This window comes from Paenibacillus assamensis DSM 18201, from assembly GCF_000422445.1.
Classification (GTDB): domain Bacteria; phylum Bacillota; class Bacilli; order Paenibacillales; family Paenibacillaceae; genus Paenibacillus_B; species Paenibacillus_B assamensis.
In genome coordinates this window covers 115,343-223,247 of sequence record NZ_AULU01000011.1, presented here as the reverse complement: position 1 = coordinate 223,247, position 107,905 = coordinate 115,343, and the positions used below count along the sequence as shown (strand labels likewise).

The window sequence follows — 107,905 nt, the reverse complement described above, 5'->3', positions numbered from 1 at the left end:
ATGCTTTGCACTTGGCCTGTTGGCTGGTACGATTGCGGCACTACATCTTGGTGTACTCCATGCGTTTGTGCTGTAATGCTTTGTACTTGGCCCGTTGGCTGGTACGATTGCGGCACTACATTTTGGTGTACTCCATGTGTTTGTGCTGTAATGCTTTGCACTTGGCCCGTTGGCTGGTAATGTTGATCTGAGCCATAATAGGTATAGCTTCCTGCTGAATAACCAGTTTGGTTATGTAGGGAACTTCCTTGCGGATAGCTTCCTCCATAGGAACCAGCATAACCGCTATAGCCTGTGTACGCAGGATACGTATTTTGAGAAAGGGATTGGCCGTATCCACCATAAGAAGGGTTAGATACGTGATGCTCTATTTCACGAGCATGCTGCAACAAATGATGAACATGTTGGCGCAAATAGTTGTTAGGCATGAAATGGCCTCCTTTAGAAATATGCTCTTATGACGCTGATACACTGAACGTTCCGAATCAGCACATGTGGTTATTATGCATCTAAAGATGGAAACCTTATTCATCCATTTCCCAAATGAACCCGTATACATGTTCTTAGCTTCGATATGTGCCCAACATACACATTCATCAACACAACACAAACAGTCTGCATGCAATTGCATACAGACTGTTCCAGCTCACACCATTACCGGTTCAATAAACTGCCTACATAACGAAGAAGCTCATTCGCGCACACCGAGCAATAACCATGCTCATCTATAAGTCGAGCTGTTACTTCATTAATCCGCTTCAATTGGTTCTCATCTGGCGTCTTGGTCGAAGTCGTAATTTTGACGATATCTTTCAAGTCTGAAAATAGCTTCTTCTCAATCGCCTCACGCAAACGATCATGGCTGTTATAATCGAATTTCTTTCCTTTTCGAGAATAGGAAGATAAACGAATGAGAATCTCTTCGCGGAATGCTTTCTTCGCATTTTCCGATACCCCGATTTGCTCCTCAATCGAGCGCATGAGCCTCTCATCCGGGTCCATTTCCTCATCTGTAAGCGGGTCTCGGATTTTTTTCCAATTGCAAAATGCTTCTATATTGTCTAGATAGTTCTCAAACAACGTCTTCGCTGACTCTTCAAACGAATATACGAATGCCTTCTGTACTTCTTTCTTCGCTAGTGAATCATATTCTTTGCGAGCAACGGAAATAAAGTTCAAATTCCGCTCCCGTTCCTCTTTTGTAATGGATGCATGCTGATCTAAGCCATCTTTTAGCGCCCGAAGTACATCCAGCGCGTTAATGCACGAAAGATTTTGCTTAATCAAAGCACTCGAAATTCGGTTAATGACATAGCGAGGATCTACCCCTGACATTCCTTCTTCAATATACTCGCTCTGCATTTCCTTCAGGTCATTTTCCTTGTAACCTTCTACTTCTTCACCATCGTACATTCTCATCTTCTTCAGTAAATCCATCCCTTGCTTCTTCGTTTCTTTTAATCGTGTCAAAATGGAAAATATCGCGGCCGCTCGCAGCGCATGTGGTGCAATATGGATATGGTGCATGTCACTTTGACCGACCAATTTTTCATATATTTTCTCTTCTTCAGAAACCTTCAAATTGTAAGGAATCGGCATGACGATCATGCGAGATTGAAGAGCTTCATTTTTCTTATTCGAAATAAAGGCTCGGTATTCAGATTCATTCGTATGCGCGATGATTAACTCATCCGCTGAGATCAGAGCGAATCTTCCTGCCTTAAAGTTGCCTTCTTGCGTTAAGGAAAGCAAGTTCCAGAGAAATTTCTCATCGCACTTCAGCATCTCTTGGAACTCCATGACACCCCGATTCGCTTTATTCAGTTCACCGTCGAAACGATAGGCCCTTGGATCAGATTCAGAGCCGTACTCGGTAATCGTTGAGAAATCAATGCTCCCCGTTAAATCTGCAATATCTTGAGACTTCGGATCAGACGGACTAAACGTTCCGATTCCAACTCGATTCTCCTCCGAGATAAGCACGCGCTCAACTAATACCTTTTCAATCTCTCCATTGTATTCGGTACGTAGGCGCATTTGGCACGAAGGGCATAAATTACCCTCAATCCGAACACCAAGAGCTTTTTCAACTTCTGGTCGAAGCTCATTCGGTACGAGATGCAAAGGTTCTTCGTGCATCGGGCAGCCTTTGATCGCAAATACAGCACCTCGCTCTTGCCGCGAATATTGCTCCAATCCGCGCTTGAGCATCGTGACGAGTGTCGATTTACCTCCACTTACTGGCCCCATGAGTAATAAAATCCGTTTGCGCACATCCAGTCGCTTCGCTGCTGAGTGAAAGTATTCTTCAACTAATTTTTCAATCGCTCGATCCAATCCGAAAATTTCCTGTTCAAAAAACTTGTAACGCTTATGCCCATTCACTTCTTCCACACCATGTGAAGAAATCATTTCATACACCCTTGCATGGGCGGTCATCGCCGGAGCGGGGTCGTTTCGCAACAGTTCTACGTATTCTTTGAACGTACCGGTCCAGCCAAGCCGTTCACTTTCGGCACGGTGTTCAGCTATTCGCTTGAAAATGTCCATCCCTCTTACCTCCATTGCTCCCGATTCACAACACTGCCCTCCATCGCCATCTTTCTTCTGTCGTTGTTATTAATAGGCACGTGCCAACTTGAGAATTGACTCGCGCTAATGACCCAGCAAACTTAAAAAGAAAAGTGTATTACATACCTATGCGCATAGGTGGGATTAGTTTCTAACAATTTTGCCTGAGACAACATTGTTACAATCACTTGCAGGAGGCATGAAGAGACGGTTCAAACGCTAGCCAGCACGAATCGTGATATAATGGAGGTTGTAGCTATTAGGAGTTTTTTGCATACAGCATGGAGGCTGTGAATGAAATAGACAAGGATGGGATGTAGGATGACGAAACGACAAGAAACGGAGCTGTATGCACCTTTAAAACAATACTGGGAGCAGTTGGGGTATGAAGTCCGTGCTGAAGTACGGCACTGTGATCTCGTTGCCATTCATCCACAATGTCCAGAGCAGCCAGTCATTGTCGAGATGAAAGCAAGCGCGAATCTTACCTTGCTGCTGCAAGCGCTGGACAGGCAAAAATCGGCAGCGCACGTTTTCATCGCAATAGAAGCCAAACGCGGCAAACAAGCCAACCAGAAGCGGCTCCACGCTGTTGCTGAGCTGTGCCGTCGCATCGGTATTGGCTTCTTAACGGTAACGCTTTATGCTCGCAAACCAGCGTTCGTAGAACTGCATACTGCACCCTACGGGTGGGAAGATCGAAGCTCTCGCTTCTTGTACTCAAACTTAGGAACAGGTGGCCGCATTCAGGAAGACAACGAAACTTATGATGCTCAATCCAGCCCTGTCATTCCTCCAAAAAAGCCAATAGCAGCTCGCCAAGCTAAGCTAATACGAGAGTTCAACGGTCGCAGCGGCGACTACAATGTTGGTGGCTCCACGAAACGCCCACTCGTCACTGCTTACAGAGAGAAGGCACTTCGAGTTGCTCTCGCTTTACAGCAAGGGCAAAGCAAGCCTGTGCGAGTCAAAGAAGCAAGCGGCATTGGAGATGCCGCTGCTATTCTAGGCCACAATTATTATGGGTGGTTCGCCCGCATTGAACGTGGTCAATATGCCTTGACTAGAGATGGTGAGGCAGCATTGCTGCAATATGCCGAAATTGTAGATGAATAAGTAGGAAATTACTTGCTACACATCCGCATAGCGACCCGTAAATTCACCGATTGCTTCCCCAAGCCGTTCCATACCTGAACGAATAACATCAGGGGAAGCAAAGGAGTAATTGAGCCGCATCGTATTGCGTTTACAGTCTTCAACATAAAATGGGAAGCCCGGTACGAAAGCAACACCTTTCTGTACAGCAACGCGAAGCAAATGTTCAGCATCCAATCCTTCAGGCAGTTCCAGCCATAAAAACATTCCGCCCTGCGGCTTGTTCCACTGTGAACCTCTCCACACTTCATTTTGCTGCAAGCTTGTTATCATCGTCTCCATGCGTTCCTTATAAATGAGAGACACTTTATGAACATGATCATCCAGTGAGAAGGAATCAGAACGGAGCAGCTCACTTAATAGGAGCTGATCCAACACACTAGAATGCAGATCTGCCGACTGCTTGCCCCGCGCCAGCATTTGGATAATACGCCGATCCGCAGCAACCCAGCCTGTACGCAGACCAGGGGCAACCAGCTTGCTAAACGTACTCGTATATACAACGAGTCGATCTGGCGCATCCCCTTCCAAGGCAGCGATCGTTGGCAGTTGATGATTCGTGAAGCTTAACTCCCCATATGGATCATCCTCAAAAATAACGGTTCCTGTGCGATGACACTGCTCCAACAATGCTTGACGACGAGCCAAGCTCCATACACGTCCCGTCGGATTGCTAAATGTCGGAACTACATACACCATCTTCGGACGATATTTGTCCAACTTATAAGCAAGATCTTCTGGAATCATGCCCTCTGCATCACTTTGCACCCCAACAACTTGCGCGCCGTACATCTTCATTACCTGCAAGCATGCCAAGTATGTAGGGTTCTCTACTAATACAACATCACCTGGATCAATGAATGCTTTGGCCATTAAATCAATCGTTTGCTGTGAGCCAGACGTAAGCATAACCATAGCAGGTTCAACCGCGATCTTTTTGTGAAGCTCCATGCGTTTCGCCAACTGCTCACGCAGTTCCATAATGCCTTCGGTTACTCCGTATTGCAAAGCTTTAGGACTTTGCTTAAGAACGATATTGCTGACCTTGCGAATTGCTTCCATAGGAAACCATTCCTCAGCAGGGAGCCCCCCTGCAAAAGAGATGATGGATTTACCTTGGGTAAGTTGTAAAATGTCACGAACAACCGAACTTTCTACGGATTGAATACGATTGGAAAACATAAATTGCATCTGCCAACGCTCCTTTCATCTTTCTAAAAAGAATACACTCCGCCTTCTCGATTGGCAATTGTTTAATGATGAATAACGAAAAAAAACAGAACGAGGAAAGCCTCCCTTCGTTCTGCCTTCTATACGTATATACGTGTAAATACGCGCCTATTTCGTTGACACATTCCCACTTCGTGCAAACTCAGACTGCTTCTCTGAGCTTAGCGGCACATTTACTTGGAGGTAGGAGCCGATCTGATCAGGATATTGCGCGGAAATGAATTTGCCATCCAGCATCGTTACTCGGTTGCGTAATTGTTTAAACGTATATTCCTCAATGACTGCCTCATTCATATCGTAATGGAAGCCAATCCCATTGTCTTGATATACAATATGAGCATAACCATCGTGGACATTAATCTGAAGCTGAAGCTCCGTTGCATAGCCGTTTACTCTTCCATTGTATAATAGCAGCTGAGAAATACGAAATACACCTGTGACCCATTCTTCTGACTGAATATCCAATACAAGAGAAGGCTCATCTACGTGAAGAATCACTTTCGTTCGATCTGCGAACTCCCTCTCAACCCATTGACGAAGGGCGTTAGCGAATCCAGCTGTTTTTAACAAGGTAGGCTTTAACGTCTGACATACATGCTGCAACTGGCTATTTACTTCAAAAATACTTTCTTTCACTTCAACCAAAACGATTTTGTGCATATCTTTGCTTAACTCAGAATCTGCACTGTGAAGACTTTCTTCTAACGCGACCGTGACATCATGAAGCAGACGCATGACGCGCTTCTGAATCTCCGAAGAAAATCTACTCCGCTCCTGCTCGTCCATATCGAAGAGATCACCCATCACGTTGCGCTCTATCGATTGTCTTATCTTGGAGTTTCTATCTGTATAGCCTGACAATTGCGTACGGAGCGTTTGAACATGATAAATATGATTCAAGCTAAGTGATAAGTAAGTTATCACTTGCTGCATCCACTTATCTTCTTCATGGTTGAGCTTCGCCTTCGTAGATTTACGTACGATGACGACATAGTAAATCGAGTCCGACTGCAAATTGATTTCATACCAGAAGTAATGATGATGACGGAAATGAGAAGATTTCAACTGACGCTCTACTTTTTCCTGATCGACATCGCCTTCAACTGACATTTCAATCGTACCCAAATGGTCTTTTCGCACAAGCGCAACTCCATCAGCATCAAGCGCATTCATAATGAGCGGAAGAATTCTCGTATACCACTCGTCTTGATACTGGTGCTGGCCAAGCCGCTCCGCAATTACAAGCAATGCGTGATGCAGCTTATGCTTACGAGGAATTAAAACGGTTTCTAGTCTATTAACATGATGGTCCAGCGTATGCGTTATCGCAGTAATCACAAATACCATAAACAAATACGTGAAAAATTGATAACTAAAAGGACCCTCCTGTCTAAATACGACACCGTACCATCCTAGAATGAGCGCACTTGGTACCATTGCAATTAATACATGAACAAACAATCTCCTCAGAATGACACCTATATCATTTAGTTGATAACGCATCGTCAACAATGCAAATACAAGCAGCATCATGATGGCAATCCAACCAGCAACAAGCGGAGGCACAAACGGCGGTAAGCCCAGCAAATGCGGAATGAAAGACAGACCAATGACTGGTACTGCCGCAATGCTCACGATTACAAATACGATGAATACGACCGAACTGAAATACGAGCGCTCATGCCTAAATCTTAAATATAATCTCGTTATGTAGATTAATGTGACGCCTACGACAAAAGCAAAAAATAAATAAGTAATCATGTCATCAAATTGAGTCGAGGCATAGGACCACTGTGTCAGTAAATACATCCATTTGACAACAAGACAAATAATAAGCGAACCGTATAGCCATTTAATATGATTCATCGGCAGCTTAATGCTAGACTTCTCTTGTATAAAAGAACAAATAAATTGCAGGAACAGAATCGGCAAAATCATTATGCCGCTATACATTAACCATCTCCCTACAATATCTCCTCGTATCGAAGCGCCATAAGCGACATACACCAAACTAATCGCTAAAAAGAGCAAACTCAACTGCACAATCGCGGTAGATGCTCCTCGTCTACGATATAGGAACTGCGAGATGAAGAGCAAAAATATCGTAGATACAACAGGCAATACATCGTATAAATGATGAGGTTCCCCGGGAGTCAGATATAGAAAATGATAATATCCGTCTCTCTCTAGTAAAACATTGTCCGCTTGTTCAAGCTTCCCCCACTTTTGCAAATAAAAATGGGTCGCAGCGTCATGTCCATTTACCTCAACTAGCCGGTCGCCCTTCTGTATATGAAATTCTGCACCGACTCCTCCATCAAGCGCGTAGGATACATGCCAATCATCGTCGTCCAATTTGGCATACACACCAATAAAAGGGTGTGAAAATGTGACAATTATAAGCCAAATATATACGAGACCGAGAGCAATCAGCCCACACTTGCGTATAAAAGTAAGATTCATCTTTTCCCTCAATCCTATTACAATTACGAATTATGATAAGCGCACAATTCGACGCTATTCTCTAAAAACTAACATACTTTGATTGTATAGAAGCATGCTCATATACGCAATGAAAAAAAGTACTATTACGATCATTCGAAAATGAGTATTTATAGTATGAATCAAAGGTTACTTCTATCACCATTCCAAAATGTAATGGGATTAAAGGAGTAGAAAACTATCAACTTCATGGAGCGATAAGAAGAACGTTGTCCTTTTTGCTTGCGCTTGACGGTCGTGATAGAATAATAGGATGTATTGAAAGATTTGGGTCAACTTGGATAAATGTAGCTTTGAGGTGATTAGATATGCAACCTTCTTTCGAGAATGAGCGGGAAGCTTCCCGCAGATCCCGAACGAAGGCGAACAGAGTAAGCCCCGCATGGTTCTTATTGTTCTGGTTCGTCATGATTGCGGTCGGGATAACCGCAACTTATTATTACAGTCAGCACATGAAGCAATCCATGATTGAACAGGTGCAGGCACAAACAAATGCGCAAATTACTAGTATGCAGCGCAATTACGAGAAACAGTTGAAGCAAATGAATGAGAAGCTCGACCAATTGCAAAGCAAAGTTCAGTCATTTAATGAATTGCTGGAGTTCACGAAGGACAATGCGTCCAACAAGACAGATAACAGCAATAAGCTTTACTCTCAGTTGAATGAAGTGAAGAAGCAATTAGCAGCGCTACAGCAGAAAATGGAGCTTTTAAAATGATTGAGGCCAGCCGATGACACAAGTTAAGCGTATAAACCGCATATTTATGATGGCTGTCGCACCGTTCATCGGGATGATGATATTTATCCTCATCTCTTCCTTACAAGTATCCATTCAACTGACAATGCCAGATAACACTTCCTTCACGCAAGATTGGAATGAAAGTCAGAAGCAAATTACGCAAGGGTTAACGAAAGCCCAGCACACCGCAGAATATACGATGGAGACCGTAGGTCGTGTTTCTAAGCTGTATCAGAAGACAACGAACACGATGAATTCGATTGTTAACACCGCTTCTGCACAAGCTAAACGTCCTGAGCAAATTTACAATCGCCGCATTACAGCCAAGCTTGGCACACCTATGGATCAGGTTAACAGCGATAAACTGACAGCAGAATTATATCGCATAGGTTCGACATCCTATAATGGCTACGCGATGAAAGTAAAGCTTAAATCACCAGATGCCATGAAAATGACGCTTGGCAATGACAAGTTCGGTGGTACCGAAACGACTATGCAAGCTGCACAGCGTTATAGCGCTATTGCTGGTGTGAATGCGGGCGGTTACGCAGATGGCGGTGGTGGACGATATCCGTTAGGCACTACCGTTATGAATGGTAAGTATGTAGGTGGTTTCCATCCAAGCTTCAAGGATCTTACCTTTGTAGGCTTTAATAAAGAAGCTAAGCTTATAGGCGGCAAGTTCTACAGCCAATATCAGTTGGACAAGATGGACCCACATTTCGGTGCCAGCTTCGTTCCTCAGCTTCTGCATAACGGTGTCTCACTAAAGATTCCTGAGAAATGGGCAAGCTCACGCGCTCCCCGAACCGTTATCGGAAACTATAAAGACGATCAGCTTCTTATTATGGTTGTAGATGGCTATGACGAGAAAGGGAAGTCGGGTGCATTGCTGTCAGAGATGCAGAAGAAGATGCAAAATCTCGGTGTGCAAGATGCTTATACACTCGATGGCGGCGGTTCATCTTCTTTAATTTTCAAAGGAAGAGTTGTCAATAACCCTTCAGATGGACACCTTCGTCAATTACCGACACATTTCTTGTTTTTTAAATAATCTCTATCTAAGAACGATCTATGAATAGATTGCAAATTGGTAGTAGAGATTTTCGATCTACATTCATGTTTTCATTTTCTTTTTGGAATGTATTGGTTATAATGATGGTAGTTTGTAGGAGGTGCTTCATATGACATTCTGGATTATTATGCTCGTATTCGTTTTGTTCTTGTTGGCTATGTTCACCTCTGGATACAACGAAGACAAGACCGCTGGTCTGTAACATCATTGACCAATAAGAGCAATGCGAGACGTCGGCCAAGCGCCGGCGTCTTTGCGTAGCGTATTCCCCTATTTCCGTCAATCATATGTAGTTTTTCGATAACAAAAAAGAGACATTGATCTCGCAATGTCTCTTCCTTGCCCCCTATGTTACCTTACCAAGTGCGTCATTTCGGTCATACATGTTGAACAGATATACCGTTCTTTAAATTCTGCTACGCCATCCATATTACCGCAGAATACACATTTTGGACGGTAGCGCTCCAAAATGATATGATCCCCTTGAACTAAAATTTCGACAGGATCTCCTTCATTCATCTGATAACGTTTACGTAGTGACTTCGGAAGTACAATGCGCCCCAATTGATCGACTTTACGGACTACACCGGCAGGTTTCATCAGATCCACCTCTCTTTACTATCTCTCATGACTTACCCTTTTTGAACTCTGCCCCTACTTATTCGATGCCTGATCTGAAAATCCTGCTGAAATTTGTCAATTTTTTTAGGTTTGCATTATTTTTTGTAACAAAGTGACTAATTGTCACACAAAATCACGTTAGTAGGTCTCCATACTCATAATTGTAGGCGATATTTCTCACCTAACCTAGTTCCGTTAATCCAAACCTGGGTAATCCAGTTGTCTCAGTGCTTCATATACTACGATTGCTGCTGTATTAGACAAATTCAAGGAACGAACTTTGTCTGTCATCGGCATTCTCATACATGTTTCCGTATTTGCAGCAATTAACGTTTCAGGCAACCCCTTCGTTTCTTTACCGAATACGAAGAAATCTCCGTCTTGGAATTGAAAATCACTGAAATTGTTCTTTGTTTTCGTTGTGGCATAAAAAAAACGCGCTCCCGCGTGTTTGTCCTGTAGTTCCGCAAACGAATCATAATATTGAACTTGCACGGCACTCCAGTAATCCAAGCCAGCACGCTTCAACGTGCGATCATCCGTATTAAACCCTAGTGGTCTAACCAAATGCAGATGGGTCCCTGTCGCTGCGCATGTACGAGCAATATTGCCTGTATTTGCAGGAATTTCAGGTTCGACGAGTACGATATTCAGAGCCATCTGTTATTTCACCTCACATTCATTCATGCCCTTATTATACACCAATGTACAAAATGAATCGATAAATGTCTGTGAGGGTTATAGCAATAACTCGTCAGGCTGATATATAAACACTGTGTAAACATATCTCTTCTCTGCCTCGCTCGGTTATCGAATGCATAAGGACCTTAAAGGATTGCTCCTTTAAGGTCCTTATGTTGCCGAAATTAAGATGACTTTTTGCGTTCAAATAATTTATATCGCTCATTATCCCAGTTCGCTAACAACGTATTTTCATCCACCTGATATATTTTTGTTCCTTTGGAAAGTTGATTGGAAGAGAACTCTTTTGTTGGCAGTTGATTCGTTCGTACCATCTTCGATACCGATCCTACCTGGTTCACATTAGGATATTGTGATTTGGCTACCAAGTTGTCTCCTATGTATTCCTGATTGTTGTAGATCAGAATGGACGCATACGTTCGAGATTCTCCACTGCAACCGATGAATAAAGTAGTGAGCATGCAAAAAAGAGCTACAGCTATAATACCCTTCTTCACTTTACCACCCCGCTTATGAATCGTTACTTAACATCATACAATAAATACCAAGTAAGCAAAAGATGCTCATTACAATAGACGATCCAAAAGTCCATTTTGTTTCTTTGAAATGAAAATTTCTCTTAGGTTAGGCGGTTATTTGGATAAATTACTCGAACATACTGTACACCAAGCCATTGTTATCGTTTGTTACGGCCTTGTACATTTCACTCTTTGCCTCCTCCGCAGAAAGAGCGCGGTTCCATATTTTAAGCTCGGCTATTTGACCATTAAATTTATAATTATGATCATATCCCCAACCGGAAACAATTGCTTTTCCACCTACATTTCGACTCTGTGCCTCGTTACCTGATTTAACTAGTGTCTGTTTAACTCCATCAATGTACAGCTCGTTATCAAGCACATTTCCGTTACTAAATACAGCTGTTACATGAGACCAACGATTCGTCATATTTAATGATGATATACCATACATATCTGCGACACCTGTGTTAAAACCGAAACGATTCTCAGCCAAATACAATGTATAGGACTCTTCCCAAGCTCCTCCACCCCAACTGAATGGCATTTGAGCATTGATTCCATCCCACTTCATCCAAAACTGTACCGTTGTTTTGGCTCCTGGCTGTGTGTTGGTCGAAATATCACTAAGTTCTATTCTTTGTTTACCTTTTAGCTTCAGTGCGTTATCTGGCGCTTCGTTTAACTTCCATCTTCCTATTAAATCATTGGAAGCGACAGGCTCTTGCTTCGTTACACTACTTGCAATCTCTGCTGGAGTTAATGCTCGGTTCCATATTTTAAAGTCTGCAAGTTGTCCTTTGAAATTGTATGCATTGTTTTCCCACCATCCACCAATGGTAGCATTGGTAGATACATGCTTTACAAATGAATTAGCACCATACTTCTTCAGCGTTTGACGCTCTCCATTAATGTACAATTCACTCTTCGTAATATCCCCATTATTAAATACAGCCGTTACATGGACCCATTTATTTTTAAGATTTACTGCATTAAATCCATAGACCTCACCATTAAAAGTGTTAAAGCCTAGAACATCGCTTGTTATGTATAAGTCGTAGCCTGAACCCCAAGAGAACGGCATTTGCTGGCTCTGCCCTGACCAATTCATCCAAAACTGCACGGTCGTACGACCATTTTCTGCTTGATTAAGACTATTAGCGACTATACTTACTTTCTTGTCTCCAGCAAAAGTCATCTTTTCAGCAGGTGCATTGCTGAGATCCGTTAATTTGATTTGTGTTGTTCTAATTAAGTTACCCTTAGCATCATATTCATAATGAACAGAAGTGTTGGCAAATGCGCTGCTAGTAAATAACATACTTGACAGCAGAGTAATCATGATTGCTTTGAACACCAGTTTCTTTTTCATGTTTAATCCCCCTAGGTGTTCTATTATTATGTAACTATATATTTTTATCGCATAAAAAGGGCCTAAGCAAGGTGGAACTACTCTTTTCCAAGTAGATTGCCATTGGCATCATATTTGTACGTCACGACTTTACCATTCGGATACCTAATTGTTTTTAATTGCCCATTTTCATTGTAGGTATATGTTTTAACTTTCACCTTGCCTGTTGCGTTTAAGAACGAGAGAGTTACATTATCCACATCCAGATAGGCACGCTCTTGACCACCTACTCCGAAGCGAATATCTACCGTAGTAGCCTTAGGATGAATGACGAAATGCTCCAACTTTTCTCTCCATCTCCACTGGTCATTTTGATACACGTAATGCACTTCATCTACAATCTCTTTTTTTCCGTTGCGTTGAATAACACTCATCTGTACTTTACCGTTTGTTGCTGCATAGCGTAAATGCGCGTTCAACTTATAAGCTGCCCCGCTGATGACAGGTATGGATTCTGACACCGAATATTGATAGGAAGGAGCATCTTTTTCACCACTATATAGTCGCAAATGGTATTTTCCCGCTACTGGTTCATAGGGAGCTAATTTTGAAAATGGATTTTCACTTACACCATTTCGCCAATTCAATTCCCAGAAATCCGCTAGATGGTTCTGATTGCTATCTTCTTCGAAAGTTCCATATTCATTCAAAGACATCAATTCCACTTGATCCACATCGAGGTAAGCTCCTTCTTCCGCCCAACCAACTCCAAACCGAATTCGAATGGCAACGGTTTCTGGCTGTACAACAAATCGATTATTCGTATCAACCCATTGCCAAGCTCCTTTGCTGTACGTATATTGAAGTTCGCCAACGTTGTTCCCTTTACTGTCCATTTGGATAATAGAGATCTGAGCCATTCCGCTTGGCAATGTATAACGTAATTTGGCTTTGAGCTCGTAAGCATTTCCACCCTTAACTGCTATAACATCAGACAACGCATATTGAGCTGCAGTCGCGTCTCCATCCCATTATATAGACGTAAATGATATTTCCCACTTACCGGTTCATAGGGAGCCATTGAAGCAAATGGATTGGTACTAGTGCCATTCCTCCAATTCATCTCCCAGAAATCTGGCAGGTTATTCAGATTAATGTCCTTTTCAAATCCACCGTTAATCGCATCCATATGTGGAGATGGAGTGGCACTTCCTACTGCGTGTACCTGTAAATTAGGCATTATAGATAGGATCAATGTACTTACTAATAGCAACTTAATGACCAACTTACGCATATTTTTTTATTCCCCTTCTACATTGTGAATTTCCCTTTTTAATAGGAATGTATGAATGAATTAGTTGTATACTCTTTTCTGGTCTACTAGATTTCCATTTTGGTCGTAATTATAGTAAATTGATTGAAACTCGGAAATATAATGCTGTAAGAGACGCCCTGCCTTATCATAGGTATAATGAGCTCTATCTATTTTGACATCATCCAGAGACATCGCGCCTCCGTTATGAATGCCCCAGATTAAATAATAATTATCCTTATCACCTGTCGTGAAAGTAATCGTCTTCTTACCACCTTTGCCTGTCTCGCCTGTCCAACTAGTAAAGCCTAAATCTGCACTCCTATCGTTATCAGCACTACGAACTAAAAAGTAATAAAATGAATCACTTTCAGCAGGAGGTGCTACGATAGCTTTATAGGAGAATGACACTTGGTACCTGGTGTTTTTCTCAAACTTGACCCGCTTTGAATTACTATAGGAGAACTCATTCCATTTTAATGAAGTTGGGGATGCTAAATACGCCGAATAGGTTCCACTGATCACTTTGTCAGCCTCATTTGTTATCGTGCCCGCCCAAGCTTCATAGTCGGTGTCACTATATGTACCTCTTTCAAACGATTCACTTCGTTTCTTCATATGTATATCATCGAGTGAAATCTCTCCACCGTTATGAATACCCCAGATCAAATAGTAATTTTCTTTCTGGCCTGTCGTAAATGTAACGGTCTTAGTTCCTTTGTCCCCATTCTTCTTGGCCTTCCATGTTGTCCAGCCAATATCCGCTTTCACATCATCATCTGAACTGCGTGCCAAGAAATAATAATACTGATCATCTACTGATCCATCTTTGCTTGCTTTATAAGAGAACGTAACAGAATACGTGGTATAGGGCTCAAACTTCAAACGTTTCGGATCGGAATAGGCAAATTCACTCCACTGCTGGGAGGGAGCAGAGACAAGATTGGCTGAATATTTTCCACTAATGACTTTGGCCGGATCACTTGTTATACTACCCGACACGGGTCGAAATGCCGTATCTGTAAAGCTACCTTTTTCAAAAGACTCACTAACCTTCTTAATCGTAATATCATCCAAGGATAGCGCTCCACCACTATGGATACCCCAGAGTAAATAATAGTTCTCTTTATTTCCCGTCGTAAAATATACTGTCTTCGTATCTACTGTGCCTGTCTCAGCATGCCAAGTCGTCCAGCCTCTATCAGCACTCACGTCGTTATCCGTACTTCGAACTAAAAAGTAATACCGTCCAGCCTTGCTCACATCTGGCGGTTCAACAGCCTTATATGAAAATGTAACTGCATAGGCGGTGTTTCTTTCAAGGCGGATATTTTTAGGGTCAGTATAGGCCATTTCCTTCCATGTATCCATCGGCTTGGATTGTAAGTACGCTGAATATTTCCCATTCACGACCTTTAGAGGGTCTTCCGTTATACTTCCAGAAACCGCTTGGAAGTTCGTATCTGTAAAGCCACCTGACTCAAACCCTTCAGAAGGTGACACACTACTACCTAAATAATCGGCCTGTGCAGTATGCTGAAAACTGAGCTGTCCTACTAACAACATACATGCAAACACGAGAGTGTTAAGAAAATAACGTTTTCCTTTCATAACTATCCTCCGTTTATACTAATGAAGTTGTAATTCTCTGTAGACGAATTGAACCCTGCACTACATTCTGTTTAATTATGAACTGACGTGCGAACTAGATTTCCATTTGAATCATAGTGATATGTAATCTTGGAGCCACTAGGTTGGGTGTGCTTGATCAGTTTTCCGGCATCATCATATTGATAATCCATTTCTTTTATCGTAATGTTATCTAGAGTTATCGCTCCCCCATTATGGATACCCCAGATGAGAAAATAATTATCTTGATCGCCCGTCTTAAACACGATCGTTTTCTTGCCTGTGCTGCCTGTTGGCTCATTCCACTCCGTCCATCCTCTGTCACTGGTACCATCAGCACCTACCCCACGTGCGGTAAAATAAAAGTAACCGTTCTGTTCCTTCACTGGTGCCTTGACCGATTTATAGGAGAATGTGACCGAATAGGTTGTGTGCTTCTCAAATTTTACTTTCGACGCATCACTATACATAAGATCTCTCCACTGTTGTGTTGGATCAGACTCTACGTATGCAGAATACTTGCCTTTCACTACTTTTGTAGGGTCGCTTGTCACAGTGCCTGAAGCTGGTTGGAATTTCGTATTCGTGAAGCTTCCTTGTTCGAAGGATTCGCTTACTTTTTCTATTTTCACATCATCTATAGACAGCGCTCCACCGTTGTGGATTCCCCAGATCAGAAAATAATTGTCCTTATCTCCTGTTGTGAACACAATCGTTTTCTTGCCTATCTTACCCACCTGATCATTCCACTCCGTCCATCCTTTATCACTCGTATAATCAGAACCGACTCCTCGGGCGGTGAAATAAAAATATCCGTCCTGCTCCTTCACCGGGGACTTGACCGATTTATAAGAAAAAGTCACTGAATAGGTTGTATGTTTCTCGAATTTCATTTTCGCTGCGTCACTATACATTAGATCTTTCCATTGCTGCGTTGGAGTTGATTCCACATAGGCGGCGTATTTTCCCGTCACTACTTTTCCGGGCTCACTCGTGATTGCTCCTGATGCAGCTTGAAATTTCGTTGTTGTGATATCCCCTCGCTCAAAGGACTCACTTATCTTTTCTATTTTTACGTCATCTATAGACAGTGCTCCACCATTGTGGATTCCCCAGATCAGAAAATAGTTGTCCTTATCCCCTGTCTTGAACACGATGGTTTTCTTGCCTGTCTTACCCGTCTGATCATTCCACTCCATCCATCCTTTGTCGCTCGTATAATCAGAACCGACTCCTCGGGCCGTGAAATAAAAGTAGCCGTTCTGTTCCTTCACTGGAGCTTTGACCGACTTATAAGAGAAGGTTACCGAATAGGTCGTGTGCTTCTCGAATTTCATTTTCGATGCATCACTGTACATGAGATCTTTCCATTGCTGCGTCGGAGCTGACTCCACATGTGCAGAATGGTCTCCTGCTATTACTTTTGAAGGATCATTTGTTACAAGACCCTCTCCAGCCTTATAGATTGTTGTGGAAAAACTTCCACCTTCAAATGCTTCCACCTCATATTGGGCATTACTTACAGCAATTGAATTCATCCTAGCTTTAGAAGCAGTTGCATCCGCAGCTCCATGAAAAGAAAGCGATGTCCATACAAACGACATAATGAATGCTATCACTGCTATTTTTCTTATACGCTGAACCATTTTGTACTATCCCCCTGAGTTACTCTCATTCTTCTCTCTGAGTATATAAATATATGAATATATTTTAAGATTACTTTGCAGTCTGCCTTCTGTCCTTGATAATTATGTATATTTCTAATTTGACTTCCTTTTTGAAATGAAAAAAGCCACTTGGAGTAAACTCACAAGTGGTTATCGAATGGCTGCGCCTCTAGGTATTTGCTCCTCTATTGTCTTTTCTATCTTTTCTTCAGTTCCATAGAATCGACATAGACTACCCCAGAACCAGGCTTGTTGCCCGTGGCTCTGATTACTGCATATACACGAACATATGCCGTGTTTTGAGGTGTTGTTGTCTGGGCTGACAGTGTAATAAATTGTTTTGTAGCTTCGGAATAAGATTTGAACGTATTCGTGTTAATAAAAGCATTAGAGCTATCGAAGTAATCAACATGCAAGTCTACTCTTGCATGTTGAAGTGACTCAATATGAAATTGTCCATTTATTTGATACGCTTGTCCACCCTCAGCATAAATATCTTGATAAATTAACATCTGAGTACCTTTCGGTAGTTTAGAAGCAGTAATCTTTTGAGCATAAGTTCCGTGTGATGTCGTCTGTTTGACAACAGATAAGCTTCCAGATGCTTCTCGATCAATATGGCTCCCCCAGTCTGCGGCTAGTCCATTGAATTGGACCCTCCCCTCAAAGCTTGGGTTACTGATCATATTAAGTTCATTATTATAGTGAAAACTCATGGAATCCACATGTATTACCCCTGATCCAGGCGTACTAGCTGTAGAACGAATAACCGCATACAATCTTATAAATGCCGTATTTGGCGGCGTAGTACCACTGTTGGTTAAAGTAATATATCCTTTGGTATTGTTACTATATGATTCAACCTTTTTAGCGTTAATAAATTTATTCGAACTATCTAGAAAATCCACAAACAAGTCAACTTTTGCATGGGATAATGCATCTATGCGATAACGTCCGCTCACATTATATACTTTGTCTGCTTGCGATTTCACATCTTGATAGATAAGCATTTGAGTACCTTTAGGTAGGTTAGTCGCATGCATCTTTTGAGACTTAGTTCCATGTGAAGAGATCTCTCCATCAAGCGCAAATGTTCCTGTTGCTGTGTTATCAATATGACTACCCCAATTATCAGCTACACCATTTGAAGCATTGTATTTTTCAAAACTATGATTACTTAAAAGGTTAACTTCTGTTGACTTGGTGATTCGAATACAATTCCATTCTGATCATAGTGATAATCGTATTGGAATTCTGGGTTCTTTGTAGATTGCAATTTACCATTGTTATCATATATACTCTGATGCGGTGGCTAGAACCTGTGGGATTTCGTATGAGAAGCCAATAACTATACAAGAGATAAATAGAATAATTGATCGAAGCTTGGATTTCATAAGCATGCATGTTCCCTTTCGTCTATATGATAAACTTATGTGCAATTGTGCTCATTCTAAGAGTACTTTAAAGGTCACCTCCTGTCCTTGATAATAATGTATTTATAAAAGTCTGTTTTAAATAAAGGAAACCACTTGGAGCAGGGCTCACAAGAAGTTCCTCAGATAGTTACCTCGTAGTAAATTAAAATAATTTTTTATCCTTTATATGAAAAATCACACACTAATTTATTGATATTCTAGACTCATTTTATCAACTCGTATACTACCTTCTCCACCATCCTCTGTAGCTCTTACTATCACATATACAATTGCTCTATTTGCTTGTTTCGGTATAATTCCCTGACGCTGCAAGGTAATGTATTGACCTTCAGTTGGCTTTACATGTTCAATAACATTGGCCTCAAGATGCCTATTGTCCTTATCAAAGAAATCAACATATAACTGGACCTTTGCTTTTTTTAACATCAGAATGTTTAATGTTCCTGATAATTCATACGTTCTATTAGGATTTACTTTAATATCTTGGCTTATCGCTACCATCCCACTCTTTTGAATTCCTTTTCCTTCTACACGCTGTACAATCCACTCATTAAAGCTTTGCACTTGAAACTGGCCTTGAACTGCATTCCATAGTTCCTTTCTCCAACTATTTGCGATTTCCTCATCATTACTGTATGTGTTAAATTCTCCATTATATAAGCGTTCTTGACCGACAGAATAGCTTAAATGTATATCATCAACATACATTGTGCCTGAACCGCCATCCTTAGCAGAACGTATGATTGCATATACAATAGCGCTGTTAGCATTTGCAGGTACCTGTCCATCTCCTGATAAAGTTACAAATTTTCCATTTGTTACCTGATTATAATCAATGTTCTTCACTACGATATGCTTATCATTTTGATCTCTAAAATCGATAAATAACTGCACAAATGAGTCTTTTAAATGTTCAACCGAAAATTGTCAACTGACTTGATAAAATTGAGATGGTTTTGTCCTAATACGCTGATTAACCGTTACAAAGCCACCCGCTTTCATTCCAGAGCCTGAAAGCTTCTGTATCTTGTTACTTCCATTCGTAACGGTTACAATATTGGCCACTTGAGCCTCCCAAGAGCCTAATTCCCAATTATTCGGTTTCCCTTCAGTGGATTGAATTTGAAAATCATAATTCATCATCTCGTTACGTGAATGATCTTATGAAAAACTAGCACCTCTTATGGTTATCGCACCAGCTGCGTTATCATCTACTGCACGAATCAAAACATATACTCTAGCTGTTTTCGAGTTAACTGGTACTATTCCTGAACTGGATAATGTTACGAACCAGCCTTGTGTTAGGTCTTGATGATCAATTCTATCTGTTCCAATCCATTCACCATTTGATCCGAAAAAGTCCACATAAAGTTGTACTTTTGCATTCTGCAAATGATCGATTGCGAGTGAAGAATTAACAATATACGATTTCCCAGGAGTTACTGGGATCGCTTGCGAAACTCCTGCAAATCCATCCTTCAAAACGTTAGAAGTTGATATTTTTTGTATATTCTGGTTATGAGCTATTTCTGTCTTGTATGTAGAATGTGTCGCCTCCCAAAGTGACTTTTTCCATTTGTCCGCTATTTCTGTATTCCCGTTTGAAAAGTTTGCATTAGTTAAAAGATTAGCAGGAGGGATAACAAAGTTTTTCAAAACAGATTGGCTAATCAGATTCCCATTAACATCATTCGTATATTTAATCTTAACATCATCCGAGATCATCTCGATCAAGTGACCATTCTCGTCATACCGATACTGATGAGGACTACTTGCATATACTTCCGTTCCATTTAATATAAGCATACAAGTCAGTAAAATAATCATGATTACGCGTTGAAACACAATATACATTGTTTATGCCCCTCTTTTTGACTTTTTGTTAATAAGTATATTCTATCAACTTTCTAAGCCCGATCAAAAAACATAAGTGGGGCTTTAAAATTCTCTTTATATTGAATTATCCTCAGCTTAACAAAGAATGAATGGGATGCAGAATGTATCGCATTGGTACTTATAGAGAGTCAGCTTCGCTCTATTTTTTATCCTCTAAATATTTCTAAATATTAGTGAATAGTGGAAGTTGGGCTAAAATATTGCACAAAAATAGAAACCACATGAGAGATTTCCCCATGTGGTAGCTCATTGTAATATTTTAAATTTCTTCTAAAACATAGGTCTTTATTAACTTTATAGCCTCATCAAATACCAATATTCTTTCACAATTGGTACATTTCCATACTGAATATACAGGATCCGGAATATCCTCAATAGACTCCAAATCCATTATTTTTTCAAATTCCCGATCAGTGTAAACAAATAGTTCAATATCATTAGGAACCAAAGTATCTGAAAGAATTTCACCGCATCTACATTGAAATCGCATAGTATCCTCCCTTGGTATCAATAAAGAAATCTAGTTAAATTACTGAAGGATCTCTCCAGCTGTATATACCATGATACGTAAATATATATATTACTCCACCAATATCTGTTTTGTATTTTTTATCCGCTGCTCTAATTGTATCGACTACAGTATTGTAAATATCCCCTGCACTGTAGTCAACTTTCACCTTCCTTATATCTATTATTACATTTGTTGCCTTTTGTTTCCCAAAAGCTTTAGCAGCTTTTTTAGACATTGAGTTTATACCACTAGCCCCGTAGCTACTTTCACTTCTAGTTTTTAACTCTGTCTTAATTCCATTTACCAAGAAATCAACAGTGTTTACACCGTGATTTCCTTTATCATTTTCTGTTAGTAAATGCTCAACATCATTTCCTAGCCAAGATAATATTCGTCCAATATATTTCTCTTCAGGTTTGGCATACTTCTCATTTATTATCTTTCCATCTTTTTTAGAAAGACCCATTGCTGTCTCCCACGGAACAAAATTTATCCCGACTTTATTCAAAAACTCTTCGTCAGATAAATCGTCGTCCTTCCACTGATTGTAATATATCCCTGAAGGGCCGTATGAGAAATAATCTAAGGTTTCATCAAACCACTTCAATATTCCCTTATGCCCGCTAGGATCAACATAAATTAAAGGATTATTTTCAACGTACGTATAGAGGTTCAAACTAGTTGGACTTGTCAGTTCCCCTTCATACGTATCCTCACTAATAAACCGTCCCATACTAGGGTCGTACCATCTTGCTCGAAGATACTGAAGCCCAGTCGTCTTATCCCAATACTCGCCGGAGTATTTCAGAATATTCGGTACTGTTTCTTTCTCTTCTAATGGAAGACCCCAGATATCATAACGATATTCATTCAGCTTCTTACCCGCTTCATCGACGATAGCTACGACATCACCATGACCGTTCAGCTGATAGTATTGCAACTGACTTGTAGCAGCATCTTGGCGACCGATAAGCTTGCCGTTTAGATCATACAAATAGACATACTTAATCTTGGCTCTTCCATCTGCACCGACAACTGCTTCTGCTAGTAATAGCTTGTTCGCATCGTAATAGTAACGATTCTTAACGTTGTTCTCTACACGCTCATACAGCAATCCTTCTCCCGTGTAGGAGTAAGTTACTGGAGTATGATCTCCTGTGACTTTCGTCAATCGATTCTTTTTATCATACTCGAACTGTTTTGACTTTAGCGGTAATTCTCTAGTACTGTCTAGCGTTTGGCGATTGTGCCTTTCATCGTATGAATATGTCTCGTTGAACTCACTTGAGGTTTGAATTTGATTCAAAGGCGTGTATGAGAAATTCGTGACATAACTGTTTTCATTGCGCTGCGTGATATTTCCAACCAAGTCATAGCCGTATTGGAAAGTGTTCTGTGCTGCTCCATCTTTCGCATGCTTCAGCTTCTTCAACTTCATATCTTCATATTGATAATCGGTTACAAACGCATTGCCATACGTCTGCTTCGCGAGTTGTCCATTTGCCAAATGATCATACGAGATTGTCTTCGCTGGCTGATTGCTACCACTCAAAATGTTCAACTGCTTCAATTGGTTAACATTATTGTACGTACCATCTACCTTTACATTAACGCCTGGAGCTGCGAACTCATACCCCGTCTTTTTATTCAGGTCATAGTTGTTTGTCAGCTTCACACCATCTGGATATTGTATGCTTGTTAAGAAACCAGAACGCGCCTGATACTCATAGCTCGTCGTTCCTCGATGATCCGTCATCGTGACCGGTCTGCCTTCGGTATCATAGCTGTATTTAACCGTTTCATTACCAACCGTATTTTGAATCAGTTGGTTCATAACATTATAGTGATTGTCCGTTACCGTTCCACTACGATCAACGTATTTCTCTAAATTGCTATTTGCATCGTAGTAATACTTCTGAACTTGTTCTGTACCGTTAATTTTCTTAATGGCGCGACCAAGCTCGTCATATTCTTTTTTCATTTTCTGCTGGTTTGCATACGTGGTCTCAAGCAGATTGCCCAAGCGATCATAGTGATAACTTGTTGTCTGTTTCTGAGCATCCGTAACCGCAGTCATTTGGCCTCCAGCGTTATACTGGTACTCCGTACGATTGCCATTCGCATCTGTCGCAGAGGTAACTCCACCTGCTAGATTATACTCCGTACGCTGAACAGGTACGTAGTTCTGCTTGTTCTGGAACGACTCTACCAAAATTGTTCTACCTAATACATCACTAGTCGTTTTTGTGCGATTCTGCTCTGCATCGATTGCTGTTACTGTCAGCTTTGCATCATCGTATTCAACGCGATCCGATGTACCATTTGCATAGGTAGTCTGAAGCGGTCGTCCAAAACCGTCATACGTGTACGTTGTACGATTGCCGTACGCATCTTCTGACCATTGCAGCTGGCTTGTACGCTCATCGTAGCCGTATTTCACTTGGCCTAAGCCTTTTGTTTCTTTCACCTTACGTCCAAGTGAATCGAACCATACTTCGGATAGTTCACCAAGTGTGTTCTTCACTTGGATATGATTTTGAGCATCATTATACACATAGCTAATCTGGCTATTGTTTGGCATTGTCACTAAAGTCGTGCGACCTAATGAATCATAGGCATACGATGTCGTTTGCTGCTTACCATCTGTGTAAGACAAGACACGTCCTGTAATAGGATCATAGGTGGATTTCTCTACAATTGTAGATACTTGTCCATCTGCATTCGTTACATCTACTTCTTGCTGTGTAAGGAATCCATGTTGATACTCAGCACCATATTGGTATCTAAATACAGTCGGTTTTCCTTTATCGTTATGAGCCGTTACTTTCGTAACGTTTCCGAACCCATCGTACTCATAATTAATGTGACTAAGAAGCTGTCCACCCTCTGCGTTGGCATACGTTTTAGAATCAATAACAGAACCCTTGTCATTTCGAACTAAACGTGTAAACGTCTGCTGATTCGCGTCCAACTTCGTCGTAATCGTCTCAGGTAGACCACGCTTCTTATCGAAGGTAGTCGTCGTACTTGCTCCTAAACTATTCGTTTCACTTGAAATGCTACCTGTATGGTAATCATATTGACGATCAATGGTAAGTGTCGAGCTATCAACACCATTGCTTCGCTTCTTGGTCACAATTTGAAATGGATACGGAATCCTTGTATCTGTACGATAAGATTTCCAGGTAATCTGCTGGGATGAACCTGAATCCTGAATCGTCTCTATATTATAAAACCGATCCTGACCCCATGAGTAAGTTTTTAGATATGTGTCTGTCGTTGATGCTATACCATTTGAGATAATCGCTCTATAACGAGAATTGCCGTCTGGTTTGAAATAATCATACTCGTATTTAATCGTATTCTTATTGCTTTCCTGAGTTCTGCCGTCCGCATACTCAACGATTTCTTTCCGTTCATTCACTCGATACTGAGTCTGTTCATGAGCACGTACGACCGAATCATAACTAATTAATGTCTTTGCACCTGTCGGATGGAAAATACCATTGATTAGTGCGTAATCATTACGTACCTTATCATACATACCAGACGTCATATCAAAAGTAGACGGAGCAAATTGATGAGAATAATAAGTTGTTCTCCCTGCCGTATCCGTCACCGACTCTAAATACTGCACACTATATTTCGTATCCGAAGCGTAACCCTTTTGGTAAGTAACTTGTTCTTTACCATTAGAAACTACAATTTTGTTATGTTCATAAGTAAATGTCAGTTTATTGCCAAGAGGGTCTCTTACTTCTGTAAGATAAGGCGCTTCTTTATAATTTCTTTGATAGGTAAAATCAAGATAGTTCCCATACGCATCGGTTTGTCGATCTAAGGTGCCATCTTTTTCGAACGTATAGGTCATTCCATTTTTATAAGTCAGTTTATAAGGAACAATACCATTATCATAATCCCAAAATCCATAACCTTCGAAAGTTATATCGTCCCATGGATAGCCTTCTAATTTCTTGTCGTCTACAATTTTATATACGGCTCCCCCAGGCATGGAAATGTACTTGTTGTTTCCCTCGATTTGGATATAAGGGATATCCCATTTCCATCCCTTTCCCAAACGAATTTGATCATCCATCTTCTTCTTTGTAGCAGCAGACTCCCACGCCATATGGTCAATAACTACAGCGTCAAGTGAATCATGCTCTCCCGTGTAATACATCTCAAACACATAATCAGAATTTCCTGGACCTGGTGAGGTTCTAAAATAAACCATCTTACTCGTATCCGAGTAGTTTTCCTTCACTTTCTTATGTAAATTTTCATATTTGTTAAATAGATCGACGGAGTAATCTACTGGAATAGTAAGTATCGTTCGTCCGTCAAATACAACGTCTCTACCAACTGTTTTAAATGACCCCATATCAATTTTCTCAGGATTATTCCCATATTTCTGAAGGGAAACATTTACTTTTAACTTCGGAACAAACGTCCACTGTACGATCTTCGTATGTTCTACGTCTTTATTATAGAATTCCGCTTCATTACTGTTATACATCCTTGTCAAGTTAAAGGATAAACCGTTACGTCCCGGAAGGCCAATATCGGTCGCACGCAAATTTAATGATCCGTCTTGCGTTGAGATATTTTCCACACCTGTACTTACACTATAAGGCGCTTGATCCAGCTTTACGTGTTGATTAATAAGTGCCAGCTCGTCATAATCAGAGCTTGCGGATCTTTTTCGTCTTGAAAGAGAGTACACCGATTCTGTTACTGTCGGGTTTCCATAAGTAGCACCTGTTACATCTCCTAGATTAAGAAATGGTAGATTGAAACCCGGAATCTGCAAGCCATATGTCGCTTCCGTCACCGCTGGAGGTTCATATTTCTTTCCCACACCTGGAAACAACTGCTCAAGCGTAGCTTCCAACGCCGCTATATCTGGATTTTTCTCCAAAGCATCATCAATATGCTTCAAAGAATATCCTTCATTTAGACGCAAAAGAATATCGGAAGGAGATACATTGTATTTCTTCGCGATATAATCGATCGTCAGCAATGCCTTATTATCTGCAGTCTGAGTGGAAATTGGCTTAGGTGCTGCCACTGCTTCTGCAACTTGCATAAACAATGGTGCCGCTAATTCCAAAAACATGACCAACGCAAGTAAAGCGGATAACTTCCTTATTTTTTTCATCTGCTTAGATCCCCTATTGTTTATTTTGACACTTCCATCTTACTAATCGACTCTCTCTAATTGGAGGTTATCTGCATAACCGATCCCCTTCGCATTGCCATCAACCACGACACGCACATTGATATACACCGTGTTCTTATTTGTGACGAACGTATGGGAACCTGTAACCCATTTCCCTTTTTCCAGTGCCTCGATTCCTCCACCGTCAACAACGACTTCGTTGTGTATATCTTTCTCCAGCACGTCTAAATACAGATTTCCTTGCTGCAATTGATTAAAGAGATGTCCCTTTAGCACATATTTCTGGGAAGGAATCACAGGGATGAGGTAACTCTCTGTCGCTGTTCCATGGACATCCGTATTCGATTCGAATTTGATACTTCTCTTCCCTTCAAATGGTGTAGAAGTAACGAGTTTCATATGTGGTGAGTAATGCCATAAATCATCGTGCTCAAATCCATGATTGGCAACTAAGTTTCTACTCGTAGATACCGAAACCATATTTCCAGATTGATCGTACCTGTACTCTCTCTTTACTTTCGGTGTTACGAGATGTGTTAGAAGGTTATTTGCATTATAGAAATAAGAGTATTGCGATTGACGTTTGATAATCTCTTTCTTTTTCACTAAAATAACTTGTTTCAAAGAATCCCCGAACCAAGTTACCCCGTCCTGCACCATTCTCCAGTCTGTTGTATACGTCCCTGGCACATCCGGTGCTTTCAATCGAAATACAAAGGTACGTTCAGAGGCATAGCCTACTTCTTGACCTCCTGAAATAGGATGGCGTCCGATGGCAAATGGATCTTGATCATCTATAGCTCCTAACCTTACTTGCTTTTGTTCCGACCAACTTGTCGATCCCACATTTCTTACTGTGACTTTAGCTTCATATTCTTCCCCTAGATACATAGACTTAGGGAAATCATAGGAAACAATCTCCGCATCCAGCTTCTGTTTAGGTCCAATGTACAAGTCATCAATGTAACCCCTAAATTGTCCTGTCAATGAATGGTCTCTATCGTCATACGCGATAAGTACTTTTTTGATAGTCTTGCCTTGAAACGCATCTAAATTAACTTCAACCCAATGCCATTGGTTTAGTGGCATATTACGATATGCTGGATGCACACTGTTACCATGCTGGTCTTTTGCTCCCGAATCTCTCAAAGATGTACCATCGTCAAATATCAAATCTACCGCTATGTTTTTACTGTTTTCAAACGAATAGTGATAGACCCAATACCCAAGATGCATACCTTTTACTACTTTCAAATTCAAATTGTCATATGGCTTAAAATAGATGTTGCTATTCTCCGTGCTGCTTGTATCCGTACCTGCAATGCGGTAAAAATAGCTTCCATTCTTTGCAGAGACATACCAATCAGGCGTCGGAACTACGGAACCTTCCGGCTGTATACCAGAGTAATATCCTTCGACCCAATGACTCGATTCAATCTGTATCATGCTGTCGTTATCATGCGGTTCAAAGCCATTCGTTAGTATGTTAGAAGAGATAGTAGCTTGAGCAGTATTGCTAAATGAATTCAGTAATACAAACAAAATAAATAATGTACTGAAAATTCTAGATGTCCATTTCACGTGCGTTCCTCATTTCGAAAATAGTAAATATGTATGTAGTTCTTACAGTGTGGAGCGTTGTGTTTATCTACAGACCCCCTTTTTGTACATTTCCAAGATTGAATAATATTTTTGGACTGAGCACTCTTAATAAATAGAAATATTCAATTATATTGAATATTTGTTCATATATTATGGTACTTTTTCTTCCACTATTTGTCCTTGATATTATTGGTATTTTTAATATGCAGACTGCTCGAGTTGAATAAGTTTATATAGTTCTGGCCTTCAAAAAGTAAAGACCCCAGAAGAGAGCTTCTGAGGTCTTTAGGCTATTCTTATCACAATTTCTAATTAGTATCACACAGGATCAATCAATATCTTCTTTAATCAATTGCTACGATTAATTTTAAAAGTTTTTTCCTAGATGCCAAGGATAAGCTTAACATTAACATAACCTACACAAAGTTTATTGGATGATAAAAAAATCATCCTCTACTTCCCCATTAAATTTAAATAAAATCTTATACACTCCACGCTGTTTTCCGGAGTATTTTATAGGAATATCAACAACAATGTGGTTGTAATTCAAATCTGGATAATTTCCAAATGTAATAGAAACCGTTCTAATGCTAACTTCAAACAAATCAGGAGAGTAGTTAGGAAAAATCTCATCAAACTCTTCTCTATCTTCCTCTCTATAATTGTTCACATTTATCCAAAAACCTTCTTACGCCTTCTTCTCAGCTTGATTTTCTTCAATCCGTACTTCCCCTCCATAGATTCACTTTCTTTATCCATGTTATTGGGTAGAATTTATCTTTGTTCTGTTCCTCGTAATACCAGTTATTCTGACCTTGGATAGAGCTATATCCTTCCGAAGCTGTATACTTCAATGGTTTCTTATCATCATATGTAATGGTCTGATCCCAGAAAATTCCGTCGCAACTGTTTTCTTGCTGCTGATTCACGATAAAATACAGGGCATCTCCCGTTGATACATTTGTCGTATAGTTCGCAGATACCCCTACCTTATCATCATAGCCGGTGACCAAATAAGCTGATTATTTTTACGAATGATTGCTTTCACAGCATCACCGCATGTCAGATTACTCTTCGCTACCTGTCCACTAATATGAACAATGCCCGGCTTGGGTGCAACCTATTTTCGAACAATATCGACTTGATCGGGATGATGGATATTAGCAGCGATAGTAGAATGCGTGTTTCTACCTTTCCATATTTTTTGAGTTATCCCATTTTAGATTCGTATACGTAGAGCCATCCCATTCTTGATAGTATCAATGGTTATCGCCTTGAATGGTGCTGTAATCTGAACTTGCACGGTATACGTTTTTCTCTGTACTAGCTGCCGACCAGGTTATACGTTCTGTTAACATCGTTACCGATAGCACTGCTATGAATAGTGCCATTGCAAATAGATATTTTTTTACGTGTTTAGTCATTGTTTACCCCTTTTATATAAATCTGATTGGTACAAATATGCTACATATGAACCGCTTATACATTATGTGTATTTTTTCTCCAACTAAAAAAGTGTATTCCATTTGGAACTCTAGCATATGTTACAGCGCTTACAACCACAAACTTAGCTTCAGATTACAGGATTGTTGGGCCTGTTCATACAGTTCGTAAGCTTTTTACTTGTCTTTCCCATATGTGACATCAAGAATTTGTGCCTTCATAACATGGACACTTCTTAATCTAGACACAAAAATTCCACGCTCAGCTTAGTGCTCCCTATGTATCCTGGTTTCACAGTAACAAAGCATAAAGAGGACTTGATTATTGAACTGTAACCCTATTAGTGGACAGTATATAAAAAAGGTCCTTTCGATTTAAGCAGCAACAAGATGGCTCCTGAATTCATCAGGAGTCATCTTATTTAATGTCCACTGATATCGATGTGAGTTATAAAATGTGATGTACTCATCTACACAAATTCGCAATTCTTCTAAATTTGTACATTGCTTATAGTCCAACTCATCTTTCAAATGACCAAAGAAGCTTTCCATGGAAGCATTGTCCCAACAATTAGCCTTACGCGACATAGACTGCTGAAACCCTAACTCAGCGATCTGCTTTTGTATGTTAGGATTCGTGTAGTGCATACCTTGATCCGAATGGAATATCGCCTCGGGGTGAACATAACCATCAAATCGTTCCATTAGTCGATCAATCGTTTCTTGCACTAATGATATCCCTAAGCTGGAAGATAAGTAGTGAACAAGGATTTGTCTGGTTGAGCCATCTTTAACGCAGGACAAATAAGCCCATTTTCCGTTTCCATAAGAGAGATAAGTAATATCCGTTAACAGTACTTTCTCAGGTTCTCCTTGATCAAAAACACGGTTAAGAAGGTTAGGGCATGTTCTGTGCTCTTGTGTTGCCTTAGCCATCTTACGATATGGATTTGCTCGACGTATCGATGTGATTAGTTTGAATTTGCGCATGATGCGACGAATCTTTTTATGGTTCATCACGACATTATCTATTCGTTCTAATCTCATTTTAATATCAAGTGCACCAGCTTTACGCTTTCTAGCTTCAAAATGCTCATTTATAAGTTGAAAATCTCTTTCATCCGCAATTTCTCGAAGTTGACGCTGTTCCTCGGCATTACACCAACGATAATAACCACTTCTGCTCACCTCAGCAATTTGGCAGAGGTAACGGGTTACGCGATGTAAATTGTATTTGCATAGCACTTGATGAATGAGTTCGAAGCGCTCGGAAGGTGTTAATACCTTATTGGTTAGCCTTTCGAGCGCTTCTAGCTTTTTTAACAACTCATTCTCCGCCTCGAGCATCTTAATGCGTGCTTCAGCACGTCGTAACTTCTCATCTACGGTTAAAGCATCTTCACTGGGCCTTCCTGTACTTGCCTTACCTCTACGTTCATAAAGCAACCCAGCTTCACCGTACTCCGAAAAAATAGTTCTCCAACGATGCAAACATTTCTTCGGTGTGTTTCGTCCGATGATCTCTGTAGAAAATCCTGCATCTAAGAATATATCTAAAGGTGTTTTTCCTTGTTGATAGGCTTGGATACTAGCTACCTTAAACGTTGGTGAATAAGTGATGTTTTTTTCCGACACATGTAATACATTTGAATTTTTACTCAATAACTCTATCTCATGTTTAGTGAAGCTCTTTCTGATTCTTTTATTCATAATCCGCATCCTCATCTACTTCTCAATACTATGATTAAAACATAAAAACCCGTAAGAGGGCACTTTTTTTAAAAGTGTCCATCTTACGGGTTACAGTTCATACGCCTAGCGTGGAGCGGTCCTTTATTCTCTATCCCTTAACTAACCAGCTCTTCTCATAGGCATAACGCGCAAGCTGGACTCTATTTTCCAATTGAAGCTTCTGGAGAATATTTTTCAAATGGTTCTTTACCGTGTGCTCTGAAATATCCAACTTGCTTGAAATCTCCTTATTGCTCATTCCCTTTGCAACCAATCCTAATATTTCTCGTTCTCGGCCAGTTAAACGATCGGATTGCCCCTCATCTGCTCCCATGGGGGAAAATTCTTTCAAAATACGAAAAGCAAGCTCACGCGTCATCGGGGCCTCATCAACAGCAATCGCTTTCAAATATTCATGCCATGCCTCAGGCTTTAAATTTTTTAATAAATAGCCTTGAGCACCCTTCTTAAGCGCATCGAATAAATGAGAAATATCATCCGATACCGTCACCATCACCACTTTGACATAAGGGTATTTCTCCTTCAATCGTCGAGTTGTTTCCAGACCATCTATGCCAGGCATTTGAATATCCATAAGAATCAAATCAGGCATCCACCGTTCACTGAGTGCTAACGCCTCTTCACAGTTGCTTCCCTCCGCAACGATTTCAAAAGCAGGATCGCTCTCTAAAATCATACGAATTCCTGCCCTAGCCAATTCACTGTCATCCACAATGAGTACCCGGAACTTGGACATCAACTACCCCTCCTTTACAATCGCAACACAAGTCCCTCTATTTTTCCTATCGATTTGCAACTTCCAAGACATATTATTGGCTCGATCCTTCATCATTTTAAGTCCATAGCGGTTGACGCCAACTACTTTGTCTGGGTCAAATCCCATCCCGTTATCCGTAATTTGACACATCCAGCCTCGTTTCGTTGACAACGCTTTCACTCTTACACTGGTAGCATCCGCATGTTTATAACTATTAATCAATGATTCTCGAACGATTGCTAGTAATTCTATTTTATCTTTCACAGAAAGTTGAGAATCTTCTATATCCCACTTCGTTTCAATTTGTAGATCCGTTTCACGGCTCAACTCATCTATTAAGCTTCCCATCCCCTGAAGCCATGGATTTTCATCTCCATCCGCAGCGTGCCTTAAATTCGCAATGGCTTGTCTTACATAATCGTTCGTACGATACACACTTTCCTTCAATTGATCTAAGGGGAGTCCCTTCGCTTGATTCATCTGTTCCATACGCGTGACCTGAGCATTTAAAAAAAATAGGGATTGCGCGATGCCATCATGCAATTCCCGAGCAAGCTTTTCCCGCTCCTCTAGTACGTCCTGCACCGCCTTAGCTCGACTCAATTCTTCTTGATGATGCTCAATCATTTTGAACAATTTCATAATAAACACCAGCGTTACTACTAGTACAAATACAGGTGAAAGCCAGTTACCCAACTTCATAGAGATATAAGGAAGAAGAAATTCGTGCCTTACATACTCCCATAGACCAATCGTCAAGGTGGGAATAATTAAAATTAGCCATTTCATTTGCTTATAGGTCATTTTACCTTCTCCCCTCTACATTTTTATTCAATCTTATCCTATAACGTTTGATCAATCGACCGAAATTTATTAGGGATTCAGACAAGTTACGGTTTGATTCCTTTCGCAGATTACCCTCTTTTACGCTAACCCGAGTTATGTATTAAAAAATAGGCTTATCCAGCTAAAGTCTACACTGCAAAAAAAGAAGCCCGTATTTCGGAGTCGTTATGACCCGATGCACGGACTGCTTTCGCTTGTTATATAAAATTATTGCAAATACTGAACAGTATAACCCTTTTCTTTCAACAGATCGACAACCATGCCTTTCATGACATAGTGTGCCGCTCCTACAACGACGAAGGAGGTGTTCTCTCCTTCTTTCTCAAGCAATTGAGCTAGTTTACGAGCCATATTTTTGTCCCGCTCACCGATTAATCGTTTACTAGCTTCATCCTCAAATCCGACTTTTAGCAATTGTGTCAAGCCTTCTGCATCGCCCTCTACCCAATCAAGCTGCATCTTTTTCAAGTTCTCTTCGCTTTCCTTGATGCCGTTTCCAGTCAGGACGGAGTCTAGCATCGCATTCAATTCTTTTTCCTGCTGTTCAGGTGGAACATCCGCAAATACATGAGCCTGCACTTTAACTCCTTCAAGCTCATGAATCGGTTTATCTGTTAACATAGCCTTTGTAATAAAGTAATTGTCAATACCAGTAAGCATTGCCATTTGGTACGCTTCTGGATCTTGGGCATACCCTAAAGTCGACAGACTCGTGGAAATTGCAAAAGGCTTGAATCCGTCAAAAGCATTCCCCGGCAGGTCTAGCTTCGTCAGTGCTTTTTGCAGCTTCTCATACGTTTCTTTAGACACATGATCTTTTACTGTAGTTCCATCGCTATATTGCATTTTATCGTTGAAATAGCTCATGTCACCGTTCAGCAAATCTATTTCGACCCACAGATCGTCTGATGCATCAAATGCTTCACGAATACTCTTTTGCATCGGATACATATCGGTAATGCCAAGGTGAACGGAACCTAGCAAGTACAAGGTGTTGTTTTTATTCGTCACTTTCCACATCAAGCCTTCAGCGCCGGCATCTGCCGCATCATAAGCGAACTCCACCAATCGGCTCGCTATTACAGCAGCATGCTCAACGGTACTAGGCTTGTCCAACTCTAAGCCTGCCTTCGTGCCTTTTACGAGACCTTTATTCTGCATATAATCAACTGGTGCCATATTTGCGTTCATGTCGAATGATTTAGGCAGCTCATAATTTGCTAACAGCTTATGTAGAGAAGTAATAACCGTTTCTCTCGTAATAACTTTATCCGTTGGGAAAGACAAGGACGCTACTTTTTTCTTGAATCCGAGCTTATCTAGTTTCGTCGCCGTTCCTTCCATTAGTGTTGTAAACTTATCTGGTGTAATCGCCTTTTGGAACGATCCATCATGGTACCAATTAATTGGGTAAATCCCGTATTTTTCACCTTCATGTAACGTCTTTACCGACCATTGGCTAATTTGTGGAACAGCAGGAGCATCTGTCTCTGCATGAACCGGAAACACATTTCCTAACAAGATGGAAAAGCTTAACATACCTACAGTTGCCCAACGGGTTAGCTTGGACAAGCGTTTTTGTTCTGGCATCATTCTATCTCCTCTCGAATCTAAGTTGTGGTAAATGTTTCATAAATATTATAGCGTATCTATCCGTCGTACATGTGTCAAAAATATAATGAACTTATTTATTATTTGATGCAATCTGTGGAACAGCATTTGTGGAACATTATCTGTGAAACAAGCTTAGTCTTCTCGAAATCCCACTTACTTGTACAAATCTTGTTGATATGGACAAAAGTGCAGCTATTTTAAGTAGAAATCGCTATTTTCTACTTATTTAGGACAAATGTGCAGTTATTTTTCTCAATTAGGCATTCAAAAGGGGAAAGTGTCCAATATAAATGCATTTTTGCCGATAATGACCCCCAAATTCATATATATAGATAATATAACTGCATAATTGTCCATAACTCAAAATCAAAAACTCAAATTGCAGCATCATACACTTTTCAAAGACGATATATGCTGAAATGGATTCACAGTAAAAAAGACACGCTATATTGAGCGTATCTTTGTGTGCCTCGGTGTATCTATCATCTTACTTTTTTCATATAGATATAGATTGTTAGCGGCACAAATAGAAGAAGCAAAAATAAACATACACCAACACCAACTGCAATTTCGCCTGACGATGCCGTTCCATGCATCAATCCCCTTGCTGTTGTTGCGGCAATACTAACTGGATTCAGCTCGACAATAACGCCCATCCAATCCGGCATCGTATCAGAATCTACTAAAATATTGCTCGCAAACAGCAGCGGATACATCAGCATCATACTCGTGCCGGATACCGTTTCAGGCTTCTTGACCAACACGCCCATCATCGAGAAAATCCAACTTACACTAAAGGCAAAGCAAACAGTATATAGCAGCGCCATCATCGCGCCTAATGCGCCCCCCTCTGGTCGAAACCCCAACAGCATCCCTACTCCAAAGGAAACAAGTGCAGCACTCGCAAATCTTAAACTGTCCATCAGGACAGAACCTATCATCGTAGCTGGCTGCCAGAAAGGCATGGTACGGAATCGATTGTAAACCCCTTTTACAATATCCTGGCATAAAGTCGTTCCACTATAAACCGTCATAGGAAGTATGGTTAGCAGAAGAAATCCTGGCAAAAAATATTGGAGATACGCAGTCGTAGAGCCTGCAATCGCCCCACCGAATAAATAAGTAAAAATGAGCAGCGTGAGGACAGGAGAGAGAACAACATCCATCCCATAGGCAAATAAATTATTGCTCGTGTGCTTCCACGTTCTCCATACAAAAATGCGAACGGCCGCAAGTGCATTAGCACTTACTGGCTTCTTAAATTGCCTTACAAACAGAGAATGATCCGGAGCGGTTTGTGGCAACGCGTTTGTTTTGTTCATAAAACAACCTCCTTACTTGAGGATTGAAGCAAAGTTAGAAATACCTCATCCATACTCGGATCACTAAGCGAAAAATGAGAAATTGGTGTATCATTCTCTAATAGAAGTTGAATGATTTGATTCGCACATCTCGCCTCTGTAACGGGTATTTTTAATAACAAAGGATCTGTATTTTGAAGCAAGGTGAGATGCTGGCTAGCAAGCAATCGTTCGATATCGATAGCATTCACCTGATGCTGCAGCTGAATAGATAACGTTTTACCACCAGTAGAGGCCTTCAACTGAGTAGGTGTACCTTCGGCGACAATACTTCCTTTATCGATAATCACAATCCGATCTGCCAGTTGATCCGCTTCTTCTAAATACTGTGTCGTTAACAGCACGGTCGTCCCCCGCTTCAACAGCGTCCGCACAACATCCCATACTTGCATACGGCTTTGCAGATCAAGCCCTGTTGTAGGCTCGTCTAGAAAAATGATTTCCGGTTGGTTGATCACACTCGCTATAATATCCAGACGTCGCCGCATGCCGCCTGAGTAGGTTTGTACGATTCTATCTTTCGCATCTGATAGCCCGAACGATGCTATCAACTCATCTGCTAATACAGATGCATTTTTAGACGAATATCCGTACAACCGCGCAATCATAACGATGTTCTGATGACCTGTCAGTCCCTCGTCCAGCGCAGCAAACTGCCCCGTCAAGCTTATGTTCCTACGTACTTCATGCGCTTGTGCCGCAGCATCGTATCCTGCAACGAGGGCCGTACCTCCGTCAGGCTTGATAAGTGTACTGAGCATACTCACAATTGTCGTTTTCCCCGCTCCATTTGGACCTAGCAGAGCCAACAACTCGCCTTTTTTAACTTGCAAATCTATACCTTTAACGACTTCAGCGCCGTTGTATGCTTTCCTCAGCCCGTTCACTTCGATAGCAAGTGGCATATCCGTCCATCTCCCCTTTGTAATTGAATCTTTTATCCTTTATACAAAATAGTCTTTATGTTCCACTGCCCATTCTGCAAATGTCCTGCCACGTCGCCCAACAACATCCTCCACAGTTGGCAATACCGTATATCCAACTTCGGGTGGATTTTTGCCCATCTCTACAAAGAAATCGATATCGCCTTCTTCATAGCCTTGCTCTCTCCAACGATCACGAGCCTGCTCTTCCGTTAGCTCTATAAAATGAATTTCCTTGCCAATCGCTTCACTAATCACTTGCACCGCTTCGATACGAGTAAGCACTTCTGGGCCTGTAATAAAATAGCTTTGCTTATGGTGCCCACCATCTAGTAATGCCGCGACAGCTACACTCGCAATATCCGCTTCATGCACTCTGGAGCTCGGCACATTACCGAACGGCTCACGTACAACGCCTTCCGTACGAATAGAGTCTGTCCAATCAATTAGCGCATTCGCCATCACTTCTACTGGCTTAAGGAACGTCCATTCCATGCTGCTGCGTTGAACTGCTTCTTCAACCGCACCTTCATAACCAACCAACACCGTTACGCGACGCACACCAGCTTTTTCAGCCATATCAATAAGTTCAGCATTCGTTTGCAAATATCCATCTGCGCTCAAACTCGACGTAATTACGTGTAACCCCGTAACTCCTTCTAATGCAGCTTGCAGCGTCTCAGGTGCATTCAGATCGCCTGCTACTACCTCTACACCTGCTGGCATATTCGCTTTCTCTGGGTTACGCGATAAGGCGCGCACACGCTCACCTTTTTCCACCAACTGACTCACAATATGTCTGCCCACTGTACCTGTAGCACCTGTCACTAAAATTGTCATTACAAATTCCCCCCACCTAATATTCATAACGTTGTTGAATCTTTTTGATCTCTTCCATCAGCTCGATTTTTAAATCTTCAGGTGATAGGATCGCAACTTTGGAGCCATAGCTTAAAATAACGGAGATCGCATAATCTCTTAGGTAAAATTCTTTATGGACATCGATGTGCGTTCCAAGATGAATGCACTCGTCTCGAAATTGTTCCGTTACACGCGGCTGAGCAGACAAATCGAACCGTAAATGTGCGACTGTCCCTTGAACTTCTGCCACATCAGGGGCATCAACCAATTCCCTCGGTTGAAACGTCATGTCTGTGATCGCTACTTGTTCCATTCGCGACACGCGGAACAATCGCTTCGCCTGGCGACTCAGGCAATAACCTTCCAGATACCAGTACCCGCGCTCCCAATACAGATGGACCGGTTCCAATTGCCTGTTCGTACATTCACCTGTCGCATTCGTATACGAAAAATGAATGATTCTACGATCATTGACCGCTTGGTGTAAAGCTTGAATGATTTCTTTCTCACCTTCTGAGGCGTTCAGCGCGAAGATCAGCTTTTCATGCTCGCCTTGACTGAGCAGAGCTGGCTGTAAGCTGCCCAGCTTGTTCACTAAGGAGGTGATTTGATCTCCGAATGCCCCCTCCATGCCTTTTAACAGGTTGTAAATAACCGCAAAGTCCTGCATCGAAAAATGCTGCTTCGTTAAAAAGAAACCTTCCATCAACTCGAAGCCACCATCTGTACCAGCAAAGGAAACAACCGGTATGCCTGCTTGATTAATAAGCTCTATGTCCCGATAAATCGTGCGAATCGATACCTCAAACCGAGCAGATAGCTCAGTTGCGGTTACTCTTTTCTTTGACATTAGCTCCATCGTAATGCCAAGCAATCGATCTAGTTTCATGAAGCGCTCTCCTCATCACCGCCATCCTCACACCTGATAATGGCATCATAATATACGAATCCTGACATCTTGTATGTCAGGATTCAATCACGACTTTTAAAAATGGACAACAAAAATTCGAAAAAGGGTTCATACCTACTTATGAACACAGTCCCCCTCATCGATTAGCTTAGATTAAACTAAATTAAATGAGATTCGTTTAAATTACATAACGTAATTCACACATACATCACAGCCTTAATTACGGAATTCAACCATCCGATCTCTATACATGTATCACCATTCCTCAACGTTCATTTGTTGTGAAGTTCATGTCTTGGAACTATGATAGTAAATAGAAGCGCAAACATCACGAGTTCGTCAGCATGCTCTAATCAAGGAGGAATGATGAATGAGTAGTCTTACTGCGTTATTTCTTAACCGAATCGGCTACACCAGCACCATTGAGCAAGGCCATCATGAAATGATTACCTTTGAAAAGCTGCCCCGGATCCTCGAATTAGCATCAACTTCAATCCCTTTCGAAAATTTACGCGTACTGACTCATCGCACTAGAGATATTACGAGAGAGCATCTAATTGAAGATATTCTCATCCGTAACGAAGGCGGCATCTGTTATGAACTGAATGCACTGTTTTATTTATTTTTGATCGATAACGGATTCGATGCCACATTCACAAGAGCCATTATTTACGATAACGAGGCGAAAGAATACATTGCATGGGGCCGAACACATGTAACGATTCTACTTAAACATGAAGGACAAACATATCTAGTAGACGCAGGTGTTGGCGGAAATATGCCATTAAAGCCAGTCCCACTGACTGGCGAGGAAGTTACGTCTAATAATGGTGACTTTCGGGTGACTAAAGTTGAACATGAACTCGGCAACTATATATATGAAATTAAGCTAAAACATAAAGATACCGATTGGCACATCAATTATATTTTTAATTCCAATATGCTGTTATCTGACTTAGCAGAATGTACAGAAGTGCAGCAAATTGTAGTCGAACATCCCGATTCACATTTTAACAAAGGCCCGCTCATTACGAAGTTAACGAGTACAGGCAACATCACCTTAACGAGCAGCTCATTTACGAAATGGGAAAATGGAGTTGTAACGAAGGAGAAGATTGATGATGCGGAATTTTCGAAATTACTACAAGAGCACTTTGATTTAAAATAGTGGATAGTGTCCGTATCGGCATTGGGGTGGACACGCGCTAGATTCAAGTTCTAGTGGTATTCTGTCGATGCTATCCGCTTCAGACCCTCACGCAGCCAACACGGACACCGGCTTATATCTGTTACACGCATACAAAAAGAGATGGGCAATTGTCATCATATGATCGCCGTTCATATGGGTGAATACGCATAGTTAATTATGGTTCGTAAAAACGCTTGGACATTTCCAAGCGTTTTTTGATTTCTTATCTGAGACGCATCTTCTCTTTTGTATTGCATCTTTTCTGTTATACATCAAGAGGGAAAAAAGGATCTCTCCGCTCCCCATTGTGCTAACGGTTACCATTGTGGTTATTCAGCGTATTTTTGATTGTTTGAAAATATAACGGTCGCCACAGCGCTTATTTACTAGACTAAACCTTAAACTGGGCTACTTTTCCTAAAATAAGCTCAATGGCGACCATTAGAATTGTATAAGAGCCAATTTCGTCAAAATAACGTCAATGACGATCGTTAGAGAGAGCACTTCAAGCCTTTTCCGATTATTAAGATTATCGAGAACATTACATACATCAAATACATCGAAAACATCGAATATATCAAGAGTATCGATCTCCCGTTAAACAGCGGCTATACATTTGATGCCCATCTAGCATCTCAAATGGCACACATGGTCCTATAGGTTCTCCACTTCCCGCTACGAGATACGTGTCAGCTTATCGGGATTTCGAACAATATAAATATGTTGCACTTTCCCTTGTCTTATATCCAAGAAGAACACCGATTGTACAACACCATTGCTCCGAATAACAACTCCAGTCTGTCCACTAATAGGTGCCAGATCCACGGCAAAGCCACCTTCCCCTTCTGCTTCCTGAGGCCAATTCCGGCGAATCCCTAACAAGAAGCGAGCAACGCGATCACTTGTCATGATTGGGTTAACCGCAGCAGTTACTTTACCGCCTCCATCAGATAAGAGCACCGCATCCTCCGCAAGCATGGACAATACTTTATCGACTTTGCCAAGCGAGAGCGCAGCAAGGAACTGCTGCACCCATTCTTCTCCGATACAGCCTTTTCCGATCAGCTCCTCTTCGGATACACCCATCTTCCCTCTGGCGCGGCTCATCAGCTTGCGGCAATTCAATTCACTCTTGTCGATTAGTCCAGCAATAGTAGGATAATCGAACCCCATCGCTTCCCTAAGCACAAATACAGCCCGTTCGGCTGCGGACAACCGCTCAAGAAGCGCTAGTATCGCATAGGAAAGCAGGTCATTGCGAACGACCGCCTCAAAGCTATCATCATCCATCGTCGGGATCGGCTCTGGCAGCCATGGGCCAACATACTGCTCGCGGCGCTTTCTCGCTGAACGAAGCAGATCTAGACAACGGTTCGTAATCATTTTACACAAATAAGCTTTCGGTTCCTTAAATCGACTAGGGTCGACGCTTTGTACTTTGACGAAGACATCTTGAACGGCATCTTCCGCATCAGCGGCAGAACCGGTTAATTGGTAGGCAAGACGGAACATCAGGCCGCGATATTGTTCATAAAGCTCAATCATAGGCTGCCTCCTTTGATGAGAACATTGAACAAAAAACATAGCACTTTGCAATTGCAATTAGAGCTAGAGCTTACACCTCGATGAAGCATCAAACGTGCTCACACCATACTGACATAATCCCATAATGTTTTCTTCGTCTTATAAGCCAACCTACCTGTGAGAATGATATCAAGTCCCCATTTATGGGTCCATAATAAACCACGGTCTGGTCCAAGACCGATCGAGTATGAATCTAAGACTCTTTTGTGCTGTGGAGCTTGGCGCCCCGTCAAATCGGCAAACATAATTTTCCCTAAACGCTTCGCTTGTGGAATAGCCTCTTTACACGTCATTTGATCCGCTTTGCCGCTCTCCATATCCACAACATGCGCACAATCACCAATGGAATAAATACCTGGTGCTGACGGTACGCGATAGCATTCATCTACGATAATTTTACCATCATCCGTAAGAGGCAGCGACATATGGCGCAAAGCTGGGTTCGCAATAAGACCAAGTGCCCAAATCGTTAAACCAACAGGCAGCTTCGCACCACTGGACAAATTAAGATTGCCATCTACTTCGCTTATCGCTTTCTCACGGTGATGAACGACAACGCCTATTTCCGCTAATGTGCTGTCCAATTTACGCGAAGCCTTGGCAGGCCCATCCTTAAATAGTCGATCCTGCGCATTCAATAAATGTACCTTCACCTTCGCGTGATCGATGCCCATGATGACAGCTTCCGTTCGCATTGCGTGTGCCAGCTCGGCTGCTGTCTCGATTCCGGTTATGCCCGCTCCTGCAACCGCTACAGTTAGTAATCGCTCCTGTTCTTGTTCTCCTTTTGCAGCGGCAAGCTTCATATTGGTATACCACTGCTCCCGCATACGCTCGGCGGTATGAATATCGTTTAACGAAATACCTCCTTGATCCGGTTCCGGCTGACGCGCGACACTGCCAATGGCTACTACGAGCAGATCATAATGTATCCGTTGCTCCTGCCCTTTCGCGTCTTTGTACATCAACCATTTCTTATCGCTCTCCACATACTGCAGAGCCCCTTGAACGAACTGCGCATCATCTTGAAGAATCTGTTTCCAAGGAATTGTAATTGGCTCATTGGATACAGCCGGGCGAAACAGCAGCACTTTTCGTACATGATAAGGATGTGGGTCCAATAGAATCAGTCGAAGCTTCCGCCCCACTTCTTTCTCCTGAAATGCTTTACGTATCGCCTTTATTGCATGAATCCCAGCAAAACCTCCGCCAACAACAACACAAGTCAATTCTTTCATTCCAATCCTCTCCCTTTTCCTGTTTGACAATAGAACGAGAAAGGGTTGGTTTTTGTGACACGTCATGATCCAGTGAAATTGGAATACCAATACTATGTTGAACAATTGCTGTAGAATGATTACATAATTGCATGATGATTACGTTTATAGATTAAATGATTAAATGAATAATCGAACAAATGAAAAACCACCTGCCGTGGATATTTTCCATAGTAGGTGGCATCATTTATTAGGTTATTTCAGCATTAACGCCCACGAAACTTTATATATTATCTGCTTTAAACATCAATAAACACTGCAACTTAACAACGAATGCTACCATAGCTACTCTGCACCAGCGCCCGTTTCAATTCTCGTCATCGTAGACGCATATCCGCCGCCATCCGGGTACACCCATCTGCCCGAATTGACATTGCCATCCGCACTGAACTCGCCTTTGAAATAAGCAGGAGATCCCTTTTCACCGCCCCAAATCATCAGCGTGTCACCATCTATTTCGTACACATAATCCAACGTATTGCCCATGCTGTCATAGTAACGCGACTTAATGTCCTTGCTTGGCTCCTCGCCAAACGGCTTTACGTGACCGATAATCTCGATCCCTTTCACATCTTGACCGTACTGCTTCAACTGAACCTCTTGGACAAGAAAAAATTCGCCTTCCATCCATCTATAAGTAACGATGCCTTCTACACCACCGCTCACCTTCCAGCTTCCAACTAAGCGATTCAACGATTGCATATCAGGATTGGGCGTTGGCGCGGTATATGCACCTGTTTCCATAAGATTATCTGTCATAAGACGATTCCTCCTTATATTTACGTGAATGAGTAACAGTTCGATGTATTTGTTCCCGCTCCGCATCTATGTCTGAACCATCATGTCATTGCGAGTTTGATTCATGCAGCTGCAAGTGCTCTTCCAATCGTTCTAACGTATCTGTATAGCCTTCAATCATCCCCATCGCCTCAGCTCCTTCAAGCTGCTCCACACTTGTAAAATGGGTCGTAATTGAAACTTTCGTGCCCTGTACCGTATCGCTAAACGTAACAGCCGTTAACATATCACTACCGTTAATAACATTCCAATTCTCATCTGTCATTGAGTCTACATAGACAAGCTTGGAAAGCTCATCAACCTCACGATAAACGGCTTGGCATAATACTTTACTTGTTCCATCATTAGCGGCTAATTGATAGCGCCATGCGCCTCCAGGGCGGACATCCATTTCATATACCGTAGCAGTCCAATTTCGAGGTCCCCACCAACGCACAATATGTTCAGGCTTCGTCCAGCCTTGCCAAGCAAGCTTACGAGGGATGGCAACTATCCGCTCCACGATAAGTTCCCGCCGCTCATGATTTTTAATAATGGTCGTCTTCGTGTTCATCGCATACCTCCAAAATGGCAATCGAATAGAGCATTCGTAACATGTATGTTCTTCGAGTAGTAATCCAATATTCACGCTAAAATGAAAACAAGCGAACGCTTAAAGGTATCTCATTTATTAATAATTTTCTTATTACTCCTGCAGCTAAACGTTACTGTTACTGCTCCTCCTTTCTATAAATGTCGAGCATATAGTCCTCAAATTGATCAAGACGCTCTTCCCATAACAAGCTAAAGGAATCGAACCAAGCATCCAGCTCCTGAAATGGTCTCGCTTCCAGACTATATATCCGCTGCTGACCTTTATGCTGGACAACTACCAGTCCAGCCTCGCCCAAAATGCGCAAATGCCGTGACACTTGCGGCTGACCGATATGAAGCTCTTCTACAATTTCCCCAACCGAATGCGGTCTTTTCTTTAACAACTCTACGATGTTAAAGCGATTGGGCTCTGCGATTGTAAATAACAACACCTGCATTGGTAATGTTTTCATAGTTAATATATACACCATAACGTATATACGCGTCAACGTATATTTAAAACCTCCGAATCCTTCACACTTCCGAAATTTGAGATCAATTCGTGCTGCATACTGCTGCCATGAGCATGCTCAGCTAAATATGAAAAAAGAGCAGTTCCCTCATCTCAAAAGAGGAACTGCTCATTAATCGTATTCTAACATACACACACCTAAGCTCAGAAAGACAGCTAAGCCGTCACATACAACCATTTCAACGCTTCAGGTAAATAGTAAACACCTTTCTCGAAATTATGCGAGTCACTTTCAAAGATGATTTGCTTCGCCGAAAGTGTCGTGAAGCCTTTGCACAGCAATAGTTCATAGACTGCTAAGTTGTTGGGCACCATCCACTGCTGACCATTCGTTCGTCCTGCACCTTCGCCATGTCCGACATTCATAAAGAGCCGCTGCCCATGACTGTGCGCAGGCTGCTGATCCACCCAATCTACAATGCCGGGGAACCAGAACGAACCCGAGAAGCTGCCTATTTTGCCAAATACATCTGGGTAAAGCAATGCCGTGTATAACGAAATGAGTCCGCCAAAAGAAAAGCCCATTATTCCCGTATGCTCGCCCTCTTGCAATGTTCGATAGCGGCTGTCGATATACGGCTTCAATTCATGAGCCAAATATGCAGCGTATTGCGCCGCCTGACCGCCAAACTTTTTTTCCCCAGACTCAAATACATTGGTAGATACAAATGGTGTATACTCATTATTTCGGTCAAATGGCTTAATGCCGACAAATAGAAATGCTGGCAATTCTCCTTTAGCAGTAAGGTTACGAATGATCGAAAGAGAGTCACTATTCTCAGGGTCAACTAAGTTCCCATTGTCCTGCACATAAATAACTGGATACCTATCCGAACTTTCCTCATACCCTTCTGGCAAATAAATCGTTAATTCACGCTCACCAAATTTCTTATGTATAATCTTCGTCATTGTATCACCACCGACTCCCCTATCCATTTACTTGCTCATAAAATGAAGCACTTGCTCAGTCGCATGCTGAATCGCAAGCGGCCCACCTGTATCAATGGAGACCTCCAGCGGAAATACGTTGTCAGCTGCGTATCGATATCAGCCAAATAATCCACAACAAAAATAACATCTGGATTCAGCGTCACAACCCCTTGCTTCTTTCATCAATTCCATCCATGCAGCCATCACGTACCACGATAATGAGGATCTAACTCCAAAGCAATAGACAATTCGATTGTACTTCTTGTATTTTTCTATGATCGTTAGAAGATATTCGTGTTCCCCACTATCATTATAGGACTACTCTATTACACAAATAGATTCTATATATTTAACGAATAAACAAACTTAAACTATGATAGGGTCAGAAACTTGGAGGTGGGCGTATGAATGACCACAGTCAGAATAAATTGAAGTCTCAGTTCGATGAAGCTGCGCAACAGTATGACCAACAACGAAAAATGCTTATCCCCTGCTTTGACGACTTTTACCGTATATCCGTTTCACTAGCACAGTCAGCAACAAGCTCCCCTAACCTATTAGACCTAGGCGCCGGAACCGGCTTGTTCTCGTCACTAATGATGCAGAAGTATCCCGACGCTAATCTCACCCTTATCGACTTGTCTGAGAAAATGCTAGAAATCGCGAAGCTAAGATTCAAAGGATCAACAAGCGTCACTTACATCGTGGATGATTATACGAACTTCATCTCACCTGAGAAATATGACATAATCATTTCTGGCCTATCGATACACCATTTAACCGATGCCGACAAACAAACTTTATATAAAAATACATATTCGCATTTGAAGCCGGGCGGTATATTTATTAATGCTGATCAAGTTCTAGGGCATACTCCGTTTATTCAATCTCTTTATACAACCGACTGGAAGGATAAAGTGGAAGCGAGCCAATTATCCAGACAAGAGATAGATGCTGCATATGAAAGAACGAAACTAGATAAAATGTCTCCGCTGCAAACACAGATCAATTGGCTGCAAGAAATCGGATTTTCAGAAGTAGATTGTGTGTATAAATATTTTAACTTCGTAGTTTTGTTTGCTAGAAAATAAACACCTCACATATGGAAATTATCTTTCATCGTAAACACGCCACACCGAACAAAATAAGAAAAGCAGCCTGCAATTAGGCTGCTTTAAATGAACACGATAAGCTGCGAATACTTGACTCGTTGTATCTAGCTAGCGATAGCTCAATCCAAAATCTCTCGGATACTCTTTGCTTAAGGTTACAGGTAGTTTCCCTTTTGGATTCGTACCGAAAATGACTTCGATAGATGCATTCCAAGAAATCGGAACAGGGGTAGTCCAATACCAAGTATCTGCCGCATAAGCCGCTATGTAAGCCTTCGCATTTGGCAAACTTACGATATCGCTAGGGTTGCCGAGAGCAACGGTCACTACAGGCTTACCAGTCGCGATTAGCTGGTTTACAAGATCAATTTGTCCTTTTGGAATTTTGCGGTCTGACTGCGTAAATACAATAATCCGATCTACTAGCTTTGCTTTGGCAAGTGCTCCTTGAATGGCTTCTTCCGTTGCATCCAATGGTTCTCCCATAGCTGGTGCCGCCTGATAGGCCAGTACTTCGCCTTTGCTTACAGCCCTAACCATCTTTGCGATCCGCTCCGCATAGGCCATACTTACAACAAGTGTTTTCTCATCGGATCGAGGATTAAACGGCAGCACACTGTCATTTTTGAGCAATGTAATCGAGTCCAAAGCCATCTGGTAGGAACGATTCCAATGATCTTCATTCCCTACTATTTTTACAGCTTGATTCACGTCAACATATCGGTTGTCGAACGTCTTCATCTTTAATTTATAAGTAATAATCCGTGTTACTGCATCATCCACACGACTCTTCTCAATTTTCCCAGCTTGAAGTGCGTTATATAGAGCATCCAGCGTCTCGATTTGATCTGCTGCAGAGCCATTGGCCATGACAATATCTGCACCTGCATTAACAGCCATAACGGCGGCTTCGCCAGCTCCCCAGTTTTTAGATATCGCGTCCATAACCATCGCATCGGTAATAATCATCCCTTTAAATCCTAAATCTTCACGCAGTAATCCGGTTAGAACTTTTTTCGATAACGTTGCTGGTAAGGTAGGGTCAATCGCTTCAATAATAATGTGGGAGGTCATAATCGATTCGATCCCTTGATCGATAACAGCTTTGAATGGAGGGAGATGCACTTGTCTCAATACATCTTCACTGTAAGATACTTTGGATAACGTAGTGTGTATCAAAATCGGTATCCCCGTGGCCTGGGAAATGCTTCGCGCTAGATAATACACCTTCACTTTGATACCCTTTCAATTGCGCAACAGCCATGTCGCTGACCATTTGTGTCTGCTCTCCAAATGAACGAACGCCAATAACCGGGTTCTCCATGTTCGAGTTTACGTCTACAACTGGCGAGTAGCTCCATTGAAAGCCCATCGCTTTTGCTTCCTTAGCCGTTATGCGAGCTGCTTGTTCCGCATACTCTATACTGCGCGTAGCTCCAATCGCCATCTGTCTAGGTAAAATAATACCGGTAGCAGGAACTCGCTGCGCCGTTCCATTTTCCATATCACCAGAAATAAATAACGGAATGCCTAGGCGAGATTGAAATGCCAATAGCTGTAAGTCGTTCGTGAACTTTGCTGTCTCTACTGTGTTTCTCATAATGGCAGTTATTAAAGCGCTGCCCACATTATATTCCTTGATCATCTTCTCAGAAAAGGGATCTGCTTGATTCGTAGGGGTATACATGACGAGCTGGCCAATCTTTTCCTTATCATTCATGAGGGAGACAATCTTCTTAGCCTTCTCTTCAATCAGCATATTGCTGCCCACAATAGCCTCAACCGTCACATTTTTCACCGTTTCCGACTGATTACCTGCTAGAGGGATAGGGCTAACACTCGGACTAGCACTGCTCACATTCCAGGCGTTCGAAATAACTGCTGTGAATACTAAGAGGCACATCATGATACTAGCGACTTTCTTGTTCATCGTAATCTTCTCCTTCTCGCTCATTTAGGTCGCCATACATACTGCAGCTGTATGTAATGCTATATGTTGTTGCGATCTGCGAAGTAGACTATCACGAAGAGAATAGATTTACAATATAATACATCAATTATTTGTTATACTTACCCATGATTTAGGAGATTTATTTCTATTTATTTTACATTAGCAAAATCCAGCGTAGCATGGAAAAGGCACGGCGTAGCAAAGCAAAATGAAGCAACGCGAAGAAAAATTGCGCTAACGGTTGCCACGGAGGCTATTCCGTGTTTATGGGTCGATTTTGAAATGTAACGAGCGTCATGGAGCTTATTTGTCTGCGTGACCGATATCATTCAGCAAGATTGCTAAAATAAGCTCAACTACAACCGTTAGCACTCTGAAATGAATCATTTTACGAAAATAACGTCTACAGCGCTCGTTAACGGAGTTTAATTAGCTTAGGTACTCCAAGTACACCTTGTTGCAGTGCAGATTAAGATAGCATTCCCCAAAAATTGTACATGTTTGAATTGAATAAACATCTTAAACTTGATTATTTATGAACTATATCATTTGCAAAACAAATCGTCTTGTCCAAATGGACGACCGTACAAGCAGAAAGAAGCGCCCTTTCATATGCTGGAACATTCCTTTCGTTCAGTACATGATAAAGGGGGATACGATGAAAAAGACGCATCGCTTTCACATACCGAAGAACTTGTTGTGGGAAGCATTCCGACAATCTGAAAAGACGAAAGTTGTAGGCATAGACGGTCAGACCATTGAGGACTTTAAGCAAAATCGAATCAAACTGCTGCATGAATTGTGGGTAGAACTCAATGCTGGCAGCTATGCTCCTTCTCCCGTTCGAAGAATCGTAATCCCCAAGAAAAGCGGTGGATGGAGACCGATGGGCATTCCAACGGTAACAGATTTTATTGTACAGACACTGTTAAAAAATGAACTTGCCCCTGGATTCGAGCGTATATTTCATCCCAATTCATATGGCTATAAACAAAAAAGGCCCGCACGAGACGATGCCGTACGCCTAGCAGGTGAACGTTGTTTGCGATATGATTGGGCACTTGTCATGGATATTAAAAAATTTGGTGAAAACATTAACCATCGGCTGCTTATGGACATGTTGAACACACATATTCGGAGCAAATGGGCATTGCTATACACCCATCGCATGATGATAGCCCCTATTCAAATGAAAGATGGAACTATAGTCACATCCAAAAAAGGACTCGCCCAAGGCAGCAAACTCAATATTTTGCTAGGCAATGTGTATTTGCATCATATATTTGACGAGTGGATGCAGAAGAAGCATGCTGACATTCCATTCGAGCGCTACACGGATGATATCATTTGCCATTGTAAAACGGAAACGAGCGCAAAAAAGCTGCTCGCCCAACTGCAGCAAAGATTCACCCGTTACAGGCTTACTCCTCATCCTGAAAAAACGAAGATCGTGTATTGCAAAGATGATAGCCGAAGGGGAAACTATACCCATGTTGATTTCCAGTTTCTAGGCACAACTTTTTGCTCACAGAAAATCAAAACCAACTCCGGCAGTTACACCGCTCGTTTCGGTCCAAAAACAAACGACTACGCCGTACCTGCAACCAAGAGAATGTAGCTATGATTTTACTGCTTGCACATTCTGCGTTTGAGTTTCTATTAAGGTTCACCTAACAATAATGTCTATATTAAACTTCAATAAAATACAAATTCCATAGATACCCACAGGCGGTCTATGATCGCCCATTTGTCTTTCAAGATCTAATTCATGAAGACTTACACTATACTTTTTATTTCTAGTTACAGTAATTAACCTGATATAGCAGGCCTATCCACTACGTTTATAACGGATCGACAACATCTGGCCCTCATAACTATCAGGCAATACATGAATAAATATATTAAGAATAGCTCCATCAGGAATTGAGACAACATACCCCTTCTCTTTACCACCATATGGATGATACCTTTCAGCATAATAAAATCCAGAAATTAATTTTTTGTTTTTCCATTCGATTAATAGCGTCTCATAAAATGAAATAACATCTTTACCTTGCGAAAACGTCATATAAAATGGGGAACAAGCATCTGATTTGCCTTTTAAAACGGTTCTTTTAGGAAGAGGGAGAGAGTATGGTTGTAAGCTGTCGTAATACTCACAAGTATAAGTGTGCGTTGCGAATAAATAACTTCGTACATAGTTGTTTAGGTTCGTATTCCAAAAATATAATAATAACAATGAGATACAGGGCACGGATACCCACAGGTATCCTCGGATGACTTTAGTATTTCTTTTTATTAGGAAGCCTATTAGCAATAGCACCCATACTAAAATCAACAAAACTGAATAGAGAATATAGCTAAGATTCACCGACAAGACCACCTCTCCTCTCTGAAATTCACATTTTTTATACTGATACGATAAATAATCAGAAGTGAATGTACTTGCCTACAATGAGTTCAATAGTAAACCCCTCTATCATCTGATGCCGTCTTTATCTCTGAGAAAAATCTTTTCAATAATATGAGTATATTGTATGACTACGTTTCATTACTATAAGACATTTTGCTCACAGAAAATCAAAACCAACTCCGGCAGCTACACCGCTCGTTTCGGTCCAAAAGTAAACGACTACGCCGCACCTGCAATCAGGAGAACGTAGCCGTGATTTTCGCTTTTAATGACTATTTTTCCTTACGCTCCGTTTCATCGATTCTTGCCACGCATAGCGCACCTTCCGTATATTCTGCTGCTGCTCCTTCCACTTCAACTGAGCTTATCGCTCCTCGCGGTGCCGCTCCTGGCAAGCGGAAATCAGCCACATCAATCGGAAAAATAGCAACCTCATCTGGCTGTTCTAACTGCGGCACCCACTCATAAGGCACACGATAAGCACGGTAGACCATATTCGCATTTCGTTGATTTTTATATGGAGAAATATACTCCCACACGAGTTCATGCTCACGCGTCACTTCGAAAATCCTACCGTCTGCCCCTTCTGTTATTAACGTATTGCCATTAGGAAGCCGCTGCGCCGAGCTAATATACGGACTATAGAAACGATAAGAATCGAGCGGTGCCTGAAATCCCGCTTCGGTCGGTGTGTACTGCCATTCAATCTCTAGCGTTACAGGATTGATTTCTAAAATGCGAGAATGATCCCGCCGAGCCACCCTTAGCCCGTCCGCGGACTCCGGATTCGGCGCACCATAACCGGCCCAGCCCCCGTTATCAAATACGAGCAGATTCCCTTCACCCGGCAATCCTCTCGGAATAAGGTGGGCGTGATGCTGACCGATAATCCAGCCGAGATGCTTCGTTTCCTCAGTGTCGTAATTCGGTCCCAGCTTCCACACAATCTTGCCAGTTTGCTTGTCTATAATAGCAATAATATTAGATTCGCGAGCATCCCATATAATATTGCCTGGATGAAAACGCTCATCGCCCGCATCGTAGAACTTGTTCGGACCTAAGACAGAAGCGGAATTAATATGCATCCAATCCCCTGCATTTGCACCAAAGAATCGTGTGTTCGGGTCGCGATACAGTACTTCTTTCGCCTGCTCATCAAAGCCTAGTTCATCGAAATGATCACTGCACGCCCACTCCCAGAGGATATTCCCTTCCCAGTCCACCTCAATAAGCACATCGTCCAACAGCAGCTTATCCGAAATGTTCGGACGAGTTACATTTTTATGGACAAGCAGCAGCGTACGCCCTGAATCTACCTTCGGTTCCTGACCCGGTACATAATAACCGACAGGATTGCCTTCACGCTGGTAATCATGATGCTGGCGTGCCATCCATTGCGGCGGATTGTCTGGATCTTCAATCCATTCATAACGGTCAAACTTCCACACGATATTGCCATCCCAATCGACTTGAACCAGATTTTTCTCATCTTGAAACCCATATCTAGTATCACGCTGCGCCGTGCTTCCAAGCACATAACCACCGGGCAGCAGCTTGTTCGGAAATCCACGCAGCCCTTTCCAAAGATGAACCTCTCGACCATTCATATCAATCAGGAGCGCTCCCGTATCTGCTGCTTGATACAGGGTATACCCGCTCCATGCCTGCTCTGGCTTGTATACCGTCGTTCCCGTTGGATAAATCGTAGGGTGTCCCATATCTCATACTCCTCTCATTCGTCGGAAATAAAAAAGACTCATGCCTCTCTAGCAGCTGGTAAGCTGTAAAAGATACATGAGCCTTTGGTGATCCAATCGGCTGTTCCTATGTAAAATGTATTGGAATTATATTACCCACATTATTCCGAGTAGTCAAGTATGAATTGTTTCACTTCACAATTTACAATGAGATTGAAGTTCTCCTCTCTTTGTGATCTCGAAAATATCATTAGCAAAAAAGCTTACGTTTGCTAATTAGCTATACAAAATCCAAATGTTTACATATAGATAGATTGAATGTATACTTAAGTGGAATATCACACAAAAGTTTACAAAAAAGAAGGGATGTTTTTTTTTTGAGAAAAAAAGGAAGACTATTAACAAGAATCGGAATCCCGGTTGCTTCACTTACAATGGGATTAGTTCTCCCGATATTTTCCTTAACAGTTTTTGCTGGATACGCTACTAGTTCAACTGGGTATTTTACTGTTAACTCAAAGAACTATTCTAACAACTCAGTTATTGCTACAGATACTATTAATGGTACTTCCTTTGCAAACTCATGGTCTACAGTTCAAACATACCCTGCATCTTCATCTAACAATGTACCCGCTGGTTATATGGGTTCTAAGGCAAGATTATTCAATGGAAACGATGAATTAATTGCAGAAACTTCCTGGGTATACAATGACAAGACAACGTATGTTCTAGATAGCCGCATTGCTACTCGTAAGCCCGCAGTTTCGAGAACAGCGTATTATGGGTATGGGATCACGGCTGCATATAATGGTAATGGATATTCGCAATATTATACATTCAAAAGCCCAAAACAAAACGGATAGGAGGTAAACTATGAAAACCAGAAAAATTTCTGCCATAACATTTATTATAGGTTTGACAATAAGTGCAGCGGCAGTACCTGTATTTGGATCTAGTTTGTGGAACCGAGGTCTTGAGCAACCTCCTGTATATTCTGTGAATGAGAGTGGATTAACTTACGGTTCTGCAGCCAATGCAGTTTCTGTTGAAACAGAACCTCATTTAATATCTGCTGTGGGCATAGATGGTACTAAAGGTTATGTTTATTCTAAGGATCTTCAAGAAGAAATGCCTAAAACGCCTGAAGAGGCCGTTGCAATCATGAAAGATCATAAAAAAGCTTTATTGGCCAAAAGTTCTGATGGAAAAGCGGTAGTTGTTCGTACTCTTCCACTATATGATTTAGATGGAAAGACGATTATAGGCGAATTTGCTATTACTGGAGCACCAAATAACAAATAAAACTTAAAACGATCATATTGTTCTACCATCACCAACAAAACTCCCACTACATGTAGCGGGAGTTCTGTTGGTGTCCAGAGCTGATCACGTATCCAACTGGAATCGTTTAATTTACGGTTCACAAGAAAAATCACAAATCAAAAAACATAGTTTAATTTCTAGGGCTATATAGAAAAGTGGATTACGTCGTGAGACTTCTCATGGGCGTAACTCACACCACTCCATCTCGTGTGTCTACTTCATCGCCATTTATCAGCATATAGATACTTGGGTGAAAGAAGCCAAGAAAAATAAGCTCCCTACCTTGAAAAATGACTTGGAAATATTGCTGCATAACTTTAAAAAATCCTGTTTTCAGGTTTTATCATATCCATCGAACTAAAAACCTTCCATCTCATACTTTAATGAAAGGCTCATTCATTTTTAAAAGATGATCTTTCTACTTCACAGTCTTCTTATTTTCTCTTGGCCATATAAAATAACTAAGCGTAATCAATAGATCTACGCCGATTACAATGCCCCATATTCGAAGCGTCCCCATTAAAGCTTCTGTTCTGCTTGCATCGTTCACGTAGTAAATCATACCGACTAATAGTCCCGCACCAATGATAAAGGCAACAACATGACGAACGAAACTCTTCACGTAATGCTTCGCATGTTCCATCCCATATCTTTTGATCGGCTTCTCACCTTGCTTCGTAATATAGTAGCGAAAGTTCTCATCCGCCCAATCAATCATGCTCTTACCAAAAGCAATCGATACACCAATATAGATGGCTGCGATCGCATGCGCGGTTGTCGCTGTTGCCCCTTGGTAAAGATCAATGCTTGTAGCTACAAGCAAGATGACGTCTACAACAGGTGTTAAGGCTAACAAAAATAACCCTAAACGCTCCTTCTTCAACAAATAACGGGTAACTAATCCAGCACCGATCACGATCCAGAATGCAACTTCACAAGCAATAATAAGTAGGACAATTGCGTTCATATCTGCTCCCCTTTCAGTAGTAATCATCATACAACATCCAGTATTATAAATTATAAAAATTTGAGTTATTTCTACATTTTAAATCTGTACCGTTCGCTCTACTACCGAGCTCGGATCGATATCCAGCTGATTCGAGTATCGAACTTCACCAATTTTGCAGTTTGGGCCAATTCGAATATCCTCGCCAATGAGCAGTTCTGCTTCCACATGGTTAATTTTAATTCTACACCCCGTAAGACTAGAGCACACTAACTTCTTTCTCCCCAAAGAAAGTAAATTCAAAAAGAAGAGCTTCTCTCTGCCGATATCGATCGTTCCCCCTCCTATGAGGTGTTTAATAGAGGAGGTTCCCCCTTGGAAACGGATATGTACATCCCCTGATGTCAGCGTATCCCCAATTATAACTAACCCCTTTGCAGAAAATGATTGTGAATTCACTGATTGATCAGCTTGAAATGAGCCCGAACACTCGATTCGATCCGCAGTTATGGAATGAAAATGTCCATGACCTTTACTAGACAACTGATTGGTACTGCAATGGCCTTTTACATGACAAGAACCTGAGCTTTTGAAACTTTCTGTGCTAATACTGCCCTCAAATCGACCATGACCTGCTACATGTACGCTTTTGGATTGAATATCTTGGCGATACGTTCCAGCTCCATTAATCCGTATATGTTCTGTTGTTTCCACTGTACTCACCCCCATAAGTATCTCTGTTATTATTTTAGTAGATAAATGTTTCGATCGTTAAAATATATAGTGATTAATATAATCTCAAATGATCAGATTGTCAATAACACCCATAAACATATACAAAAAAATAAGCCAACCAGAAACCTCTGGCTGACCTATTCATACAGAAGCCGCCACGTCACTATGCAGCAGCCTATCTTTAATCGATAATTTGGGTCATAAGTTCATTCACTTGTCTAAACACATGGGAAATCGTACGCAGTTTCTGAGCTGGAATTCTTGTAAAAATCTCATATACCTTCTCTTCTCCTGCTTTCGTTAGAGCCACCATCACTACTCTACGGTCTTCCTTCGAACGAATTCTGCTTACCAATTGCTGTTCTTCTAGCTTGTCGCACATGGAAGTTGCCGCACCAGCTGTAATAAAGAAGCGTTCAGCTATTTCCGTGATGCGCATGCTTCCGCTTAATTTCAAATCCATCAACAGGGTGATATGATTTTGCGACAATACATCATTACTCGTCAGTATATCGAGGAAAGCTTTTGATTTCTGCTGTACGAGACGCATGTCCATCATGATGGCTTGTATATCTACAAACTCTTTATGGTTATCTTCCGCCACTGGACATCCTCCTATATTTTAATGGGCATATATTTTATTCATTAAAATATATAGAACGAATATGTAACAGTCAAGTCATACACCGCGTATATCCGATTAAGGATGTCGTGGTTATTAATGTCATAGCATTTGTATATTTGAGTGAAATTTACTTGAGGGTCTGTTTGTAATTCTTCCACTAGTCTAGAAAAATGAATGACCACCAACGAGAAGGACAGTTCAATTGTGCAAGCGCAACCTATACCGAGTATTGGAGCAAGTTCTACCAACATTTCATTTGATTAACTGTCCACACACCACACGAACAAGCGAAAATATCAATAAATGTTTCTTTAAAGTCAAAACGCTTGTAATAAGTTTTCTTGTAAAGACAACCACATTTAGTGTAATAGTGGGCTTTTTTAGAAAAGTCTACGTCATTAATCTCTTGTCCTTCCAACTTATGTACTAGACGCGTATTTTCTTCTGCGAATGCATCTTTACGTAAATACTTCAATCTTAACTTCATTGTGAAGGCACTCCCTTTGATACTTTAACAACAACTTGTCTAAATCTTGACTCATTTCAACCATTCTGCCATCGGTCAATTCTAAACCTTTTTGATATGCTTCATTTATTCGGAACCGTAAGAATTCGATCTCTTCAAGCATTCTCATCAGTCCTTGCATAGTAACTGCGTAGTGGATGAACCCCCTAATTCATCCACCACATGTGTCAAGGTCTCCCCTAGAACTGAATATATCTTTTGTTTCCAACGTCACTCTTCTAATGGAAAGTATGGAAACAACAAGAAAAAAGTAGACACTGAATTCAGCATCCACTTTTTTTACAAACTAAATAATTTAAATTTCATCCATCATAAAAAAGTCCAATTTTACCTAACAAAATAACTTAAGAACTAGGTCTTAATCCAAGGAGTGCCACCTCCAAATAATGTGATAGCATCGTCAGTATTAATTACTCCAGCCGACAGCAAGGTCAATACTAAAAGAATCGGTACTTTAGACATTATCTTTTTCATGCCAACCAATCCTCTCTACGTTTTTTTATTAATGATATGCTTGTACACATCATTGATTTTTCTTATAATTTCAATACTTAAATATGAATGCTCCTCAAGAATGGCTTCATTAATTAGTACTACACTCCCCAAAGCGCGGTCGTATAATCCTATTTTCATGTACTCCAGAGCACTTTTTAAATAATAATCAAATGCCTTTACTACATCTTGGCTTATTAATGCATTTCCAGCCATTTGATAGAAATAAGCCATTCTAGCCTTTTTATCTGGAGTAGTATATTCGAGGTTTAAGGAGCTTTTCATTTCTGCTTCGTATGTAAGTAAACTTCTTGCGGAAACAAGATCTAATTTTATTAAATATAACTCCATAAGCATTGTAACTACGTATACAAAATTAAATGGAGAGGTGATTTTAAAATATTTTTCTAACTGCTCTATACCTAAATCAATGTTTCCAGATCTCCCATTTATACATCCGGTCATAAATCGAACGTTGTCTTGAACAAACGAAAACGTGTATTTTTTATATTCTTCAAGATACAATCCACTTTTTGCAAAGTCATTCAAATAATAATAACAGTTACAAATGTTAAATGTAGCATGCGCACTGTACTCACCCTTAAAAATATCTATATCAAGGACAGTCTTACTAAAATCAATAGACTCATTGTACCTCAAAAGGGCATATGCATGATTTTCCAAAGAATAATAAAGCTTTATTTGTTCTTCTAAGCTTAGAAAATCAACGTATGCTAACACGCTTTTACCCGATTGGTAGGTGGCCTCTAACTTACTAAAATCATTTCTTTCGATTAAATAAACATGGTACATGCCTTTTGCAATATAAGTCATGACTCCATGACTACGCGAGTAATTTACTACTGTCTTAAATAATGAAAGTTTAATGGAAGTATTATTTACATGGTTTGCTGTGGTAAACATTTGCTTAATAGCGTCATAGCTATCTAAGTGAGGAAGTTCTAAATATTTTGTAGCAATATCCGTGATGAGGAAAATAGAACTAGAAGTTGAAATAGCTTCTTGGAGTATGTCCAGCAAGACATCTGCATTGCGTTCCAAAGAGATGTAAATCCCTATGTAGTCATCATAAGGGATATTTAATGCCTCTGCAAGCGATTTTATTGTCTTATACTCAGGCTTTCTGACTTCTCCGTTTTCAATTTTGGAGATCGTGCTTTTGCGTATACTGGCCTTCTCAGCTAACTTGTCCATTGTCAATTCTAAATTTGACCTACGGTGTCTGATCATGTCTGCAAAAGTAACAACCATCTCACTTTCACATCCTTTATCATTATAAACCAAATCCTATAGTAGGAATTATGAGTGTCTAAGAAGGGATATTAAATTACAGCTCTATAGAAAATCGTTTCGGGGGATTTATTTTTTCAAGCATCAAGGAAACCTTAACTGAAAATTCATTATAGCATAATTTTACCAGCAGTCAATGCATATTAAGTTAGATTACATACATGAAACAGCGATAGCCACGAACTAAAATAAAGGACCACTGGTGTGCTTGAGACAAAATATTTTTACGCCCTTATTTTTTGTTCTTGTACGCATATTGACAATCTCCAGCAATCTATATAAGCTGAATGTGGTTTTCCCCATTTACATTTTTAACCACATGAACGAAAGGGGTTTCTGTCATGAATACCGTGATCATTCGTTATTTAAAAGCCACATTTGTACTATTCTTCGCTGTCTTTGTTTCCCTCATTGCATTCGGAAATATAACCGACTACAACACCAACTTTCAGTTCGTCAAACACGTATTAAGCATGGATACGACGTTCGAAGGAAATACACTTATGTACCGCGCGATTACGAACCCGCTCTTCCATCATATCGGATATACTCTCATTATTATCGCTGAAATCGCTGTTGCCGTGACCGCTTGGATTGGCGGCGTTAAGCTGCTTAAACATGCGAAGACTGGCGGAGCAATCTATCAAAATTCGAAAAGCTGGGCGTATATTTCACTCGGTCTCGCTATCACCATCTGGTTTTTCGGGTTTACGACCATCGGTGGAGAGTGGTTTGCCATGTGGATGTCTTCGGAATGGAACGGGTTAGAGCCTGCTGATCGCATCGTAAGTTATATTTTCGGGGTGCTTATCTTCCTATCCCTTAAAAATGACGAGTAAGAAGTATTTGTTCTTCTTCCACGGCTAAAAATTTCAGATCAAACACCGTTTCGCTCACTAACCCACTCAAATGGGCACATGCTGAATACGGTGTTTCCTTTTTTAATGACCGTTATGTTTACTAGCAGCTCTGCGCTACATATTGTTTGAGAATCCGTTTCATTTATCTGCTCTTGAACAAAAGAGAACGAACGTTCTATAATTATATGAGGGTATCGAGTTCTCATTACTTCCAAGATCCGCAATCAGCAATTACAATGTCTATATATATCATTACCATGTACGAGAGAACTGAATTGACATCAGGAGGTTCCTATGAATTGCACAAGTGTACTGCATCAGATCGAAATAGTTGTATCAACCATTATCCAAATATGCGATACGTTAACAGATGAAGACTTGCAGAAAAGACCCACACCTGACAAACACTCTATCGGCGAGCTGCTGGAGCATATCGCTGTCATTTGCGCTGCGGATTGGCGCATCTCTCAAGGGGCGACGCTAGCTGAAATGGAAGACTTCTATTCTAGCGTTTCTTACCCTACTTTAGATTCTATAAAAGCTGGCATACTTGATAACTTTGCAGCACTTAAACATAACTATATGAATTTAACTGATGAACAGCTGCTTACCGAAACGACTTCCTATTGGGGAAATACATGCACCAGATATGAATGGCTGCTAGAAATCATCGCACATCTCTATCATCATAGAGGGCAATTGCACGCGATGCTCGTTCACTGTTATAACAAAGACCCGAAGGTCATGTTGTTTGAGTAAGTTGTCAAAGCGAGCAATTGATAGTAATGGAATGATTTTAAACTTGGGCTAAAAGGTTAAAGTTCCATCTAATGTCAGGTGCTTATTTAGAAGAATTAAAGCTTGTTATTCCTTATAACCTTGGAATTTGCTTGAATGTTATAAGATCAGAGGGTAAGGAAAAGTCGGTAGTGAAAGGATGAGGATTATGACAAAATCATCGAGCAGTCTAGTAGACATATTGAAGGAGAGCGGAGAGGCTCGCATCAAAGGAATCGCCCTTTTTATAGAAGAGCATGTTGCGCATCATTGGGAGGACGTGCTTGTTAACAATCAGGAGAAGCTGCAAAAAGCCTATGAAGAAGCTGGCGATGCAGCCTATGGCACTTACTTGAATCTGCTGTTTCTTCCTGTTCATCGCCAATTGAAAGAGGCTGGCATCACACCAGAACCTAGATTTCCTGGAGAATTTGAGATTTCACGAGAATGGGGCAATGAGCAAGAAACACATCAGCAGCGCTGGATGTGGAGTACGGTATATGGACCGCAGCAAGAAGCGTTAGGCACGATTGTCACGATCATTTTTCATGACCATACCCAATATCGGGTGCCACAGCAGCCAGATATTTTAGCATTAACAGAAGTGGGCAAAGAAGCTGTCGTAGAAGCATTATCAGCTCGATCTCCCGAATTTGCCCAAGCGCTTGAGTTTACGGTTGAGTATGAGAGATATTTGAAGAGTCTTGAATAAGCTCAATCGGAATACCAAATGACCGTTCCTACAGTCTAAAAAGGCTGATGTAATCCTCATTCCATCATAGAAAAAGTGGAATGTTTGGGTGGCTTATCACCTAACTAATACTAACGAGCTGCATAATGAAAAACCTCAGCTCTGTTAAACTGAGCTGAGGAAAATAAACCAACTATTTTTATTTTTTACACTGTCTACTTGACAGGGAGCACTTCAGAATAGACCGCGATAAGATCGTTGGAATAAGCCCGTTATTCGGGAAGAAGTAAAACGATGTTAGTCGAATAAGACAATGATAGCAGCCCGGGGGTTAATACGCCTCACTCAATAACAGTTACTGTGAATGAGCGGCCATTAATTGAAAGGTCGAACCCAATGTAGTAACCATTATGCACGTCTAAAACTACTGACCTCGAACCTCTTTCAAGTTTTATCTTTTTTGAAGTTTTTTCTGTTATTCCTATAATTATAGGAATCTTCTCTCCAGATTCCGTTGTAAATTCAGCCCCGACATAAGAAGGTATACCTAAGTATAACGTTACCCTCTCCCACAAGTATCCTTTGTCTTTTTTATTAATTCTGGCTAAGGCGACTTCACCTCCTACTTTGGCGATTAATGCATAGTGTATACCTTTATATTCTTGCGTTAGTAGTAAACTCGCCTCTTCAGTTTGTAACCCGTGCTCAATCGCTTCATTTAACGATGGTAGCCACAATTCATTAGTATCAGGAGTAACCGATTTATTACAAGATGTAAACACGAACAGTAAAGTTAGGGCGAAGACAACTAAAAATATTTTTTTCATAAATCCACCAACTTTCACATATTTGGGATTTATATATCAATATAAATTACTATATCATCGATTTCAAATATCGGACAAATCACAACGATGTGGACGAATGAATATAGTAGGCAATCACCCACTATGGAAAGGCGGGATATTGCCATGTCCACCGACAACATGACGGCCACTCTTAGTTCCCCCTCTTTAAATTTATCCTTCGACTTACGATCAGCACCCTTTTATCAAAAGAACGCTCAAAACTTTATTCTTCAGCAATTCGCCAATCAGCTGCCCGCAATGCAAAACTTGGGCTTACTCGACATTTATTTGAGTAGAGGAAACAGCGTCGAAGCCCATTGGCACCCGAACGCAGCTGAACTTGTATACGTTATAGAAGGCGAAGCAATCGTTTCGATACTTAATCCCTTTACTCTGCAAGTACTTACCTATCGCGTCAAACCGCCACAAACGGTATATATCCCTATGGGCTGGTGGCATTGGGAAATTGCGCTCAAGGATCGCACCCACTTGTTAGCTATTTTCGATAATCATGCTGCGCAAACGGTATTCGGCTCCGATGTGCTGCGCAAGACGCCACCTGAAGTATTCCAGATTATTTACGGTGTAAATGCTGCACAGCTTGCTGAAGTACTTAAGCCGATTAATCAGACTGTCATTATTGGTCCGCCGGATGCTACTCAAGCCCAATTACAGCAAGGGGTTCCTTTCCAGTATTAAATCCACTTCCCAAAATATAAGGCTGAATTCGATGTTGATGTTGATGTTGATGTTGATGTTGATGTATAGTCATTCACCTTAAAGAAAAATGCCACCCGCTCCAGGGTGGCATTTGCAATATAAGAAATCGAGATTTTGAAGTTGGAGTATTTACAATCATCATTAAAATTAAATATTTTCGTTCTTCAATGCTTCAACAATATTTTGTCCTTTATGTTTTCTAGTCGCATAGAGTATGGTCAATCCTACAATAAAGAACACACCCACTATTGCTAGGATCATATCCGCCCAAGGCAGCGTAAAATCAAAGGAGAAATTACGGCTTAGAATCTTATAGATGATATAGATTACACCTAAACTAATAGGCAACCCATAAAGCAGCGACTTCATGGCATAAAATAATCCTTCAAAGCGTATCATTTGTTTCATGCTCTTTGGAGTCATCCCAACCGAAGTTAACATGGCGAACTCTCTTTTTCTTAAAGCCATGCCTGTTGATATGGTGTTAATAATAGTTGCCATACAAATAAGCCCTATGAGAATGACAAAGCCATATAAGAACACGGATATAACTGTAGCCCGATCCAAATCAGATTGCCGTTGCTCGATCAGATTGGTCGTAAAGGCATTTACACTCGGATAACCATTTGTAATAGGCACTATTTCATTTTCCAAAGCAGCAGACTGTTCGGTTGTAAATTGAACCTCGCTGTTCATATAGTTAGGTAGATGTACAGTACCCATTTGTTGAAGCATGTTGTCAAATCCATGCTCCGACACAACAAGCGTTACAATAGAAGGATCCTCTTGGTAGTGAAGCATAAATGGTGGACGTTTATCCGTAATGGATGCGATCTGGATGTTCCATTTCGCCTCAGATCCATCTTCATTAATACTAAAAGGAAGTTCCGTCCCTTCGTTAACGGTCAATTGGGTGATCTCTGTAAAAATTCGTTTTTCTTTCAAGGTGAACTGATTAACCAGTACTGCCGGAATGTTAGCACCCTCGAATGTATTAGTATCTATACCAATCGTTCGTAGATAGTGTGTAAAAGAGGTGTCATCGAGCGAAACAATGTTTGCATTCAACGTGTAAGCACCCTCGTATGGAGCTAATCGCTTAGCAATGTCCATCGCAACTTGGTCTTCTTTAAGGTTTAGTGCTGCAGTAAATGTTTGAGTCCTTACTTTACTTGAAACATGTTTGACAGTCATCAGTTCGTTGGTTAATGACTTCACTCCTGCCAAATCATCACCGCTTACGTAGACGGATACATCGTATGGGACCGGTGCTTGTGCCATGTTATACGATTTTTCTAGATATAACGAAAAGGAAGAGGCTGCTAAAAATAAAATGACACTAACAGCAAGAGAAAAGACAGTTGTACGATAGTGATGTTTGTTTCTCTTTATATTTTTTAATCCAAGCTCCGCTTCAAATCCAAACCACTTACGAGTTACTTTTGACGTACGAACATCATTACTTTTCATTTCAATATCTTTGTTCTGTCTAATCGCACTTATCGTAGTAATTCTAGATGCTCTAACGGCTGGCAACCATGCCGAAATGAAAAGCGTTACAATAGAAACCAAGATCACAGCAATGACGCTAAACGGTTCTATTACGATACGAATGGGTTCACTAACTGAAAACATTCTTTGAATAAACGGACTGAGCAGTTCGAAAGTAACACCAATACCTATTGATCCAAATAGCAATCCTACCGGGATAGCGAATAAACCAATTACTGTCGCTTCAAAAAATACTGAAGCTCTCTTTTGCTGTTTGGTTGCCCCTATACTTGACAACATCCCTAGAGCACGACTGCGCTCTGACAGCGAGATTGCGAATGCGTTATAAATAAGTGATATCGATCCGACCATAATAATCGTACCAATCGTGATAACAGCCAGATACATAGTCGTAACAAATCTATCATCATTCGAAATCCCGGAATAAAGCAGCAGGTTTCGATGATACTCGATTTTTACTCCGTTTGATTTCGCTTGATCTTCTACTCGATGTACGCTGCTGGCGATATTATCACTAACCTTATAGACGTCAGTCCCCCATTTTTTATAATCCTTATATTCAACGCTTACGGTGTAAGGGGAACCTGTCGTCAAATGGTTCTCAGAAAGACCGCTGAATGCACGGTAAGCAGCTGCTGCTTCATACTCTCGCGCAGGTGCTTGAACAATGCCGGTAATCGTATACGTTTTGCTGTTTTTAGGCGTAAAAACTTCCTTTGAGTAGTAAGGAGCTTGGCGGACTAATGGTATTTTGACGCCTTCTACAATCTCGTTGCGGTCACCAAATTCCAAAGTAATGACATCACCGACCTTCCATCGAACACCGGAAGTTTGCATAAATTGCTCGGAAATGACCAGTTCATCTTCTGTTTTAGGCAAGCGGCCTTCAATGGTGCTTACCGCTAGCAAATCGTGATTACTATGTTCCGTAACATACAAGTAGGGCTTTTTGTTGTTTGTAGCGTTTGCAAACCGAGCAAAACCTAGCTCGTTTTCGATATCATACCCTTTAATCTCTGCCTTATTTGTAATACGACCTACATCTTCCCCTGCAACATCAAGAAATGCAGCATGCCATTTGCCACTGAAATGAATAGCTTCTCTTTGCATCATATCCATAAAAGAAGCCTTGATCGTAAACACGGCTGTAAGCATGGCGACCGAAATAACTGCCCCAATAATGGTAACAATGGTGCGGCTTTTATTATGTTTCATATAACGCAAGGTGAGCTGATTGATGATATTCATCGTCGGATCACCTCGTCTTTCGAAATCATGCCATCCTGAATGGAAATAATCCGGTCTGCTTGCAATGCTATATTTTCATCATGGGTGATGACAATGAGTGTTTGATTTCGCTCCTTGTGTAACTGTTTCAACAGTTTTATAACATCAGCGCTGTTTTTACTATCCAGATTACCGGTTGGCTCATCTGCCAATACGATAGCTGGACTGTTGATCAAGGCACGACCAATAGAAACACGCTGCTGCTGGCCACCAGACAACTGGTTGGGCAAATGGTTTAATCGCTGTTGAAGGCCTAAAATCTCTACAATGTTAGACAGGTTATCTTGATTTACTTCTCTACCGTCCAATAGCAGAGGCAACGTGATATTTTCCTCCACATTAAGAACAGGAATCAGGTTGAAAAATTGATAGATAAGACCGATCTGTCTACGCCTAAAAATGGCTAAAGCCGTTTCATCCATGGCGTATATATCCGTGTTATCAACAATCACCTTTCCAGATGTAGGCGTATCTACGCCGCCAAGTATATGCAAAAGTGTAGACTTTCCTGAACCAGATGGACCAATAATCGCTACAAATTCCCCTTTTTGTACAGTAAAAGAAATATGGTTTAGTGCAGTAACGGCCGTTTCGCCGTCACCGTATGTTTTCGACAAGTTTTCTACTCGTAAAATCTCCATCTTGAACCTCCTAGATTGCTTCTTGTTACCTTTAATTTACTTGGCTAAGATGTCTTGTCGGTGACATTCTATCTTACAATTTAGTCACTAAACCATTGGTTTGAAAAATTTGATCGTAAACGTTGTACCTCCACCAAGCTTGCTTTCCATACATATATCGGCACTTTGACTTTGCAAAATCGATTTAGACATCGCTAAGCCTATTCCAATACTGTCAGGGCCAGCGTTGTTCCCTTTATAAAATCGTTCAAAAATGTACGGGGCATCTTCTGGACTAATCCCCTGACCGCTGTCGGTAATAATCAGTTGCGTATACAAAGGCGTCTCTTTACAAGCAATCGCAATTCTGCCTCCGGCTGGCGTATGCTCGATCCCATTTTTAATGACGTTCAAGATCGCCTCGACGGTCCAGTTTTCATCTACAGTCACCATCAGATTGTTAGCACAGGAAATCGCAAGTTGTTGTTCTTTTAATTCCATAGGAATAAGAAGCGGCTCTAATGCTCTATCTACTAATTTCTTGACAGATACGTGCTCCTCTTTGAACGAAACACTTTGCACATCAATTTTGGACAACTTAAGCAATGAAGACACCAGCCATTCAATGCGCTTCAATTGATTGAGTATGTTCCCTACAAACTGTTCCCTCTTCTCTCGGGGCAGACTAGGATCGTTCAACAAATCTGCCATAACAAACATGGAGGTGAGAGGTGTTTTTAATTGATGCGAAATATTAGACAGCGTTTCAGCCAAATATAATTTATCCTTTTTCAAATGAACAGACAGTTCAGACAAAGTTAACGTGACCTTGTAAATATCATTTTTCAATATGCTTAATTCGCCTTCTCTGTTGTCCCGTATATCCATAGTCGGTTGACCAGAATAAACAGAAGCCAAATAGTCAGATAACTTCTTAATGTCTCGATAACGTTTAAGAGTAAACAGATAGAAACATAGAAAGAGCAGGGATAGCGTAGCCATGGCTACAACTCCTGCTTTCCAGTCCATCATCCAGATAACCGAAGTCCCAATAATAGATATAACTGCGCAAAAAGTGAATAATGCCCATAAGCTCTTGTTTTTAATCATGACTTCCACCCATACGATAGCCTAGTCCGCGCACGGTTTCGATGACTTTGGTGTTTTGGTTACTACCCTCTAGCTTATCTCGCAATCGTTTAATGTAAACAGAAAGTGTATTGTCATTAATAAAGCTGCCATCCACATCCCAAATACCTTCTAAAAGCTGATTTCTGGTTAGAACTTGTCCTTTATTATTCATAAAAGTCAACAGCAAGCGATATTCTAAAGCGGTTAACACTACTTCCTCTGTCCCTTTATACACTTTAGCCTGCTTTGTATTTACAATAATATTTCCAACCTTCACCACATCATGAGAAGCGTATACCTTTGTATAATGCTTAAGTGCTGATTTCATTCGGCTAATCAATTCTCGAATACGAAATGGTTTGGTAATATAATCGTCCGCCCCCATATCTAATCCGCGAACGACGTTGATCTCATCATCGCATGCCGTGAGAAAGATAACAGGAGCTTCCTGATTATCTTTAATATATTCGCAAACCTCATAGCCACTGCCATCCGGCAAAGTTAAATCAAGTAAATAAATATCAATACGCTGTAGTCTGATTGTTTCCAATGCCATTTGCTTATTTTCACAAATAAGTACTTCATAACCTTCGCTAGTAAGCGAATAATGCAGTCCATCGGCAATCGTTTTATCATCCTCAACTACTAGTACTTTCATTTTGTGCCTCCAATTGCATATAATCGGGTAATATTTCGCTAGTTAATCTTCATATGATAGGAAATGGATATAAGTAAATCATAAATGAGATACGTGTCGCAAACTATCATAATCTACTTTCCATGTTTAGACAAAGTCGGTCGCAATTGTCCGCTATGCCACGGCTCAAGAGTTTGAGTCCGAACAAAAATAAAAACAGCGTAATCTCGGACCAATAAGGTCCTGGACTACGCTGTTTTTCCCGTTCATTGATTCATACGGAGCAATCCGTTATTTTTGCCACGGTGTTTCCGTTCTATGTTCAATAATGTGTACTACCTTTGGTTCAACAGCTTTTTTAAGTAGCTGTAATGTATCATTATCTATAGAATCCCCTTCTTTTTTGTCACCTTGAATTTCTTTTTTAGCCTGTGTTGTTGCAATTACATCAACGACTTGCTGCTTAGACACCTTTTTAGCGGCCGCAATCTCGACTACCGTTTTACCTTTTGCTATTTCCTGCTTTAATTCCGCTGCACTCATGTCAAGTAAAGCAAACAGGTTTTCGTCATTTAAAAAATAATCCGCTGTCTTATCTGGCTTTCCATCTCTGGAGAAGAAACCTTCTACATCGGGTGCAGTTCCACCTCCGGCAAGCGAAAGACTGATCGTGTTGCTATGAACGAAGACCTGGAAGAACGGTATATCTTCTTCCTTCTTAGTGTAGTTCAACATAAACGTTTTATTATCCGGATTTTCCATTTGCTCGATTCTAAACTCGTAGTTCTCACTGTCACCATACATCTTATCAATAAGCGTATCTACTTTCGCCTTCATTTCTTTTTCCGTTAAAGAAACAACTGGCTTTTCCTGAGGCTCCCAATTTACTTGATCAATGTGATCAATTGCACCCGCTGCACCAATAGCAAGGCTAATTTTTTTACCGGAAGTCCCCTTTTCCTGTAGAACAAGACTAGTTTGGATCGCTTTCTTATCCTTTGAATTTGCAGCGTCTCCTTCAACACGGCTTGCTTCGATAATATGAAATGATTTTGTTTCGGGAAATGCGTCGTATAGCCTCTCTAGCGCTGCTTTGCTGACTTTATCTAGCTTAACTTGTTCATCTGTCATTGGCGTTCTTGTCAACAGCTCAATTAACGGCGGTGCAGCAAAGACTGCACTCGGAATCAAAATCGCAGCAGCTATCATTCCACCAAGTAAACGTTTTTTCATAAATAAACCGCTCCTTTTTCGTTGTAAATGTTTAGAATACGATTGTTCAATTCGTTTGGAGAGAGCCGGGGGGCACTCCATTGATCCTGCCTCTTTGTGCAGATATTCACGGATTTTGTGTTCCATAGGCATTGATCGTTTCCATCCTTTCCAGCGGGAGATTCCCTACATGTTTTCGAAGCGCCTGAAGGGCAGCATGATATCTGGACTTAACAGTACCTAACGGAATATTAAGCAATGACGCAATTTCTTCAAGCGTATAATCATGAAAAAAGCGGAGGATAATGACTGCTCGCTGTTTGTCAGTGAGTGACTGGATTGCCTGCGATATCTCCTGATCAATCCCCTCTGTCATCACAGTGGGCTTATCCCAATGATGCTCTTCCCGGGAGAAAATACGGATACGTTCAAAAATCCGGCATCTCCTCCAACGCTTGACCCGAAATCGTTGCACTTGGCGAATGACAAGACCGTGCAGCCAGAACTGGAAAGGACGACTTATATCATAGTTCGCAAGTGAGGTCCACATTTGCATATAAATCTCGTTCATAACATCTTCTCGATCCTGCTGATGATCCACCAGAAAGCATACGGTTCGATAGACATCCTGATAGGTTGCCTCATACATCTTCTGAAACGCATGTTGATCTCCGTCTATCATCTGTTGAAGCAGCTGGTACATATATTTACTTTCCATTCAGAGGGCCCTCCTGAATAAGCTTACACCCTATATTGTCGCTGTCTCGAAAAAAGGTTCGGTACTTTTTCTAAACGTACAAAAAAAACACCCTATCGATAGAGTCTTCCTCATTAGCACAGCTAATAACTACTCATTCTACCGTTAGGGTGTTGATTGCTTAAAACGTCATCGCTTGACCATGTCTTGCTAGGTACTGCTCCTTCTCCTTATAGTCAGGCATGATACTGCCCACACGCCGCCAGAAGGAGCGATCATGATTCATATGATGCAAATGGCACAATTCATGAATGACAACATAATCAATTACTTCAATAGGTGCCATTGCCAACCGATAATTAAAGGTTAGCTTCTTATCCGAGCTGCAGGTCCCCCACTTCGTTCGAGACTCTATAATTTCGAAAGATTTCGGCTTCACTTTCAAATCATTTTGATAAACTTTAATCCGTTCCCCAATTATCTTTTTGCAGCTGGCAAAATAGAACTTTTTAAGCTTTAGCTTAAGCTCCTCTTCTGATAGTCCATCTGTATCAATTAATTCATGCAACAAATATTCTTTGCCTAAATGAAGAAAGGTTCCCGCATCGTCGTACTCTCTCGACTTGATCGCCCCTTCTTTAGCTGCTTCTATTTTTCGCAAATTTTCACTGATCCACTTTCTATATTGTTCAACCGCACTTCGTATCGTTTCTTCCGTCATCTCTTTAGGCACTTTAATCGAAACACGACCGAACGAATCCATATGAATCGTGCTTTTCTTTCTGCGCCCGTATTGAACATGAACATGTATGATTTGATTATCTATTTCAACTTGCATATTCACCATCATCTCTATCTACTTTTGTTTGGATCAATAACTGCCCATGCACTGTTTGTGCTCCAAGCAGGAGAGCAGCTATCCTGTATTTATTTTACCATAACCATTCAGAAGTAGTTTTCTTTATATAAATCAAAATATTTTTATCTCAAAACAACTTATATATATTGTTAATCAATAAATAACATATTATAATAACATTGATTTTAAGCAAATGAGGTGTTTAATGATGAAACGTGCATCCACTTTATTTTTAAAGATTTGTGTATTTCTAATGGGTTTGCCAGCGCTTGCTGTCTGTGTATTGTCGCTTCTGTCTTTGTTTCGAGAAACTAACGATCAATTTCCAGGCAAACTTTATGCGGTCGATATCGTTTATTTTGCAGCGATAATTCCTTATTTCATCGCATTGTATCAGGCATTTACATTACTAAGCTATATTGATAGCAATATTGCTTTTTCTGAGCTGTCCGTCCGGGCATTAAAGAAAATCAAATATTGCGGCATCAGTATCGGCACTATTTTTGTAGCAATGGAACCCGTGTTGTACATGATGGCTAAACAAGAGGATGCGCCAGGGTTGGTTGTGCTTGGGCTGGTTATAGCCTTCGCCTCGTTTGTCGTTGCCGTATTCGGTGCTCTACTGGAGCGATTGTTGCAAAATGCCATTCATCTCAAATCTGAAAATGAACTTACGGTTTAAGAAGTCGAAGTACCCCTTCAAGAAGATGTACACGACAAAAAGGCAGCTCGCAAGAGCTGCCCTCTCCTCACATGTCCTAATACTCTTTAGGACATGCTTTCTTCTATAGTTGTGGCCCCGCTGCGCGAATCGCCTCAGATGCATCACTAAACTTTTCGAAATTGTGCTGGAAACGCTCTGCAAGCTGCTTAGCCTGACGATCATATTCCTCTTTGTCTGCCCATACCTGTCTTGGATCAAGCAGCTCACTAGGTACATTCGGAATCGCGTCAGGGATATGTGTACCGAATATCGAGTGCGGCGTATACTGAGCATCCTCGATACTTCCATCAATAATGGAAGTGATCATAGCCCGTGTATAAGCCAAATCCATCCGTTTACCAGTGCCGTAGGCACCACCGCTCCAGCCTGTATTAACAAGATAGACACGAGCATTGTGCTTCGTAATTTTGTCACCGAGCATTTCTGCATAGACGCTTGGTCTTAATGGAAGAAATGGTCCGCCGAAGCATGCCGAGAACGTCGCTTCTGGCTCGGTCACCCCCCGCTCCGTGCCAGCCAACTTCGACGTGTAGCCGGATAGGAAGTGATACATTGCTTGTTCCTTTGTCAATTTGGATACAGGAGGCAGTACCCCATAGGCATCAGCCGTCAAGAAAATAATGACGTTCGGATGACCCGCCACTCCAGGAATGACGGAATCCTCGATGTAATCAATCGGGTATGCAGCACGTGTATTCTCAGTCAGCTCGTTGCTGCTGTAATCCGCCTCACCAGACGAAGCATCGATGGATACATTCTCAAGCACCGAGCCAAAGCGAATTGCATTCCATATTTGCGGCTCTTTTTTCTCCGTCAGCCCTATGCACTTCGCATAGCAGCCTCCCTCGAAATTAAATACCCCTGCATCTGACCAGCCATGCTCATCATCACCGATCAATCTGCGTGCTGGATCAGCTGACAACGTCGTCTTTCCTGTTCCCGATAGTCCAAAGAACAAGGCCGTATCACCAGCTTCACCAACATTTGCCGAACAATGCATCGGCATAACCCCTTGAAACGGCAGCAGGTAATTCAGCACGCTAAAGATCGACTTTTTCATTTCACCTGCATAATGAGTACCACCGATGAGTACAATTTTCTTTGAAAATGATATCGCGATAAACGTTTCCGAATTCGTTCCATCCGTAATTGGATCCGCTTTCAAACCAGGTAATGTAATAACCGTGAATTCTGCCTTGTGTGACAGTAATTCTTCAGTAGTAGGACGAATAAATAACTGATGAACGAATAGATTTTGCCATGCATATTCGTTGATTACTCGGATCGGCAAACGGTAGTCTTTATCTGCGCCTGCATAACCGTCGAAAATGTAAAGCTTCCGATATGCCATATAATCGATCGCTTTTTCATGAAGCAGATCAAATTGTTCAGGAGTCAGTGATTGATTCACGCCACCCCAGGCAATATGATTAATCGTCTGCTCTTCTTTCACGATGAATTTGTCCTTTGGAGAGCGGCCTGTAAATTTGCCTGTCTCGACTTGCAGTGCACCTGCTGACGTAAGATGCCCTTCGCCATGAAGAAGCGCAGATTCTACTAGCTTCACAACCGGCAAATTTCTTTGCATGGTATCTACATCCAAATCAGCAACATACATGTTAGCCCTGCTATTCGCGGTCACGGTTAATTCCTCCTATATTTGCCTCATCTTTTATTATTCAGCGTACATATTTATCGGTACATCTAGACTCCTGTGCAATTGGCGGCACTCAGGTTGATCGCACACCCCATAATAAACAACCATTCTGTTCGTATTCAACGTTTCTACTTGAGAGTTACAATGCTTGCAAATGATGACACCCATATTTACATTCAAGTTGTTCATGGAATCGTTCATGCTTCATTCATCCTCCCTATAACGTATAATATATTTTATATGCAGATTGTTGTGGGAATAATGTACACTATTATTTAATGATGCGCAACATATAATGGTTTTTTGCTCATAAAGTTTTTTTATGATGTCTTTTTGTTTTTTTAATTGCATATTGTTCATATTGTTCATGCTAAATACAACACAAAAAAAGCCCCACTTATTCATTATAAGTGAGGCCTTTACCTAGACTCAGCTTAGGAGCATATTAGGACATTTTCACCAAGCTGTAGTTTTTCTTACCTTTACGGATAATAATGAAGCGTCCCCCGATAGCGTGCTCTTCAGATACTTCCAAGCCCACATCGCTAATACGCTCACCGTTCATAGAAATTGCACCATTTGTAATGTCTTCACGTGCTTGACGCTTAGACTTCACGATGCCAAGATCAACGAGCCAGTCCACGATATTTTTCGCTTCCTTCGTCGCTTCGAACGTAGGCATCTCTTTGAAGCCTTGCTCGATCTCGTCAGCTGTCAACGACTTAATGTCACCGCTGAACAATGCAGCCGTAATACGCTTCGCCTGAGCTAGCAGTTCTTCGCTGTGTACAAAGCGAGTCATTTCTTCAGCAAGCGTAATTTGTGCTTCGCGCTTATGCGGTTCCGTCTCTACCTTTTGAGCCAACTCATCAATACGCTCTTTAGTAAGGAACGTAAAGTATTTCAAGTATTTCACAACGTCACGGTCATCTGTATTTGCCCAGAACTGATAGAACTCGAATGGAGTCGTTTTGTCCGGATCAAGCCAGATTGCGCCGCCTGCTGTTTTACCAAACTTCGTACCGTCCGCTTTAAGCATCAATGGAATTGTAAGACCGAATGCTTTTGCTTCAGAGCCTTCTTTTTTACGAATCAGATCAAGTCCGCTCGTTATGTTACCCCATTGGTCAGAACCACCGATTTGCAACTGAACATCTTCATGCTGGTACAGATGCAAGTAGTCCAAGGACTGCAAGATTTGGTATGAGAATTCTGTAAAGGAAATACCGCTGTCAAGACGGCTGGATACAACATCTTTCGCCAACATCGTATTGATGCTGAAGTTTTTACCGTAGTCACGTAAGAACTCGATGACATTGATTTTGTGCGTCCAGTCATAGTTATTTACCATGCGCATTTGATTGTCGCCCTCTGTTAAGAACAACTTTTTCAATTGTGCCGTAAGTGCATCTACGTTCGCTTGAATCTCTTCCAACGTTTGCAAAGAACGCTCCGATTGACGACCGCTTGGATCACCAATTGTACCTGTAGCCCCACCGATCAAAATTACCGGACGATGGCCTGCTAGCTGGAAACGTTTCAACACCATGAAAGGAATCAAGTGACCAATATGCATACTGTCGCCTGTCGGGTCTACCCCGCAGTAGAGGGAGATCGATTTCTCATTCGTAAGTTCTTTAAGACCTTCAGCGTCTGTTTGTTGGTTAATGGCGTCGCGCCATTCTAGTTCTTCGATAATATTCACAGCTATCCACTCCTTTTAATGTATAAACTTTCCCTATTCGTTTGCTTCATGCGGCATAAAAAAATCGCCCCTTGTCTGTAAAAGACATAGGGACGATTGACCAACCGTGTTACCACCCAGATTGCACCCATCAACGATGCGCTGCCGCATACTATGGATACCACTCTCGGCGAGTTATCGTTCGCCATTCCGCTCAGCATTACCCGAGATACTCCAGAGTGTACTTCGCCTACTTAATGTGTACCGGGTTCCATCACCCCCGGCTTTCTGAGACAGGGATTAAGCAGCTACTGCGCTCTTTCAACGTATATCGCATATAAGATTACAGACAGTATAGTTAATTAAAATAGGGATGTCAACCGGACAACTACAAATCGTTCAATCTGTTTTCAAAACTACTCCATTTCTCCCACTGCATCATGCCATATAACGTTTGGCTTGCAGTTCAAACATCTCCTTGTATCTACCTCCCAGACGCATTAATTGCTCATGATTCCCTTCCTCCACAAGGGTACCGTTACGCATGACGATGATCCGATCCGAATGTCGGCAGCTACTTAAGCGGTGCGAAATCATAATCGTCGTTTTACCCTCACACAGCTTAGCGAAGTTATCATAAATTTCAGCTTCCGCGATTGGATCAAGCGACGCGGTGGGTTCGTCCAAAATAACCAATTGAGCGTCACGCATATAAGCGCGGCTGATCGCGACCTTCTGCCACTGACCTCCAGACAATTCATAGCCTTGATTGAAAATAGACCCTAAGTTCGTATCCAGCCCTCGTGGCAGCCGAGACAATAAATCATCAGCTCCTGCATGGGCAGCCGCCACTTGAATACGCACATCATCGTGCATATATTCGAACTGGCCAAGGGCAATATTTTCACGAGCCGTCAAGTTGTAGCCAACAAAGTCCTGAAATACAACGGCCATGTTTTGTCGAATCGAACTGGGATATATCGTTCGGATATCAATTCCGTCGAATCGAATCGTGCCCTGCGTCGGCATATAAAGACCTAACATGCATTTAACGAGCGTGCTTTTGCCTGCCCCATTATCCCCTACAATGGATACCTTTTCCCCTGGCTTAATCTTCAGGCAAATGTTATGCAGCGCATGTTCCGTCTGTCCGTTGTACGTAAAGCTTACATGCTCCAATTCAATCGCATGCTGCAGCGGAAAAGGGAACGATTCACTTTGTGATTCATTCGTCTCCAACTTCATGTCCAAAAATCCAAACACCTCAGTTACAAATAGCGATTCCTCATAAATACTAGCCATACTGCGACCTATTCCACTAATCAGTGCTTGCATCTGTGTGAGCGCTTGTGACAGCGACACGTAATGACCAATCGTTAGCGAACCGATATATCCAAACCAGACTAACACCGCATAAACGCCAATAGTAAGCAATGTATGTGCAAGTTCGAGGAGCATGCTGCGCCGTAAATTTTTCGAATCCAGCTGAATTTTCTCTTTTGTCACCTTCCAAAATAGGCCCTTCCACTTTTGAGTGAGATAAGGCGCACTTTCAAACATGCGAACTTCTTTCGCTGTATCTCTACCTTGCAGAAGCTGCTGTATATATTGCAATTGGCGCTGTTCCTCTGTTTGCAAGAGCATTTGCGTATAGCGGAGTTGACCTGCCTTGGAGTTGACCCACAAATTCGGAATCAGCATACACATAATTGCCACAGCCAACACCCAGTGAAAGCTAAATAAAATGTAGAACATCCCTGTAATCGTAATAGCACTTCGAATGATCGTCATTAAAGATGAAAAAACCGTAAAGCCTCTCATATCCATGCCAAATGATGTCCGCTCTATTTTGTTGTAATACTCGGCATTATCGAAATGATGCAAAGGTAGCTGTGACGTTTTTTCAATCAACAACAACTGAAAATAATATCTTAACTGCTGCTGCGCACGCATTGTACACATTTGATCGCCATACTGCAGCAACTTATCAATGAAAAAAAGAAATGCCTGCAAAGCAAGCAGTTGAAAGCAATACGTAATCGAAACTGATTTATGTAAAAATAATGCCGTTATCGAATCAATTGTTTCTTTCACGAGATAAATTTGCACAATTGGGATAAACGCTGAAGCGATTTTCAATGCTGTGATAATGAATAAATGAAGGGGAATGATGCGTACGATGATCGGAAAAAATCGGCTGAATAATAAAGCGACGGCTTTTATTTTTTTGTTCAATGGGAGAGGTTTCATTTCCTTGTTAGGAACAAAAGTACGGTGCACTAAAGCATCTGTCCCTTCTCTACTAAAAGCTCCAACTGTTCATGCACGTTTACAACGCCTTTCGTTTGTACTTCACCGCGTTCATTTAAATAATAAACAAACGGAAAAAAGCCTGTTTCAAGACGAGCCATATCTTCCTTTGTAATTTGCGTGACGGGTACCGGAATATCGTATTTTTCAATAGCAGCCGCTACTTGATTGAAAGGGCCGTCAATCAGCATCATAATCGAGATATCCTGACGTTCTTGATCGAACTGTTTAATAATAGGATAAATTAACTTACACTGTTCACAACTGGTAGATGCAAAGGCAATGATAGCTCCTTTTTTGCTGTTGTTTGCCAAATCAATACGGCCATGCTGAACCGTTTCAAACTGAAGCTGTGGGAAAAGTCGTCCTTTGGATACACCGTGATCGCCCCGCATAATACGAGAAATGGTCTCCTCTGGAGAAAGCACCGGCGTCTCTCTTGCTTTCTTGGCCGCTCTAGCTGCCTGAACCATAAAATAGCTTTGTACAAGCACGATCGCCCACAGCATCACATATGAAATGATGAAAAACGAATTCATCCGCTCATTCCCCCTGACCGCAGTAACTCCCTATTATTCCAGAGTGACGATAGTGTAATAGTTCCTATCATTAGGAAAACAAGACTAACCGTATCTACCAACTTCCATTCAACGATGGGAATGAAGGAATCGGTAACAAGCATGACTGAAGCAGCAAGTAACAATGGAGTAAGCCTGATCATGGTTTCCCAACCTAACGGTTCAGCAGTTGCCTCACCGAAACAGTTGCAGGAAACGTTGATTTTTTTCCAGATTGCTTGACCTGCAACGAAATAAAAAGCAAGGATCATGCCTAACACGATTAGCTCGCCTATTAAATGAGTTTGCTTGAAGAGCAGTAATACAGATGCTAGCATCTCCATCACGATTACAACGCCCGCGAGCCACTGTGGATATTGAAGCTTGACTACCGTCTCTTTAAAGCCGCCATAGCCTACTAATTTCGCAAGCGAAGAGTATAAGAACATCGTGGATAATAGTATTGTAATCGCAGTATCAGCTGTCATCTATGGAGCCTCCTTTTCATCTGATTCGCATTGTATATACGCCCGAATTAACGCCTGTTACGATCACGAGTATCTATCACAAGTGCCCACATTAAGATGAAGTCTATACCCCGTCAACAAGTGACGAGGTATAGGATTGACGTTGACAATACGAATAATTAATTCGGGCCAGGCGCTGTACAACTGCATTGCCGAATCTCAAAGTTTCCACCCGGATTCCCACCGCTACCATACAACATGTACAACGTCTGAATGGAACCGTCCGGCAATGTTTTTTGCTCGCAAACGTCATAGGAACAACAACCAGCTGCGCTGTAGTTATGTTCCCGAATCACAAAACATCCTACCATCTGAATCTCCCCTATCTCACAATGAAAGTGCTTACAATAATATTGACTAGGATGCTCTACAAACTACAAACTACAAACTGCGAACTAAGTACTATTCATTAGATACTAATTCGTACATACGCAATCCCAAACAGGACGATGATTCTCTCCTGGTCTAGGAATATAGCCGCCAGTGTAAAACCATATGTCACCTTGCAACCAATATAAAGTTTGCGTGCTGCCATCCGCTAACGTTTTCGAACCGCACACTTGTGTTGTGCAGCATGCGTTGACTACGTGTGAACCCGGGACATTCTCTGAAATACATCCAATCATTTCTTCACCCCCTTCCTTTTGGACAATTCGAATATAATCGCAGTTAAGGAAAGGTGTAAATGAAGCCGTCGGACTAGGCCGCTGACATTAACGGTCAACATATTTTCGCAAAAAAAGATGATTTGTGTTATAAGATGAACCTTTATGCTTCAACGCTCTAAATAAAGTTGGTTGGCGACATTCTATGAGCATGTGCAACAACTTGCGCAGAGCTCGTCCTATTCGCAAAAGCCTATCCATTCGACAAAATACAGTCATTTATTTATATCAAACGTTTGTTATAAATAAATAGACAAGCAAAACGGAAGTGCTTACCCATTCCTAAAATCGTTGACTATGAGCATTCCTTGGAGTCTAATTGCAAATTTCCCCGTTTTGAACGAATCGCTAAGTCGATCCAACCCACAGTAATATTTCAAAACCCTCGGTAAGCTCTCGATCCCCGATAAACCTTGAAGATGCCTATGTGAAGCCGATGTATTCACAATAGTTCTGTTAATCGCCAAGCCTGTGTGGCGCTTCCTCTAACGGTTGCCATTGACGTTATTTCAATGAAATCGTAAAGATTTAAATTTTAACGGTCGTAAGAGCGCTTATATAAGCAATGATAGTGAGTTACAACGCTCAAACTGGAAAATAAGCTCTCTGGCACCCATTACATTTCAAAATGAGTAAATGTAAGCTGAATAGCCTCTGTGAGAACCGTTGCCAGCCCATTTAACCAGAAAATACGTTCGATACGTTTGTTATTGATTAAAAGCAACCGATTTGTTCATTCAGCATCCTGGGCGCTAGGCTGAAGTACTATGTGGAAACATGCTTGTAGTACTTGAACTTAATATGATACATTCTAAATATAATTTCATTTCAGTCGTCTTAATCGGTATGAAGCACATGCCGCTTTGATCGTATTGCTGCTGCTCTATGGAGCTAGCCCATGCGTCAAAGCGGTTTTTTTATACCCTGTTAGCGATACGAATTAGTGTATCTCGTTAGCGATACGAACTACCAGTAATCTGTTAACGATACAGATTGGTAGCCCATCAACAATAGGAATTTCACGATGAAAGGGAGATTGCATTTGTTTGAAGATGTATATGAGCGATGGCTCACTGAGCAAATAGAACAAGAAAACAACCCAAGAAGAAGAGAAGTGCTGCAACAAGGCTTAGGTCATGGAACGGTGGAGTTTTTACGCTTAATCTGGTTCCCTGCGATTGGAAACCTAGATCATCTATATCCTGAATATGAAGTTCGTGATTATAACAATGGATATCGTTATTTGGATCTAGCATACCTCCCACATGGTGCAAAGGGGTGTATTGAAATTCACGGCTATCGTTCACATGCTAGAGATATTGAAGTGAGACGATTTAAAGATTTGTGTATGAAGCAAGCTTTGCTTACCCTTGATGACTGGATATTCCTTCCCATTGCGTATTTATCTGTCAAAGATGACCCCGGAGTATGCAAACAATTGATTCTCTCTTTTGTAGGAAAATTTTTAGCCACTACCGTTCCATCTGATTTGACATGGTCAGAGGCAGAAACATTGCGATTTGCGCGTAGAACGATGACTCCGTTTACTCCGAAAGAGCTTGCTATTCATCTGCAACTGTCTGAACATCGTACAAGAGTAGTGCTTCGTTCGCTGCTGCATAAGAACATGCTTGCTGTCGCAAGCGGGAATCAACGCTACCGCACCTTTCATTTGATAGCCAAGGAATGACGCTGCTTCCAACGATTACTGTCGAGCGATTGCAACGGCACTGCAAGCGCACAGTAATAGCATTGCGGATTTATATGCGAATTGCTATACAACCGATCTCTGAGCTTCCAGCCGTGCATTGCGAATTGCTATGCAGCCGTTCTGCAAGCTTCCAGCCGCGCATTGCGAAAGTACCGGAATCGCTCTGCAAGAGCTACCGGTCGTCACAGACGTTATTTTCGCAAAAGGACCCCAAATTGAACTCTAACGGTTGTAGCAGAGCTTAATCCAACAAAATCAATGAATCAGCCCACATTAATCGATAAATTAGCTCATCAGCATCCGTTAAAATTCATTTTCAATAAAAATGAGCAAAATAACGGCTGTGACGCTCGTTAGAAATGTTCAACGTCGTTAGTCGGTTGCTTACAACATCAATACTTTCGAGCGACTTTGCTCAGCCCCGTTGTTTAATAGCATTAAAATAGCGGTACAGTGTAAAAGAGCACTCGTACCGCTTGCTTCATCATCAACTTAATATTTTCGTAGCATTCTCTTTCACCTGATTGACTACTTCGACGAGTCGTTTTTGCTTCGTGCCGTCAAACAACTTCACAAAACTTTGCGGCTTATCAAATGGCGGCTTCACCAGCTCAGCTACATCGTCGATATAGCCGTTCTGTACGATATAGTCCACTATCTTTTTCACAAATACAATTTGCATCTGGTTCAATGAATGATCATTAATAAATTCCGAGAATGCATCATTGGCTGCCTCCACCTCTAGCTTGGCTATTTTGCGGACGAGCAATCCAAATGGCGTATCCTGATATTCTCGCTTGTAATCGTCTGCCGAACCAAGTTCGCCGGTAAAAATACGTTCCAAACTCTCGTAATCGAGTGCCGAAAGTGGAATATTGTTGCGCAGCTTATGAATAGCAAGCGTATCCCGATTTTGCTCAATGTAACGATTGACCTTCAACTTATAATCCTCGAATGCGTAAGCTTCGTACATTTCTTTTCCTTCATGCCAACTAAGAATGGTATCCTTCAAATTCGTATAAATCGGAGCCGTGCTGTTCTTATCTACAAGAAGATTCATGAGCCCGCGCAGTTCGACGCGCACCTGTTCAAAGCTTAATAAGTTAGCATCATTCCAGAAAGATTCTTCCCCGATTATATTGATAAAGACGAGCTTATTTTTAATTTGTGGTATTGTGGTCCGCTCCAGCAACATTTTCGTGACATGTAGCAACTGCTTCTTCCCACGCTTAAAATGTGTCGTGCCTTCCCTATGCGCCAACATCAATCCATACATAAAATTGTCGAATCGCTTCGCATGCTCATCCGCGTCATCCATGTACACAATTGGAGCAAAATCAAATTACCAATACGCACGAAAAGTCATGCCATTTTAAAACCGCTAGAAGCTCCCGTTACTCTTATTCGCCTGATAGAGCTAATTTTCACCAACAACTTCAATTAAAACCTTTGGATTATCGAATCCTATACAAACGAAACGCCTCTTACATATGAGTACAGTTCTGCGCTGTATTGCAGCTCTTACTAAACAGCTTCCTCGAACGAACGCCATTGAGCTTATTTATGCTAAATCATACGTTTTAGAGTTTTAACGGTTGCAGGAGAGCTTATTTGCACAATATCACTCCAAAATATCGCTCATTCCAGCAAATAAGCTCTCTGATGACCGTTACATTTCAAAATAAGCAAATATCGGTCAAATAGCCTCTGTGATAACCGTTAGCCCTTCAGCGATACAACTTCAATACGATCATCGCGGATTCATTCTACCATTTTAAGTGTGTTATATAGTGTTTTGGTCACAACCACTACCAATTCGCTTGTGTCCAACACTTCATATGTTAGTGATCCAGGTGGATTTGTAGTATTTATGTTTTTCTTTTTACTATTATACGTTTTTCATGTCCTACTTAGCTTTCTGAATTTTGCTACTTCAAAAATGACACAAAAGTCGATTGTAACTAGGCTTGTCGTCTTTAATGCAATAGGGTTCGTATTAATTGGTTCCATTTATTTCATTATGAATGATTCATCCATACTGTTTTTAACTTGTTCACTACTTGTATTCTCTGTAAGTTCTGTGATCCATAATAATAAAAGCTAATAACATAATGTCTAATTCATAAATCCTCTGCATCTAATTTTCGCTTATTCTTAATGTGTTAACGAGAGACAAAGGATAAGAATAGATAAAAGGCGAAGTTAGGAAAACCTCCTTCTTCGCCTTTTCTTCATAAATTCACACCTTCTTCCTATTGCCAGGTAATACAGTGCCTGGAATGTTCATACTAGAATGAAACGCCTCATACGTATTCCAACAAAACACTTGCCCACTTTCAGCGGTTAGCCTATCATTATCCAAAAGATTATAAAGTTCTATAGATTACCAACACGAACTGGAGGCTGACATCACGTGGAACTACCCTCATTAGAAATACTGCTGTTATTACTTGCAACAGGCTTCATTGCTGCCTTTGTGGACTCCGTTGTTGGAGGAGGAGGGCTGATTACGGTGCCTGCTCTACTTGCGATGGGTCTCCCCCCTCAGCTCGTATTAGGTACGAACAAACTTGCAAGTACAATGTCCTCACTCACGAGTACACTTTCCTTTTTACGTTCTGGAAAAATTGAATTCAAACTTGTTGCGAAATTATTTCCGTTATCATTTATCGGAGCGATACTCGGCACGCTCTGTGTCAATGCTATCCCCTCTGAGTTTCTAAAGCCGCTCGTCGTCATCATGCTAATTGCGGTAACCATCTATACGCTAATGAAAAAAAATTGGGGCGCAGCATCTACATACAGCGGCTTAACGATGAAGAAGATCATTTTACTTATCGTGGCTGCAACGGGAATCGGATTTTACGATGGATTTTTCGGACCGGGAACAGGATCTTTTCTTATCTTCGTCTTTTTGCTGCTCGGCTTTGACTTTGTAAGCGCATCTGGCAATGCGAAAGTGCTTAACTTTGGCTCCAACTTAGCGTCGTTTATTGCCTTTGCAATGCTTGGCTCTATTTCATACGGATACGGTATACCGATGGGGATTGCCATGATTGGTGGTGCACTTGTTGGTTCTCGTGTAGCTATTAAGCGGGGAGCTGCTTATGTAAAACCACTGTTCATTGGGATAACAATTCTACTGATAGGCAAGCAAGTGTGGGATTTATTAATAAAGTAATGGCGATCTTAGAATAGGAATTCTATATGCAAATGTAGCCAAACGCTGGCCTGAATATACCTATGCACCACGGTTGTTCTATGCAGATATAACAAAACTGCTCTCAGCATGCAGATGCATGGTTTGCAGCTATAAATAACACTAGCAAAAAGAAGCCGAACCATTCTATGCTCGGCTTCTTTACTATGCTTATAGAAATAAGTAGAAAACTGCGTATACCAACGTTTATACACGATTCACCTGCTTGAACAGCAAGTAAATAAAAAATGGAGCGCCTAACAGGGCTGTAAATATGCCAGCTGGTACATCCATAGGCACAAAAACGGTCCTGCCCACCAAATCAGCCAACAATACAAAGAATGCACCTAATATCGCCGAAACAAGTAAAATGACACGATTGTTATTGCCGACAAGCTTACGAGCCATATGCGGAGCCATCAAGCCTACAAAACTAATTCCGCCCGCAATTCCTACAGCAGAGCTGGCTAGTATGACACTTAGAGCAATGAACAAGAAGCGCTTTCGCTCCACTTTCATGCCAACACCAGTAGCAATGGAATCACCTAGTTCTAACACGTTCAGATTCCTTGATTGGAAAAAGGCGATAGCCGCGCATCCTACAACCCAAGGGGTTAAATAGAGCACATGATTCCACGATGTTCCGTACACGGTGCCAGCCATCCAGCCTAATGCTTGCGATACCATGTGCAAAGGACCTGCAAGGGTAAAATATATCGTTAATGCCCCCATCGCAGACGAGACAACGACACCGATCATAGCCATCCGCAATGGTGAACTTCCATTTTTCCAAGCAAGCACGTACGTTAAAGTTGAAGCCAAGCAGCCACCGAGCAATGCAGCCAATGGCAGCCAGCCTACACTGATTTCTCCATTCATAATCGTGATCGCGGCAACTACAGCTGCTGTTGCTCCTGAGGTCGTTCCCATTAAGTCAGGAGAAGCTAACGGATTGCGAATGAGAGCTTGCAATATCGTTCCCGAAATCGCCATTGCTGCGCCTACTAATAGAGCAGCGACTACGCGGGGCAAACGAAGCTGCATCACAATAAGCTCATATTTGTCTTCCCCTACTCCGATAATGGCTTTCAGGACATCTAAGATAGGGATATATAAACTTCCCAATCCTACACTTAGCAACGTTGTAACAACTAATAGGGCGATTAAACTCACAATTGTTAGGCTAACTAGTGTTCTTCCATGATGGTCGGAGCTATTTTCCCGCTTCCATTTAATACTGACCAAGTGCCTTCCTCCTTACAAGCAGAACTACAAAAGGGACACCTAGTATCGCTGTCGTAACACCAACGGGCACTTCTTTGGCAACAAGTAAAAATCGAGACAACAAATCAGCCAGCAATAAGAAGGCTCCACCTAACACCGCACTGTATGGCAGCAGCCAACGATGATCATTGCCAATTAACCAGCGCGATATATGTGGGATCATAATGCCCACGAAGCTAATAGGACCGGCAAGCGCGACACTTCCTCCAGCCAGTACGACAACCACAACAATCGTCAGCACTTTAGTCCACATCGTACGCTGTCCAAGTCCTGTGGCCACATCGTCGCCCATTGACATCACATTAAGCGAGCGTGACATCGACCAAGCAATGATCCATGCAGCGATAAAATAAGGCAGCATTTGAAGTGTATGAACCATCGAGCTGTTGGACACAGAGCCTGTTAACCAGTACAACGCTCCCTCTAATGTGGCATTGCTTATCAGCATAAATAACGAATTCAAGGAAGAAGCAAAAGACGCCAAAGCTGATCCCGTTAAAATCAGCTTCAGTGGCGTCATTCCTCCCTTTCCTATCATCGCTATTATAAAAATAAGACCTGCTGTTATCCCTGCTCCAATAAAGCCAAACCACATCAACTGTGAAAAAGAAAATACCGCGCCATACCAATAAAGCATCGACACGATTGCCAAAGCAGCACCAGCGTTAACACCTAATATAGAAGGCGATGCAAGTGGATTTCTTGTCATCGCTTGCAGCAGCACCCCAGCTATCGCAAGACTGCTGCCAATAACAGCAGCTGTCAAAGCCCGGGGCACTCTAGATGTTCGTATAATTAGCTGCTCATCGCTGCCTATATACGATGTATAAGCTTGAATTACCGTAACAAAATCAAAGTTCTGTAGTCCGAATAAAATACTTGCAGCAGTTGCTCCTACAAGTAGAAACACTGCTGCAATAAATCCCAGAGCTTTTCTTTTTTCACTGGACAAAAGAGAGTTCATGTCCTTCTTCCCCTCTTACACAGTTAAGATATAATCATTATCTTTGTATTATTCTTTAATATTTTGATAGTACTTTTCGATATCAGCTACCAATAGTTTAGCTGCAATCATGCCGCCAGCGGAGTTCCAAATCGCCTCATCCACTTGATAAATTTGACCATTTTTATTGACCTTCATATTTTGGGCGATTGGGTCGCCGATCCATTCCTTTGCCGTATCAGAAGCGGCCGTTTCACCACTGCGGTCGGATGCGAAGTAGAACAATACATCGCCATCCAGCTTACTGATTTGCTCTTTTGTAATTTCTTCAGCAAATTTATCTTGATTTTGCTCTGCAGTTCTAGCAATTCCCATCTTCTCTATTACAACGCCAGCGAAGTTATCCTTGTAATAAGCTCTAGCTTTACCTGCTTGGAATCGAGCAAGTGATACTTGTAAGTTCGCTTTATCTCCTAGTCGAGCTCCTGCCTCTTTCGTTAATTTATCGAAATCAGCGATTACTTGTTGACCCTTTTCCTCAAGATTCAACGCCTGAGCATATAATGTGAAATTCTCAATCATGCTGTCGCCAAGGTTTTCAGTCATTACGGTAGGCGCAATCGCAGTTAATTGATCGTAAATTTTTTCTTGTCTAACCTTCGTACCTAGAATCAAGTCTGGGTCTAGGCTTGCGATTAACTCCATATTCGGCTGCGTCTCATCGCCAACTACCGTTACACCTTCCATTTGATCTTTAATGTGATCGTACCATGGGTCTCCGATCCAAGATTTAACCGCCCCAACTGGTTTGATTCCCAATTCCAACAAGGTCTCTGTGCCTTGCGTCGTTAATACCACAATTTTTTGTGGTGTTCCCTCAACCTTTGCCTCTCCCATCGCATGTGTAATCGTTCTAACGTCTGCGGCAGCAGCTTCTTTCTTCGGTTGAGTGTTGTCTGAACTTGCTGGTTTAGCCTCATTGCTCGTACAAGCTGTTAGCAGCGTAAGTATCATAATAATTAATGCTGATGTCTTCAATGTTTTCACGTTTTCCGCCCCTATTTTGTAATAATGAAAATCATTATCAATAATAAACAAAAAAATAAATGCCTTTCGTTACCGATGCGCAAACGGTTCTGTAAATGTTACAATTACAACACTAATATACATGATGGCCTGTTTCAATAGATTGGGCTTTGAAATGGACATAATGAAGGAAGTGTAACACATCATGAATATCATCGATGGCCAACAGCAATCGAAAGAATGGATCACGCTTTCTCTACTCTATCTTATGGAGAACAAAGTTTACTCTGATATTAAAATGACTGAGATTGCCAAGAAAGCGGGCCTCGTTAGGCAAACGATCTATCGCAATTATCAAGACAAAGATGATATTTTATATGAATATTTATGTCATCAGCTCAATATGATGGACAGCAAAATTACCGAAGAACAGCTGTCTGGTGAAGCGATATTTATTGCATTTTTCAACATGTGGAAGGAATTTGTTCCTCATTCTTTATTTCAAAATATTCATGCCGCTGATCGTAAAATTAGACAAATTATATATAGAAGCTTGGAATACTTTGTTCAAACTAAATATTTGAATTATTTTATACCAACACAGATGTCTGCTGTTGAGCCACTTCAACATTATGCTTTACGATCGTTATCTTCTATGTTGCACGGTATATTAATCGAATGGAGCTTGCAGCACTATAAACAATCTCCTGAAGAGATAGGCAAGCTTACGTATCAGTTAACCGATTCCATTCGCCACTATTGTCTGGAAGACGTCATTAATAAAGAATGTTAGTCGAACTGATGAAACTTATCATCTGAATGAGTGATTCAAGCAAGGGTTTGTCTGTTTGGACTTTACGTCTACACAGATGGGCCCTTCTTCTTTTGTGCATGTATGCCCACGACAACATAAACTTTTAAATATTCCTTGACAAGAATATTCCTCTTGAGGTATATTCTAAATACAAGAGGAGCATACAAGAAATGATGAAGGAAAGAGAGGTGAACATACCAACGTATGGACATTGGAACTTTTAGCGCTCTGGCTGAACCGAATCGTTTGCGAATCGTCGAGCTGCTTGCCCATGGTCCATTGACAGTTGGAGAAATCGCCGAGCGACTCAACCTTCGCCAGCCTCAAGCTTCCAAGCACCTGCGCGTCCTGCTTGACGCACGATTGGTAACGGTGCATGCCGATGCAAACCGCCGCAACTATGCACTGCAAATGGAACCATTGCAAGAAATGGATGCATGGCTGAATAACTACCGTCGCATGTGGAATGAACGATTTGACAACTTAGACCAATATCTACAAGAGCTTCAGAGCAAGCCAGAACAATAAATGTTAACTAACCCTTAGGAGGAATAATGATGATGAGCAAAATGTTATTCAAAACAGAAAGCAACGTACTGACAATGGAAAGAACGTTCAACGCACCTGCTGAGCTTGTATTCAAAGTATTTTCGGATTCAGAGCATCTTAAACAATGGTTCGGACCTCGCGGATGGAGCATCCCGGTAAGTAAACTGGACTTCCGTCCAGGCGGCTCTTGGCATTATTGTATGAAGTGTGAGGATCGCAATCAGGGTGACTTCTATGGCATGGAATCTTGGGGCAAATCCGTCTATAAAGAAATCGTCACAAACGAAAAACTTGTGTACGTCGATTACTTCTCGGACGCGGAAGGAAATGTTTCAGACAATATGCCTGCTGTTGAAGTTACGTTGACATTTGAGACTGTTGATGGAAAAACGAAGCTTACAAGCATCGGTCGCTATGCAACGGAGGAAGCGTTACAAACCGTCATCGATATGGGCATGGAGCAAGGCATTACCGAGACATGGGACCGTTTGGAAGAGCACTTGGAAGGCCTTCAATAAACTGCGTCAACGTCCAGAGGGGGCTTACTGCCCCCTTTTTGTGATATCTATGGTTTCTGCTTCTTATAGATAATTGCTTCCTTAGCTGCTACTTCAGCTTCGCCAGCTGTTCAATCGCTTGCTGTTCAGTAGGCAAGAAGAAAATATCATTTCCGTTGTTGCACTCATAGATGAAATCCTTCAAGCTTTTGCTTGTATAGACGGTAAAATCTCCTACAATAGCTACCTTCACATAATAATTAATAAACTTTTGAAGAATGTCGCCTGCGAGACGAGTTTTCAAATCAAAGAAGCTTTCGCTCAATATAGACTTGTGCAAAACGATACGATCACAATCTGATTCATATCGCACGGTTGCCATCAAATCCAAGGCAGACTGCACATCATTAATAAGTACCTCGTTCTCATCACCGCTCACAACAGCAACATATGCTCCATCAACTTCATGCTTTGTTATGTTCATAGTAACCCCTCTCTTTCACCTTGCTTGCATTTATTATACTGTACAGATGTTAGCGAAAAAAAGGTTCGTTCTATACTGAACTCCTATTTTACTAAGACGCTTATACGTAAATTTACTATAATATCCATTAGGGGGATAGTAAAAAAAGCAGCCACTATGTGCTGCTTTCTCGTATAACTATTTATAGTACAATCGCCGTCTCCAAGCCCATGCGAATCATGTCATGCAGCGCTGTTTCACGCGTTTCAGACGTAATTGTTTCATTCGTCAACATATGATCGGTAACCGTTAAGATGGACATTGCACGAGCATTGTATTTGGCAGCAACCATATACATCGCAGCTGACTCGTTGTCACATGCTAGCACTTGGTATTGAGCCATTTTCTTATACATAGGCTCATTGCCATCATAGAAATGATCTTCGGTCATTATCAATCCTGCACGTACAGGCAAGTTCATGTTTTCTCCGATATCAAATGCCTTCCTTACCATTTGAAAGTCAGCTGTCGGTGCGTAAGAGAAGTTCTGAAACTCATGTCTGAACATCGCCGAGCTTGTACATACCGCTGTACCAAGTACTAGATCCATGTGCTTTACGTCAGGATGGTAAGAGCCGCTTGAGCCGATACGAATTAGGTTCTTTACTCCATAATCATTTACCAATTCCGTCGCATAAATGGACATTGATGGCATGCCCATCCCCGTGCCTTGAACTGAAATGCGCTTGCCTTTGTACGTTCCCGTATATCCTAGAATACCACGAATCCGATTGTAGCATACAGCATCCTCTAAATAGTTCTCCGCGATGAATTTAGCTCGCATCGGATCACCGGGCAGCAATATTGTTTCGGCGATATCGCCTACTTTTGCTTCAATATGAAAACTCATGATGTATTCCTCCTATCCCTTAAAATCCGGTCCCCGTCGCACCTTCACGATCTCGATTAGTTTTATGTGCTTGCTGCCATTCGATTAAGCCATCTATACAAATAAACAAGTTAATAATTGCCAACAGAATCATGACATACAAACCTGTAGAAAGATACATGACAATTAGAATTAGGTTCATTAGAATCCACAAATGCCAGTTTTCCACAATTTTCTTACTCAACAAGTACTGTGCAACCAAACCAATAACCGCGATGAAAGCATCTAAATAAGGATTCGTTGCTCCTGTGTAAGTGACTTGAATGTAAGACCAAATACCCCAAGTTACTAAAATAATAACTATCCATATTACGTAACCCTTTGTAGACAAACGAATGGTTGGCGCAGTATCCTCTTCGCCTTTATTTTTAACCCAGTAGTACCAGCCATAAATGTTAAAGAGCAACTGCAACGCTGACAAAATGACCATTGCGTAAAGGCCTGTTTGGAAGTAAATATACATAAAGCTTGCTACCGCGATGGCTCCAAACAAGAAGTTGAGCACCTTTTGTCTCGCCAATAGCCACACGTTGATGACACCAACGACAGAAGCAAAGATTTCAATATACGAGGAATCCAGATACAAACCCGCCCCAATACTGATGGCACAAGCAATGATAACAAACAAAGGATGTTTAATCATGTTCTATAACCTCCTAATGATAGACTGACTTGATGCGTACGCTTTCATTTCAACTTTGAAAACCATTTTCACGCTTAATGATAAGGCTTACATTTTTCTGAGTATAGAAATCAACTTACACTTTTGCATTTACAAACCTGCGCCATTCTAATTGATTGTTAAGCTCGACTATTTCGTTCTTCCAGCTCTACCTGCAATCGCGTCGTATCCAAAATGATAATTTCCTGTTTGTTCAAATCAATAATGCCCTGCTTCTTTAACTCTGACAAAGTACGATTGATGCTTCGAGTGGTGACAGCAAATTGGTGACTAAGCTGCTGCTTATCAACCTGAATCACGATTCCTTCTGCCCTCTTTTGACCGTGCGGCAGACAACGGAGCAAATAACTGCACACTCGATCATGCAAGGTGTACAGATTGTTGTCTCCCTCCTTTTTCAGAATATCGTACTGCAGTTTCAAGATGCTGCGAATAAAATACTCATTAAAATTGCGGTCCAACTGGAGCCAGTTCAAAAAATGCTCGCGCTTCAGACCCATGAGCACGACATCCGTAACCGCTTCCACGTTGCTGATAAAAGGAAGGCGATCCACGATCTCAAGCTCTCCAATCATGTCCCCTTTGTGATAAGTAGACTGCACGTATTTCTTGCCATTCTCACCAATAACGCTAATATCAGCGACACCCTCCACCAAAATGTAGAAACTGTCCTGAATATCGCCTTGAGAGAACAAGATGGTACCCGACTTAAATTGAGTCAGCTTCCATTCTCGCAAGATTTCGTAGGGGCATTGCTTCATCATTGCGTAAATCTTTTCGTGTTGCTCCATATATTTAATCATTTGCTGCATCCCCATGTGTTGGTTCACCTCAAGTATATCGTTCTGGTACAGTTCCAAGATAGGACACTAGTCCGGCATTTATATAAAAGTAACGGCATTTTAGCGGTCCATCTTTACATAATCGAGACATATGTCTTTTGGAAATAAAACGAACCATCATTCTATCCGTACACTCCTATTTCCTGTTCAAGTATAAAGAGCCATAGTATTCGACCATCCTAAATAAGTGAGGAGGTGAACACTATGGCTAAAGACGTATTGTGTGAAGTAAATAACTGCAAGTTCTGGGCAGCCGGCAATAAATGTGCCGCATCTTCCATCTATGTCGTAAGCAATCGTGGCAATCAAGCGAGCAATAGCGGAGAGACAGACTGCAAAACGTTCGAACCGAAAATTTAGCTTTTAGTTTTTGTCTAGCACATTTATGCAGGATATTGCTTCATGTTTTAATTAGCTACACTGCATGTGGAGCATCCCTAGCGGGGGTTGCTCCTTTTCATTGTTCTCGACCGGACATCTGAGCAGCATTTCTGTCTCCTTAGTACAAGTATATCCCCTAATTGAGAATTATTTTCATATGTAGGCAAAAGTTATGGCAGCGGCTTGGATATCACTTATTGCTTGGTTACTCGCTGAACATTAATGACGCTAATGCCATTCGCTTAAAAAAGCCACAGGAGATGAAGGAATCTCCATCTAAACCTGTGGCTAGCTCTACTACACCCTTTAGCATTTAAAATATGTCAAAATGGGCGAAATAGCCTCTGTAGCAACCGTTAGCGCAACTACCGTTTTATTTTTCTTTAACGCCTATTTTTTGCACCCGCTCCACTACCGCTAACAAAGCAGGCAGCATCACCGGTAGCATTACAAATCCTAGCAAGCATAAGCCGATAATAACCGTCATCGCTACTTCAATTAGCGTTAGCACTCCTGAAGGGATGAGCGCCGCAAATGTACCGCCAAGAATAATCGCGGCTGAGATAACAACTCCACCTATATGACGAGCCGCCTCGATCATGTCTTCCGCAGAATGACCATCCGTTTCACGATAGCGCATCATTAAGAAAATACTGTAGTCTACACCCAGCGCCACAATCATAATGAAGCTGAAGAACGGAACATTCCAACCTAATTCATTTACAGATAGCAAATGTGTCGCAAGGAATTCACTTATTCCCAATGAAGTAAAGTAAGCCAATACCAATGAAAGAATAATAAAGATCGGTATCCACAAGGAACGCGTGATGAAAATAAGCACAATGCCAATGCCGATCAACATAATCGTTGCTGTCCGTGCAAAGTCACCGCTTGCGATCGCTTCAAGATCCACATTTTCAGCTGTTTTTCCACCCAATGCTGCCTTGGCATGTTTCAAATCGCTTGCTTGGATCGCAGCCTGCACTTCTGTGTTGATCTGCTTTACAATCGCCATTGCTTCTTTTGAGTATGGGTTCACATCCAGCATAATATTCATTTGCACCGTTTTGCGATCCGAAGACATGTACATATCCATCGCTTGTTTAAATTCCTCGCCCTTCAATACATCTTGAGGAATATAGAACTTTTCCGAAGCTTTGGAATCACTTAGTCCTTGCAAATAGATCTGAGCATCGGCCAAGCCCGTACTCACTTCTTCCAAGCCTTTCGTGCTTGCTGACAAGCCCGATTGCAGCTTCTCCATATTGCTTGTTAACTTGGTCAATCCCGACTGCAACTGCTTTTGACCAGCATTGATATCTGCCAATCCGGTTTGCAAAGCAGGAGGGACGGCGGTCATTTTGTTCGAACCTTCCGCTGCTTTTTGCAATCCATCTTGTAGTTCGGATGAACCATTATGCAGCTGTGTTACACCTTTTTGCAATTTAACGAAACCGCCATTCACAGCGGACAGCGAAGCATTTGCTTCTTTAAAGGATGTCATGGCTTTGCCATACTCCGTCTTCAAGCCGCTCAACTGCTTGGATAGTTCCTTCATCTGCTGCTTGCCTGCTGCGGCTATACCGATTGCCGTTTGCAAGTGCTCATCAGTCGCTGCATCTGGATTCGATTGAACATACATGCCCAAAGTACCTTCGATCTGTTCAAATGCCTGCGCCGCTCCACCAATCGCTTGCTCTAAGCTTGCAAACTGCGTGCTGAAGGAAGATAGTCCTTTCTCCAGCTCCGTGTAGCCTTGATGCAGCTTCGGCATCGAACGGGATAGCAGATCCATCTGTTCCTTAAGCGATGCTAGACCACTGTCCAACTGTTTAGCGCCATCAGCACCTGAATGTATGCCTTTCGACAACTCGTCAATTGCTTTGCCTAAACTGGAAACACCTGTTTTCACTTCATTTGTGCCATCGATAAGCAGCTGCACATTTTGTACGCCCTTCGTGTCTGCTTGACCGATTTCTTTATTTGCAGAGGACAGCCCGTCGTTGATCTCACCAACGCCTTTTGAGGCATCTCCTAAGCCTTTATTCAGTTCCTTTGATTGATCTTTCATATATAACTCATCCATTTTCTTACCAACTGGACGAGTCGTCGTATACACTTCCGCTACACCAGACATCTTGGATATTTGCTCCGCAAGCTCATCCAGCTCTTGTAATGCCTTGGCATTATCCAATGGCTTATCCGATTGAATAAGCAATGTCGTCGGTGAAGAGAATCCTGGTGAGAAATGCTTCTCAATGACCTGAATACCCTGCTTAGAAGCATAGCTGTCATCCACCTCTAGCAAGTCGTTATAGCTCAAAGAATCACTATATTTCATGACAAACGGGATGCATAGTATGGCAATAAACAAAAGCGCTAGAAACGGTCTTGCCACGGATGTCTTCGCCAACACACCCCAAATTCTGCTTTCCCCGTGACCATCGAACTTCTTAACAGGCCAGAATAACTTTTTCCCTAGCGTACCCATAATGACCGGGTTCAACGTCATGAGCACAAGCACGAGTACTGCTACACCTATGGCAACCGCAGAACTTGCTCGATAAATACCGAACTCCGCCAAAATTAATGCCATAAATCCGATAAAGACAGCTAACGCACTGTAAAGTACCGTTTTTCCAGCAGTACGATACGTTGCTTTTACAGCGGCAAGCGTATTTTCCTGTCGGGTAAGCTCTTCTTTGAATCGAGAGAATAATAAAATATTATAATCGGTTCCGATACCAAATAAGATGACGACTAGAAATACTTGTGTAAAGTTAGAGAACGGGTAGTTAAACCACTCTACAAAATGTGCCACGACGCCAAGTGATACGACATAGGAGATTCCTACCGTTACTAACGAAACAACCGGTACGATAGGAGAACGGAATACGATAATAAGTACGACGATAATAAAGATGACCGCAATAAGTTCAGTTTTCTTAATTCCTTCTTCTGTCGACTTTACAAAATCTTCGATAACTAGGCTGTTGCCTGTCAAATACGTATCTACCGCATCCACCTTTTTCAGCAAAGCATCCAACTGCACTGTTGCTTCAGAGATCGTGCCTTGACTATGACTAACAGACAACTGTGTCAAAATGGTCGTCTTATCTTTCGATACGAGCTGACTTTTCGTATGCTCATCATCTAAATGGGTGAGCATATTTTCAATTCCAAGCTGCGTTTGCTTCGATTGGAGTTGTGAAATGACGGATTCGATTTGCTTATGCTGATCACTCGTTAAGGGCTTATCACTTCCACTATGAAATACAGCAATAATCGAATAGCTATCGCCATTGTTCTCATCCATCTGGCGTATCATCTCGTGCGCGATATTGCTTTGCGCACTGTCCGGGATCGATACTTGCCCCTTTTCTCTTACTAATTCCCCGAGATTTGGCATCGTCATTACGATAACCGCGGTAATGATAATCCAAGCGATAATCGAGGCTATTCTCAAATTCTTTATGTTCCTCATTTTCTAGCTCCTATCTTTACAACATTCACAAAATCAAACACGTGTTTACTTTTATACATGAAAAAAGTATACTCATTGTGATAAAAGCATACAATGGTCAATTTTTAATCATTTATTCAATTTTGAATATATTTAATTAATAATGTTTAATTTTAAATAAAACAAGGAGCATACCAAAATGAGGGAAAAAGCAGAGTATAGAAGCGCCATTCGTTCGAGGAACATGATTCGTCGTGCTTTAGTCGAGTTAATGCTGGAAAAAGAGTACCAAAAGATTACGATTAAAGATATTGTGGAGCGAGCTGATATTAGTCGTGGAACCTTTTATGCTCATTACTCGGATGTACATGCTGTTATTGAACAAATTGAAAATGAAATTATGGAAAAGATGATTGAATTTCTCGATGAATTCAAACATACCGATCTCATTCAAAATATGATGCCTTTCTTAGCGAAAGTGTCGCACTTTTTAGATCAAGATATTGAATTTTATCGCATGCTCATTGCGGTCGATGCAGCAAGTACATTTATGTCAAAGATGAAGGCTATTCTGATCGAGAGTTTGCTCAGTTACGAAAGAAAAATGAATACGGTTCAAGAACGTGAAGCGTTTAACCTGCACGTCAACTTTTTCGCAAGCGGCCTCGTTGCGATGTATGAAGACTGGTTCAAAGGTAAGCTTAACGGCTCCCTCGAAGACTTGGCCGCAGCGGTCAGCCGTATTATGGTACAGGGGTTTCAACCTTTCCTATTAAAATAAATACATGCAAAAAGCCAAACGATGTACAGGAGGTTACCTGATGGTCGTTTGGCTTTTTCTAGCTAATGTTATATACAGCAACTTCATACATATTAGAATTAATTACCTGTCAAAATGAGAAAGAATAGTATAGAATACCATCAAACAGCAGACATTCACTTCTTCCCTACCATACTTCTAAGATAGATTCATAATTCCCGCTACTACCTTCCATTTATCTGACTTATGCGCGCGCTTTGAACAAAAAAATAAGGATGGAGAACTTTATACTCTGATAAGGGGGTGATCTTCAAATCTTGAATCCATGACGTATATCGGTGTGTTTCAAGCTGCATCATCAAACCCATTCTAAGGAGGAAAAGTCAAATGAAAAAAGTAAGTTTTGGTCTGATCGCGATTATTATGCTGTTCGTGTTGGCGACAAGCGCATTTGCAGCAACTGCTTCTGCTAATTCGTCAAGAACGGACACGGGGGTTACCACACATACAGGCGGCAATCTCGCACTGGACTATTCCGCTTACGATTCTCGTATTCACGGGTATATGTATGTAAGTGTTTATAAGGTTACAAGTTCTGGTGATGTACTGATCGGTTCAGCTAGCGTTGAAGGTGGACGACCTACCGACAGCGGCATTCGCAGCGGCACTGTTTATTTGGGCAATCAGACGGCTGGTTCTTACAAATACGTCATTTCAATTCCTTCTAACTGGATGGGACCAAGTGTCACTTGGCACACGTATTAGATTAACATGAAAGTGCACTGATACATGTTCGCGCTCGCAGCAGCATCCGCATAACCAAATAACAACGCTCCATTCACCATATATACGAAGGGGATTGTCTCCAACGATAGAAAGCAGCATGAGATAGAGTGACATTCCCCTTCCTTATTTCGGCTTCGGAACAACAACTTTTTCGATTACAGCAGTGGTAAATCTTAATCATTAGCGCCCCACAAGCCCGAATTCCCCCAACACCTAGGCTCTTTCAACTAATTCGAATCAGATCCATAAACGTAACGGTTGCCACAGAGGCTATCCAGTGGAAATTTACTCATTTTAAAATGTAAAGGTCACCAGCGAGCTTATTTGTTAGTGATATCGATATCATTCATTATTAATGCCAAAATAAGCGCGCACACGACCGTTAAAAATGAAATACGTACGAATTCGCGTTAATAACGTCAATAGCAACCGTTAGACGAGCCATTTTTGCGAATTGCAATGCGAAATCCAACATGGCCACTGTCAGCACGCGCTTTCATAGAATTTCATGGGCTTTTATGGAATTCTATCTGCTTTTATGAGCTTCATGGGCTTTTATGCGCTCCCCATCAATTACACATTTGCAAACTGTACCGATCAATGTTATATTATTTGAGGCATCAATGATTGATCTATCAAATATTGAGCGGTCAATGAATATGAACAACTATGAGTGACGTTGAGATATCGTTTCACTGTGAAGTCGTTCGTATGTTCACTCTCTTAGGAGGCTCGAAGGCATGACGCGTAATGATTCCACGGAGAAGCAGATCCTAACTCTGCTTAATGGATTATGCAACCAGATTCATCACAAATTCGAATGTTGTACCGGCATAAGTTCTTCTCGTCTCGAGATTTTGCATGAACTATGTGGAGGAGCCGAGATTAAACAGTCCCATTTACAAAAGCGTATTAACATCGACAATGCCGCCATTACTCGCCATCTAAAGCAGCTTGAAGCTGAGGGCATGGTGACGAGACGCAAAAATCCTGACGATAACCGCGAAACCTTTGTTCGCTTGTCTGATGAAGGACTTGAAAAGATTGAAGGGTACAAAATCGAAAGAGAAAATTTCATACGCCAAATATTGAAAGACTTCGATGATGAAGAGATTCCAGTACTGGCTGATTTTCTCGCACGAATAAAAAATAACATTTAACATCAAGGAGCTGTTAGCTATCATGAACAAATTTCAAACAACAAATGACTTTAACGAAATCACATATGGCCGTCGTTCAGTAAAAGAATATGACCCAGAGGTTAAAATTAGCAAAGAAGAAATGACTGCTATTCTAGAAGGTGCTACGCGAGCTCCTTCCTCAGTGAACATGCAGCCTTGGCGCTTTGTCGTTATCGAAAGTAAGGAAGGTAAGGAGAAGCTTGCACCATTGGCGAAATTCAATCAGACCCAAATACTGACCTCCTCTGCCGTTATCGCTGTATTTGCTGATATGGAAAATGCAACGTACATGGATGAAATATTTAGTACATCCATAGAACTTGGTTATTTGCCAGTAGAAATGAAAGACTTAGTTATGAATATGTATAAGCCATACTATGATACGATTTCTGCGGCGGATTTGCGCGATGTCAACTTTATTGATGGTGGACTTGTATCGATGCAATTGATGCTAGTGGCACGTGCACACGGCTATGATACGAACGCAATTGGCGGTTATGAAAAAGCTCAAATCGCTGAAGCTTTTGACATGGACAAAGAGCGTTTCCAACCAATTATGCTCATCAGCATCGGAAAATCAGCCAAAGAGGGATACCCTTCTTATCGCTTGCCTGTTGAAACCGTAGCGACTTGGAAATAAATATGATGCCATGTGCTGAAACATAGCGCTAGCCATCCAATGTAAGCGATGCTTCAAACCGACTCATGCCTTTAGGCCAGGGTCGGTTTTCTTTCATTTTATTCATACAAAACAAAACACAGCCTACACAGGCTGTGCTCTACTTCTTATGTGGACATACAAATAAATTCGACAAACGTCTCCTGAGTTTAAATAGCCAGCGTTTGAATAATTACTTTACGTATTTTAAAGATACGATATGATTAATCCCGATTTTTGCAGCTCTCTTTGCAGGTAAAGACTTGCGCTTATATTCTTGAAAACCTAGCTTGTGATATAGGTTCATAGCGGGTGTATTCGTATCTGCTACCTCTTCAATGAAAAATTGTTCAAAGGGGGCATAGTCAAGCATATGACGGACGATCGCGCTCGCTGCTCCCTGCCCTCTGCATTCTGGAGCCGTTCCAACAAACTCGATGGAACCATACACCGCATCAGCATCATCCTTCGCAGCTTTGGTTGCTTCAAATTCCTTTTTCAAAACGAATCCGGCGACTGTTCCCTTTAATAACCCCAAGTGCTTCCGCAGCTCTGTAGAATTAAGCTTTACCGAAGATACCGTACCGTCCGTACATGCGGCCATAGCCGCGATGGTGCCTTCATCGGTTATCGCAACATAAAATTGATTCAACACGAACATATGGGCAAAAGCTCTTGCAATTGCTTCATTGTCCTTGGAAAAATAGCCAAGCCATTGTGAGAATCCCTCTGCAAAAATGCGAGACATTTGCGCCCTTGGATTAAACTTCAATTGATCCGCTCTAATCACGGTAAACATATCCACTTATTCCCCTTCCTTATACAGAAATGAATTGAGCGCAGCAGGAGACGGCATCTGAAAATTGTGCTGCAGCATCATTTTCATAGCAGCTAGCCCATGAATCGTCGAGTAGAACAATACAACCATTTCATGCGGATTTCCAGAACGAAACTGCCCCTGTTCCTGACCCCTTGTAATAAGTTTCGCTGTTGCACGGAACAACTGCTCACTAACCCGCGTTACCTCGACATGGTTAACAGCTGCTCCCCCTCCCGTCAAAAACGACTGCTGCATAAGGATGAGTAAATTGGCAAACTGTTCGCCTGTCCTCATATCGTTGTATATTTCATGCACAAACTGATCCAATGCTTGCTTAGGTGAAACCTCATTTGACTCGAAATACTCCATTTGTTGAATCATGCCTGCAAGCGCAAAATCCACCAATTCGTTAAACAATTGCTCCTTCGACTTGTAATGCCGATACAATAGTCCGATGCTAATCTCAGCTGCATCCGCAATATCCTGCACATTGGTAGAGCCAAATCCTTTTTGTACGAACAACTGCATGGCAGCTGTTTGTATTTTCTCTTTTGTAGCGCTTCGCATTTGTTCATATTGTTCTTTTGTGCGTGGCATCGTACAACCTCTTTTTTTGAGTGAGTTTTTACTCATTATAAAAAGTTCTGCTGCAAAAATCAATCGAAAAGATCAATATGGGCTTTCAGCGTACAAAGAAAATAGTTTCATACAAACCTCCACATGGTACAATCTGTAAACATTTGATAGTATGTTGTTTGTTCGCAATTATAAATAAAAGGGGCGTAAACGATGAATAAACCGATGTTCAAAAGATTGTCCTTATCGCTAGCACTTATTCTCTCTCTTGGAATGTTTGGCACTACAGCAGAAACTAGCTTAGCAAAGCCCGCTTCTGCTTCCGAACAAGTTGAAGCACAAACGGTAGAAGTTAAGTCTAAGTCTGGGAAGAAATCAAAGAAGTCCAAGCCTAAGTCTGGTTCCTCAAGCAAATCAAAAAAACCGAAATCAAAATCAAAAAAAGTGAAGCCAAAACAAGAACAAGAAACGGTATACTACAAGAACTGTACAGCCGCACGAAATGCCGGTGCCGCCCCACTATACGAAGGTGATCCAGGCTATCGCATCAAACTTGATCGAGATAAAGATGGAGTAGCTTGTGAATAAGTAGTCATTTAATAAAAGAGCCACAGGATGATAAGAGGCAGATAGTCCACTCTGCACCTGTGGCTATTCACATTACGATGTTAGTTGAATTCGACACCTAATCAAAAAGGAAGTAACAACGTTACGATTTCACACCCACTCTGGCCTTTCGTTCAGGGTTATTTGTAGTTTCATCTCTTTCATACCTTTCATCCCAGATTAGGAATAGACTCGTGAACAAAAATTATGGACTGCTCTATTATTGTATTTATGGATGTACGAACTCAATCCAATGATTGATATACTTACAAACATTCCGCATTGAAGGAGTGGTTAACAATGGATATGGTTCGTTACAAAATAAGAGAAGTGTCGGATAGCGACAAAATTAAAGCCTTCCTGAGTAAAGCGCGAATCGGACATCTCGGTATGGTCGATGGTCAGCTGCCCTATGTTGTTCCGCTTAATTTTGTTTGGGCAAATGAGAAGCTTTATTTTCATGGAGCGACAGGTGGGAGACGCAATCAAGTCATGAGTAGGAATGAAGAGGTCTGTTTTACGGTTTGTGAAGAATATGGCACCATTACTGATCCAGTGCCTGCTAAGACAGACACTGCCTATATGAGTGTTATGATTTTCGGGAAAGCTGAACCTGTTGATGAACTGGATGAAGCTACCTTTATGCTGCAGGAAATGCTCCACAAATATGTGCCTGGTTATTACAACCGACCGTTGTCGAAGCAGCATGTTGATAAGTATAGGTCCGCCATATTCCATGGTCCTGTTCAGGTATACCGAATTAACCCCTACCATATAACGGCGAAAGAAAATCCGATCGAAGAGGGAAAAATGTTCGCTCAACAGAACAAGTAAGCGAAAGCATATGAATACAGCCTCCTATTCACTGCTGCATGACCAAGATCTGAAATCACCTTAGATAACTGCAAAAGAAAAAACGGAGATGCTTGAATTATCGAAGCATCTCCGCCAGACGGTATACACCTGTTTCAATCTCGGACTCATTTACTTTGGCAAAGCCCAACACCCACCCTTTACGACTGCTCTCCAAACAATAATGACGCAGCGGATATATACGTATTCCCTGTTCTAGTGCTTGATCCGTGGTAGCTTCTTCATCATACGAGCTTTCCGCTTCAAGAAACATATGTAATCCCGTTTCTACACCACTTAGTTTAAAACGTTCTCCGAGTCCACTTGAGCTAATAGCTTTCGTCATCGCTTCGTGTCTGCGGCGATATACATTTCTGACTCTTCTCATATGTCGCATGAAATACCCATGCTCCATAAAGTGAGTAAGCGTCAATTGTTCCATAATAGGAAGATGCCGATAGGTTAGTTCATGAATGTGAGCAATCTGCCGTATCGCATTTCTCGGTCCAATGATTGCCGATATTCGTATACCGGGAGCAATCATTTTTGAAAAGCTCATCATATACAGCGTGTTCTGTGGTTGCTGGCTGAACAACGTAGGTAATGGGTCACCGCGATATCGAAATTCGCTATCGTAATCGTCTTCCACAATCCAAAATTGCTGTTGAGCTGCCATATGCAGCAATTGCTGCCTGCGTGGTTCCGACATAATCACCCCAACTGCACACTGATGTGCAGGCGTAACATAGACAAGTTTGGATTGCGGATGAATGCCCTCTACCTGTAATCCGCATTCGTCTACAGGGACAGGAATTACATTCATCCGCCGATATTTCATTGCCATCCACGCGGCCGGGAAGCCGGGATCCTCTACGGTTACCGTATCTCCTTCGTTCAATAGTGCTTGAGCGATCAAATCAAGGCTATGTTGTGCCCCCGAAGTTAACATAATTTGATCGATATGCACGTGTACGCCTCGTTCCAGTGACAGATAACGTTGAATCTGCTCGCGCAGCGGAACAAAACCATAGGCGTTACCGTAAGCCCAAGTAGCTAACTCCGTTTCTTTAGAGGCTTGCAAAAAGGAGTTTCTCCAATTTTTTTGAAATGGTTGATCCAAGTAAGGCTCGTGTGGGCAGAAATCAATCTCAACATTTCGATATTCCTTACCTCTAAACCAGCAATGCAATTGGCTAACCGCATCGTTTAATAAAGGTAATTCGGGGGTGATAGGCCCTTGTAGTGCTGCATCCTCTGTATAAGCTGTGCTACAGGTCCAATCACTTACCCTTGTCCCACCGCGTCCGGAAGTAACCGTGTAGCCACGACTAAATAATTCCTCATAAACAATTTGTATCGTTGAGCGGGAGACGCCTATCAATGGTGCTAGCTCACGAGAAGGTAGAAGCAATTCTCCTGGCGGCCATTTACCAGTTGTAATATTATGAATAGCTTGGTCAAGCAGCTGCTGCCATATTGGGCGTTTGTCATCACGCTTAATTTGTAGCATCCATTTCACCTCTAGTTGAGTTCGGTTTGACATATGGACTGCATCCATTGCTTCTTACTATTTTACTACTTTGACCACTTCTCCTGCGTCTATATTGTGTTGACCGGACACAACTAGCTGTTCTCCCGTGTTTATCCCGCTAAGTACTTCTTGATAAGGTCCCTTCACACGACCTAATTGTACTTCCCGCTTCTCCGCCTTATTACCATTTAGTACGAATACAAATGATGCACGTCCTTCCCTTACTATACTTAAGGACGGAACTGCCGCAACCGTTTCCTCCTCTGGTGTTGTTAATTGAACATGTACTCTTGATAAAGGTTTTAACGCATAATCCGTGTTGGACGCTTCCAACTCCAACGTATACAATCTCGTCGCAGCGTCGGGTACATCCGACAGATGAACGACCTTAGCAGTACGCGCCGTGCCAGTGCCACTGGAATCACGAAATGTTAAACTTTTTTTGCTCCCTACCAGCTTTGCAGCGGATTCCGTTACATGTGCTTTTATTTTCACGGTTTCCGTCATCTGCACGGCTCCCAGTATACTTCCTGCTTGAATATTTGTCCCTTCTGTAAGCTTGATGTCCGTCAATATACCGTTAGCTGGAGATACGATATGCCCATCATTCCAAGTCTGCTCCGTTTGTTCAAGCTCAAGCTTGGACGTTGCCACTTCGGCCTCCTTAAGAGCCACTGTTTTTTGCCTATCCAGCGCTTCCAGCTTCGTGATAGATGCCTGCAACTCCAGCTTATTACCTTCTATTTCTGTCTCAGAAGCACCCTCTCGAATTTGCTGTTTCAATGCTTCTTTAAGCTTATTGACAGAAGTCGTTAATTGGAGTCGGCTGTCGTCTATACTATCTTTCGTCGTAGATAGTGACAGCTCGGCACTCTTAAGAGCTAGCTTCGCCTTTTCCTTCGCAATCTTAGCATCACGGCTTTCTAGCTTGGCAATGACTTCACCTGCCTGAACCACTTCTCCAGTCTTCTTTAATAGCTTTACAAGAGCTCCACCTGCCTCGACCCTCACTTCAACTTGAGTAACGGCGTGAACTTCTGCTATTTGCTCCCTTGGATCACCCATACTATGTTTACCGACAGCTACAACCTTAACCTGCTGCGGTTCATTCTGTTTAACGGACGTAGTTGCTGACGTTGCAGCAGGCGTTGGTGATGTTGAGCAGCCTGTCACATAAGCGGTACAAAGTAAAAGAACGCAAACTTTCAATATTAAACGTTTTGGTGCAGCGCTGCGTATAACCTTCATCTTCATATTGTCATATCCCCCATCTACAAATAATTAGCTAACTTCGTGTCCAGATCCAGAAGGTACATTCCGTTTGAACAATCGGCTCATCCACACTTTGAACGATTCGATCATTTCATACACGATTGGCACAACGACAAGCGTAAGTATCGTAGAAGTAATTAATCCGCCGATGACGACAACGGCCAGCCCCTTCGATATTAATGTGCCGTTCGATATGCCAAGAGCTAACGGAACCATTGCAGCTATCGTCGCCCCTGCTGTCATAATAATGGGACGCAGTCGAACTTTACCGGATTCGATAAGAGCATGCCGAACGAGATACCCTTCCTCCCGCAATTGCTGCGTACGATCAAGCAGAACGATTGCATTCGTCACCACGATTCCAATTAGCATCAGGAAGCCAATTAATGAAGTAATATTAATAGATTCATTTGTGACCCACAGCCCTAGCAACCCGCCGATAACCGCTAAAGGCAGAGAGAATAAAATAGCAAAAGGAGTACCTGCATTTCCGAAGCACAGCACCATAATAAGATAAACGATTGCTACTGCGGCTCCCATTGCAGCATACATTTGATTGAAGCCCTTCGTCATGTCCAGGCTCACACCGCGAACCGTTGTCGTTACTCCTGCTGGAAGCTCGATTTGATTGAGCGCGTCTGTTATTTGCGCACTTATGGAACCTTTGTCTACAGAGTCAATCTTAGCTGTCAACTGCACCATCAGCTTCTGGCTTTCCCGCTGAAGCGCGACTGGTGCTGTGACTTGCTGTAGGTCCGCCACTTCGTTCAAATATACAGTGGTTCCATCAGCTGCCTTCATCGGCATTTTTCCGAGCTGCTCCAATGAATTTTTGTCTTTAGGAGCAAGTTCAACTGCTGATCGATAAACCGTGTTATCCAGACGAACATTGCCAAGTTCATAGGTAGCAAGCCATTGCCCGACATACCTATGAACAGTTGATACTTCCAAGCCAAATCGTTTCGCTTTGGCCGGATTCACGGTAATCTGAACTTCTGTCTTCGCATCTCCCAAGCTATCTTTAATTTTCTTCAACGTAGGGAATTCCTTCATCTTCGTCTTAATAATCGCGGAGGCCTGTTCCAGCAACTGCTGATCCTCTGCATAGATTACATAGGTAAAATCCGTGGAGGACTCCCCACTGCCTTCTTTTAAAGAGCCTGGCAATACTTCAGATCCTTTAGGTAGCTGGCTGGCAATAAGCTGCGTATATTGCTCCATCACAGCTTTAGGATCGGCGTCCTCATTTACCTCTGTAATGACCTCTAGCGCAAACGGAACACGATCTTCACTTTCCCTATATCCAACTAGCGCTTCCACAAATGTAAATAGCGGTTGCCCTTTATCGTCTTTCGCTTCATGCAGCAGCGTTTCAATTTGCTGTGCCTGCAAATTTGTGCTGTCAAACGGGGTTTCTGTTGGTAATTTGATCGTAAAGTTCATTTGCCGCTCGACTGCACTTTCAGGCAGGAAATCTTTAGGGAGATTAGGAATGGTAAACATTACAGTTAAAATGAGTAACACCCCTGAAAACAGCAATGTTTTTATTCGATGAGTCAAGCTCCAAACGAGCACTCGTTCATACCAATCAACTATTTTCCCTCCTTCATGCTCCTTCACGCTCGTCGCCTTCGTGCTGCGAAGTACCATCATCTTCGCCATCATCGGAATAATCGTTAAGGAGACGAGTAAGGAAGCAAGCAGCGCACAAGATACTGTAATCGCAAACGGACGGAATAACCCACCAATCATACCACTAACAAAGGCAATGGGAAGAAATACGCCTACCGTAACAAAAGTCGAAGAGCTGATTGCCATCGCTACCTGCTTAACGGCTAACAATATAACTGATTCATTCCGCTGCTGTGCCTTTTCCAAATTGGCATAGATGCTCTCGATCACGACGATACTGTCATCCACGATCCTTCCAACGGCAATGAACATGCCTCCGAGCGACATAATGTTAAGGGTGACGTTCATGCTGTGCATCATAATAAAGGTTAATAGAATGGAGAGCGGTATCGATACGATCACGATTAAGGTCATCCTCATATTCCGTAAGAAAAACAAGATCATAAGGGAGGCAAGGATGATGCCCAGCATACCTTCTTTCATCAGACCGTTAATAGATGCTCTTACTTCGTCAGCGCTGTCATAAATTTTGCTGAAGGACACTTCTGGGTAAAGTCCTTCCCAGCTGCGGATTAGCTCATTGGCATCATTGGAGAAATCAACGGCATTCGTGGCAGCCGACTTATACAGATGAACGCCTACAGCGGGCTTTCCATCCATACGGGCGATAAAATTAGCCTCATTGACAGCTTGAATCGTCGAAATTTCTTTTAACAATAGGGTAGCACCCGTTGGAGACGTAATTTCCAAGTTCTCTAAGGAAAACAGACTATTCATCTCGCCCTGAACACGAGCCATTTGCGTATTTCCATTAAACTCAACGATTCCAGCTGTACCGTTCGTCAGCGCCGATTGTACGGCATCGGTCACCAAATCCGGTGTCATGCCGTAGGCTGACAATGCAGCCGCATCCAACTGAATATCAAGAGACGTCCGGCGAGCGCCAATCATATCGATGTGATCGATCCCGTTAATCGACTCGAAGCCGGACTTGAGCTGCTTCTCAACTAGTTGGTCCAATTGGCCTTGTGACATAGCCCCCTTGGTGTGAATCGCTAAGTAATAAGCAGGTATGGATGCAAAACCTAACGTAGATACTTTTGGTCTGCCTGCTCCATTTGGCAATTGCACATCTTGGACTAGACTTTCTAGATCTTGCTTCATCTTGTCGATCTGAACTTTCTCATCAAATTGAAGCGTAATCAGGGAACTGCCATCATTAGACGTAGAACTTACCATCGTCAGTCCTTCAACATTCGCTACTTTGTCCTCAACCGGCTTCGTAACCAGACTCATTACATCTTGTGGTGAAGCTTGATAAGGAGTTGTAATCATAATGATGGGTATTGAGATATTGGGCATATTCTCTACCTTCAACGACGTTCCCGAAAAAGCCCCTGCTCCTACTACAATGGCGGTTATTATAATCATAGCTGCAATTTTGTTCATCGAAAATTGAATAAGTGATTTCAAACATTAACCCTCCTACCCTATCATCTTTATAAGCTCTACCTATGTATTGGACTTTTCTTCCTGCTAGCTTGAAGTCAGTCTACTACACGATTATGAACATAATATGACGTCATCACAGATTGAACGGTATTTTTACGATAAAAACAAAAAGAGCCAACGGCTAAGGATTGCACTCCTTCATCCATCGACTCTGTTGTCCCCTCATGAAATGACATGTGGCATTGTAACGATTACCGTTATTCCTGCGTCTGGGTTGCTCTGTAGGACAACGGTTCCCCCATGCAAAGAAACAATCTTTTTAACTATAGCTAACCCTAAGCCACTGCCAGACTTACTCTTCGTATGGGACTTATCCACTTTGTAAAATCGCTCAAATACTTTAACTTGCTCTCCCTCGGGAATACCAATCCCTGTATCTGTAATCCGCACCTCAATGGAGCCTATATTTTTGACAATCGTTATTCGAATCTGACCGCCTGCAGGGGTAAACTTGATGCTATTGCTAATCAAATTCATCCACACTTGATTCAACTGGTCTTCATCTGCCTTAATCTTGGTGCGAGATAGATTCATGTCCCATTCTATTGATTTGTCCGACCATAGAGGCTCACTCGCCACAACCACTTGGCGCAGCTGCTCATCCAAATCATACATGCGCGGAGAAAAAGGATGATGATGCGATTCCAATGAAGCTAGCTTTAGCAAGTTTTCGGTGAGACGCGAGACGCGCTCGCTCTCCTGCTGGATAATCGAGAGATAGCGAATTCTATCCTCTTCGGATAAAGAATTATGTCGAAGAGCTC

At 41.7% G+C, this 107,905-nt stretch carries 99 protein-coding genes, 2 pseudogenes and 1 other annotated feature (1 of these 102 only partly in view); of the genes and pseudogenes, 25 read left to right on the top strand and 76 right to left on the bottom strand.

All coding sequences use genetic code 11. The features are described 5' to 3' along the window. Together H580_RS0108255 and H580_RS0108250 are read right to left on the bottom strand one after the other, a co-directional pair. A partial coding sequence (locus H580_RS0108255) for a hypothetical protein (RefSeq protein ID WP_028594362.1) occupies nt 1-428 on the bottom strand: 428 nt, incomplete at its 3' end. A gap of 226 nt (nt 429-654) precedes the next feature. Then, nucleotides 655-2,550 (bottom strand): PrkA family serine protein kinase, encoded by a 1,896-nt coding sequence (locus tag H580_RS0108250; RefSeq protein WP_028594361.1) that lies wholly within the window; start codon nt 2,548-2,550, stop codon nt 655-657. Nucleotides 2,551-2,892: 342 nt separating this feature from the next. On the opposite strand from H580_RS0108250, the gene H580_RS23740 reads away from it, so the two are divergent. After that, nucleotides 2,893-3,687: a DUF2161 family putative PD-(D/E)XK-type phosphodiesterase gene (locus H580_RS23740; protein WP_036604911.1), complete on the top strand. Its 795-nt coding sequence runs from the start codon at nt 2,893-2,895 to the stop codon at nt 3,685-3,687. Between the two features lie 15 nt (nt 3,688-3,702). Here the strand turns inward: H580_RS23740 and H580_RS0108240 are convergent, their stop codons facing one another. Continuing rightward, the gene (locus H580_RS0108240; protein ID WP_028594360.1) at nt 3,703-4,917 is read right to left on the bottom strand and encodes an aminotransferase-like domain-containing protein; all 1,215 of its coding nucleotides are present in this window, start codon (nt 4,915-4,917) and stop codon (nt 3,703-3,705) included. 147 nt (nt 4,918-5,064) lie between these two features. Further along, nucleotides 5,065-7,419 carry a hypothetical protein gene (locus tag H580_RS0108235; RefSeq protein ID WP_028594359.1) on the bottom strand — a complete coding sequence of 785 codons (2,355 nt, stop codon included), beginning with the start codon at nt 7,417-7,419 and terminating at the stop codon, nt 5,065-5,067. A gap of 347 nt (nt 7,420-7,766) precedes the next feature. On the opposite strand from H580_RS0108235, the gene H580_RS0108230 reads away from it, so the two are divergent. Beyond that, on the top strand, nt 7,767-8,177 hold the full coding sequence (locus H580_RS0108230) for a hypothetical protein (protein ID WP_028594358.1): 411 nt from the start codon (nt 7,767-7,769) through the stop codon (nt 8,175-8,177). A gap of 13 nt (nt 8,178-8,190) precedes the next feature. After that, complete coding sequence (locus H580_RS0108225) at nt 8,191-9,252, top strand: phosphodiester glycosidase family protein (RefSeq protein WP_028594357.1); 1,062 nt, start codon at nt 8,191-8,193, stop codon at nt 9,250-9,252. 372 nt (nt 9,253-9,624) lie between these two features. Here the strand turns inward: H580_RS0108225 and H580_RS0108215 are convergent, their stop codons facing one another. The 25 genes from H580_RS0108215 to H580_RS0108090 all read right to left on the bottom strand — a co-directional run bounded on the left by H580_RS0108215 (nt 9,625) and on the right by H580_RS0108090 (nt 38,142). After that, nucleotides 9,625-9,873 (bottom strand): AbrB/MazE/SpoVT family DNA-binding domain-containing protein, encoded by a 249-nt coding sequence (locus H580_RS0108215; RefSeq protein ID WP_028594356.1) that lies wholly within the window; start codon nt 9,871-9,873, stop codon nt 9,625-9,627. Between the two features lie 216 nt (nt 9,874-10,089). After that, nucleotides 10,090-10,554 carry a tRNA (uridine(34)/cytosine(34)/5-carboxymethylaminomethyluridine(34)-2'-O)-methyltransferase TrmL gene (gene trmL, locus H580_RS0108210; protein WP_028594355.1) on the bottom strand — a complete coding sequence of 155 codons (465 nt, stop codon included), beginning with the start codon at nt 10,552-10,554 and terminating at the stop codon, nt 10,090-10,092. Nucleotides 10,555-10,760: 206 nt separating this feature from the next. Then, nucleotides 10,761-11,093, bottom strand: a complete 333-nt coding sequence (locus tag H580_RS0108205; protein WP_028594354.1) for a hypothetical protein — start codon at nt 11,091-11,093, stop codon at nt 10,761-10,763. Between the two features lie 148 nt (nt 11,094-11,241). Next, complete coding sequence (locus H580_RS26165) at nt 11,242-12,486, bottom strand: LamG domain-containing protein (protein WP_028594353.1); 1,245 nt, start codon at nt 12,484-12,486, stop codon at nt 11,242-11,244. A 77-nt stretch (nt 12,487-12,563) separates the two neighbouring features. Then, a complete protein-coding gene (locus tag H580_RS0108195) occupies nt 12,564-13,463 on the bottom strand; it encodes an RHS repeat domain-containing protein (protein ID WP_028594352.1) in 900 nt (299 codons plus the stop codon). After that, entirely contained in the window at nt 13,448-13,759 is a 312-nt protein-coding gene (locus tag H580_RS0108190; RefSeq protein ID WP_028594351.1) for a hypothetical protein, read from the bottom strand. Before H580_RS0108190 ends, H580_RS0108195 begins: the two co-directional genes overlap by 16 nt. 60 nt (nt 13,760-13,819) lie before the next feature. Next, complete coding sequence (locus H580_RS0108185) at nt 13,820-15,388, bottom strand: hypothetical protein (RefSeq protein ID WP_028594350.1); 1,569 nt, start codon at nt 15,386-15,388, stop codon at nt 13,820-13,822. 71 nt (nt 15,389-15,459) lie between these two features. Beyond that, a complete protein-coding gene (locus tag H580_RS0108180) occupies nt 15,460-17,052 on the bottom strand; it encodes an RHS repeat protein (protein WP_028594349.1) in 1,593 nt (530 codons plus the stop codon). A gap of 218 nt (nt 17,053-17,270) precedes the next feature. Next, complete coding sequence (locus tag H580_RS0108175) at nt 17,271-18,083, bottom strand: hypothetical protein (RefSeq protein WP_157282764.1); 813 nt, start codon at nt 18,081-18,083, stop codon at nt 17,271-17,273. A gap of 612 nt (nt 18,084-18,695) precedes the next feature. Next, nucleotides 18,696-19,403, bottom strand: coding sequence for a hypothetical protein (locus H580_RS0108170; RefSeq protein ID WP_028594347.1), 708 nt, complete (start codon nt 19,401-19,403; stop codon nt 18,696-18,698). Nucleotides 19,404-19,436: 33 nt separating this feature from the next. Continuing rightward, nucleotides 19,437-19,574 carry a hypothetical protein gene (locus H580_RS26155; RefSeq protein ID WP_157282761.1) on the bottom strand — a complete coding sequence of 46 codons (138 nt, stop codon included), beginning with the start codon at nt 19,572-19,574 and terminating at the stop codon, nt 19,437-19,439. A gap of 96 nt (nt 19,575-19,670) precedes the next feature. Continuing rightward, nucleotides 19,671-20,363: a hypothetical protein gene (locus H580_RS0108160; RefSeq protein ID WP_028594345.1), complete on the bottom strand. Its 693-nt coding sequence runs from the start codon at nt 20,361-20,363 to the stop codon at nt 19,671-19,673. A 301-nt stretch (nt 20,364-20,664) separates the two neighbouring features. Beyond that, complete coding sequence (locus tag H580_RS0108155) at nt 20,665-20,895, bottom strand: hypothetical protein (RefSeq protein ID WP_028594344.1); 231 nt, start codon at nt 20,893-20,895, stop codon at nt 20,665-20,667. A gap of 34 nt (nt 20,896-20,929) precedes the next feature. Next, nucleotides 20,930-26,074, bottom strand: coding sequence for an RHS repeat-associated core domain-containing protein (locus H580_RS0108150; protein ID WP_028594343.1), 5,145 nt, complete (start codon nt 26,072-26,074; stop codon nt 20,930-20,932). Between the two features lie 42 nt (nt 26,075-26,116). Further along, on the bottom strand, nt 26,117-27,676 hold the full coding sequence (locus H580_RS0108145) for an NBR1-Ig-like domain-containing protein (RefSeq protein WP_028594342.1): 1,560 nt from the start codon (nt 27,674-27,676) through the stop codon (nt 26,117-26,119). A gap of 448 nt (nt 27,677-28,124) precedes the next feature. Then, on the bottom strand, nt 28,125-28,367 hold the full coding sequence (locus tag H580_RS0108140; protein ID WP_028594341.1) for a hypothetical protein: 243 nt from the start codon (nt 28,365-28,367) through the stop codon (nt 28,125-28,127). Nucleotides 28,368-28,956: 589 nt separating this feature from the next. Continuing rightward, nucleotides 28,957-29,121 (bottom strand): hypothetical protein, encoded by a 165-nt coding sequence (locus H580_RS26150; RefSeq protein ID WP_157282757.1) that lies wholly within the window; start codon nt 29,119-29,121, stop codon nt 28,957-28,959. A 393-nt stretch (nt 29,122-29,514) separates the two neighbouring features. Then, the gene (locus tag H580_RS23735; RefSeq protein WP_036604874.1) at nt 29,515-30,849 is read right to left on the bottom strand and encodes an IS3 family transposase; all 1,335 of its coding nucleotides are present in this window, start codon (nt 30,847-30,849) and stop codon (nt 29,515-29,517) included. 130 nt (nt 30,850-30,979) lie between these two features. After that, on the bottom strand, nt 30,980-31,627 hold the full coding sequence (locus H580_RS0108120) for a response regulator (protein WP_028594338.1): 648 nt from the start codon (nt 31,625-31,627) through the stop codon (nt 30,980-30,982). Between the two features lie 3 nt (nt 31,628-31,630). After that, entirely contained in the window at nt 31,631-32,452 is an 822-nt protein-coding gene (locus tag H580_RS0108115; RefSeq protein WP_028594337.1) for a sensor histidine kinase, read from the bottom strand. Between the two features lie 249 nt (nt 32,453-32,701). After that, nucleotides 32,702-34,084 carry a TraB/GumN family protein gene (locus tag H580_RS0108110; RefSeq protein WP_028594336.1) on the bottom strand — a complete coding sequence of 461 codons (1,383 nt, stop codon included), beginning with the start codon at nt 34,082-34,084 and terminating at the stop codon, nt 32,702-32,704. A 506-nt stretch (nt 34,085-34,590) separates the two neighbouring features. Beyond that, nucleotides 34,591-35,430 carry an ABC transporter permease gene (locus H580_RS0108105; protein ID WP_084509068.1) on the bottom strand — a complete coding sequence of 280 codons (840 nt, stop codon included), beginning with the start codon at nt 35,428-35,430 and terminating at the stop codon, nt 34,591-34,593. Further along, a complete protein-coding gene (locus H580_RS0108100; RefSeq protein WP_036604873.1) occupies nt 35,427-36,374 on the bottom strand; it encodes a daunorubicin resistance protein DrrA family ABC transporter ATP-binding protein in 948 nt (315 codons plus the stop codon). Before H580_RS0108100 ends, H580_RS0108105 begins: the two co-directional genes overlap by 4 nt. Before the next feature lie 39 nt (nt 36,375-36,413). Beyond that, the gene (locus H580_RS0108095; protein ID WP_028594333.1) at nt 36,414-37,232 is read right to left on the bottom strand and encodes an NAD(P)H-binding protein; all 819 of its coding nucleotides are present in this window, start codon (nt 37,230-37,232) and stop codon (nt 36,414-36,416) included. A 16-nt stretch (nt 37,233-37,248) separates the two neighbouring features. Further along, nucleotides 37,249-38,142 (bottom strand): helix-turn-helix transcriptional regulator, encoded by an 894-nt coding sequence (locus H580_RS0108090; protein ID WP_028594332.1) that lies wholly within the window; start codon nt 38,140-38,142, stop codon nt 37,249-37,251. A gap of 391 nt (nt 38,143-38,533) precedes the next feature. Here H580_RS0108090 and H580_RS0108085 point away from each other — a divergent pair, with 391 nt between their 5' ends. After that, a complete protein-coding gene (locus H580_RS0108085) occupies nt 38,534-39,331 on the top strand; it encodes an arylamine N-acetyltransferase family protein (protein ID WP_028594331.1) in 798 nt (265 codons plus the stop codon). A gap of 696 nt (nt 39,332-40,027) precedes the next feature. Here H580_RS0108085 and sigJ read toward each other — a convergent pair. The 6 genes from sigJ to H580_RS0108055 form a co-directional block, all read right to left on the bottom strand. After that, entirely contained in the window at nt 40,028-40,897 is an 870-nt protein-coding gene (sigJ, locus tag H580_RS0108080; RefSeq protein WP_028594330.1) for an RNA polymerase sigma factor SigJ, read from the bottom strand. Nucleotides 40,898-40,995: 98 nt separating this feature from the next. Beyond that, the gene (locus tag H580_RS0108075) at nt 40,996-42,174 is read right to left on the bottom strand and encodes an NAD(P)/FAD-dependent oxidoreductase (RefSeq protein WP_028594329.1); all 1,179 of its coding nucleotides are present in this window, start codon (nt 42,172-42,174) and stop codon (nt 40,996-40,998) included. Between the two features lie 324 nt (nt 42,175-42,498). Continuing rightward, nucleotides 42,499-42,972: a hypothetical protein gene (locus H580_RS0108070; RefSeq protein WP_028594328.1), complete on the bottom strand. Its 474-nt coding sequence runs from the start codon at nt 42,970-42,972 to the stop codon at nt 42,499-42,501. A gap of 85 nt (nt 42,973-43,057) precedes the next feature. Continuing rightward, nucleotides 43,058-43,564: an SRPBCC domain-containing protein gene (locus tag H580_RS0108065; RefSeq protein ID WP_028594327.1), complete on the bottom strand. Its 507-nt coding sequence runs from the start codon at nt 43,562-43,564 to the stop codon at nt 43,058-43,060. A 157-nt stretch (nt 43,565-43,721) separates the two neighbouring features. Further along, complete coding sequence (locus H580_RS0108060; RefSeq protein WP_084509074.1) at nt 43,722-44,057, bottom strand: ArsR/SmtB family transcription factor; 336 nt, start codon at nt 44,055-44,057, stop codon at nt 43,722-43,724. A gap of 215 nt (nt 44,058-44,272) precedes the next feature. Next, on the bottom strand, nt 44,273-45,025 hold the full coding sequence (locus H580_RS0108055; RefSeq protein WP_028594325.1) for an alpha/beta hydrolase: 753 nt from the start codon (nt 45,023-45,025) through the stop codon (nt 44,273-44,275). A gap of 425 nt (nt 45,026-45,450) precedes the next feature. Between H580_RS0108055 and H580_RS0108050 the strand changes: the two genes are divergently transcribed. Next, nucleotides 45,451-46,137, top strand: a complete 687-nt coding sequence (locus tag H580_RS0108050; protein WP_028594324.1) for a class I SAM-dependent methyltransferase — start codon at nt 45,451-45,453, stop codon at nt 46,135-46,137. Nucleotides 46,138-46,266: 129 nt separating this feature from the next. Here the strand turns inward: H580_RS0108050 and H580_RS26980 are convergent, their stop codons facing one another. Both H580_RS26980 and H580_RS26975 read right to left on the bottom strand, forming a co-directional pair. Beyond that, a complete protein-coding gene (locus H580_RS26980; protein ID WP_425414121.1) occupies nt 46,267-46,812 on the bottom strand; it encodes a glycoside hydrolase family 3 C-terminal domain-containing protein in 546 nt (181 codons plus the stop codon). 159 nt (nt 46,813-46,971) lie between these two features. Further along, nucleotides 46,972-47,845 (bottom strand): annotated as a pseudogene (locus tag H580_RS26975) (glycoside hydrolase family 3 protein); the annotation flags it as partial. Between the two features lie 922 nt (nt 47,846-48,767). Here H580_RS26975 and H580_RS23725 point away from each other — a divergent pair. Beyond that, nucleotides 48,768-49,727 carry a reverse transcriptase domain-containing protein gene (locus tag H580_RS23725; protein WP_036604908.1) on the top strand — a complete coding sequence of 320 codons (960 nt, stop codon included), beginning with the start codon at nt 48,768-48,770 and terminating at the stop codon, nt 49,725-49,727. A gap of 210 nt (nt 49,728-49,937) precedes the next feature. Here H580_RS23725 and H580_RS23720 read toward each other — a convergent pair whose 3' ends face one another. After that, a complete protein-coding gene (locus tag H580_RS23720) occupies nt 49,938-50,486 on the bottom strand; it encodes a hypothetical protein (RefSeq protein ID WP_157282754.1) in 549 nt (182 codons plus the stop codon). 308 nt (nt 50,487-50,794) lie between these two features. Then, nucleotides 50,795-52,240, bottom strand: coding sequence for an aryl-sulfate sulfotransferase (locus tag H580_RS0108030; RefSeq protein ID WP_028594322.1), 1,446 nt, complete (start codon nt 52,238-52,240; stop codon nt 50,795-50,797). Between the two features lie 356 nt (nt 52,241-52,596). On the opposite strand from H580_RS0108030, the gene H580_RS25410 reads away from it, so the two are divergent. Both H580_RS25410 and H580_RS23710 read left to right on the top strand, forming a co-directional pair. Continuing rightward, complete coding sequence (locus tag H580_RS25410) at nt 52,597-53,082, top strand: hypothetical protein (RefSeq protein ID WP_028594321.1); 486 nt, start codon at nt 52,597-52,599, stop codon at nt 53,080-53,082. A gap of 10 nt (nt 53,083-53,092) precedes the next feature. Beyond that, nucleotides 53,093-53,521: a hypothetical protein gene (locus H580_RS23710; RefSeq protein WP_036604870.1), complete on the top strand. Its 429-nt coding sequence runs from the start codon at nt 53,093-53,095 to the stop codon at nt 53,519-53,521. 439 nt (nt 53,522-53,960) lie between these two features. On the opposite strand, the gene H580_RS0108015 is transcribed toward H580_RS23710, so the two are convergent. From H580_RS0108015 to H580_RS0107985, 6 genes are all read right to left on the bottom strand, one after another. Further along, nucleotides 53,961-54,509: a hypothetical protein gene (locus tag H580_RS0108015; protein ID WP_028594320.1), complete on the bottom strand. Its 549-nt coding sequence runs from the start codon at nt 54,507-54,509 to the stop codon at nt 53,961-53,963. Between the two features lie 78 nt (nt 54,510-54,587). Then, on the bottom strand, nt 54,588-55,202 hold the full coding sequence (locus H580_RS0108010; RefSeq protein WP_028594319.1) for a hypothetical protein: 615 nt from the start codon (nt 55,200-55,202) through the stop codon (nt 54,588-54,590). Between the two features lie 202 nt (nt 55,203-55,404). Then, the gene (locus H580_RS0108005; RefSeq protein ID WP_028594318.1) at nt 55,405-55,827 is read right to left on the bottom strand and encodes a MarR family winged helix-turn-helix transcriptional regulator; all 423 of its coding nucleotides are present in this window, start codon (nt 55,825-55,827) and stop codon (nt 55,405-55,407) included. A gap of 262 nt (nt 55,828-56,089) precedes the next feature. Further along, entirely contained in the window at nt 56,090-56,335 is a 246-nt protein-coding gene (locus H580_RS26390) for a hypothetical protein (RefSeq protein WP_028594317.1), read from the bottom strand. Next, entirely contained in the window at nt 56,307-56,477 is a 171-nt protein-coding gene (locus H580_RS26970) for an aspartyl-phosphate phosphatase Spo0E family protein (RefSeq protein WP_211224395.1), read from the bottom strand. The genes H580_RS26390 and H580_RS26970 overlap by 29 nt, the downstream gene beginning before the upstream one ends. A gap of 386 nt (nt 56,478-56,863) precedes the next feature. Continuing rightward, nucleotides 56,864-58,138 carry a helix-turn-helix domain-containing protein gene (locus H580_RS0107985; RefSeq protein WP_036604868.1) on the bottom strand — a complete coding sequence of 425 codons (1,275 nt, stop codon included), beginning with the start codon at nt 58,136-58,138 and terminating at the stop codon, nt 56,864-56,866. Nucleotides 58,139-58,518: 380 nt separating this feature from the next. Between H580_RS0107985 and H580_RS0107980 the strand changes: the two genes are divergently transcribed. The 3 genes from H580_RS0107980 to H580_RS0107970 all read left to right on the top strand — a co-directional run bounded on the left by H580_RS0107980 (nt 58,519) and on the right by H580_RS0107970 (nt 60,526). Continuing rightward, the gene (locus H580_RS0107980) at nt 58,519-59,016 is read left to right on the top strand and encodes a DUF2165 family protein (RefSeq protein ID WP_036604866.1); all 498 of its coding nucleotides are present in this window, start codon (nt 58,519-58,521) and stop codon (nt 59,014-59,016) included. A 315-nt stretch (nt 59,017-59,331) separates the two neighbouring features. Further along, on the top strand, nt 59,332-59,796 hold the full coding sequence (locus tag H580_RS0107975) for a DinB family protein (protein WP_028594313.1): 465 nt from the start codon (nt 59,332-59,334) through the stop codon (nt 59,794-59,796). A 187-nt stretch (nt 59,797-59,983) separates the two neighbouring features. Beyond that, a complete protein-coding gene (locus H580_RS0107970) occupies nt 59,984-60,526 on the top strand; it encodes a DUF6022 family protein (protein WP_036604864.1) in 543 nt (180 codons plus the stop codon). A 320-nt stretch (nt 60,527-60,846) separates the two neighbouring features. On the opposite strand, the gene H580_RS0107965 is transcribed toward H580_RS0107970, so the two are convergent. Continuing rightward, nucleotides 60,847-61,332 carry a hypothetical protein gene (locus tag H580_RS0107965; RefSeq protein WP_028594311.1) on the bottom strand — a complete coding sequence of 162 codons (486 nt, stop codon included), beginning with the start codon at nt 61,330-61,332 and terminating at the stop codon, nt 60,847-60,849. 144 nt (nt 61,333-61,476) lie between these two features. Here H580_RS0107965 and H580_RS23705 point away from each other — a divergent pair, with 144 nt between their 5' ends. Next, entirely contained in the window at nt 61,477-62,052 is a 576-nt protein-coding gene (locus H580_RS23705; RefSeq protein WP_051217331.1) for a cupin domain-containing protein, read from the top strand. 168 nt (nt 62,053-62,220) lie between these two features. Here the strand turns inward: H580_RS23705 and H580_RS0107955 are convergent, their stop codons facing one another. The 7 genes from H580_RS0107955 to H580_RS0107925 all read right to left on the bottom strand — a co-directional run bounded on the left by H580_RS0107955 (nt 62,221) and on the right by H580_RS0107925 (nt 70,007). After that, nucleotides 62,221-64,833: an ABC transporter permease gene (locus H580_RS0107955; protein WP_028594310.1), complete on the bottom strand. Its 2,613-nt coding sequence runs from the start codon at nt 64,831-64,833 to the stop codon at nt 62,221-62,223. Then, nucleotides 64,830-65,513: an ABC transporter ATP-binding protein gene (locus tag H580_RS0107950; protein ID WP_028594309.1), complete on the bottom strand. Its 684-nt coding sequence runs from the start codon at nt 65,511-65,513 to the stop codon at nt 64,830-64,832. Before H580_RS0107950 ends, H580_RS0107955 begins: the two co-directional genes overlap by 4 nt. An 87-nt stretch (nt 65,514-65,600) precedes the next feature. Then, entirely contained in the window at nt 65,601-66,602 is a 1,002-nt protein-coding gene (locus tag H580_RS0107945) for a sensor histidine kinase (protein WP_028594308.1), read from the bottom strand. Beyond that, entirely contained in the window at nt 66,595-67,281 is a 687-nt protein-coding gene (locus tag H580_RS0107940; protein ID WP_028594307.1) for a response regulator transcription factor, read from the bottom strand. Before H580_RS0107940 ends, H580_RS0107945 begins: the two co-directional genes overlap by 8 nt. Nucleotides 67,282-67,551: 270 nt before the next feature. Then, on the bottom strand, nt 67,552-68,625 hold the full coding sequence (locus tag H580_RS0107935; protein WP_211224394.1) for a hypothetical protein: 1,074 nt from the start codon (nt 68,623-68,625) through the stop codon (nt 67,552-67,554). Then, on the bottom strand, nt 68,600-69,190 hold the full coding sequence (locus H580_RS0107930; protein WP_028594305.1) for a sigma-70 family RNA polymerase sigma factor: 591 nt from the start codon (nt 69,188-69,190) through the stop codon (nt 68,600-68,602). Before H580_RS0107930 ends, H580_RS0107935 begins: the two co-directional genes overlap by 26 nt. A 160-nt stretch (nt 69,191-69,350) precedes the next feature. Further along, a complete protein-coding gene (locus H580_RS0107925) occupies nt 69,351-70,007 on the bottom strand; it encodes a M48 family metallopeptidase (RefSeq protein ID WP_028594304.1) in 657 nt (218 codons plus the stop codon). 229 nt (nt 70,008-70,236) lie between these two features. Between H580_RS0107925 and H580_RS0107920 the strand changes: the two genes are divergently transcribed. Continuing rightward, the gene (locus tag H580_RS0107920; RefSeq protein ID WP_028594303.1) at nt 70,237-70,710 is read left to right on the top strand and encodes a DUF2975 domain-containing protein; all 474 of its coding nucleotides are present in this window, start codon (nt 70,237-70,239) and stop codon (nt 70,708-70,710) included. Between the two features lie 103 nt (nt 70,711-70,813). Here the strand turns inward: H580_RS0107920 and pckA are convergent, their stop codons facing one another. The 8 genes from pckA to H580_RS0107885 form a co-directional block, all read right to left on the bottom strand. Then, nucleotides 70,814-72,370: a phosphoenolpyruvate carboxykinase (ATP) gene (pckA, locus tag H580_RS0107915; RefSeq protein ID WP_036604903.1), complete on the bottom strand. Its 1,557-nt coding sequence runs from the start codon at nt 72,368-72,370 to the stop codon at nt 70,814-70,816. A gap of 57 nt (nt 72,371-72,427) precedes the next feature. Further along, the gene (locus tag H580_RS25780) at nt 72,428-72,610 is read right to left on the bottom strand and encodes a GapA-binding peptide SR1P (RefSeq protein WP_084509060.1); all 183 of its coding nucleotides are present in this window, start codon (nt 72,608-72,610) and stop codon (nt 72,428-72,430) included. A gap of 244 nt (nt 72,611-72,854) precedes the next feature. Beyond that, on the bottom strand, nt 72,855-74,114 hold the full coding sequence (gene tyrS, locus H580_RS0107910) for a tyrosine--tRNA ligase (RefSeq protein ID WP_028594301.1): 1,260 nt from the start codon (nt 74,112-74,114) through the stop codon (nt 72,855-72,857). Between the two features lie 85 nt (nt 74,115-74,199). Beyond that, nucleotides 74,200-74,427, bottom strand: a binding site (T-box leader). A 104-nt stretch (nt 74,428-74,531) separates the two neighbouring features. Further along, on the bottom strand, nt 74,532-76,328 hold the full coding sequence (locus H580_RS0107905) for an ABC transporter ATP-binding protein (RefSeq protein ID WP_169449356.1): 1,797 nt from the start codon (nt 76,326-76,328) through the stop codon (nt 74,532-74,534). 44 nt (nt 76,329-76,372) lie between these two features. Further along, complete coding sequence (locus H580_RS0107900; RefSeq protein ID WP_028594299.1) at nt 76,373-76,942, bottom strand: thioredoxin domain-containing protein; 570 nt, start codon at nt 76,940-76,942, stop codon at nt 76,373-76,375. Next, on the bottom strand, nt 76,939-77,448 hold the full coding sequence (locus H580_RS0107895) for a MauE/DoxX family redox-associated membrane protein (RefSeq protein ID WP_028594298.1): 510 nt from the start codon (nt 77,446-77,448) through the stop codon (nt 76,939-76,941). The genes H580_RS0107900 and H580_RS0107895 overlap by 4 nt, the downstream gene beginning before the upstream one ends. 158 nt (nt 77,449-77,606) lie before the next feature. Then, the gene (locus tag H580_RS0107890; RefSeq protein WP_028594297.1) at nt 77,607-77,798 is read right to left on the bottom strand and encodes a hypothetical protein; all 192 of its coding nucleotides are present in this window, start codon (nt 77,796-77,798) and stop codon (nt 77,607-77,609) included. A gap of 105 nt (nt 77,799-77,903) precedes the next feature. Continuing rightward, a complete protein-coding gene (locus H580_RS0107885; protein ID WP_028594296.1) occupies nt 77,904-78,113 on the bottom strand; it encodes a hypothetical protein in 210 nt (69 codons plus the stop codon). A 1,063-nt stretch (nt 78,114-79,176) separates the two neighbouring features. Here H580_RS0107885 and H580_RS0107880 point away from each other — a divergent pair. Beyond that, nucleotides 79,177-79,842: a hypothetical protein gene (locus H580_RS0107880; protein ID WP_036604860.1), complete on the top strand. Its 666-nt coding sequence runs from the start codon at nt 79,177-79,179 to the stop codon at nt 79,840-79,842. A 508-nt stretch (nt 79,843-80,350) separates the two neighbouring features. Here the strand turns inward: H580_RS0107880 and H580_RS0107875 are convergent. Further along, the gene (locus H580_RS0107875; RefSeq protein WP_028594294.1) at nt 80,351-81,181 is read right to left on the bottom strand and encodes a type I restriction-modification enzyme R subunit C-terminal domain-containing protein; all 831 of its coding nucleotides are present in this window, start codon (nt 81,179-81,181) and stop codon (nt 80,351-80,353) included. A 1,095-nt stretch (nt 81,182-82,276) separates the two neighbouring features. Here H580_RS0107875 and H580_RS0107870 point away from each other — a divergent pair. Further along, nucleotides 82,277-83,044: a TSUP family transporter gene (locus tag H580_RS0107870; RefSeq protein ID WP_028594293.1), complete on the top strand. Its 768-nt coding sequence runs from the start codon at nt 82,277-82,279 to the stop codon at nt 83,042-83,044. Between the two features lie 225 nt (nt 83,045-83,269). Here H580_RS0107870 and H580_RS0107865 read toward each other — a convergent pair whose 3' ends face one another. From H580_RS0107865 to H580_RS0107855, 3 genes are read right to left on the bottom strand one after another with little or no spacing between them, the layout of a single operon-like run. Then, complete coding sequence (locus tag H580_RS0107865) at nt 83,270-84,307, bottom strand: FecCD family ABC transporter permease (RefSeq protein WP_051217329.1); 1,038 nt, start codon at nt 84,305-84,307, stop codon at nt 83,270-83,272. Further along, nucleotides 84,294-85,310, bottom strand: coding sequence for a FecCD family ABC transporter permease (locus H580_RS0107860; RefSeq protein WP_028594291.1), 1,017 nt, complete (start codon nt 85,308-85,310; stop codon nt 84,294-84,296). The genes H580_RS0107865 and H580_RS0107860 overlap by 14 nt, the downstream gene beginning before the upstream one ends. A 48-nt stretch (nt 85,311-85,358) precedes the next feature. Then, nucleotides 85,359-86,336, bottom strand: coding sequence for an ABC transporter substrate-binding protein (locus tag H580_RS0107855; protein ID WP_028594290.1), 978 nt, complete (start codon nt 86,334-86,336; stop codon nt 85,359-85,361). A 184-nt stretch (nt 86,337-86,520) separates the two neighbouring features. On the opposite strand from H580_RS0107855, the gene H580_RS0107850 reads away from it, so the two are divergent. The 3 genes from H580_RS0107850 to H580_RS0107840 all read left to right on the top strand — a co-directional run bounded on the left by H580_RS0107850 (nt 86,521) and on the right by H580_RS0107840 (nt 88,196). Continuing rightward, a complete protein-coding gene (locus H580_RS0107850) occupies nt 86,521-87,108 on the top strand; it encodes a TetR/AcrR family transcriptional regulator (RefSeq protein WP_028594289.1) in 588 nt (195 codons plus the stop codon). A 225-nt stretch (nt 87,109-87,333) separates the two neighbouring features. Next, the gene (locus H580_RS0107845) at nt 87,334-87,657 is read left to right on the top strand and encodes an ArsR/SmtB family transcription factor (protein WP_028594288.1); all 324 of its coding nucleotides are present in this window, start codon (nt 87,334-87,336) and stop codon (nt 87,655-87,657) included. A gap of 26 nt (nt 87,658-87,683) precedes the next feature. Further along, nucleotides 87,684-88,196: an SRPBCC domain-containing protein gene (locus tag H580_RS0107840; RefSeq protein ID WP_028594287.1), complete on the top strand. Its 513-nt coding sequence runs from the start codon at nt 87,684-87,686 to the stop codon at nt 88,194-88,196. An 88-nt stretch (nt 88,197-88,284) separates the two neighbouring features. Here the strand turns inward: H580_RS0107840 and H580_RS0107835 are convergent, their stop codons facing one another. The 4 genes from H580_RS0107835 to H580_RS0107820 all read right to left on the bottom strand — a co-directional run bounded on the left by H580_RS0107835 (nt 88,285) and on the right by H580_RS0107820 (nt 91,087). Next, a complete protein-coding gene (locus H580_RS0107835; protein WP_028594286.1) occupies nt 88,285-88,659 on the bottom strand; it encodes a DUF4180 domain-containing protein in 375 nt (124 codons plus the stop codon). Nucleotides 88,660-88,840: 181 nt separating this feature from the next. Further along, nucleotides 88,841-89,548 (bottom strand): purine-nucleoside phosphorylase, encoded by a 708-nt coding sequence (gene deoD / locus H580_RS0107830; RefSeq protein WP_028594285.1) that lies wholly within the window; start codon nt 89,546-89,548, stop codon nt 88,841-88,843. Between the two features lie 19 nt (nt 89,549-89,567). Beyond that, the gene (gene pnuC / locus H580_RS0107825; protein ID WP_028594284.1) at nt 89,568-90,230 is read right to left on the bottom strand and encodes a nicotinamide riboside transporter PnuC; all 663 of its coding nucleotides are present in this window, start codon (nt 90,228-90,230) and stop codon (nt 89,568-89,570) included. Between the two features lie 158 nt (nt 90,231-90,388). Beyond that, nucleotides 90,389-91,087 carry a Crp/Fnr family transcriptional regulator gene (locus H580_RS0107820; RefSeq protein WP_028594283.1) on the bottom strand — a complete coding sequence of 233 codons (699 nt, stop codon included), beginning with the start codon at nt 91,085-91,087 and terminating at the stop codon, nt 90,389-90,391. Between the two features lie 228 nt (nt 91,088-91,315). Here H580_RS0107820 and H580_RS25775 point away from each other — a divergent pair, with 228 nt between their 5' ends. Further along, the gene (locus H580_RS25775) at nt 91,316-91,471 is read left to right on the top strand and encodes a DUF1540 domain-containing protein (RefSeq protein WP_084509058.1); all 156 of its coding nucleotides are present in this window, start codon (nt 91,316-91,318) and stop codon (nt 91,469-91,471) included. A 394-nt stretch (nt 91,472-91,865) separates the two neighbouring features. Here H580_RS25775 and H580_RS0107810 read toward each other — a convergent pair whose 3' ends face one another. Continuing rightward, a complete protein-coding gene (locus tag H580_RS0107810; protein WP_028594282.1) occupies nt 91,866-94,976 on the bottom strand; it encodes an MMPL family transporter in 3,111 nt (1,036 codons plus the stop codon). Between the two features lie 178 nt (nt 94,977-95,154). Between H580_RS0107810 and H580_RS0107805 the strand changes: the two genes are divergently transcribed. From H580_RS0107805 to H580_RS0107790, 4 genes are all read left to right on the top strand, one after another. Next, nucleotides 95,155-95,736, top strand: coding sequence for a TetR/AcrR family transcriptional regulator (locus H580_RS0107805; RefSeq protein ID WP_028594281.1), 582 nt, complete (start codon nt 95,155-95,157; stop codon nt 95,734-95,736). A 366-nt stretch (nt 95,737-96,102) separates the two neighbouring features. Then, on the top strand, nt 96,103-96,480 hold the full coding sequence (locus tag H580_RS0107800) for a hypothetical protein (RefSeq protein WP_028594280.1): 378 nt from the start codon (nt 96,103-96,105) through the stop codon (nt 96,478-96,480). 761 nt (nt 96,481-97,241) lie between these two features. After that, the gene (locus H580_RS0107795) at nt 97,242-97,661 is read left to right on the top strand and encodes a MarR family winged helix-turn-helix transcriptional regulator (RefSeq protein WP_028594279.1); all 420 of its coding nucleotides are present in this window, start codon (nt 97,242-97,244) and stop codon (nt 97,659-97,661) included. 22 nt (nt 97,662-97,683) lie between these two features. Next, on the top strand, nt 97,684-98,322 hold the full coding sequence (locus tag H580_RS0107790; RefSeq protein WP_028594278.1) for a nitroreductase family protein: 639 nt from the start codon (nt 97,684-97,686) through the stop codon (nt 98,320-98,322). A 211-nt stretch (nt 98,323-98,533) separates the two neighbouring features. Here the strand turns inward: H580_RS0107790 and H580_RS0107785 are convergent, their stop codons facing one another. Together H580_RS0107785 and H580_RS0107780 are read right to left on the bottom strand one after the other, a co-directional pair. Beyond that, nucleotides 98,534-99,139 (bottom strand): GNAT family N-acetyltransferase, encoded by a 606-nt coding sequence (locus tag H580_RS0107785; RefSeq protein ID WP_028594277.1) that lies wholly within the window; start codon nt 99,137-99,139, stop codon nt 98,534-98,536. 6 nt (nt 99,140-99,145) lie between these two features. Then, a complete protein-coding gene (locus H580_RS0107780; protein WP_028594276.1) occupies nt 99,146-99,757 on the bottom strand; it encodes a TetR/AcrR family transcriptional regulator in 612 nt (203 codons plus the stop codon). A gap of 450 nt (nt 99,758-100,207) precedes the next feature. Between H580_RS0107780 and H580_RS26630 the strand changes: the two are divergent. Beyond that, nucleotides 100,208-100,324: pseudogene (locus tag H580_RS26630) on the top strand (excalibur calcium-binding domain-containing protein); the annotation flags it as partial. 318 nt (nt 100,325-100,642) lie between these two features. Further along, nucleotides 100,643-101,176, top strand: a complete 534-nt coding sequence (locus H580_RS0107770) for a pyridoxamine 5'-phosphate oxidase family protein (protein ID WP_028594275.1) — start codon at nt 100,643-100,645, stop codon at nt 101,174-101,176. A 97-nt stretch (nt 101,177-101,273) separates the two neighbouring features. On the opposite strand, the gene pdxR is transcribed toward H580_RS0107770, so the two are convergent. The 4 genes from pdxR to H580_RS0107750 all read right to left on the bottom strand — a co-directional run. Then, nucleotides 101,274-102,704, bottom strand: coding sequence for a MocR-like pyridoxine biosynthesis transcription factor PdxR (gene pdxR, locus H580_RS0107765; RefSeq protein WP_028594274.1), 1,431 nt, complete (start codon nt 102,702-102,704; stop codon nt 101,274-101,276). Nucleotides 102,705-102,761: 57 nt separating this feature from the next. Continuing rightward, on the bottom strand, nt 102,762-103,979 hold the full coding sequence (locus tag H580_RS0107760) for an efflux RND transporter periplasmic adaptor subunit (RefSeq protein WP_028594273.1): 1,218 nt from the start codon (nt 103,977-103,979) through the stop codon (nt 102,762-102,764). A gap of 27 nt (nt 103,980-104,006) precedes the next feature. Beyond that, complete coding sequence (locus H580_RS0107755; protein WP_028594272.1) at nt 104,007-107,102, bottom strand: efflux RND transporter permease subunit; 3,096 nt, start codon at nt 107,100-107,102, stop codon at nt 104,007-104,009. A gap of 201 nt (nt 107,103-107,303) precedes the next feature. Further along, nucleotides 107,304-107,905: the 3' portion of a sensor histidine kinase gene (locus H580_RS0107750; protein ID WP_028594271.1), read on the bottom strand. Its footprint extends 772 nt past the window's final position; 602 of the gene's 1,374 nt are visible here — the last part of the coding sequence; the start codon falls outside the window, past its right edge — the gene reads right to left on this strand; its stop codon occupies nt 107,304-107,306.

Bases quoted from the DNA above. Each gene is read 5' to 3' on its own strand.
- H580_RS0108160 (WP_028594345.1), bottom strand. From the start codon at position 20,363: ATGTATATTGTGTTTCAACGCGTAATCATGATTATTTTACTGACTTGT.
- H580_RS0107860 (WP_028594291.1), bottom strand. From the start codon at position 85,310: ATGAACTCTCTTTTGTCCAGTGAAAAAAGAAAAGCTCTGGGATTTATT.
- H580_RS0108215 (WP_028594356.1), bottom strand. From the start codon at position 9,873: ATGAAACCTGCCGGTGTAGTCCGTAAAGTCGATCAATTGGGGCGCATT.
- H580_RS0107955 (WP_028594310.1), bottom strand. From the start codon at position 64,833: ATGAATATCATCAATCAGCTCACCTTGCGTTATATGAAACATAATAAA.
- H580_RS0108060 (WP_084509074.1), bottom strand. From the start codon at position 44,057: ATGAAAACATTACCAATGCAGGTGTTGTTATTTACAATCGCAGAGCCC.
- H580_RS0107760 (WP_028594273.1), bottom strand. From the start codon at position 103,979: ATGAAGATGAAGGTTATACGCAGCGCTGCACCAAAACGTTTAATATTG.
- H580_RS26150 (WP_157282757.1), bottom strand. From the start codon at position 29,121: ATGACTAAACACGTAAAAAAATATCTATTTGCAATGGCACTATTCATA.
- H580_RS0107900 (WP_028594299.1), bottom strand. From the start codon at position 76,942: ATGAATTCGTTTTTCATCATTTCATATGTGATGCTGTGGGCGATCGTG.
- H580_RS0108120 (WP_028594338.1), bottom strand. From the start codon at position 31,627: ATGTCCAAGTTCCGGGTACTCATTGTGGATGACAGTGAATTGGCTAGG.
- H580_RS0108115 (WP_028594337.1), bottom strand. From the start codon at position 32,452: ATGACCTATAAGCAAATGAAATGGCTAATTTTAATTATTCCCACCTTG.
- H580_RS0108015 (WP_028594320.1), bottom strand. From the start codon at position 54,509: ATGAACGCAATTGTCCTACTTATTATTGCTTGTGAAGTTGCATTCTGG.
- H580_RS0107940 (WP_028594307.1), bottom strand. From the start codon at position 67,281: ATGAAAGTACTAGTAGTTGAGGATGATAAAACGATTGCCGATGGACTG.
- H580_RS0107780 (WP_028594276.1), bottom strand. From the start codon at position 99,757: ATGCCACGCACAAAAGAACAATATGAACAAATGCGAAGCGCTACAAAA.
- pnuC (WP_028594284.1), bottom strand. From the start codon at position 90,230: ATGATTAAACATCCTTTGTTTGTTATCATTGCTTGTGCCATCAGTATT.
- H580_RS0108085 (WP_028594331.1), top strand. From the start codon at position 38,534: ATGAGTAGTCTTACTGCGTTATTTCTTAACCGAATCGGCTACACCAGC.
- H580_RS23740 (WP_036604911.1), top strand. From the start codon at position 2,893: ATGACGAAACGACAAGAAACGGAGCTGTATGCACCTTTAAAACAATAC.
- H580_RS0107890 (WP_028594297.1), bottom strand. From the start codon at position 77,798: ATGGTAGGATGTTTTGTGATTCGGGAACATAACTACAGCGCAGCTGGT.
- H580_RS0107985 (WP_036604868.1), bottom strand. From the start codon at position 58,138: ATGGTTGTTACTTTTGCAGACATGATCAGACACCGTAGGTCAAATTTA.
- H580_RS0107840 (WP_028594287.1), top strand. From the start codon at position 87,684: ATGATGATGAGCAAAATGTTATTCAAAACAGAAAGCAACGTACTGACA.
- H580_RS0108075 (WP_028594329.1), bottom strand. From the start codon at position 42,174: ATGAAAGAATTGACTTGTGTTGTTGTTGGCGGAGGTTTTGCTGGGATT.
- H580_RS0107930 (WP_028594305.1), bottom strand. From the start codon at position 69,190: ATGGAAAGTAAATATATGTACCAGCTGCTTCAACAGATGATAGACGGA.
- H580_RS0108250 (WP_028594361.1), bottom strand. From the start codon at position 2,550: ATGGACATTTTCAAGCGAATAGCTGAACACCGTGCCGAAAGTGAACGG.
- H580_RS0108100 (WP_036604873.1), bottom strand. From the start codon at position 36,374: ATGCCACTTGCTATCGAAGTGAACGGGCTGAGGAAAGCATACAACGGC.
- H580_RS0108095 (WP_028594333.1), bottom strand. From the start codon at position 37,232: ATGACAATTTTAGTGACAGGTGCTACAGGTACAGTGGGCAGACATATT.
- H580_RS0107770 (WP_028594275.1), top strand. From the start codon at position 100,643: ATGGATATGGTTCGTTACAAAATAAGAGAAGTGTCGGATAGCGACAAA.
- trmL (WP_028594355.1), bottom strand. From the start codon at position 10,554: ATGGCTCTGAATATCGTACTCGTCGAACCTGAAATTCCTGCAAATACA.
- H580_RS25775 (WP_084509058.1), top strand. From the start codon at position 91,316: ATGGCTAAAGACGTATTGTGTGAAGTAAATAACTGCAAGTTCTGGGCA.
- H580_RS0108230 (WP_028594358.1), top strand. From the start codon at position 7,767: ATGCAACCTTCTTTCGAGAATGAGCGGGAAGCTTCCCGCAGATCCCGA.
- H580_RS0107925 (WP_028594304.1), bottom strand. From the start codon at position 70,007: ATGCAAGTTGAAATAGATAATCAAATCATACATGTTCATGTTCAATAC.
- H580_RS26165 (WP_028594353.1), bottom strand. From the start codon at position 12,486: ATGAAAAAGAAACTGGTGTTCAAAGCAATCATGATTACTCTGCTGTCA.
- H580_RS0107950 (WP_028594309.1), bottom strand. From the start codon at position 65,513: ATGGAGATTTTACGAGTAGAAAACTTGTCGAAAACATACGGTGACGGC.
- H580_RS0108070 (WP_028594328.1), bottom strand. From the start codon at position 42,972: ATGACAGATAATCTTATGGAAACAGGTGCATATACCGCGCCAACGCCC.
- H580_RS0108150 (WP_028594343.1), bottom strand. From the start codon at position 26,074: ATGAAAAAAATAAGGAAGTTATCCGCTTTACTTGCGTTGGTCATGTTT.
- H580_RS0107835 (WP_028594286.1), bottom strand. From the start codon at position 88,659: ATGAACATAACAAAGCATGAAGTTGATGGAGCATATGTTGCTGTTGTG.
- H580_RS0107875 (WP_028594294.1), bottom strand. From the start codon at position 81,181: ATGGATGACGCGGATGAGCATGCGAAGCGATTCGACAATTTTATGTAT.
- H580_RS0107980 (WP_036604866.1), top strand. From the start codon at position 58,519: ATGAATACCGTGATCATTCGTTATTTAAAAGCCACATTTGTACTATTC.
- H580_RS0107820 (WP_028594283.1), bottom strand. From the start codon at position 91,087: ATGGGGATGCAGCAAATGATTAAATATATGGAGCAACACGAAAAGATT.
- H580_RS0107795 (WP_028594279.1), top strand. From the start codon at position 97,242: ATGACGCGTAATGATTCCACGGAGAAGCAGATCCTAACTCTGCTTAAT.
- H580_RS0108090 (WP_028594332.1), bottom strand. From the start codon at position 38,142: ATGAAACTAGATCGATTGCTTGGCATTACGATGGAGCTAATGTCAAAG.
- H580_RS26980 (WP_425414121.1), bottom strand. From the start codon at position 46,812: ATGGCTTTGGACTCGATTACATTGCTCAAAAATGACAGTGTGCTGCCG.
- H580_RS0108175 (WP_157282764.1), bottom strand. From the start codon at position 18,083: ATGCTTATCTATCAAGATGTGAAATCGCAAGCAGACAAAGTATATAAT.
- H580_RS25780 (WP_084509060.1), bottom strand. From the start codon at position 72,610: ATGAACGATTCCATGAACAACTTGAATGTAAATATGGGTGTCATCATT.
- H580_RS23710 (WP_036604870.1), top strand. From the start codon at position 53,093: ATGAAAACCAGAAAAATTTCTGCCATAACATTTATTATAGGTTTGACA.
- H580_RS0107895 (WP_028594298.1), bottom strand. From the start codon at position 77,448: ATGACAGCTGATACTGCGATTACAATACTATTATCCACGATGTTCTTA.
- deoD (WP_028594285.1), bottom strand. From the start codon at position 89,548: ATGAGTTTTCATATTGAAGCAAAAGTAGGCGATATCGCCGAAACAATA.
- H580_RS0107790 (WP_028594278.1), top strand. From the start codon at position 97,684: ATGAACAAATTTCAAACAACAAATGACTTTAACGAAATCACATATGGC.
- H580_RS0107885 (WP_028594296.1), bottom strand. From the start codon at position 78,113: ATGATTGGATGTATTTCAGAGAATGTCCCGGGTTCACACGTAGTCAAC.
- H580_RS23735 (WP_036604874.1), bottom strand. From the start codon at position 30,849: ATGAATAAAAGAATCAGAAAGAGCTTCACTAAACATGAGATAGAGTTA.
- H580_RS0107945 (WP_028594308.1), bottom strand. From the start codon at position 66,602: ATGATTAAAAACAAGAGCTTATGGGCATTATTCACTTTTTGCGCAGTT.
- H580_RS0107935 (WP_211224394.1), bottom strand. From the start codon at position 68,625: ATGCCTATGGAACACAAAATCCGTGAATATCTGCACAAAGAGGCAGGA.
- H580_RS0108180 (WP_028594349.1), bottom strand. From the start codon at position 17,052: ATGGTTCAGCGTATAAGAAAAATAGCAGTGATAGCATTCATTATGTCG.
- H580_RS0107850 (WP_028594289.1), top strand. From the start codon at position 86,521: ATGAATATCATCGATGGCCAACAGCAATCGAAAGAATGGATCACGCTT.
- H580_RS23725 (WP_036604908.1), top strand. From the start codon at position 48,768: ATGAAAAAGACGCATCGCTTTCACATACCGAAGAACTTGTTGTGGGAA.
- H580_RS0108110 (WP_028594336.1), bottom strand. From the start codon at position 34,084: ATGCCAGAACAAAAACGCTTGTCCAAGCTAACCCGTTGGGCAACTGTA.
- H580_RS23705 (WP_051217331.1), top strand. From the start codon at position 61,477: ATGTCCACCGACAACATGACGGCCACTCTTAGTTCCCCCTCTTTAAAT.
- H580_RS0108185 (WP_028594350.1), bottom strand. From the start codon at position 15,388: ATGAAAGGAAAACGTTATTTTCTTAACACTCTCGTGTTTGCATGTATG.
- H580_RS0108050 (WP_028594324.1), top strand. From the start codon at position 45,451: ATGAATGACCACAGTCAGAATAAATTGAAGTCTCAGTTCGATGAAGCT.
- H580_RS0108030 (WP_028594322.1), bottom strand. From the start codon at position 52,240: ATGGGACACCCTACGATTTATCCAACGGGAACGACGGTATACAAGCCA.
- H580_RS0108055 (WP_028594325.1), bottom strand. From the start codon at position 45,025: ATGACGAAGATTATACATAAGAAATTTGGTGAGCGTGAATTAACGATT.
- H580_RS0107785 (WP_028594277.1), bottom strand. From the start codon at position 99,139: ATGTTTACCGTGATTAGAGCGGATCAATTGAAGTTTAATCCAAGGGCG.
- H580_RS0108105 (WP_084509068.1), bottom strand. From the start codon at position 35,430: ATGAACAAAACAAACGCGTTGCCACAAACCGCTCCGGATCATTCTCTG.
- H580_RS0107970 (WP_036604864.1), top strand. From the start codon at position 59,984: ATGACAAAATCATCGAGCAGTCTAGTAGACATATTGAAGGAGAGCGGA.
- H580_RS0107845 (WP_028594288.1), top strand. From the start codon at position 87,334: ATGGACATTGGAACTTTTAGCGCTCTGGCTGAACCGAATCGTTTGCGA.
- H580_RS26970 (WP_211224395.1), bottom strand. From the start codon at position 56,477: ATGCTTGAAGAGATCGAATTCTTACGGTTCCGAATAAATGAAGCATAT.
- H580_RS26390 (WP_028594317.1), bottom strand. From the start codon at position 56,335: ATGAAGTTAAGATTGAAGTATTTACGTAAAGATGCATTCGCAGAAGAA.
- H580_RS0107920 (WP_028594303.1), top strand. From the start codon at position 70,237: ATGAAACGTGCATCCACTTTATTTTTAAAGATTTGTGTATTTCTAATG.
- H580_RS0107810 (WP_028594282.1), bottom strand. From the start codon at position 94,976: ATGAGGAACATAAAGAATTTGAGAATAGCCTCGATTATCGCTTGGATT.
- H580_RS0107805 (WP_028594281.1), top strand. From the start codon at position 95,155: ATGAGGGAAAAAGCAGAGTATAGAAGCGCCATTCGTTCGAGGAACATG.
- H580_RS0107965 (WP_028594311.1), bottom strand. From the start codon at position 61,332: ATGAAAAAAATATTTTTAGTTGTCTTCGCCCTAACTTTACTGTTCGTG.
- sigJ (WP_028594330.1), bottom strand. From the start codon at position 40,897: ATGATTGAGCTTTATGAACAATATCGCGGCCTGATGTTCCGTCTTGCC.
- H580_RS0108240 (WP_028594360.1), bottom strand. From the start codon at position 4,917: ATGCAATTTATGTTTTCCAATCGTATTCAATCCGTAGAAAGTTCGGTT.
- pdxR (WP_028594274.1), bottom strand. From the start codon at position 102,704: ATGCTACAAATTAAGCGTGATGACAAACGCCCAATATGGCAGCAGCTG.
- H580_RS0108235 (WP_028594359.1), bottom strand. From the start codon at position 7,419: ATGAATCTTACTTTTATACGCAAGTGTGGGCTGATTGCTCTCGGTCTC.
- pckA (WP_036604903.1), bottom strand. From the start codon at position 72,370: ATGTATGTTGCTGATTTGGATGTAGATACCATGCAAAGAAATTTGCCG.
- H580_RS0108225 (WP_028594357.1), top strand. From the start codon at position 8,191: ATGACACAAGTTAAGCGTATAAACCGCATATTTATGATGGCTGTCGCA.
- H580_RS0108190 (WP_028594351.1), bottom strand. From the start codon at position 13,759: ATGCGTAAGTTGGTCATTAAGTTGCTATTAGTAAGTACATTGATCCTA.
- H580_RS0108065 (WP_028594327.1), bottom strand. From the start codon at position 43,564: ATGAACACGAAGACGACCATTATTAAAAATCATGAGCGGCGGGAACTT.
- H580_RS0107975 (WP_028594313.1), top strand. From the start codon at position 59,332: ATGAATTGCACAAGTGTACTGCATCAGATCGAAATAGTTGTATCAACC.
- H580_RS0108155 (WP_028594344.1), bottom strand. From the start codon at position 20,895: ATGCGATTTCAATGTAGATGCGGTGAAATTCTTTCAGATACTTTGGTT.
- H580_RS0107880 (WP_036604860.1), top strand. From the start codon at position 79,177: ATGAAAGGGAGATTGCATTTGTTTGAAGATGTATATGAGCGATGGCTC.
- H580_RS0107800 (WP_028594280.1), top strand. From the start codon at position 96,103: ATGAAAAAAGTAAGTTTTGGTCTGATCGCGATTATTATGCTGTTCGTG.